Source organism: Chryseobacterium lactis (assembly GCF_003815875.1).
Taxonomy (GTDB): domain Bacteria; phylum Bacteroidota; class Bacteroidia; order Flavobacteriales; family Weeksellaceae; genus Chryseobacterium; species Chryseobacterium lactis.
This window is the reverse complement of record NZ_CP033924.1, coordinates 4613487-4728829: the sequence shown is the minus strand read 5'-3', so window position 1 is coordinate 4728829 and position 115343 is coordinate 4613487. Positions and strand designations below refer to the sequence as shown.

The following is a 115343-nucleotide window of genomic DNA, read 5'->3' as shown; positions in this document are numbered from 1 at the left end:
GGGCTTTCAAAAGGAATTCCCGATAGTACTTATATTCAGAATGCATGCAATGTAGATCGGAATAATAACTTTAGTAAGTTTCAGGATAATTTCAGGGAAATAATTGATTTACTGGAAAATGAAGAAGAAAATCTACAATCAAAATCAGTTTTAATCCCTCCTTATAAAGGATTGAAACCCGAGTTATGGCATCTTTCTACAAGCTTTAATACTTTTCATAAGACCGTAGATATCAATATGAATCATTGCATATCTGTATTTCACAATTTTGGACAGGATATTCATAATCTAGGGTTTGATAAGGATCATATCAATAGATCAAGTCAAGAGTTTTATTCAATTCACGAAAGAAAACCTGGATTAACGATTTCTTTAGCAATCATTTTGGAAGATACTCTTTCGGTGGCTAAAGAAAAAGTTGAAAATTTAGAAATGGAAGCTAAAAAGAATTCTGTAGATCCATTTATTATCATCCCATCAACGATTGATACTTTGCAGGAATTACTTCAAAAATGGCAGCAGGATTTTGGAATCCACGAATTCATCATTTATGATCTTGCCCCAACAAATGATGAAAAAATAAATAATTTAAAAAAAATAAGCGAGAAATTTTCTCTTAGCGTTTAAATATTATGAAAATAAGCTTCTTCAATACTGCATTTATAAGAACTCCGTTGTTTCAACTGGAAAAATATAATGATGTCCCAGATAGCCATACGAATCTATATGATTTTATAAAAAACTTATGGAATAATGTGCAGTTCAGAGATGCTCTTTATGTCGCTTCATCTGAATTATATGCTGAATGGGAAAAGATTATTTTTTTTAAAAGATTGCCGGAAAAGGAAGAAAAAAAAATAGGTCTTTCCCTGCTTAAATATTATATCAGATCTGTTTCCAGATCAACTCCGTTTGGATTATTTTCTGCATATTCTCTGGCGAAAATCAATGCTGAGGAAGAATGTTCAGATCAGGAATATAAGAGATACACAACATTGGATCTTTCTATAGTATTCAAAATCGTTCGTCTGCTTAACAGTTTACCATCAGTACAAAATATTCTAAAATATACACCCAATTATTCATTATATAAATCAGGGAATGGGTACAGATACATCGAAATAAAATTAAATGGTAAAAGAGAACATGTCCTTACATCCTTGGAGGAAGATGAGGTTTTGAATATTCTTTTTCCATTTTGTGCTACCCCAAGATCTGTCAGAGAAATAGCAGCATTTATTGATGAAAATGTAGAAGATGTAACTGAGGAAGACATACAGATGTATATTTCAGGTCTTATTGATAGCCAGGTTATTGTAAGTAATCTGGACGTTTGTATTAACGAAACTCACCCTCTTCTTCAGATTTTTAACTTCTTGGAAGACCACAATACAGAATTGCAATATGATGCAAAATTTGAAGAAATATATAACAATCTTTCTGCTATGCTAGCTGGTTTTCGAAAATTAGATGAGCAGGTATTCAGTGATACAACAAAGATTTATAATTCAGTCTACGAAAATATTGATCAGATTATACAGACTCAGTACGACAAAAAACAAGTCATCAACTCAAATCTTAAAGTAGCTTCTCCTGTAAAGCCTTCAAACGAAGATTTAAAAAAAATAAGAAAAGCAATCAATATATTTTCCCATTTGACCCAAAATGCAGAAAATACCGGAAGTAAGCAAAATCTGGAAAAATTTAAAGAAACCTTTTATAAAAGATATGAGGATAAGGCAATTCCATTAACGACCGCTTTGGATAATGAAACAGGAATCGGATATAAGCAGGATAATAACGTTTTCAGTACATTTTCTGATCTGATTGATGATATCGAGTGGAATTTTGCTGCCAGCTCAACCAATAATCTTACCTACCAAAATCAGTTACACAATTTTTGGAGAACAAAACTTATAGAAGCTTCTCGTTATAAAGATAAAGCGCTTGATCTCGAAAATATTGACCTTTCTGCATTTTCGGAAACCAAAGTAGAAAACTTACCGGCTTCCTTTTCAGCAATGTATAATAAGGCCGGAGATAAAATTATTATTGAAAGCATTGGTAATAATAGTGCGATCAACCTTATTGGAAGATTCTCAAACCTGGATAAGGAGGTTGAAGAACTGGCTTCAGAAATTGTTCAATATGAAAATGCTGATGACAATATTTTACATTGTGAATTGTTACATGTTCAGGACGACAGAGTAGGGAACATTCTGGCCAGAAATGTGAAACGCAGCTATGAAGTTTCTTTTTTGACCACCGGTTCGGAAAATACGGAACAAATAAGTCTGGATGACATTTACATTAAAGTCTGGAACAACAGGATTATTCTTTTTAGTAAAAAACATAATAAAGAAATTAAAATCTACAATTCCACAGCGCACAATTACAATTATAATGCATTGCCTATTTATGAATTTTTGTGCGATTTTCAACATCAGGATCATTCATCGTATCTGTTCATGAACTTTGGAAAAGCCAATAATGCCGTATTCAAGTTTTTCCCCAGAGTCACTTGTGGAGAAGACCTTATCTTATCAGCTGCCACCTGGAAAATAAGTATAGATGATATTTCCGGAAGTTATGATTCTTTATTAGAACACCTGAATGATCATAAAGTGCCAAGGTATTTTTATCTTGTACAGGGTGATAACACATTTCTTATAGATCAGAACAATGATCTTCTTACCTCAATTCTGTTTGAAGAATTGAAAAAACATAAAAATGTATATGTAAAAGAATGTATTTATGATATAGAAAAAGACAACTACGCGAATGAAATAATTTTATCATTAAAAAATGAAGATTTTAAGATAAATTCTTCGCTTCACAGGATCACAGACGATGCCACTCGTGAAAAATTTATTCCCGGAGATGAGTGGTTGTACTACAAAATATATACCGGTGTTAAAATCGCCGATGAAATTCTGATCTCTTGTTTGAAGCCGTTAGCACAAGATCTTATTAACAGAAAATTGATAAAAGAATGGTTTTTTATAAGATATAATGACCCTGATTTTCATATAAGATTCAGAATGAAAATCACATCGGCAGAGGAAGTGGGATCCATTATAGCATCCTTCAATTTGAACATTAGAAATTATATTGAAAATGGAAGTATATGGAAAGTTGAGCTGTCAACCTATGATCGTGAACTGGAAAGATATGGATACAATATGATAGATCATGCTGAAAAAATATTTTACTATGACAGTGAGCTGGTAACTGATATTTTAGAGTCCCATTCAGAAAAACAGGATGTTGGATTGTGGATGATTGCGTGTCAGACAATTAATCAATATTTGGATGCCTTTGAATTTAGTGATGATGAAAAACTATCTGTTTTGGAGAGTTTGGCGGCCAGGTTTAATGATGAATTTAATGTTGATAAAAATATAAAGAAACAGATGGACAGAAAATTCAGAGATCATCAGAATCTTCTGTCTTCAATCATAGAAAGATCAGATTATCATGATATAACAGAAAATAGATTTTTGAAAATAAAAAAAATCTGTAAACATCTGAGCCCCCGGAAGAGAGAGTTCATTGACAGTATTATCCATATGCATGTTAACAGGTATATCAAAGCCAATGCAAGAGCACATGAACTTTTGATATACAATATTCTGCATAAGTTTTATAAAGAAAGAATCGGGAAAATGAAATTTAATAAAGTATGAAGTTCACACCACAACACGATAGGATGGATTGCGGACCGGCATGTTTGAAAATGGTTCTTAATATTCTGGGAAAAGATTATCCGATCCAATATTTGCGAAAGCTATCTCATATCTCTAAAGAAGGAGTATCCTTGCTTAGTATCAGACAGGCTGCCGATGAGCTTGGCGTAGAAACCATTGCGTCAAAAATAAATATAAATACCCTCAATGATCATGGTACTTTGCCATGCATTTTGCATTGGAAAAAAAAGCATTTTGTCGTTCTTTACGATGTCAAAGAATCTATCTGGACAAAAAAGAGAACCTATAAAGTGGCAGATCCTGCTTATGGATTAATCAGCTTATCCGAAAGTGAATTTGAAAAATTATGGCGCTCTGACGAACATGAGGGAATCGCACTCTTCGTCAATCCTACACAGAAATTTCATGACCTTGCTCCTCCCGCTGTAGATGAATTAACGACTAAGCATCTTCTTAAATATGTAAAACCTTACAGAAAACAACTCTTTACCATGTTCTTGCTATTATTGGTAGGAAGTGCTCTGACTCTGGTTTTTCCATTTCTTACCGAAGCTCTGATTGATAAAGGGGTGAATGCAAAGAATCTTAATTTTATCTTTATCATACTTCTCGCCCAGTTGGGAGTGTTTCTGGGGTCAATTATCATCAATATCTTCAGAAACTGGCTGATGCTGTATATAGGAACTCACCTTAGCATCAATATTATCTCAGAATTTTTACAGAAAGTTTTAAAACTTCCGATCAATTTTTTTGATAGTAAAATGATTGGTGATTTTTCACAACGAATAGCAGATAATGAAAGGATAGAACAGTTTTTAACTTCAAATAGTTTGCTGACTTTTTTCTCTATTATCACATTTTCTGTCTTTTTTGGGGTGTTATTTTATTATGATTATAAAATACTGTTGGTGTACTTGGTATTAACTGCTTTATCTGTATTATGGTCGGTAATATGGCTTAAAAAAAGGAAAATGCTGGACTACTACCGATTCCAAAAGAGAGGAGAAAATCAGGAAATTATCTACGAAATGATTAATGGAGTATCAGAAATGAAAATTAATCAATTTGAAGATTTTAAACGAAAAGAATGGGAAAAAATACAGCAGAAACTCTTTAAAATAAATATGAGATTCCTAAAGATCGATCAGATGCAGCTTTCAGGATTCGAATTTATCAACCAATTAAAAAACATTATCGTTACCTTTCTGGCTGCCTCATTTGTTGTAAAAGGACATATGACCTTGGGAGCCCTACTGAGTGTTTCTTATATTATAGGGCAAATGAATTCACCGATCAATCAGTTGGTAGATTTTTTCAGGTCGTTACAAGATGCGAAGTTAAGCTTGGTTCGTTTAAATGAAGTACATGAGCATGCGGAAGAAGAATCAGAAGGATTAATTGATCTTACTCATGAAAAATATGCCAAGAAAAACGGTATAGAAAGAGGAATCTATCTTAAAAATGTTTCTTTTCAGTACGAAGGGCCTCAGTCTCCATATGTTCTCAAAAATATTAATATGTTTATTCCGGAAGGAAAAATTACAGCTATTGTAGGAGCAAGTGGAAGCGGTAAGACTACATTAATGAAGATGCTTTTGAAATTCTATGATCCGGTAGAAGGAGATATCTATCTTAATCATGCCAACCTTAAAGAAATTTCACCGCGTGAACTGAGAAAAAATTGTGGGGTGGTAATGCAGGATGGCTATATATTTTCTGATACAATTGAGAGAAATATTGGAACCAGTGATGAGATCATAGATGAATCTAAGATGAAACGATCTTTGCATATTGCCAATATACAATCGTTTGTAGATGAATTGCCTCTAGGTTTGAATACAAAGATAGGAGCTTCAGGTAACGGTATTTCGGGTGGACAAAAACAAAGGATTCTAATTTCAAGAGCTGTTTATAAAGATCCTCATTTTATCTTGTTTGACGAAGCTACTTCAGCATTGGATGCGGACAATGAAAAAGTGATTCACGATAATTTGCAGGAGTTTTTCAAAGGGAAAACAGTTATTATTATTGCCCATCGACTTTCTACCGTTAAAAATGCCGATAACATCGTTGTTCTCAAAAAGGGTGAAATAGTAGAACAGGGAAGTCATCAGGAATTGGTGAATAACAAGGCGAATTACTACCATCTTGTAAAGAATCAATTGGAACTAGGCTAAAATAGATAGAGCTGATGAACGAAGATAGGAGCTGTTTTATTTCTTGTTTTAAATAGGTAATTAATTTAATTTTAGTAGGTTATGTATTTTTTTATGAAAATTATGTATCTTGGTGTTACCAAATTAAAGCGTAATCCGAAAAGCATAGAGAGTAGGAAAAAAATCAAAAAATGTTATTATGAAAAACCTAAGAAAACTTTCAAAAAGAGAATTGAAAACCGTTCAGGGAGGTATCCCAATGTGTTTGCCAGGATATTTCTGGTGCTCATTCGTCAAAAAATGTATCGCAATAGGATCACAGTGTGGACTTATTGATTAATCCGATTCATAAAAATAAAGTAAAAAAGGTTATCTCAGAAATGGGATAGCCTATTTTTATAATTTATTCCAGTCTTGAATTTTTGTATACTTTTGCTTCAAGGCAAAAGTATAAATTAACAAACATCTATATAATTTTACTCCATTTATTTGTTATTTTGTGGCCTTAATTAGACAATTTTCGTGCGATACATAACAAATCTTAAACTTGCTGTCTGTACTATTATTCTTAATGTTTTTATAATAGCAGTGAATATATACATCATTAAAAAAGGATTCTCTCCTTTTGAAGGAGGAATGAACTTTTCTCTACTATTAATGATTTCGAATATTTTTATTATTCCTGCAATAGCAACATTCTTCAATGATTTAAGAAGTAAATTTATAATCTTGGTGTTGAATGTGCTTGGAACTGTTATAGCTGTATTAGGAGCTTTTCTGGCTTTTCTGATGGTAACAATTCAATGTTAAGCTTATAAAAGGATAAGATTGAATATCATGGTGCCAATACTCGACCTGGGAATTAGGAGCGTTAAGAAAATTTAAATTTAATCCGTTAAAAAATTCCCATTGTCTGAGCATGGCTTGGAATTTAGAATCGAAGCAGAACCACATGATCCATGCGAGTTTGGGGATTTTAGGATTCAATTTAAACTTTTAGCGGATGATTCCAGTCTTGAATTTTTGTATACTTTTGCTTCAAGGCAAAAGTATAAATGAAAATCTATGTAAAATCAACAAAATTTAGTTGAAAAATCATAAAAACAGCATTTTCATCTCTCACCGAAAAACCGTATTTTTGTACATCTAAAAAGTAAAAGAACGAATGAATTCCTACAAAAATCCATTGGAAGAGCGCTATTCCAGTGAAGAAATGTTATTTAATTTCTCACACAATAACAAATTTCGTACCTGGAGAAAGCTTTGGATCGCTTTAGCTGAAATTGAAAAGGACCTTGGTCTTGAAATTACAGAAGAGCAGATCGCTGAATTGAAAGCGAATGCTGAAAATATCGATTATGATAAAGCAGCAGAGTATGAAAAGAAATTCCGTCATGATGTAATGGCACACGTTCATACCTATGGAGACGTTGCCCCTTCAGCAAAAGGAATTATTCACTTGGGAGCTACTTCAGCTTTTGTAGGAGATAACACAGACTTGATTCAAATTCGTGACGGACTTTTAATCTTAAAGAAAAAGTTGGTGAACGTTATGAAAGGATTAGCAGACTTTGCTATTCAATATAAAGACCTTCCGACTTTAGGATTTACCCATTTCCAGCCTGCTCAGCTGACAACTGTTGGAAAAAGAGCTACACTTTGGCTACAGAGTCTGGTGCTGGATATTGAAGAACTTGATTTCTTCCTTGAAACATTACGTTTCAGAGGAGTAAAAGGAACAACAGGAACTGCTGCAAGTTTCCTTGAACTTTTCAACGGAGATTATTCCAAAGTAAAACACCTGGACAAAGAACTTTCAAAAAGATTTGGTTTTGAGAAAGTTTTCGGAGTTTCAGGACAGACATACGACAGAAAAATTGATGCTAAAGTGGTTGCCTTATTAGGAAACATCGCTCAATCTGCTCATAAATTTACCAACGACTTACGTTTACTTCAGAACCTTAAGGAAATTGAAGAACCATTCGAGAAAAACCAGATCGGTTCATCTGCTATGGCATACAAGCGTAACCCGATGAGAAGCGAAAGAATCGGTGCATTGGCGAAATATGTAATGTCTCTGACAACAAGTTCAGCAATGGTAGCTTCTACGCAATGGTTTGAGAGAACATTGGATGATTCTGCAAACAAGAGATTGACTATTCCTCAGGCATTCTTAGCAGTAGATGCAATCCTGTTGATCTGGAACAATATTATGAACGGTATTGTTGTATATCCGAACAGAATCAACAAACATATTGAAGAAGAACTTCCTTTCATGGCAACAGAATACATTATCATGGAAGAAGTAAAAGCCGGTGGTGACCGTCAGGAAATTCACGAGGTGATCAGAGTACATTCTATGGAAGCTTCCAAAAAGGTGAAAGTAGAAGGTAAAGAAAATGACCTGATCGAAAGGATTTTAAATGATGATTCTTTAAAATTAGACAAATCAAAATTAAAAGAAGTTTTGGATCCTAAAAACTTTATAGGGTTTGCACCGATTCAGACGGAGGAGTTCATTAAAAATGAAGTTCAGCCGATTCTGGATGATAATAAAGATCTTATAGGATTAGAAGCTGATCTTAAAGTATAAATGATATGCAGTCCTTTCGGGCTGCATTTTTTATTTCTACCCAATTAATATGAAAAAATCGCTTTTAACCATTGTATTAATACCCATCATTTCTTTTTCCCAACAAAAAGAAGTTTTAAGATATTTTAAATCCAAAGATTCTCTGGTAGGAGTTAAAAATAAAGCAGGGAAAATCATTGTTCCTGCACAGTTTAGAATTTTTGCCTACCTCAAAGACGGAGATCCTGTCGAAGGAGAAACCATTTTATTTGATGGTGAAAAAAATGGCGAAAAGCCTGAAAAAAATACCTGGGGTTATATTTATGACCGAAAAGGAAATTTTCTTTACCGTCCGTTTTTATACGACAATGGCCCGGATTATTTTTCTGAAGGACTTAGACGATTGGTTAAAAATGGAAAAATCGGTTTTGCAGACAGAAATGGAAAAATTAGTATTGAACCGATACATGATTTTGTTTCACCGTTTAATTATGGATATGCAGCATTTTGTGATGGTTGCGATTGGGAAAAGACAGACGACGAACATAAGGCAATTGTAGGAGGAACATGGGGTGTTATGAATACCCAGGGGCAAACTGTAGAGCCACTGGCAAAATATTCAGACAAAGATGTAGAGGTGAACGGTAAGTATTATCCGAATCCGTTTCAATACAATGAAAAAGAACAGAATATCCTTCAGTTTTTTTATAAACAGACTAAAAAGCTTTCTGATATACACCATGTCAATGTTTATAATAAGCTTTCTGATGCCGAAAAGAATTTGTTTTTTGAAATTGTAGAAAGACCGAAAGAAAATTTTCCTTACTACCAGGTAAATACCTACGACTACAGGAAGAAAGAATTGAACCTGTTTTATCGTTTTAAATTCCTTGTATCGGAAGATGGAAAAACATTTTATGGAATAGGTGATTATAACGAGAAAAAAGTGCCTTTTGAAAAATGGTTAAAAGATGAAATGAAACAAGCAGAAAAATTTCAAAAAGAACATCCTAATCATCCGAATAAACTGAACAACTAATAGCACACTATACCCATGAAAAATCTCTTATTACTTGTATTTGTTCTGATGTTTGTGAAAAATCATGCACAAAATGATCAGACAGTTTATTCGATAATAAATACCAATGCCCGAAAATTAGCACAAAAATCAGGAGCCTATTCGGTTTCTATAGGTATTGTGAAAAACGGTAAAGTCTACACCAGACACTTTGGGGAAATAGATAAGGGAAACGGAAATAAAGCAGATGATCATACCTATTTTGAAATAGCCTCCGTTACAAAACTTCTGACAGGGCAATTACTGGCACAGGCAGTACTGGAAGGAAAAGTAAATCTGGATGACGACATTCGTAAATACCTGAAAGGATCATATCCAAATCTGGAATACAAAGGAGTTCCGGTAAAAGTGAAAAATATGATTTCTTTTCGGACAGCATTGCCAAGAAACCTTCCTAATGATGATGCATTAAGGAAAAATATGACAGATGAAACCCCCTTTCTGTATAACAAATTAAATGAAAATTATACAAAAGAAGATTTTAAAAGGGACCTGGCAACTGTTAAACTAGATACACTACCGGGAATAAAATACAGATACAGCAACCTGAGTCTGGAACTTGCAGGGATGATGCTTGAAAATATATATGGAAAAAGTTATGAAACCCTTTTAAAAGAAAATATTTTTTCAAAAGCAGGAATGAATCATACCAAATTACAATTAGATAAAAATGAAGTTCAGGCAAGTGGTTATCACAGTAATTATCGTCTGATGCCGGTTTCAAAAAGTGAGTTGTGGGGAGCGGGAGGAGCCAAAACCAAATCGACCATGGAAGATATGGTGAAGCTTCTACAAGAAGAACTTGATTCAAAAAATAAAATAGTACAGGAATCACAACGAAATATTGACAACAGTAAAAAAGGTTGGAACGGGTACTTCTGGGATCAGTATTATATAAGTGATAAAGGAAAAACAGCATATAAACATGGTGGCTCTTATGGAACACAAACATGGTTTACCATATATCCTGAGTTAAATATCGGTATTTGTCTGATTGTCAATATCAGCGGCCCACAAACCTTTGACGTGTTGTATAATACAGCGTCAGATTTAGTTGATGATTTAATTTCGGTACCAGAAGAAAAGCAGGTATATGGGTATTCGGTGAAGGGAAATAAAGTCATTTTTTCTTATATCCATCCGAAGAATTTGAATGCGGACCTTATCAATACAATCGCAGTAGCCGGAGATTTCAATAACTGGAATCCGGAAGATAAAGAATATCAGATGATAAAAAAAGGAAATGATCATTTTGAACTGGAAATTCCTGTCTCCAGATTTGAAAAAGGAAAAACATATCCGTTTAAATTTGTATTCAATAAAGATGGGTGGACAAGAGCACCCAAAACAGCGACTAATACCGATGGAACAGACCATAATAATCTGACAATAGCATTATAGGAAAAAGATCGAGGTTAAAGAAAGGAAAAAGATTAAATTTGTACTCAAAATGGGAGTCGGATAAGAATATCTAAAAAGAGTTGTTCGTACAGATGAGGTAACAAACAACATTTTGTATAAATGCTCTGAACTCAGAAAAAGTAAAAAGAAAATAAATCTAATATTAAATAAAATCTGACATCTAATGTCTCAAAACAAAAGAATTTTCGTAGAAAAAAGAGGAATTTTCGATGTTGAAAGTCCAAAAATTTTTGATGAAGTAAAAGCGGTTGTACCGGGAGTTCAAAGCGTAAAAGTCTACAATGTGTATGATATTTTCAATTTGAATGACGGAGAATTTGAAAAAGTAGTAAATAATACTTTCGTAGACCCTGTTACTGATATTTTACATTCAGAAAACCCTGCAAAGAGCATCCATTTCGGAATGGAGTTTCTGCCCGGTCAATACGATCAGAGAGCAGATTCTGCACAACAATGTATCGCTTTATTGACGGAAAATGAAAAATCAAAAGTAAGAAGTGGAAAGCTGATCGAGTTTGAAGGAGTTTCGGATACCGATTTGGTGACCATCAAAGAACTTTTGATCAATAAGGTAGAATCTCAGGAAAAAAACTTGTCTATACTGGATATTCCGGCAGATGAAGTGCCTTCAAAAGTGATCGTTCACGAAAACTTTATCAACTTTAATGATGCTGAACTTGAACGTTTTTATAATAATCACGGTTTTGCATTAGGGCTGGATGATTTGAAATTCATTCAGGAATACTTTAAAACCGAACAGAGAAACCCTACGGAAACTGAATTAAAAGTTTTAGACACGTATTGGAGCGACCACTGTCGTCACACTACTTTTGAAACAGAATTGTCAGATATCAGTTTTGAAGGACAGTTCAAACATACATTGGAAACCATTTTCAATGATTATATCGAAAAAAGAAAATTTTTAGGCCGTGAGCTGAAACCAATTTCTTTAATGGATCTGGGAACAGTATGCGGTAAATATTTCCATAAAACCGGAAACCTTGATAACCTTGTCATCTCTGATGAAATCAATGCTTGTACCATTCAGATTGAAGCAGAATACGACGGTAAAAAAGAACCCTGGTATTTATTATTCAAAAATGAAACGCACAATCACCCGACGGAAATTGAACCTTTCGGAGGGGCATCAACTTGTTTGGGAGGGGCAATCAGAGACCCTTTATCAGGAAGATCTTTTGTTTTCCAGGCAATGAGATTGACCGGTGCAGCAGACGTTTTAGAATCTGTAGATAAAACATTACCGGGAAAACTACCTCAGAAAACGATTACTAAACAGGCTGCCAACGGATATTCATCTTATGGTAACCAGATTGGTCTGGCTACAACCATGGTTTCTGAGATCTATGATGAAGGCTACAAGGCAAAAAGAATGGAGGTTGGTTTCGTAACCGGAGCCGTTCCTGTAGATTGGGTAAGACGTGAAAAGCCTGCCAAAGGTGATTCCATTATCATCTTAGGAGGTGCAACAGGTCGTGATGGTGTTGGTGGAGCAAGTGGTAGCTCAAAGGAGCAGGATGAAACTTCTATCCATACCATGAGCTCAGAAGTTCAGAAAGGAAATGCCGTAGAAGAGCGTAAGATCCAGAGATTATTCAGGAATTCCGAAGTAACAAAGCTGATCAAAAAATCAAATGACTTTGGAGCAGGAGGCGTTTCTGTAGCGATTGGTGAAATTGCAGACTCTTTAGAAGTAAACCTTGATGTATTACCATTAAAATATGAAGGATTAAACGGAACAGAACTGGCGATTTCCGAATCTCAGGAAAGAATGGCTGTTGTTGTAGATCCGAAAGATAAAGAGCAGTTCATCAAATTCTGTGAAGCTGAAAACATTGTTGCCGTTGAAGTAGCAAAAGTGACAGATTCAGGAAGAATGCAGATGTTCTGGAAAGGAGACAAAATTGTAGACCTTTCAAGAGCATTTCTTGATACCAACGGGTGTTCAAAATCCCAGACGGTAAAAATCAACCATCTTGGAGAAGTAAAAGAAGAAACCAAAGCATTCACGGAAGAAAACTTCCTGAACGCTTTAAAAGATAAAAACGTAGCCTCTCAAAAAGGACTATTGGAAATGTTCGATTCTTCAGTAGGAGGAACCACGGTAGCAATGCCTTTAGGAGGTAAATATCAGCAGACTCTAATGGAAGGAAGTGTTCAGACGCTGCCTATCCTGGGAGCTAAAGATATTAAAACCGTTTCTTTGGCGAGCTGGGGCTTTGATGCTGAAATTTCAAAACAAAACTCTTTATTAGGAGCTTCTTACGCCATTGTAGAAAGTGTGGCGAAGATCGTTGCTATGGGAGGAGATTATAAAAATATCAGATTAAGCTTCCAGGAATATTTTGAAAAATTAGGACAGGTTCCAGAAAAATGGGGTAAACCTCTGGCTTCTTTACTAGGAGCTTATGATGCACAAATCAACCTTGGTTTAGCGGCAATTGGAGGTAAAGATTCAATGAGTGGAACCTACCAGGATCTGAACGTACCGCCAACACTGATTTCTTTTGCCTGTGCCAACGGAGAAAAACAGAATATTATCTCTCCTGAATTGAAAAATGCAGGAAACAAACTATATTTCTTCAACCATATTGCACAAGAAAGCGGACTTCCGGATTATAAAGCTTTAAAAGAAGTTTTTGAATTTATTTTTGAAAATATTAAAGCAGGAAAAATCGTTTCTGTAAAAACAGTGAAAGAGGGTGGTGTTGCCGTAGCATTGGCAAAAATGAGTTTCGGAAACAGATTAGGAGCAGAAATCAATGTGGATGAAAATACATTGCTGGCTAAAAATATCGGTAGTTTAATCATCGAATCAAAAGAAGAATTAAGCTCAGCAGGAATTCAGTTGATTGGAAATGTGGTTGCGGATGAGATTTTAACCATCAACAATTTCAAATTTCAAATTTCAAATCTCGAATCCAGCTTTACTGGTACATTCGAAAACCTTTTCCCAACAGTAGAAAAAGAAAAGATCACGGTTGAAATTGATGAGAAATCAAACTCTATCAACCCACGAAATATCATCATTCAAAAACACGGAATTGCACAACCTAAAGTTTTTGCTCCGGTGTTCCCGGGAACCAACTGTGAGTATGATACATTGAACGCATTCCAGAAAGAAGGTGCTGTGGTAAGCAGTTTACCTTTAATCAATATCAATCACCAGTTGCTGGAAGAAAGCATAGATGCCTGGGTGGAAGAAATCAGAACATCTCAGATTTTAGCATTCTCAGGAGGTTTCTCCGCAGGTGATGAGCCGGACGGTTCTGCAAAATTCATTGTTAACATGTTGAAAAACGAGAAGATGAGAAATGCCGTTCACGAGTTATTAGACAGAGACGGAATGATCATCGGTATCTGTAATGGTTTCCAGGCTTTGGTTAAATCAGGACTATTGCCGTATGGCAGAATCAAAGATTTGGATGAAAACTCTCCAACCCTAGCTCACAACGCGATCAGAAGACACATTTCTCAAATGGTAACCGTAAAAGTGGTGAATGACGAAAGCCCTTGGTTAAAAGGAATGAAAGATCAGACTTTCACGATTCCAATCTCTCATGGGGAAGGACGTTTCATAGCTTCAGAAGAAGAGATAAGGAAATTGTATGAAAACGGACAGATCGCTACCCAATACATAGACTTTGATGGAAACATCGCCCACGGAATGCCTTTCAACCCCAATAACTCATTATTCGGAATTGAAGGAGTTACCAGCCCATGTGGAAAGATCTACGGAAGAATGGGACACCCGGAACGTTTCACAGACGGTCTTATGAAGAACATACCAACCGCGAATTACCACAATATATTCAAAAACGGTGTTGAATACTTCAAATAAAAATAATAGAAAAATGATCGTCATTCATGGCGGTCATTTTTCATCTTTAGAAGGTTTCTATGAAGAAGCTTCTGAAATTCTGATGAAAGATACAGACTGGAAAGTGGGAACGCTGGATGGCTTTGATGATATCTTGTACGGAGGTTTCGGAGTTTTTGAAAATCATGAAGAAATTGAAATTCTTTGGAAAGAATCAGAAAAATCAAGAGAAGATCTCGGTTTAAAGGTAACTCAGGAATTTTATGAAAATAAAATCAAACAGGGGAAACCTTTTAACATAGAGCTGATTCAGCAAAAACTGAATGATTTGAACGAAGGGAAAGGACAAACATTGTTTGATATTCTGATAGAAATTATCGAATCACACAAGAATATTATTTTGACGTTGGATTGATGAGTAATGAGTGAAAATTTCGAACAGTAATAATTCACTATTTTCAATACTCTACAGCCTGCTTTATCTAATCAACTTGTTGATTGCACCTTTGCTTCCTGAAATCTACGGAATGATAATAAATCCTTTGCGTAAAAAATAAACAGAATTTAAACCATTAGGGTTCATCAAAGATGAATATTTAACTCATTGCTTAAAAACTCTTAAGGGTTCAAAATTCTTTCAACACAATTCTATGGTAAAAAATCTTTCGCAGATTAGCTGGATTCGGTAGATTTTATTTTACTTTGAAAAATATTTTAATCTCTGGATTATGAAGAGTTAAGATCAAAAAAACAAAAGAATTAATTGAATGAAGAAAATAGTGTATGGACTGTTCTTTGGGGACAGTATAACGTATGGAGAATATGATGGCGTTTTTGGAGGTTGGGTTGATATTCTGAAAAGATATGCACTCCAAAAGTTTCATGAAGGAAATGGGGATGAATTAATCCTTTTCAATTTAGGAATTGGAGGAGAAAGTACCGAAGGATTGTTGAAGCGACTGCCTCATGATCTCAGTGCAAGAAATTCTCAGGACGGGAATTTAGTTTTTTTGGGCTACGGAGCTAATGATCTTGCCATAAAAGACGGTGCTCATATCGTAAATCCTGAAACTTTTAAAAATAATATAAAAGCTGCAATTCAGCAGGTAAAGCCGTTTTCCAATGATATTTATCTGGTAAGTATTCTTCCTGTTTCTCAAAAAATAGATGGAGTAGTGGTGGGATCAGGAAAATTAAGAACCAATGAAGAAGTTGTTGTTTATAATAAGATTCTCAAAGATCTGGCAGCAGAATACGCTCTGGTATATATTGATTTCCACACAGCATTTCTGAAAGATAAAGAGTTTTTACTTTCTGCGGACGGCGTTCACCCGAATGAAAAAGGCTATGGAATGATGGCCGAAATCGCAATCCCAATCATTGAAAAATATTTATAAAGCTTTATGCATATTGTGCTTCATCTTCTTAATATCAACCTCAATTGAAAAAGGCTTTAGCCAAAACATAAAATAATCTATCAATCGTCAATTATCAATTATCATTTATCATTCACCTTAACAATCTCTCCTGACAAACAGTTGTCACAACTTCCCTCTATCTTTGGCGTGGAACAAAAAATAAAGAAATGAACAATGTCAAAGTAGAACCGTTTAAGGTAATAGGAATTGCAGTAAGAACCACCAATGAGAATGAACAGGCCGCAAAGGATATTCCGGGACTATGGGAGAAATTCATGAAAGAAAATGTGCTGGAGAATATCCCACATAAAATTGACAATACCGTTTATTCCATTTATACAGAGTATGAAAAGGATCACACAAAGCCTTATACCACACTGTTAGGATGTAAGGTAAATAGTCTTGAAAATATTCCTGAAGGAATGATAGGAAAGTCTTTTGATGGAGGAAATTATGTAAAGCTCACCGCAAAAGGAAACCTGGCAGAAGGGTTGGTAATTAATGAATGGCTGAAAATATGGCAAGCCGATATGGGGAGAATATTTACTGCAGATTTTGAAGTATATGGAGAAAAGGCACAAAATCCACAAGATGCAGAAGTAGATATTTTGATTGCCGTACAATAACACAAAAACAATATTGTACTCTCACAAGCTTTGAATTGAAGACGTAATATTCCCCTCCTCCGGAGGGGTGTCAAATCTCATATTTGACGGGGTGGTTAAAAAATATACTTCCAATACACAAGAATTCCGACAATAACCGAGGCAATTGCCATTAGTACAACCGCTCCGGCAGCAATATCCTTAATGAAGCCGATTCTTTTATCAAAATCCGGTTGGATAATATCACATATCTTTTCAATCGCTGTGTTGAAAATTTCAGCACTTAACACAGCAAATGAAACGAAAAGAATAAGAGCCGCATCAACGGAAGAAAGTTTTAAATAAAAAATCAGAATTACATTGACAAGAAAAGCCAGAAGCTCAATCTGAAAATTTCTTTCTGTTTTGATCATCACAAAAACTCCCCGGAAAGCATTCAGAAAACTTTTATGGATAGGAGGTTTGTGCATGATTTTTTATTTTTAACAAAGATAGTTTTTGTTTTTGATTGTCAGTGGCTATCTCCTATATTTGGAATACAATATTAACTATGAAAAGAAAACTATCATTATTACTGCTTATTTTTCTTTCGTTTTCAGCCTTTTCGCAGGATTATAAACAGAAAATAGCGAAAGCTTCATGCGAGTGTACTGCAGAAATGAAAAATAAAAATCTCAGTCCTAAAGAGGTAAACACCCAATTTGGTCTTTGCGTCATAAAATCTGCAATGCCCTACACCAAAGAATTGAAACGGGATTACAATATTGACACAACAAGTTTAGGAGCGGATGAAAGTCCGGAGGCAGATCGGTTTTTTCAAAATCTGTCATTGATGATGATGACAGAATGTTCAGATACCTTTTCAGATTTTATAAAAAATGGTGAGTCACCATCGAAGGAGCAGAAAGATTTTGTCCTCAAAGGAACCATTACAAAAATTGAAAAAGAAAATTTTGTGGTATTCTATCTGATGGACGAAAATAAAAATTTGAAAAAATTAAATTGGGTAACCGGCATAGAATCCAACCTGGATTTACCGAAGGAATATAGCTCTTTATTGAACAAAAAAGTAACGGCAAATTACTATACAGCCGATATTTTTGATGTCAGAATAAATGACTATCGAAACATGAACATAATATCAAGTCTCAAAACAGATTAATGATGTTTGTTAAAAACTCCTCAAGATTATTTTTTTCTTTGTTATATCTATTTATTATATTTGTAGAAACTTATTTTTAAATCTATGAAATTTATTATTTCAAGTGGTGAACTGCAGAAGGCTTTGCAAACTGTAAGTGGCGTAATATCAAGCTCTCAATCGAGACCGATTTTAGAAAACTATCTTTTTGAACTAGACGGAAATAATGTTACCATTACAGCATCTGACGGCGAGACGACTCTTGTAACTTCTTTGGAGGTGAAGTCTGATGACTCAGGTAAATTTGCTGTTCCTGCTAAAATTTTTCAGGATTTTATCAAGACATATGGCGAACAACCTCTTACATTTGTTGTAAAGGACAATGCAGAAGGAACGGGAAGTCAGCTTGAGATTTTAGATGAAAAAGACAATTTCGCAGTAGCATTAGATAATGCTGATGACTATCCTGAATTGCCTGAATTTGACGCCTCACAAAGCGTAATCATGCCGGCTGGAGTATTGTCTGAAGCGCTTACCAATACCCTTTTTGCTACAAGTAACGACTCTCTTCGCCCTGTAATGACAGGCGTTCTGTTCCAGTTTGGAGAAAATGAAACCAATTTCGTTTCTACAGATTCTCACAGATTGGTAGTGTATAAAAGAGCAGACCTGATGAATGCCGAACCTATGGAATTCATCATGCCTAAAAAACCTTTGAACATTTTCAAAAATATCCTGGCAAGTTCCAATGAAGAAGTGAGAATCGACTTCAATGAGAATATGGCTAAGTTTACTTTTGATAAACATATCTGGATCTGTAGACTGATTGACGGAAAATACCCGAACTATACAGCGGTAATTCCAAAGGAAAATCCAAATGTATTGACGATCAACAGAAACCTTTTGTTGGGAGCAATCAAAAGAGCTTCGATCATGTCTAATAAATCTACCAACCAGGTAAGATTTAAGCTTTCAGGAAATATTCTTCACCTTCATGCAGAAGATACTGAATACGCAAACAAAGCAGATATGCAGATTCCTTGTGACTACAACGGAGAAGATATCAATATTGGATTCAGCTCAAAATTTTTAACAGAGATGTTAACGATTTTAGGGTCCGATGATATCACAATGAAAATGTCTCAACCTAACAGACCGGGGATCATTGAGCCTCTTGATGGTCTTGAAGAAAACGAAAACATCTTAATGTTATCAATGCCGGTAATCGGATTGTAAGATTAAGAATTCAATACAAAATAGAAGCTGGAATTAATTTTCCGGCTTTTGTTTTTTTAATTAAAACCATTAAGAAAAGTCAAAATAGTAAGAAAAATTAAGCTACATCAAAGGTGAATAAAGGAAACATCTGAAAAATAGCTTCAGCTATCTCTTAATTTTTCTTAATCACTTAAAAAGACTTAATGGTTCAAATAGCGTCAGAACAAGATTAAACACAAATTACACTAATGAATTGCACAAATATCACAACTACTTATAGATTGGACTAAATATTAAATAGTGTTATTCGTGAAAATAGTTGTGCTGTTTGTGTTTAAGAAAATATATTTTTCCGATTTTTGTACTGATTCTTCACCTGATTATGGAAGTAAAAATACAATCCTGTCACATCTCAGATTTTCCTTCAGAGCTTACTACTGAAAATTACAGCATTGTGGTATGGAAAGGTTCCGGTGTATTTTCTGTGGATGATATCAATTATTCTTACGAAGGCTATACAATCTTATTTTTATCGCCCTATCAAAAACTGAAACTGTCTTCAAAATCTGATGAGGAGGTTTCCGTGCTTCTTTTTCATGGAGACTATTACTGTATTGAATACCATAAAGAGGAAGTAGCCTGCAACGGACTTCTTTTCAATAATATTTATTTAAATCCTGGAATTGAGCTTACTAGAGAGAACTATGTATATATTTTAGAACTTTTTAGTTATATCAAAAAAGAAGAATCTGAAAAGCACCAGTTTTCCGAATCGATCATCAAGACCTATATCCAACTGATTCTTGCGATTTGCAGTAAACAGAAAAGTGGTTTGAGCAGCAGTTCTGTTTCCAATGAAAAACTACCGAATAAAAACGCGGTTGAATTTCAGAAATTGTTGGAAGCTCATTTCAGAAATGAAAAAGAGCTTTCATTTTATAGTGATAAACTAAATATCACCAACAATACTTTAAGCAAGGCAGTTAAAAAGGAATTTGCCAAAACACCTACTCAGTTGATCAATGAAAGAATTATCCTGGAATCTAAAAAATTGCTGCACTTAACCTATCGTTCGGTAAAAGAAATTGCTTCAGAATTGGGATTTACTGATGAATTCTACTTTAGCCGGTATTTTAAGAAGTCAGTCGGATGTTCTCCAAAAAATTATAGAGAAAAAGTGGGGATTTCAGTGGTGGCGAAAATGTCCATGTAATGTCCTTAAATATCTATGGTTATGCGCTGAGCATGTGAATACCTTTGTAAAAAAGTTAATCATATGCAAAACACTAAATTGTACAACAGTTTATTAAAATGGGACACCTATTTCCTTAATTTCCTTAGAATCTCAATATTCGTAGTCATGGCCTGGATTGGCGGGCTTAAAGCATTTCAATATGAAGCCGAGGGAATTGTTCCTTTTGTAGCCAATAGTCCGTTCATGAGCTTTTTTTATAAAAATGCAGAGAATAAGGTTTTTAACGAAGATCAAAAACTGGTTGCAGAATATAATTTATATAAAAATCCGGAAGGAAAAGTAGTACAGAAAAACATCAATTGGCATAAAGAAAACGGTACCTATTTGTTTTCATATGGCTTGGGGACAATGATTCTTGTGATTGGTATCTTGGTGGTTTTGGGCATCTGGTTTCCTAAATTGGGAGCTATTGGTGGCGCTTTGACGTTTTTAATGTCATTCGTAACCTTATCATTCCTGGTCACTACGCCGGAAGTATATGTGCCCAATCTGGGTGGTGATTATCCGACCCCTCAATACGGATTTCCTTATCTGTCGGGAGCAGGGCGTCTGGTATTGAAAGATATCATCATGATGGCTGGAGGGCTTCTGCTGTTTTCAGATAGCCTCAAAAAGGTCGTTAAACCATTACAGTAATTTATTCTCTTTAATCTTGTACTTTTTTTGCTAAAATACAAGAGAACAACATTCTCATCTGATGATTTGTGAAACTATAATTAACGAAAATTTATTATCTTAAAGTTGCCTGTAAATTTCTGTATTTCTCAAAAAAACCCGACATTTGTACGCTTAAAACTGTACGACTATAATCGTGCAAAATTCAAATAAATTTTTGAAAATATATCAGATGAAACCGTGAAGGTGACCTCTGGCTTTAGAAAAAATAAAATTATCGGATGAAAATATCAAACAACTGGCTGAAGGACTTTGTAAAAACGGAATTGAAAACTGAAAGAATCGGTGAGTTTCTTACAGATATAGGTCTTGAAGTTGAAGGGATAGATAAATTTGAAAGTGTAAAAGGTAGTCTGGAAGGAATAGTTGTAGGTAAAGTATTAACCTGTGAGAAACATCCGAATGCCGATAAACTGAAGAAGACCACTGTAGATGTAGGAAACGGAAAAGTGTTGAATATCGTCTGCGGAGCTCCTAATGTGGAAGCAGGACAAACAGTGCCTGTAGCAGTTGTCGGAACTAAAATCTATGATAAAACCGGAGGCTTTTTTGAAATTAAAGAAGCAAAGATCAGAAGCGAGGTTTCTCAGGGAATGATCTGTGCAGAAGATGAGCTGGGCCTTAGCGAAGATCACGGTGGAATCATGGTGCTGGATGAAACGAAATATGAAGTAGGAAAAAACTTTGCCGATTATTTTGAATTAACAAATGATGAGGTTTTTGAAATTGGTTTAACGCCAAACAGAACAGACGCTATGTCTCATTATGGGGTTGCAAGAGATCTTCATGCTTACCTTTCTACCAACCAGTTGAAATCTCAGTTTAATAAAGTAGCATCCGAAGCTTTAAATAGTGAAGGTTCACATGATTTCAAACTTGAAATTGAAGATGCAGAGCTTTGTCCAAGATATATCGGAGCGGTAATTGAAGGGGTAAAAGTTGCAGAATCTCCATCCTGGTTGAAAGACCGTTTGAAAGCAATCGGACTAAGCCCTATCAATAATGTTGTAGATATTACCAACTATATTCTTCACGGGTACGGACAGCCTCTTCACGCATTTGATGCAGATAAAATTGCAGACAAAAAGGTGAAAGTTGGCGTTGTAAAAGCGGGAACAAAATTCACAACTTTGGACGGAGTAGAAAGAACATTGAACGGTTCAGAAATCATGATCAAAGATGGAAAAGATAACCCGATGTGTATTGCAGGAGTTTTTGGTGGACAAAATTCAGGGGTATCTGAAACAACAAAAACAGTATTCCTGGAAAGCGCTTATTTCAATCCGATTGCAGTAAGAAAAGGTGCTAAAGCACACGGCTTAAATACAGATGCTTCTTTCAGATTTGAAAGAGGTGTAGATCCTAATCTTACAAGAACAGCCATTACTCATGCTATTAAACTGATTCAGGAAATCACTGAAGGAAAGCTGGTAGGAGAGTTGTTGGAAGAATATCCTAAGAAAATTGAAGATAACTATGTGATCCTGAGATTTTCTAAAATAGAACAGATTTTAGGAACAAAAATTCACAGAGAAAAAGTAAAAGAAATATTAAAAGCTTTGGAAATTCAGGTTTTAAATGAAATTCCTAATGGTTTTGAAATCTCTGTACCTGCTTACAGAGCAGATGTAACAAGAGAAATCGACGTTATTGAAGAGATTCTTAGAATCTACGGATACAACAAAATAGATGCTCCACAAAAGATTTCGTTTACTCCTGTAAAACTGAGTGCAAACGATCAGGATGAGCTGGAAAATACATGGGCGAGAAATTTACAAAGTCTTGGATTCAACGAAGTAATGAACAACTCATTGACTTCTGTAAAAGATGAAACAGATGCTGTAAAATTATTGAATCCGTTAAGTAATGACCTTGCATTCATGAGAAAGTCTTTATTGGAAGGGCTTCTTCAGAATACAGTTTATAATATCAACAGAAAGAATCAGGATATTAAGTTCTTCGAATTCGGAAAAATTTATCACAAGAGAGATAAATATGAAGAAAGAAAGCAATTAGCCATTCTTATTTCCGGGAGAGATGTTGCTGAAAACTGGTTGCAGCCAAAATCTGCTGTAAGTTTTTATAACCTTAAAGCTTATGTAAAAGTTTTATTGGAAAGACTGGCTATCAATTATAAAGAGGTTGCTTTATCTGACGAAAGATTCTCCGATGCTTTGGTATATGAAGCTGATGGAAAAGCGTTGGTAAGAATCGGAAAAGTGGCTCCTGCATTATTAAAAGACTTTGATATTGATCAGGATTGCTTCTATGCTGAAATTGAGCTGGAATTTGCACAGGAATTACGTGCTAAGAATGAATTGAAGTTTAAAGACATTCCGAAGTTCAATAAAATCAGGAGAGACCTTGCATTATTGATTGATAAGAATGTAAACTACGAAGATTTATATCAGATTGCAAAAAAGAACAAGTCTCCATTCATCAAAAGTATTAACCTGTTTGATGTATATGAGGGCAAAAACCTTCCTGAAGGTAAGAAGTCATACGCTATGAGCTTTGAATTATTAAACGAAGAGAAAACCCTTGAAGAAAAGGAAATCACAGAAGTAATGGATTCTTTGATTAAATCTTTCCAGAAAGAATTCAATGCAGAATTAAGATCTTAATGATATAAGATGACAGATATATTGAAACGGGCTTTTTTAAAGTCCGTTTTTTTTTGTTTATAAATATTTATACGGATCAATCTTAGGGAGTGAGCTTTACGAGCTATTTAGTAATGGTAATGAAGGTCTGGTAAGGGTTTGGATTCCTACGAAATGACAATGTTTGTCTGTATCATTTATTATTTCATTCAATCGGATAACTCTGATTTTGTCTTAAGATTTATGACCTTCTTTGCGACCAGCATTTTCCCAACACTTTTGTGTTTATTTGTGAAAAGCATTAGTGTCATTAGTGCTTAAAATTGGAGTGGAAAATATTCAAACTATAGAGTGTTAAAGAATAATAAAATTCATGACAACCCGTTTAAATAATATTATTTCCGTAAATTTGGATGAATTCAAAAAGAAAAAAATGAAAAATCTTTTTTTAAGTATATGTGCGGCAGCGGTTTTAGCATCTTGCGGATCAATGACTAGTCCATCTGCGTCTAAAGTAGGAAAAGCTCAACCGGCGCTTGTCAATACAAAGTGGACGTTGGCTGACAATGTAAAAGGAAAAATTCCGACATTGAATATTGAAGGAGAAAAGATCACAGGTAATGCAGGTTGTAATAACTACTTCGGAACCGCTAAAATAGATCCGTCTACAGGAGATTTCTCTGCAGGTCAGATGGGATCTACCAAAATGATGTGTAATAACATCGGGGTAGAGCAGAACTTTATGGATATGATGGGGAAAGCCAATAAGTATGTGATTTCCGGAAATACTTTAGAATTGTACAAAGACAATCTTTTATTATTGAAATTCAATAAGGCAGAATAAAACAAAAGGAACTCAATTGAGTTCCTTTTTTATGTTTTAGAGTGTTGTTGATTGATTGATTAATCTTCCTCTTCTTCGTCATATTTAGCCAGCTCCTCGTCGCACCATTTGAATGCTGCTTCTACCACTTTCGTAGCCTCGTCTGCCATCGTTTCTTCATCGTCACCCTCAAGATCATCTAACCACTCAACTTCTTCTTCCTCAACGTTTAAGATAAATCTTGGATATTCTGTGTGAACTACGAATAAATCTTCTGGAAATTCCGAATTATCTGCTAATAAAAACTTTGGTAATTTCATTTTTTTAATGTTTTAACTTGCTCAAAGATAAATAAAATTATTGACTTAAGATGACTTCAAAAACATTTTTGAAACTTTTTCAGCTTTTTTGCTTTCAGAATAATCGTAAAACCCTTCTCCTGATTTTACACCCAGTTTTCCTGCCATAACCATGTTTACAAGCAATGGGTTCGGAGCGTATTTTGGATTTTTGAAACCGTCATACATCACATTCAGAATAGCAAGACATACATCAAGTCCGATAAAGTCGGCCAACTGAAGTGGTCCCATCGGATGAGCCATTCCTAATTTCATTACCGTATCAATTTCCTCTACACCCGCCACACCATTGTAGAGCGTTTCAATAGATTCGTTGATCATCGGCATTAAAATTCTGTTCGCTACAAAACCTGGATAATCGTTCACTTCTACAGGAACTTTTCCTAGCGTTTTACTCATTTCGTAGATGGCATCAAATGTCTCTTTAGAAGTAGAATATCCTTTGATGATTTCTACCAGCTTCATGATAGGCACAGGGTTCATAAAGTGCATTCCGATTACTTTATCTGCTCTTTTAGTTGCTGCAGCAATTTTAGTAATCGAGATCGAAGACGTATTGGTAGCCAGGATGCAACCTGCCGGAGCCAATTGATCCATTTGACCGAAGATTTTTAACTTCAGGTCCATATTTTCAGTAGCAGCTTCTACAATAAGATCTGCCGTTCCTACAGCGTCATTCAATGCTGTGAAAGTAGTAATATTTCCTAAAGTTTCAGCTTTTTGCTCTTCTGTAAGGTTTCCCTTTGCAATTATTCTGTCAAGATTGGTGGTAATAGTTTTCAAACCCTTATCTAAAGCTTCCTGTGATACATCCACAAGATTTACTTTAAATCCGCTTTGTGCGAAAGTATGTGCAATACCATTACCCATGGTTCCAGCCCCAATAACTACAATGTTTTTAATCATTTTTCCTTTATTTTTTATAGATAGTTAAATTCTTAGCATTTGTAAGATCAGATTGAGAGACAACACTCGTAGAATCAAAGAAAACATTTCCTTTGCTGCTTTGTGGTTTGTCGTTGTTCTGATTAGAAACTGCTGCCATAAGACCTCTCACGAGCCTGCTTTTTTGATTTTTGGTGAGAAAATCGGTACCTACGTAGAGGTTGTATTCACCTTCTCTGCCTAATCCTCTTTGGATTAATATTTCCAGACTTTTGATATGGTTTTTCTTTTTAAACTCTTTCAGATAGCCGATGACAGGTTTTTCAGAAGGCGGCCCGCAGCAAACACTTCCGTAGGTGATTTGCAAATAATTTTGATTCTTCTGTGAATAAAAGAATGCGAAAGACAATAAAGCCGTTACTAATACTACTTTTTTCATGTTCATGAATTTGATTGAGTATGTACTCAATTCTCAGCGCTAAAATTAAGCTTAATATTTTACTTATTAAAATTATCCCAAACGATCTTGGAAATATCGGAAACCATTCTCGTATTCACTTTTTCTGTTTCTGTAGAATTGTTTACAAATACAGCAATTGCATAATGTTTTCCGTTCGGAAGCGTAATAATTCCCATGTCGTTTTCTGCTACAGTAAGAACGCCATCTGGCTTTCCTGAAGAGCCTGTTTTGTGGGCAACCGGGGTGCCTTTGGGTAGTTGCTCAACAATTTTATTGGTTCCTGTTGTTGTACCAATCATAATCTGCATCAAGAGATCGGTAGATTTTTTAGAAATCAGCTTTCCGTCATAGAATTTTTTTAAGAGCTCAACTGAAGAATTGGTTGTGCCGGAATTGCCATATTGATTCTTCCAGTCTCTATGCATATCATCTTCATTGTATTTGATCTGAAGGTTTTTTACTCCTTTAGAATTCATGAAATTCTGGACGGTTTGTGGACCTCCTATAAGTCGTAAAAGAAAATCACAGGTATTATTGTCACTTTGAGCAACTGTGTAGGTGAGAATTTCTTCTAAAGAAAGTTCAATATTTCCATCAGGATATTTTTCGCGCAGCGGCGACCATGTATCTTCAAGTAAATCCGTTTTTTTCATTAAAAATTTCTGATCTGCTGAAAACTTGCCTTTATCCACCATATCCAAAACGGTACTGGCCAGGTGGAACTTAAAGACACTTAGTAAAGGAAGCTTTTTGTCTCCGTTTTTGCTGTATTTGAAATTATTTTCAAAACCAAGAACAGATACGCCCACGGTAGCTTTTTTATCCTTGATTATTGAATTGATTTTTTGATCCAGTGTTGATTTCTGAGCCGAAGCAAATGCTGAAACCAAAAGAAGTAAAAATGTTATTTTTTTCATAGTAATAGAGTTAAAAGAAATCCCTTTTAGGCTTCTAAAAGGGATTTGCAATTTAAGATATTTATTGTTATTTCACTTCAAAATAATTCAGGTTTAGTCCGTCATTTTCAAAAATAATTCTGATTTTGTTTTCTCCTTTTTGAAGAGGTACATCTTTCACGGAGATCGTTTTCCAGTTTTCATCTCCTCCGGTAGCACTTAACGATACAGATGCCAGAGACTTTCCTGCAGCAGTTTCAATTCTTATTTTTGAATCTTTCTGCGCAGAATATCTGATGTCAAAACTGTAATTTTTGCCTGCTTTAGTGGTAAATGTATATTGAAGCCACTCACCAGTCTCAGTTTTGCCGACGTAATATTGATTGGTTATTTTATCATGACACTTATAAATATCTACGCCGTCATTTCTCATCTGCTGCCCGGAATTCCATTCCGATCTTTTAGCAGGATCACTCACCCAAAGGTTAATAAAATCTTTATCCTGATAAGCGGCACCTATCCTTCCAAGATCATATTCTGACGCAAATATTCTGCCCGGAATCTGATGGTTTTTGAATGGCAGGGTAGAAGCGTCCGTAACCTGTCTGAACATTGCATCAATCACATCATTTTTAACCTCCGTATTGCTGAATTTATAGTTGTCGGCAATTTTCATCAACGCTTTTGAAGCATACTCTTTAGATGGCTTTTCACCTCCTTTTGTCCAGTATTCCAGTAGCTTTTCATACTCAGGAGTCGTTTTCACATTGGTAATTCCTGCAATATTATCGATCTTTTTCATAGGCCAGAAAGCATATCCGATATTATGCTTATCTAGCAGTTGAATGAGCTCTGTAAACCACACATTGGAATTTTCTCCCGTTTCCCCAAGCCAGATCGGCATATTGTGTTTTTCCCTTAGATCCAAGGCAAACTGTATCGTTTTATCGTCATTGTAATTCCAGTATTTATGAAAGCTGAATGCCATATTTTTGTCCCAGATCGATATCAGGCCGTTGTAGTTATTGCCCCAGCCGTTTCCTTCAATGAAAATAATATGCTTCTGATCAACTTCCCGAATAGCGTCAGTGATATCCTTTTGTAATTTCCAAAGAGGAGCATTCGACGTTTCGTCTGTACCGTTGGGGTTCTTTCCGGTGAAATTAATATTAGGCTCATTGATAATATCATATCCGCCGATCCATGGTTCATTTTTATACCGTTCTGCAAGTTTCTTCCAAAGAGCAACAGTTTTTCTTTGATTTTCTTGGCTTTCCCAAAGTGAAGGTTTGGATTTGTCATTATCGGAGATATTGGCATCATTTCCCTGGCCGCCGGGAGCAGCATGAAGATCAAGGATCAGATAAATTTTGTTGTCTTTACACCATTGAAGTAAATCATCGGTCATTTTAAAACCTTCATTCAACCACGTATCGTTACCCTTTACAGGCTCTTTTTCTATAGAGAGCGTATACAGGTTGTAGTGCATAGGAAGCCTGATAGAGTTGAATCCTGCTTTTGCTAAAAAATCAATATCCTGTTTTGTAATTCCGTTTTTCAGATAGGCTTTGTAGAAATTATTCATTCCGTCTTCACCTATCAGTTCAGCGATCTTTTCCTTAATTTTATATTGTGGGCCTGCAAAATCTGCCGTTTTTAGCATATAGCCTTCCTGAAGCATCCATCCACCCAATCCTAAACCTCTCAATTGGATATTTTCACCCTTATCATTAATTATTTTTTGTCCCGAAGTTTTTAATAACTGTGACGTCCCAAATTGGGACAATAATAAAGCGGATAATAGAATGACTCTTTTCATAGTGGTTTTAATTTTAAATAATAAGAAGTAATAGTTAGAATTTAATCATAATGGACGGCCACATCATAGTGAGAATCTACATTCAGACTACTTATTTTACCAGGAATCCATTGGGTATGTACAACAAAATCTCTCAATCGTTTATTGAATTGTTTCTCAAATATATTGCTTTTTTTGTTTTAAAAAAGATTTTCTCTTATTAAATCAATAGTTACTTACTGTTTAGCAAGAAGGTTTAATAAAAAATGCTATCTCATAATCATTTTTCTTTTGATTATAAGATAGCACTGTAATGATTGCTGCTCAAGAAAACAGCTTGTTTTTATTTTTAGCTGATCAGCTTCATAATCTTTAAAGCTATTTTCAACGCTTCAGTTCCGTCTTCAAGAGAAACCTCTACATTTTTATCTCCTGTGATGGCATCTGCAAAAGAGTTTAATTCATCAAGGATCGCATTATTCGGTTGGATATCCGGGTATTCAAAGAGAATCTGGTTTTTCTCTCCATCAGCATTTTCAATGATCATATCGAATGGAGTAGGGTTTTCAGGAGCATCTTTCATTCTGATAACCTCTGCTTTTTTCTCAAGGAAGTCAACTGAGATATAGGCGTCTTTCTGGAAGAACCTGCTTTTTCTCATCGCTTTCATGGAAATTCTGGAAGTGGTAAGGTTGGCTACGCATCCGTTTTCAAATTCTATCCTTGCGTTGGCAATATCAGGTGTTTTACTTACGACACATACACCGCTTGCATGGATATTTTTAACTTTAGATTTGGCCATACTTAATAAGATATCCAAATCATGAATCATCAGATCCAATACCACAGAAACATCAGTACCGCGTGGGTTAAACTCGGCTAGTCTGTGGATTTCTATGAACATAGGATTGTTGATGTATTCTTTGGTCGCAATAAAAGCGGGGTTATATCGCTCAACATGTCCTACCTGTGCCTTGATATTATTTTCCTGGCACAAACGTAAAATTTCTTCTGCCTGCTCAAGAGTTTGGGTAACCGGTTTTTCAATGAAAAAATGAAGCCCTTTTTCAATGGCCTTCAACGCATAATCATAATGATAAAGTGTTGGAGTGACGATGTCAAGCATGTCAATCTCATTTAGCAATTCGTCAAAATTTTCAAAGTATTTATATCCGAATTCGGCTTCTAATTTCTTTCCGTTTTCAACATCTTTATCGTGGAAACCTACGAACTCATATCTATCTGATTGATTAAGAAGTTTTAAATGTATTTTCCCCAAGTGTCCGGCACCTACCAAACCTGCTTTTAACATAGCTGTATTAAATTTTTGTAAATATAGTGAATGTACATTTATAAAAATACATGACTTTTCACTTTTGACGACGAGTTCTGCACCACCATTAAATGGAGATTTAATTGCCCCGGGTTATATTTATGCCGGATTAAGTAAAATGACAACCTATAACTTTTTTGTCAGAAAAAGATGCGCTGATAATTCCTTTAGCGATTTCTATGGACCTTTAGTGATAAAATGGAATTAAGAAATAAAAATGAAGGAAGAAAAGGAATACGCTTTAGGTTGATCAATACAGTTTGTTTCGTTACTTTTGTAAAAACTTATAGCGGTAACCCTAATAACTATTATCTAAATAATGATGCGTGATTCGTTTGTACATAAAGGAAAAAGAAAAAATTTAGTTGAATATCTTCGACAAAGAATTGGAATTTCGGATGAAAATGTACTTCGGGCAATGAGTGAAGTTCCGAGACATCTTTTTATCGAAAGTATTTTTGAAGATTTTGCCTACGAAGACCGGGCTTTCCCGATTCTGGCACATCAAACTATTTCTCATCCTTCTACGGTCGCGGAACAGTCGGAATTATTGCAGGTAAAAGCCGGAGAAAAAGTACTCGAAATCGGCACCGGATGTGGATACCAGACCGCGGTTTTGATGGCGATGAAAGCCAATGTATACACGGTAGAAAGGCAGAAAGATTTGTTTGATTTTTCCAAAAAGAAATTAAGAGAGCTGCATTTATTTCCAAAGTTTCAGAGTTTTGGTGATGGATTTGCCGGGCTTCCCACTTTTGCTCCTTTTGATAAAATTATCGTGACCTGCGGAGCTTCGGTTTTGCCAACAGAATTATTGAAACAGCTGAATGTAGGAGGTATTATGGTAATCCCGTTAGGTCCTACGGATGAGCAGGTTTTATTCCGTTTTACAAAAGTAGGTCCTACAGAATTTGAAAAAGAAGAATTTGGAGCCTATAAGTTTGTTCCGATGCTGGGAAGTACCAACCAATAATATCATTTGTCCTCTATTCATGATCATTTTAATGTTTTTAAATGGACTGATATGTCTGAAAAACAAAATGACCTGCCTTCTATGATTTGTTGATTTTAATATTTTTTTGACTTTTTTTAATCAATTTTAAATAAGGTTCGGAATGAAAATTGGACTTATTTAAGTCCAAACCACTTAAAATTTTATTATTATGGACACGAATAGATTCAAGTCTTCTCATGACTTTAGTAATATTCAGAAAAATCTGCATAATAACCCGGGATATAGTGTTGAAAGCTATTCTCAGCAGGTTAAGGATTACATTAATGATATGAAAAGCAACAATCAGGAAGCTACCAAACAAGGGTTTATGACACAGACACAAAAATCTGCGAAAGATGTTTGGGATGAAATCCAGGAAATGGCTTCAGAAGCATGGGAGAAAAATAAGCACCATTCCGATGAAAAGAAATAATTTTTAATATTAAAGTTCATAACCTTACTTTTTGCAAGTGAGGTTTTTTATTTAAACTGATTCATAAACAACAATGAAAGTCTTTATCAATAAAAGGATTCCTGAAACAGGCATTACTATGCTGACAGAAGCAGGATTGGAAATAATATCTCCGGAAAAAGAAAACATGTCTCATGAAGAGTGGCTCGGCTATTGTAAGAAAGCCGATGCTATTTTAAGTATAGGCAATGATTTTAAATATGACAAAAAATTTTTTGAGGCCTGCCCCAATATTAAAGCTATTGCGCTGTACTCCGTAGGGTTTGATCATGTTGATATTAGAGAGGCAACTCAAAGACATATTCCGGTCGGTAATACGCCTGATGTATTAAGCAGGGCAACTTCAGATGTTGCATTTTTATTAATGCAGGCTGTGGCAAGAAGGGCGAGCTATAATTTTCAGAAAGTAAAAGATGGGAATTGGGATAAATTTGATCCTTTACATGCTTTGGGTCAGGAGTTATATGGAAAAACCTTAGGAATTTTCGGGTTGGGAAGAATAGGTTTTGAAATGGCAAAAAAGTCCGGAAATGCTTTCGATATGAATATTATCTATCACAACCGTCACCACAATGAAGAGGCTGAAAGGGAGCTGGGGGCAACCTATGTTTCTTTTGAGGAGCTGGTAGCGAATTCGGATGTATTGAGTGTTCATGCCAATTTTACGGCCGAGCATAAAAATCTTTTTAACCGTTCTGTTTTTGAGAAAATGAAAACAAACGCTATTTTTATTAATACCGCAAGAGGTGGTTTTCAGGATGAAAAAGATTTGTATACAGCATTGGTTGAAGAGACAATCTGGGGAGCAGGCCTTGATGTAACGAATCCTGAACCGATGTCGCCCGATCATCCTATTTTGAAGCTGTCTAATGTGTGTGTATTGCCACATATCGGTTCTGCGACCATAGAAGCCAGAAACGGAATGTCCAGACTGGCTGCAGAGAATATTATCGCTTTTTCAAGAGGTAAAAAAATGCGGCATTGTGCCAATCCCGAGGTTTATTCTCACTAATTATAATAAGTTGGAATTATTTTTGTTCTTAATATATCAACCCAAAATCTACATATCATGGCACCGGAAAATAATATTAATGAGCAAAACAGAAAATTGGAGCAAATGGATTATAATCCAAATGAAGATATATTTAAAAAAGAGAAACATATTCCGCTCGATGGAGATGGCAACCCTATTTTAAATGAAGATCCGGATGAGGATAAAATAGATAAAGGACTGGATATTCCCGGAGCTGAAGATGATGATGATATGGAAGAAATAGGATCCGAAGACGAAGAAAACAATTACTGGAGCTTAAGTGATAATGATGATGACCATGAAGAGGAAAACGATGATGTTTTAACTTAAAAGTTATAGATATAAAATAAACCTCACTGAATTTCAGTGAGGTTTTACTTTAGAAATGATAACCCTATTCCGTACGAAGAAATTCCCCTCCTCTGGAGGGGTGGATTCAAAAATTATTAAATTTTTGAAGACGGGGTGGTTCCATAATGAACAATAATAAATTCTTCCAATTCTTTCATTACTAAATCCAGATTATTTCTTACATCAAAATCATTTATTCTAAAAACCAATAGCCCTAAAGATTCAAGATATTCTTGTCTTGCTCCATCAGAAATTTGGTTTTCATCATGGCTTGCTCCGTCAATTTCAATAACAAGTCCCAGTGTTTTTACATAAAAATCAACGATATAATTCCCGATTATTCTTTGTCTGTCAAAATCAATAGCATAAAAGCTTTTAGCCCTAACTTTTTTCCAGAAAATAACTTCACCCAAAATTTTGGCTTTACGCTTTTCCTTTAAAAATATTTTTAGGAGGGGATTGTAGGGTGGATTTTGAACGAAGTCCCTTCCAATGGGTACTTCATTGATGTAAGTTAGTATTTCTTTCATTATCATATGTGTTTAAACCACCCCGTCTTCCAAAGTTGAACTTTGGAATCCACCCCTCCAAGGGAGGGGAATTGTGGGTATGTTCAAATGTAGTATTTAAAATAAAACAAAATAATGAATGATATAACGGTGCGTATCAAATCACATTTCGGGTAAATACATTGCCATATTGTTCTTTTATCCTTTTCGCCTTTACTTGCCTATATTTTATAATTTGAATATCTTTAAAACTTAAAAAATTGTTTAAACATAGAACTTTAAATAGCAATATGACATTTCAAGAACAAATTCAACAGGGAATTCCTAATCAGCTGCCACAGCAAAAACCATACGAAACCAATATCAACCATGCTCCGAAACGTAAAGAAATTTTAGGAGAGGAAGAGAAAAAACTGGCATTAAAGAATGCGTTGCGTTATTTTGATCCTCAGTTTCATGCAGAACTGATTCCTGAATTCAGGAAGGAACTGGAAGAGTACGGAAGAATTTATATGTATCGTTTTCGTCCGGATTACGAGATGAAGGCAAGATCAATCAGTGATTATCCGGGGAAATCTGAGCAGGCAAAAGCTATTATGCTGATGATTCAGAATAATTTGGATTACGCTGTAGCGCAGCATCCTCATGAGCTGATTACTTATGGAGGAAACGGAGCTGTTTTTTCCAATTGGGCGCAGTACCTGCTGACGATGAAATATCTGTCGGAAATGACGGATGAACAAACGTTGGTGATGTATTCAGGACATCCGATGGGATTATTTCCTTCTCATAAAGATGCACCAAGAGTAGTGGTAACGAATGGAATGATGATTCCGAATTATTCAAAACCGGATGATTGGGAAAAATTCAATGCATTAGGAGTAACTCAGTATGGTCAGATGACCGCGGGAAGCTATATGTATATAGGACCGCAAGGGATTGTACATGGAACAACAATTACGGTACTGAATGCTTTTAGAAAAATTAAAAAAGAGCCAAAAGGCGGGCTTTTCATCACTTCCGGATTAGGAGGAATGAGTGGAGCTCAGCCGAAAGCTGGAAATATTGCAGGTTGTGTTACCGTATGTGCGGAAGTCAATCCAAAGATTACAAAAATCCGTCACGATCAGAAATGGGTGAATGAAATTCATGAAAATCTTGATGAATTGGTAAAAAGGGTAAGAGAAGCACAGGAAAATAAGGAAACCGTTTCACTGGCTTATCTTGGAAATATTGTTGAAGTTTGGGAAAAATTTGATCAGGAAAATTTAAGAATTGATATAGGTTCGGATCAAACATCACTTCATAATCCATGGGCAGGGGGATATTATCCTGTAGGACAGAGTTTCGAGGAATCTAATAAAATGATGGCTGAAGATCCGGAATTATTCAAAGAAAAAGTTCAGGAAACGTTAAAAAGACACGCTGCAGCTATTAATAAACATACACAGAAAGGAACATACTTCTTTGATTACGGAAATGCTTTCTTGCTGGAAGCCTCCAGAGCTGGAGCCGATGTAATGGCAGATAATCCGACGTTGGGCAGAGAGTTCAAATATCCTAGTTATGTTCAGGATATTATGGGACCGATGTGTTTTGATTATGGTTTCGGACCTTTCCGTTGGGTGTGTGCCAGTGGAAACCCTGATGATCTGCAGAAAACGGACCATATTGCTTGTGCTGTATTAGAAGAAATGATTAAAAATTCTCCGGAAGAAATCCAGCAGCAGATGAAAGATAACATCCAATGGATCAAAGGAGCTCAGGAAAATAAACTGGTAGTCGGTTCGCAGGCCAGAATTTTATATGCAGATGCCGAAGGAAGAATGAAAATTGCAGAAGCATTCAATAATGCGATTAAAAATGGCGAAATCGGTCCTGTAGTGCTGGGTAGAGACCATCACGATGTATCGGGAACAGATTCGCCGTACAGAGAAACTTCTAATATTTATGACGGTTCCAGGTTTACAGCAGATATGGCGATTCATAACGTCATTGGTGACAGTTTCCGTGGAGCTACATGGGTTTCTATTCACAATGGAGGCGGTGTAGGCTGGGGAGAAGTAATTAACGGAGGTTTCGGAATGCTGCTTGATGGAAGTGAAGATGCAGACAGAAGATTAAAATCTATGCTTTTCTGGGATGTGAACAACGGAATTTCAAGAAGAAGCTGGGCAAGAAACGAAGGCGCTATTTTCGCAATCAAAAGAGCGATGGAAGCTGAACCGAAATTGAAAGTAACACTTCCTAATCTTGTAGATGAAAACTTACTTTAAATAAGATATATAGTTGGCAAATATTAATAAACAGCTGTTTTCACACCTTAATGTTGAGGATAATGATCCGGTATGGGAAAAATTTGTCGAAGTTAAATTTCAAAAAAAGAATATATTTTCGGACAATAAAGCCTATCTCGTTGAAGATGGGCTTGTCCGTAAATATTATATCACTACAACTTCAGATATTGACACTGAAATATCTGCGGAGTTTTATTTTCCGGGAGATATTTTTACTGTTGAGGAAAGAGAGTCTGAAGTTGTGTATGAATCGTTAAATAAAGGTCTGGCGTGGGAAATTACGCTGGATGAAGTCAAAGAAATGTTCGCGGTTAATCCGGAATGTCGTTTCGTTCAAAATTATTATTTAAGCAGAAAACTCAATGCTGCTATGAAACGCGAAATGCTTTTGCTTAAAAATACACCCCAGGATCTTTATGAATACTTGTTGAAAAGCAAACCCCATTATATTCAGAATATTCCACTCAAATATCTTGCTTCTTACATTGGAATTACCCCTATTTCCTTAAGCAGGATCAGAAAGAGAATTTCTTGAAATAGTGTGAAGCTGGAAGAGAAAAGCTACTGATTAACTCCCAGGTTCTGATTTCCATCTTCCAATCATTAAATTAATTAACTTTTGTTTATTGACTGGCCTTCCGTAAGTCTTTTCCTTTGTGAAAAAAGAACTTATGGAAATACAAAAGTTAAACTGGGCAGGAATAAAGCTCGTTTCCAACAATAAAACAGTCCTGATAGATGCTGTAGAAGATTTCTCTTATTATAAACCTGTACTAGGAGATGCTGTAGATCAGTTGATCGAGTTTTCTGATGATATACAGGCGGATTACATCTTGTTTACCCATCTACATTTAGACCATTTTGACAAAAGTGTGATCAAAAAATGCTTAAAAAAGGACGGCAAAGTGATCGTTTATTCAGGATTGGAGCCGTTTGTAAAAAAGTATATAGAAGGAGTTGAAATGATTGTTTTGGATTTGAATGAAACATTCACTGAACACGATATCACCTTTAAGCCGGTATTTGCGATGGATGGAGTCGGTGAAATACAATCTTCCTGGATTGTTTACGATCAAACGACCAAAATTTTTCATGGCGGTGATACCATCTGGCACAATCAGTTCTGGAAACTTGGAAAAGAAAATGAACATATTGATTACGCGTTTTTACCGGTAAACGGAGTTGTGGTAAACTTTGAAATCATCGGCCTGGAATACAGTCCCGTTCCCGCTTCCCTTAATCTGAAAGAAGCGTTTGCAGCAGCGCATTTACTACACGCTAAAAAATTGGTTCCCATCCATTATGATTTGTTTGTGCATGAGAAGTTCTATATTCCCCAGGTATTTGATGATAATGAGTTGAAGGAAACTTCGGAGGAAGTGGGGCAGGAGTTTGTTGTTTTGAGGGATGGAGAGATGTTGATTTAGGGTTGAATAAAAATCTGCTTAATATTTTTAGTGATTTTTTCCAACCATTTTTATTATTTCTGCATCTTTATATAAAAAAGACATTCTATGAAAATTACCATACCTAAGCCCTGCCATGAAAACTGGGGAAACATGACGATTGATGAACAAGGAAAATTTTGTGCGGTTTGTTCTAAAACGATTTATGATTTTACCAATTTCTCAGATGAAGAATTAGTCAATAGCCTTGGCCAGGCTGAAAATATTTGCGGGAGATTCAGAAATGATCAGTTGGGAAGAAATCTAAATTTCTCGTTAACCGGTAAAATCGCTTTGGGATTATTGGCTGCAGGTGGTGCCTTAACAACAGTTAGCGGACAGGAATTAAAAGGAGAAGAGGTCAAAAAAATGGACTTTAAGAAAGGGATAGATGGCGTTGAGGTCATCAATAAAACCTTACATAAAACGATGTGGCTGGGAATGCCTACTAAAGAAGATATAGAATCTACCCAACCGGTGATATTGCTTGATGGGAAGAGGATTTCTGAAGAAAAGATGAAAAAAATAGATGGTGATAAAGTAAGGAGTATTAAAGTTCTTTCAGGTGAAGGGGCGGTAAAACTTTATGGAAAGCTGGGGGAAAATGGAATCATTATTATTGAAAGTAAAAAGTAGTATATTGAATCTATATAGCAGCTTATCATTGGTATTTTGAGATAAGTTTTATACCTTTAAGAATGAAAAAAATTGGAATAATAGGATGTGGCTGGTTGGGTGGTCATATTGCAGAGAGATTATCCGGTCGTTATGAAATTTTTGCAACTACTACTACAGAGTCTAAAATAAAAGATTTATCCGACAAAGGTTATCAGGTTACACAAGTTGATTTTCCGGACCATGATATCACTGGAACCTTGTCGAAATGGGAAATCGCACCACAACTAGATGCAGTGATTATTACAGTTCCGTTTTCAGGGGTAAGAGGAACCGAAATTCCTTTATATGAAAAAGCTCACAATTTGCTGACCTTTCTTGGAGACTATAAAGGTCAGGTTTATTTGATGAGTTCAACCGGGGTGTATCCGAATGACGAAAAAGAATTTACTGAAGACAACAAATCTGCAGATGATGTTCCAAGTGAAAGTGTTATAAAAAATAAATTCCCTCAGGTCAATATTCTAAGATTGGCTGGATTAATGGGAGATCAGCGGCTTTTAAAGAATTATAATATTTCAAATTTGGATATGCTGGTTAATCATATTCATTATGCTGATATTTGCTCAGTGGTTGAAAAAATGTTGGATAATCAATCTCAATCCAAAGTTTATAATGTGGTGGCTCCCGTTCATCCTAATAAAGAAGAAGTAATCAATGCCCAGAAAGACCTCCCTTATTCCGGGGATCGTACTGCGGAAGGCAGAACCATTTCGCCTGCCAGATTAATTTCAGATTTGAATTTTGAATTTCAATATCCGGATCCGCGGTATTTTCATATTCCAAATGCTTCTGAATAAAGTTTTTCAAATAAAACCGGATTTTCAAGCATATCTTGAATTTCACCGATTTGTTTTCCGTCATGATGCAAATAAAATAAAAAACCTCTGATAATAATGACTATCAGAGGTTTTTCTTATGTAAAAAAGAGTTTTCTTAATGACGTACAACTTTAATCGCCGCTTCATAATTCGGCTCCTGCGAAATATCAGGTACCTGCTCTTCGTAGATAATATTTCCTGAAGGATCAATCACGACAACAGCTCTGCTGAGAAGTCCTTTCATAGGAGAATCAATCATTTCCACTCCATAATTCCATCCGAAATCAGAACGGAAATCTGAAAGCATCACCACATTCTCTATACCTTCAGCGCCACAAAATCTTTTTTGAGCAAAAGGCAGATCTTTAGAAATACAAAGAACCACCGTGTTAGGAAGATTGGCCGCATCTTCGTTGAAATGGTGTACAGATGCTGAACAAACGCCTGTATCTACGCTCGGAAAGATATTCAGGATCACATATCTTCCTTTGTAGGATTCAAGACTCTGATCATTCATATTAACATCGGTAAGTACAAATTTGGGAGCGGGTTTATTAAGTGCCGGCAATTTAGAATAAGTACGTACAGGTTGCCCTTTCATCAAAACAGTGTTCGGGGTTGCTTTAGTACTTTGAGCAAAACCGGAAACTGACAGAAAGAGAAGTGTACTGAGTATTATTTTTGAAAACATTGAAATTTATTTTTAACAAAATTATTCATTTTTTCAGTTACCTGGATTAAATTTCATTCAAATAGCTTGTAAATAGAGCAAATCTATTGAATCACTATTCTTAAAATCAATTTTTACGTCTAACTTTATTCTTCAAAACGTATTCAAATTATTAAAAGATATAAATATGAGTTCAGCAAACAGCTTTTCAATTCACGATATTTTTAAAAGTGAAAATGACATTCCCGAAGAATATAAAGTTCCTGAAATTCACCAGAAAGTCTATCTTCTCAATGGCGAACTGGTAGAATGGCACGGGGAAACCCAAAATATCTATTCTCCGGTTTGTATTCCCACTGAAAACGGATTGGAAAGAAAACTTCTGGGAAGTATCCCGAATATCGGGCCGGAAGAAGCAATGGAAGTTCTGGAAGCTTGTGTAAAAGCTTATGACAATGGCCTTGGTGAATGGCCTACCATGTCTGTAGAAGGAAGAATTAAATGCATGCAGAAATTCGTGTATCTGATGATCCAGCAAAGAGATCTTGTTATTAAGCTTCTGATGTGGGAAATAGGAAAGACACTGGCCGATTCTACGAAAGAATTTGACCGCACGGTAGATTATATCAATCAAACTATTGATGCTTTGAAGGATCTTGACAGGGAATCTTCCCGGTTTCAGGAGGCAGAAGGAACCATCGCCCAGATCAGAAGAGCTCCGCTGGGAGTGGTTTTGAGCATGGGACCATTCAATTATCCTTTGAATGAAATTTTTACAACACTGATTCCTGCGTTAATCATGGGAAATACCATTTTGTTTAAACTACCAAAACATGGGGTGCTGGCACATTATCCTTTATTAAATGCTTTCAAAGAAGCCTTCCCGAAAGGAACTGTCAATACTTTATATGGAAAAGGGTCAGAAATCATTACTCCGATTATGGAAAGCGGAAAAGTGAATGTGCTGGCTTTTATCGGCTCCAGTAAAGTAGCCAACGGATTGAAAAAGCTGCATCCTAAAGTGAACCGTTTAAGGGCTATTTTAAGTCTTGATGCTAAAAATGCAGCTATTGTTACTAAAAATGCCAATCTGGATGTCGCAGTGAGCGAATGTATCCTGGGAGCTCTTTCTTTTAACGGACAGCGTTGTACTGCATTAAAGCTGATATTTGTTCAAAAAGAAGTTGCAGCAGCATTTACCACTAAATTGAGTGAAGCTGTTTCTGCTTTAAAACCAGGACTACCATGGGAAAAAGATGTTAAGGTTACTCCGCTTCCGGAAGTGAATAAACCTCCTTATTTAAAAGAATGTATTGATGATGCCGTGATGAAAGGAGCTGCAGTTTTAAATAAAGGCGGAGGGTATACGGAAGAATCTTTTGTTTTTCCTGCAGTGGTGTATCCCGTAAACAGTGATATGAAATTGTATCATGAAGAACAGTTTGGACCTGTGATTCCCGTAGTTCCGTTTGACGATATTGAAGAGCCGATTGAATATCAGGTTAATGCTTCCCATGGGATGCAGGTCAGCATCTTTAGCGAAGATCCGAAAGAAGTAGCACAACTGATCGATCCGTTTGTGAATCTGGTAAGTCGTGTGAATATCAATTGTCAGGCTCAGCGTGGCCCGGATGTTTTTCCGTTTACCGGAAGAAAAGATAGTGCTGAAGGTACACTTTCTGTTTTTGATGCCCTGCGTTCATTCTCAATAAGATCCCTGGTTGCTGCAAAACTAACAGATTCCAATACAAAATTATTGAATACCATCGTCAGAGAACATGACTCCAATTTTCTAAGTACCGACTATATTTTCTAGTCTAAATCTCAAACTGTATTTAACATAAAATAAAAATCCTTAATAAACGCATTTGTTTTTTAAGGATTTTTTAACTTAATGCCTGGAATTTTAGTTTTTTGTGTTATATCGTGGCGTTTTTTGTGAAATTGCCACTTAGGTTTAGTGTATAAAATCATGTCTTCACTGGAAAAAGAATTTTTGGAGAAAATTGAGAAACATAAAGGTGTTATTTTCAAGATCTCTAAAATGTATATGGATAACAAAGACGATCAAAATGATCTCTATCAGGAGATTATTTACCAGGCCTGGAAATCATATGGTGGTTTCCAAAAGAGAAGTGATTTCTCAACATGGTTATACAGAACTGCGTTAAACACTGCAATTGTTTTTCTCCGAAGTGAAAAAAAACGTAGTTTTATACAGAATCAGAGTATTGACGGATTGAGTTCCCCGCAAGAGTCTTACAATGATACTGATGATAAGAATATGAAGCTCATGTATGAAGCCATCCACCAATTGAGCCCCATTGACAAAGCGTTGATATTTTTCTTTCTCGAAGATTTCCCGGGGAAAGAAATTGCCCACCAGCTGGGAATCACTGAAGTTAATGCCAGAGTAAAATTGAAAAGAGCAAAAGATAGGCTGAAAGAGATCATTGAAAAACAAAAAACAGATTCAATTTAAAAACATTCGTGATGGAACTAGACAATTTTAAAGAACTTTGGAATAAAGATACAGGCCAGAACCCTCCGGAAATTTCTTTAGAAAAACAAAGTGAAATACACTCTCCGCTACAGATGCTGAAAGTGAATATGAAAACAGAATTCTGGCTGATGGTGATTACATTACCATTACTTCTAACCAGCTTTCCGTTTGCATCCAAAGACTCTAATATTAAAACAATAGCCATATTTGTCACCATTCTGACATTGGCTTTTATTGTCTATTTTTATTCCCGCTTCCTGAAATTATATCGGCTGCTTCAAAGGAATAGTATTAATACCAATTATGATCTGTCTAATCTTAAAACTCAGCTTTTAATATCAAAAGAGATTTACATTTCGTATTATATATCCTATATTCCTCTTGCTTTCCTGCTATGCCTTATCAGTATCAATTTTCATTTTGATATGGAGTATAACCTGTCCATTTTCGGCGTAAGCCTTTTGATTACCTTATTGCTGGTTTGTTTTATTATCAAATACTGGATCTATTTTATGTATGGAAAATATATCGATGATATTGTTCTATTAGTAGATGAGCTGAATGGAATTGACGTAAAACCCAAACCCCAAAAGAGAAAAACATGGTTTGAACGCTCTCAGAAGTTCTTCGTCAATAAACTGGGAATCAAAGGAAATATCTTGAATACGGTTATATGGTTTATATCAGTGTATATCTTCGTTATTTTATTTCTGACATTGGTTTTGCTGATCATTATTATCATTGGTGCAAAGCTAGGTTTTATCAATATTATTACTTTACAACAGGCTTTAAACAGATTAAATTAGCTTATTTGATAAAAAGCATGTGGCTTCAAAAAATAATCGTTATGACAGAAAAGTTTCTGTCATTTTTTTTGTTAATAAGTGTAACATTTTTACTTTTTTTCTACTAACTGTGAAAATATGTAAGTATATCTGCCTTAATTGGCGATTAAAATAAATGCATATAAAAATTATTTCATCTCAAACATTATCCAGAGAAGGTAATGCTTGAATAACTTTAAAAAAAAACACAATGAGAGGCCTGGCAGTATTTTCTGTCGGGTTTTTTATTTTTATAAATCGTAGGAATAATTCAGTGGATGTGAAATAGTTTCGGCGGGCTGAAAGCCCGCCGAAACCCTTATATTACAAATCTTTATTTTCTTTTTCTACAGCAATTTCGCTTTTGATCCATTCCAGCTGCGGATCTTTTTTATCAATAATATCCTGCATGCTTTCATTGATAATCACATCAGGAACGACTCCTTTCTTGGAATCTGAAAAATTGATATTGGGCTGTACAAGAAGCAGTCCGATAGGAAATTTTATTTCAGAATTGGGAAGCTTTTGATAAGAATAAAAGCCAGCCACGGTTCCGTCGTTGGCGCCACCCGTTTCTTCTCCGACGAGGATTGCTCTTTTATCATTTTTAAGCTTTGCGGTAATAATAGAAGAAGCTGAAAAACTTCCGCCGTTGATCAAAACAAAAACTTTTCCACGGAATGCCTCTTTATTAGGCTTTGTAGGCTTATCTGCCTTCATTTTATAAAAGACCTTTCCGTCTTTCTTGTATGTACTGAAGGCCTGGGCAAAGAAATAGCTCGGATACGCAATGCTTTTAAAAGCATATTCCAAAGGAGTGCTTTTTCTGAAATAATTTGTTCTTAACGGAATATCCCTGGAAGTAACCTGAGAGGGCTTTATTAAAGTGAAAGGCTCACTGGCCAGATAGGAATACAGGTTATTAATCTCATATAAAGAACCTCCGTAGTTGTTGCGGACATCAATAATAAGGTATGGAGATTTCGCATTTTTAATCTTTAAAAATGTTTTTTTATAAAACTCATCCGAATATTCTCTTGAAAAACTTTTTACCTTTATATAAGCGATGGTACTGTCTTTATCCAGAAATTTGAAACTTCGGTTATAAGAATTACTGGCAGCCACATAATCATTCATCTTCTTTTCAGGAGTTCTTTTTTTCATCTCCTTATCCTTTTCAAGATCTGTATCAGATTTTAGCTCTCTTCTAAGAGTAATGGTTTTCTTTTCATCTTTATACAGGGTTTCGATCGTTGCTCTGTCGGAAAGTCCATGTTCAGCCGTATAAAAGTTAAAAAACAGATCCTTTAAAAAATAAGATTGAAAGGTGGTATTATATCCATCACTACTGATCAGTCGTCTGTATTTTTGGATATATTCTGCGGCCGGAATATGGTTGATCGACAGAATCTCTGTTCCCGGCTGAATATTTTCAATAGAATCCCTGTTTTGAATAATATACAGATGATCATCATTAATATAATATTCAAAACGACTGAATAGCCCGGTTTTATGCTCTAATTTTTTAATTTCCTTTTTGGTGAATTTCTTACGGGGAATCCGCAATGAAAGATGTCCTTCACGGATGCCGGCAATCACGGGTTGCAGCTTGAAATAAAACTGTAGGGGAGTAAGAGGTTCGTTGATCGTCTGTTTAAGGCTGTCGAACTTATGGTCCAATTCCTGCTTGGGAATATACCAATACAGCTGAGGGTGCATTTGCTGTAATTTCAAATAGGCATAATCTATATCCTCTTTAAGTTGCTCCGGTGGAATACATGAAGCCCGCTGTTCGTTATGTTTTCTGATCGATGCACATGACGAAAGCATAGCTAGAAGAAATATTGCCGAATAATTTTTCAATGTACTTTTGTAGTTTTTTTAAGCTGCTAAAATAAAAAGTTTAAAGTTAATCATCACCCAAATGAATGATAAATTTTCCGAAAAACATGGTAAATTTAGTTAAAAAAATGCAGGCTAATACTTCTTATTTTCATTTAAAAGCAAAAGTCAATACATTTGATGTTTATTTTATTACAAATGATTTATTGGATTATTACATCGGTAGTCGTATTAGCAATTACATTTTTTATCGTCATCAATATGAAAGTGTTTGGTGGAGTACCGAAGGGAAAGAGGTTGGCACGTATCAGACAGTCTAAATTGTATAGAAACAAAAAGTTTCAAAATATCAGTCATACACCGTCTCTTGCAGAAGGCTACAAAATGTCAAAAGTGACCTATGATTTCTTTTTAGGTAAAAAAGATCCGCTGCTCAAACCATTGAAGGCTATTCCGTCAATCCATACCGATTTGAAAAAGATAGATAAAAATCTGGAAGTATTTATCTGGCTGGGGCATTCATCCTATTACTTGCAAACTGATGGGGTCTCATTTCTGATCGATCCGGTATTGAGTTCTTATGGTTCTCCTTTTAAATTTTTTAATAAAGCATTCGAAGGCTCAGATATTTTTAAGCCTGAAGATATTCCTGAACTGGATTATCTGGTAATCACCCATGATCATTTTGATCATCTTGATTATCCGACCGTGAAGTCAATTAAAGATCGTACAGGAGCCGCTATTGTGCCGCTGGGAGTAGGAGCCCATTTGGAAAGATGGGGATACACCGAAGAGCAGCTTATCGAAGAAGAATGGGGTACAAAAGTTGAATTGAAGAACCAGCTGAAAATCACGTTTACCCCGGCGAGACATTTTTCAGGAAGAAGAACCAGGCAAAATGATACGCTCTGGACATCTTACGTTCTGGAAACACCTACCCGGAAAATATTTTTAGGCGGAGACAGTGGTTATGATTCACATTTTAAAATGATTGGGGATCAATATGGTCCTTTTGATTACGCTATTCTTGAGAACGGGCAATACGGAGAAGCCTGGAGGTATATCCATACACTGCCGGAAGATGTGATTCAGGCAAGTATAGACCTCAATGCCAAAACAATTATTCCGGTTCATTCCTCAAAATTTGCATTGGCACTTCATCCCTGGAATGAGCCCTTACAAAAGGTTACAAGCTTTGGAAAAGAAAAAGGGCTTCATATCCTTACTCCAATGATTGGAGAGGTCGTTGACCTAAATCTTTCGGATCAGCAGTTTAAAGTATGGTGGGAAGACTGATCAGGCATGCCAGATGTCTTTATACCGTCTTGGATGATTTTCAAATTGTTGTCGTACAAAATCACATTCCGGATCTACAAGCAAATCTTTTTCTTCTGCATAGCGTACCAGCTCATCCAGTAATAACTTCGCATAGCCTTTACCTTCAAGTTCTTCTTCAAGTTTGGTGTAATACACGATCAGCAGTCTTCCGTCAACCTTTATGGACATATATCCTGCCTTTTGCCCGTCAATAAGTAACTGCAATTCATCCTGATATGGAGAGACTTCAAATTTTATATTTTCCATAATTATTGAGATTTGGTTGATTGAAAATTCACTAAGAATCTCTTATAGATAAGATTCTCTCCTTTAAAATTACGAATTTAAATAATATGAAATAATACTTTTCAGGAATCTTAACGAAATTTATAATTTGAAGATAGCTCATGTTCTTACTCTCCGGATTCTATTTAAGATTAAAAAGTGTTTAATGCATCAGATCGTCCATTGATAATAATTTTTAGCTTAATTAATATTTCTTTATTTCAGTTAAATAGAGAAAATATTTAAAAGATAATCAATGATTTAAGGTTTTATTTAACAAACATTGGGAAATACGATTCATTATTGGCACTCTAATTGTCCATTTGATGGTGTTTAATTTTTAAAAGTGGAGTGAAATGAAAAAGTTATTATTAACCGCATTTTTGATTGGCACATTCAGTATGAGTTACGCTCAATCAAATTATTATAATGATTATCAAAGAAGTATTACAGATATTAACTGGCAGAGTGTAGTCGCAGATTTACTGCTTTCTACAACACAAGCTAATCAAATTAATAACTTAAACAGCAGATATCGTGATTATAATACCTGGAACAAAGTATACGTCGTAGAGCCTGGAAGATGGAGAAACGATCGATACTCAGAGTTGGAAAGAATTCTCGGAAGAGAAAAATATGCACAATTCAAAAAAAGATATTACAGAGGACAAAATCCTGTTATCGTTTATAACGTAAGCAAAAACGATTACAAGAAATACCGTAAGCAACAGGATAAGTATTATAAAAACCAGGAAAAATATTATAAAAAACAAAATAAACACCGTGGTCATGGGCACGACGGTGATTGGGATTAGACCATTATCAACTATATATACTCAATTTTTAAGTGGCTGGCAGTTTTTGCCGGTAATTTTTGTTATAATAGATGAATGATGAATGATGAATGATGAATGATGAATGATGAATGATTTTTTTGCTAAGCATCTTATTAATGAGGACGGGCTTCTTTCCAGGTCCCGAGCTTTTTAATTCTTTTGTTACTTTAATTAAAAACAATTTTTATAAATTAATTTGTTTGAATTTTATAACTTTGATAGATGGAATCCAATCAATCATTACAAAGTTTTTACGATCGTAACGGATCCAGTCTTGGGCCACCATGCCTTGATCCGGGTAAGATGGGACATTTCAACGTGTTTTCACGTGAATATTGCTCGCCACTGACTCCTTACAGCAGGAGAGATTATTATAAAATTTCACTTATCATAGGAAAAGGAAAGCTTCACTACGCTGATAAGTGGATTTATGTGGATCGCCCTGCATTGTTGTTTTCGAATCCGATTATTCCTTATTCGTGGGAGGCGGAAGATGATGATCAGAAAGGTTGGTTCTGCCTTTTTACAGAACAGTTTTTACAGAATGGAAGCCGTTTGGGAAACCTTCAGGATTCTCCGCTTTTTAAGATTGGAGGAACTCCGGTTTTCTTTGTAGAGGAAGAGCAACAACGAATACTTGCTGATATTTACAACAAAATGATGCTGGAGATTGAGTCGGATTACGTTCATAAATATGATATGCTCAGAGCATACCTCTATTTGATGATTCATGAAACCATCAAAATGCATCCGGCGGAAAGTTTTGAACCTTATCAGAATGCTTCCCAAAGAGTTGCCTCTCTGTTTATGGAGCTGCTGGAAAGACAATTTCCTATAGACAGCCCTGAAGCTTTTCTGAAACTAAAGACTCCGAATGATTATGCCAGGAACCTTTCCATTCATGTCAACTCTTTAAACCGTTCGGTGAAAGAAATTACCGGGAAGACCACGAGTCAGCAGATTACCGCCAGAATTATTCAGGAAGCCGGTGCCTTACTGAAACATACGGATTGGAATATTGCAGAAATCGCCTATGGACTGGGATTTGAAGAACCGGCTTATTTTACCAACTATTTTAAAAAACAAACCGGAATCGCTCCCAATACTCTGCGAACGAACCCTGTTTGAATTTTATAATTCTTAGTTTGAATTCTATATCGTTGGCGAGTCTTTGATGTTATAATTTTGTCCTATAAATTAAAATCAACAACCATCATGAAATTTAAAAAATTAGGAAATACTGGTGAGCAGTTATCTGCTATCGGTTTAGGATGTATGGGAATGAGCTTTGCTTATGGCCCTGCAGACGAACAGGAAAGTATCAATACTTTACACAAAGCATTAGATTTAGGTGTTAACTTCTGGGATACAGCCGATATGTATGCCAATGGAGAGAATGAAAAACTGATCTCTAAAGTTTTGGTTCCAAACAGAGATAAAATATTTATTGCTACAAAATTCGGTTTCAGATTTGAAAATGGCAAAGCCAGTCACAGTGGCGCGCCCGGAACTTATTTTGACGGTTCGCCGGAATGGATAAAACAAGCCGTAGATCAGAGTCTTCAACGATTGAAGATAGATACCATTGACTTGTATTATGCCCATAGAGTAGACCCGAATATACCGGTTGAAGAAACAGTAGGAGCGATGGCTGAACTGGTAAAAGCAGGAAAAGTAAAATATATCGGTCTGTCTGAGGCTTCAGCAGAATCCATCAGAAGAGCAAATAAAATTCATCCGATTTCAGCTTTACAATCAGAATATTCAATCCTTACTAAAGATATTGAAAAAGAAATTTTACCAACCATCAGAGAACTTGGAATTTCATTAGTTCCTTATTCTCCATTGGCAAGAGGCCTTTTTGCGAACATTACGGAAGTACAGAATTTGGGTGATGATGATTTCAGAAAATCTCTTCCGCGCTATCAGCAGGAGTATCTGGATAATAATACAAAATTAGCCAAAGAAATTAATGAGTTTGCAGCTTCTAAAGGAGTGAAAGGAACCCAGCTGGCTCTTGCCTGGGTGCTGAATCAAGGTGATGATGTGATTCCAATTCCGGGAACCAAACGAATCAAGTACCTGGAAGAGAATATTGCAGCTGTCAATATTGACCTTTCTCAATCGGATTTGGATACTATTGATTCAATTCTTAAGAAATACCCTAATGTAGGAGAAAGATACAATGAGGGTTCAATGAAATTAGTAAACAATTAAAATGGATACAAAGAACTGAGCTCCTGAATAAAAGGATGCTCAGTTTCTTATAAACTGAACTTTTAAAACTTGACCAAACGATAACATCACAAACTAAAATATGAACAGAAGAGAACTATTAAAAAACGGATTATTAGCAGGAACATTAAGCCTGGTTCCGTTTTCCAATGTATGGGCAGAAACGAAAATAATTCCGGAAAAAACGGAAGATGATTTATCAGGTTTTAAAAAAATTAAATTGGGCGAATTGGAATTATTTATCCTTACAGACGGATATATCCATGAAACCGGTCTTGATTCATTTTCTCCAAGAGGAAATGTCTCGCAAATGAAGGAGATTCTTAAAGATAACTTCCGACCTGATGATTATATCGACATGGCAGTGAATATCCTTTTGGTGAAAACCAAAAATAAGCTGATTTTATTCGATGTCGGAATGGGAATTTTTGCAGACGAAAGAACGGGATTTTTGTTAAAAAGCCTTCAAAAAGCTGGGTTTTCGACAAAAGATATCACGGACGTCTTTATTTCTCACGCCCATCCCGATCACATCGGTGGAATTGTGGATAAGCAGAATAATCTTGTGTTTCCTAATGCAAACATTTTCATTTCAAAAATAGAATATGATTTCTGGATGAAGGCGACACTGAAAGATTTTAGCAATAGTGGCTTAAAAGCAAAACCGGAAATGCTTAATCAGATTATTCCGGCACTTCAGAATATATTGAAAGCCATTCAGCCTAAAATGAAATTCTATGATATGAATACAACGTTGTATGATTATTTTAATTTTCAGCTGGCTCCTGGACATACTCCGGGTTTAACCGTAACTACCATCACTTCCGGGAATGAAAAATTAATGTATATCTGCGATTTGATTCATTCTGATGTCATTCTTTTTCCGCACCCTGACTGGGGTTTTTCCGGTGATACAGACCTTGATATTGCTACCGCTTCAAGGAAAAAGCTTCTTCAGCAGTTAGCCGATACGAAAACCAGAGCATTTGCCTCTCACCTTCCATGGCCGGGATTAGGATTTACTAAGAAAAAAACTCCCGCATTTGAATGGATTCCGGAAGCTTTTATGAATTAAATTGTAATAATTAAAGAACAGATAAGTATCTGAAATATCAATAAGAGCGGACTAAAGTCCGCTTTTCTTATAAACAATAATTCCACTTGCTTTAATATTATCCTTGTCAAGGTTTTAACTTTGACAAGCATAATTTCTCAAAAAATCAATTCGTGGCTATACAATTTTCTAAACAGTACATACGTCAGCAAAAGAACGGAAAATGCAATAACAGCATCAATTGTAGCCGCAAGACCAAGAACTGAAATTTTTGAAAAGAAGGCGAAAATGATGTCAAAAAACATTCCGGCAAATACCCATTCTTTCAATCTTAATAATCTGTTAGGGAGAAGCAGGACCAGAATACCTGCTATTTTAAAGACGCCCAGAATGTAAATAAAATGAGGAGGATAACCTAGTTGTTGAGTAATATCCCATACCACCGGATTTTTTGTAAGTTCAAAGAAGCCACTAGCTCCAAACCATAGTGACATAAAAATTACGCCTGACCAATAGAGGATTTTTGTTGTTTTTGTTTTCATTGTTGTAGTATTTAAGTTTTGAATTAAAAAAATTAGTTGAATGCAGTTTTTGCAGACCCGAAAATTTGTCCGGTTTTCGGATTTTGAATGAAGGCAACGATTTCCCACTGAGAAGGTGAAAAACCATCCGGAAGTGTAAAGGTGGTAACCCCTTCATGCTGTTTATATAATGAAATAGACTTCTGTTGATGAACAATTTGCCAGTGTTGCAAATGTCGACCTTCATTTTCGCCCTTGCCTACTTGGGTAGAAGATTGTTTTTCAACGAGATTGACAAGGAGTACATTTTTTGCATCTGTGGAAATTGTGGAATATTGCACGGTAGCCTGATTTTGAAAAGCTTTTGCGTTCAGATCTATTTTCGTATTTTTTGAATGCAACAGTTCTTTGTCAATCGTTGTTGTGATGGCGTTGCTGTCAGAACCTACAAATTCTGTTTTTCCATTGACAATCAATTGTGGGGTATAAACCTGTGAACCTAATGTACGGCTGTACTGTTGTTGTCGCTGCGAATTTTCAGCAGTGCTGAATCTGTCTTTCCATCCAAGTCGATTCCAGTAATCAACATGATAGGAGAGGATGTAAACCGGTTCATTCTGGTACTCTTTTTCAATTTTTCCCATCAGATCATCTGCGGGCGGACAGCTGGAGCAGCCTTCAGAAGTAAAAAGCTCCAATACGGCAAAACCATTGTTTTCAGAAACCGGATGATGTTGTGCTTTTTGTTGCTTATCTTCTTTTTGAATAAATGCAGAAGCCGCAAACATTAGGGTAGTGAAAGTGCCAACAGTGATTAAATTTTTTAGTATCATATCTTTTAATTTGATTCAAAAGTAGATACTCTGCACACTCAAAAGAATAGAAAAAGGGTTCAACTGGACAAATGAAAGGTTCAACCCTGAAAATATAAGCCGTAAGAATGTTAAGTTGAAAGTTGATCAATCATCAATCATCAATCATCAATCATCAATCATCAATCATCAATCATCAATCATCATTACTGCTATCTCTCTTCCAACCATGAAAAAAAGCTATGAGTTTTTTCTTTATTAATAAGCAGTTTCTCAGGAGTTTCAATAGTGAGCTTTACAAGAATTTTGCGTTGAAAATAATGTTCCATTTCTTTAATGGCTTTAAAGTTCACAAGATATTGTCGGTTGACTCTGAAAAACTGTTTATCCGAAACCTGTTCTGCCACCTGCCCTAAAGGTTGAGATAACTGAAACTGTTCTTTGGCAAATGTTACTAAATGAGTAATTTCATTGTGAATATAGAAATAAGCAATGTTTTCAGTTGGAATCGTGGTGTACTTTTGATTTTTAAAAACAAGAAAGTTAGATTTTCCTTCAGGTTGATTGATTTTTTGTAAAAGAGATTCCAGGTCAGGAAGTTCATTTTTCCGGAAGAATTTTTTAAGTGCATTCACTTTTTTTAAGGCTTCGGCGATATCTTCCCGGGAAAAAGGTTTCAGGACATAATCTACTCCTTTGCTTTTAAAGGCATCCAACATATACTGATCAAAAGCAGTACAAAATACCACCGGGCAGGTAATTTCTACAGCTTTAAAAATTTCAAAAGAAAGCCCGTCCGAAAGTTGAATATCCATAAAAATAAGATCGGGTTGTATATCTTTGGATAAAGCATCGATGCTGGCTTCAACACTGTCATAGACTCCCAATATATGAGAGTCCGGTTGTAAATCTGAGATTAAATTCCGAAGAGCCTTTGCCGCTCGGAATTCGTCTTCAATAATGATGATATTCATGGATTAATGGTAGTTTTATCTGAAAGATTTTTTCGTCTGAGTGAATAGTAATATCCTGTTCCAATAAATGCTTATAGCGCATTTTAATGTTGTCAAGTCCCACTCCTAAGGAATCTTCAACAGCCATTTTGCGTTGGATAGGATTTTCAATAATGATAGTATTGGAAACATCATATATTTTAATATGCAAGGGCTTGCTTTGTGAAACAATATTGTGTTTAATACAGTTTTCAACCAGGAGCTGAAGAGTAAAAGGAGGAATAAGAGTGGAGTAGGTTTTCTTATCAAGCTCAGTTGTGAAGGTAATTCCGTCACCAAAACGTGCTTTTTGGAGGAAAAGATAAGAATCTACAATCTTCATTTCTTCCTGAATACTGATCAGATCTAATTTCCTGCTTTCAAGCGTAAACCGATAAAAATCAGAAAGTTTTACAACGAAATCAACCGTTTCTGTGTCATGAGTTTCCGCCATTAATTTTAAGGTATTGAGGCTGTTGAACAGGAAATGAGGATTGATTTGTTGTTTTAATAATTCATATTGCGCTCCGAGATTGTCGCTTTTTACTTTTTCCAGTTCAAGCTGTACCTGTTGGCCTGTGTAATTGTTTTGTAATAAAGTTAAAAACATATAACACACCAGATTGATCAAAATCCCTCTCACTTCCACCATCAGCATAACCGGACCAAAGTTGATATGTGATAGAATTAATTGTTGAATCCATGCCAGTCCAAACATGATTACCATCCCAAAAGCAAGGATGATCAGTAGTTTTGAATAAGAAATATGCTGATTACGCTTCCCTGCTGTTTTATTCAACATATAAATATTGATATACCACATGATCACGGAAAACGCTGCTGTTAATACAGAATTTACAATAGCTTCTTTCCAGTTGAATTCGTGGGAGGCAAGTTGAGGTACTGAAGATAAAATCCCAAGGAAAATAGAACTTACCCAAATGACAGCCTGCGAAATTTTTATTTTTTGCTGTTGCATCAAAACTATAGATTTGAAGAAGTTAAATTAATGTTTTTATTGAAATAATGAAGAATATATTATGATAAATAGAAAATAATTAATTGTTGTGTTAATCAGTTTCTGACTCTAAAAGAGATTGATCATTTAAACTAATCATCTATCCCGGAAAAGGAACCTTTCGGTTCCCTTTGGCTATGGCCTGTTGACAGGACGGTAGCTCATAAAATACTGAACGCGTTCTTCTTTTTTGTATTGCTGATGGTTTTTATCCTGATTATCTTTAGCATCATAAGAAATATTTCCATTGCCATCAACCTGAATGGTTTCCACACGTAAAAGCTCTCCGGTAATTGTCCCTCCAATATATTGAGGGTTGTCATGATAACGCCAGGTTACCAGCTTCATAACTGCCCCGACTTCAGGTTGAACAGCTTCCTTTGATAGAGATTTCAATGCTTGTTCATTTCCATATAAAGCGCTCATCGTTTCTTTCTTCGGATTCAGGGAAGTAGAAATGAATTTTAGGTTTCCGGGATCAAATACAACTCTCATGAGTCTATTGTCATTACTATTTTCTTTGGTGCAGGATACCAGCGAGATAAAACCTGCAAGCAGGATCAATATGGTATTTTTCATTTTTTCTGAAGGTTTTGAATTAATCTTTGGGTATTTACTTTCATGGGAACATCAAACAGATATCCTGTTTTTTCTGCTAATTGTCTGTGGCAGGCAATACATGATTCTTTAGCGAATGACGCGGATTTTCCGGTCGGATGGAGATCATTTCCTGAAAACTTGGCAAATCCCCAACCTTCAGTATCAGTATATTTTTTTGAATCTTTTACCATAAACTGGGCATTCACAAAGGCTCCAGGCCTTATTTCCCCGTCAGGAAATTCCTGTTGCTTCCACACCGATTTTACCACGATACTGCCATCCGGCCATGGATGAAAATTTTCTGCTTCAACAGCCTTTACTGCAATATCATTTCCATATATAACCCTGATTGAATGATCGAAAAGCGTACTCATACTGATGACTTTCCAGTTTTTAAAATCATCTGTGTATTTTACACCATTAGGAGAAACAGGGAATTTTGAATGTGAGACTGCAGGTAACGTTGCAATAGCTTCAGCAATTGGATTTTTAGGTTTTGCTGATTGTGGAGCACTTGCCAACGATAGCGTATACTTTTTTATAGCTGCCACATCTTTAGCTGTTATTTTAGCAGACGGATGCAGAATAGTGTATTCATGAAGTGGCATTTTTCCACTTTGCATCATATTCAGAATAGCATACATTTTCCCCTGATGTTCGGCCGGTGAAAGCTTTTCCCATTCCGAAAAATTGAGAACTTCTCTTGCTCTTTTTACATCTTTGTTCACAGCCCAGGAAATAGGAGCAATCTGATCATACCAACTTAAATTCTGCTGATTGGAATGGCAATTAAAACATGAGTTTTCCAGAATAGAAATGACTTCCCTCGGAGCTTCTATTTTTCCGGTAACACGTTTTCCTTCTAAAGGCGGGTTAAAAAGCTGTAGTCCTCCGAAGATTCCCAAAATTGCCAGAAAAGCTATGGCGATGAGGCTTCTTTTTTTCTTTACAGTATCCATAATGAGTATTGTTTTTTTCTGGCTCAAAAGTAGATCGTATCGAAGTCGGATGAAATGTAAAAAAAGGTAAACCGGACAAATCGTAGGGTAAATCAGGAATTTTATCCGCTGAAAATTCAGGATAAAAAGGAAAATGTTGCCGTTATTATGTAAAGGAAGTGCTCAATTCCCCTCCTTTGGAGGGGTGTCAAAAATTCAAAGAATTTTTGACAGGGTGGTTAAAGATTTCTACCAAACAAAAAAGCCCCTTAAAAAGGAGCTTTTTGTAGTATTTCAAAACCGGAACTTAGATTCCGTCAATAATTTCATTTAATACAGTACTTGGTCTCATTGCCTGATACGTTTTGTAAGTATCTGTTTTGTAGTAACCGTCAATGTTTTGAGGCTTACCTTGAGCACCAATTAATTCAGCGTTAATCACCTCTTCATTTTCCTTCAATGCCTGAGCAATCGGAGCAAAGTTAGCCGCTAATTCAGAGTCAACAGTTTGGTTACCCAACGCTTCCGCCCAATACATTGCCAAATAGAAGTGAGAACCTCTGTTGTCGATTTGTCCTACTTTTCTTGCAGGAGACTTATCAGTAGCAAGGAATTTAGCATTAGCCTCATCCAGCGCATCAGCTAATACCTGAGATTTTGTATTCCCCTGTGTTTGTGCTAAATGCTCTAAAGAAGCTTGAAGGGCAAGGAATTCACCTAGAGAATCCCATCTTAAATAACCTTCTTCAAGGAATTGCTCAACGTGTTTTGGAGCAGAACCTCCGGCACCTGTTTCAAATAAACCACCACCATTCATCAATGGAACGATAGAAAGCATTTTTGCAGAAGTTCCTAATTCAAGAATTGGGAAAAGGTCTGTTAAGTAATCTCTCAATACATTTCCTGAAACAGAGATGGTGTCTTTACCTTCTCTTGCTCTTTTAAGAGTTTCAGTCATGGCATCTTTCACATCAAGGATTCTGATGTCAAGACCTGTTGTATCGTGATCAGCAAGATATTTTTCTACTTTTTTGATGATTTCTCTGTCGTGAGCTCTTCCTTTGTCTAACCAGAAGATGGCAGGAGTATCAGATAATCTTGATCTGTTTACCGCTAGTTTTACCCAGTCCTGGATCGGAGCATCTTTAGTCTGACACATTCTGAAGATATCATCTTTTTCTACTTTTTGAGAAAGAAGAACATTTCCAGCCTCATCCTGAACTTCTACAGTTCCGTCAGCAGACAATTGGAAAGTTTTATCATGAGATCCGTATTCTTCAGCTTTCTGAGCCATTAATCCAACATTTGGAACAGATCCCATCGTCGTTGGGTCCAATTTTCCATGGGCTTTCATATCATCGATAACAGATTGATAGAAACCGGCATAAGAACGGTCAGGAATGATACAAACCGTATCTTCTTCATTTCCTTCTTTGTTCCACATTTTACCTCCGCCTCTTACAAGAGCAGCCATAGATGCGTCAACAATAATATCTGAAGGAACGTGGAAGTTGGTAATTCCTTTGTCAGAATTTACCATTGCCACCCTTGGTCCGGCAGCAAGTGCTTTTTCAATATCAGCCTTAATATCAGCTTCCTGAGCATTTCCTTTGATTTTTTCAAATAGATCAGCAAGACCGTTATTTGGGTTGATATCTAAAGATTTGAAAGTCTCAGCATATTTAGTAAATACCTCTTTGAAGAATGTTTCTACGATAGCCCCGAAAATAATAGGGTCGGAGATTTTCATCATCGTAGCTTTAAGGTGAGCAGAAAGAAGTACATTTCTTGTCTTAGCTTCCTCAATAGCTTCCTGAACAAATGCTTTCAATGCATTTAAATTCATTACAGAAGAATCGATTACCTCACCAGCCTGAAGACCCGCGAAATCTTTTAATAAAGTTTCGGATCCGTCATTTCCTTTAAATACGATCTTGTATTTTGTAGCATTTTCAAGAGTTGTAGAGTTTTCTGTACCATAGAAATCACCGTTATTCATGTGAGCTACATCAGTTTTGCTGTCAGATGCCCAGTTACCCATTCTGTGAGGGTTTGCTTTTGCATAGTTTTTAACAGCTTTTGGAGCACGTCTGTCAGAATTTCCTTCTCTTAATACAGGGTTTACAGCACTTCCTAAAACTTTAGCATATTTAGCTTTAATTGCTTTTTCATCATCATTTTTAGGCTCTGCAGGATAATTTGGAATGGCAAAACCTTTAGCTTGTAATTCAGCGATGGCTGCATCCAATTGAGGTACAGAAGCTGAAATGTTTGGTAATTTGATAATATTAGCGTCAGGTTGAGTAGCCAGTTGTCCCAGTTCAGATAAAGCATCACCAATTTTTTGATCATCTTTTAAGAATTCAGGAAAGTTTGCTAAGATTCTTCCTGCCAAAGAAATATCCGGTACTGCAATCTCAATATTTGCTGATTTAGTAAAAGCTTTTACGATAGGTAAAAATGAGTGAGTCGCCAACATTGGAGCTTCATCAGTAAGAGTGTAATAGATTTTTGATTTGTCTGACATTATACTGTTGTTTTTTATTTGAAATTTTAAGTGCCACAAATTTACTAAATATCATTGTTTTATTTGAGATATTTCCATAAAAAAAGAGGCTGCTGCCTCTTTAAATTTATATTTGGGTAATAGTATAGGTTCCATTCCCGTTAAAGCTCATGTCAAATTCAACTTTAAAGTTTTTAGGGGCAGATGTTAAATTGGGAATGATGATTGATGCTCCGTCAATATCCAGGCTTCCGTCATTGAGATTATCGCCAAAAGTTTCACCATATCCTGAAGTAGATGAAATATTGATTTTAAATCCTGTAAAATTGGATGAAGATGCTCCGCTTATGGTGGCTGAAAATTTCTGAGTTGATTGATTATAAGATACGGAAGAAATTGTTACCGCAGAATTATAACTATCCGCATTAATTACCGGAACAGTGTTGGTTAGTACAACACCTACGGAAGAACCGTAATTTGTCAAAGCAATTTTGTAAAATCCATTAGAAGTAGCATTGAAACTGGTCCCGTTAACGGCTAAACTTCCATAGCTGTTAGCTCCATAGGTCTGTGCAGATGCTGCCGGTGCCGCTATAAACTTTATCTGGGTATTGGCAGGTAAATACTTATAGCCGATTTTATTATTACCATTGGCATTTCTTAGTAATTCGGCAGAAGTTGCATTGAAGCTGTTATAGGAACCATACATATATAAATCTGCAGGAAATGCAGCATTAGAACCAGACGTTACCGGCAAATTCAGGCTCCCTGAATTATCAACGGTTAACGTATAGTTGGTTCCGTTGGGTGAAACAAGGGTAATTCCCTGTCCGGCACCTGTTACTACTGTTTTTGCCACCTGAGCATAAGGGACACTCATCAGCTGATTGACGCCTACATTCGTATAATTGGAACCGCCCTGAGGATCTAATTCAATTTTCACAAATTTTGTGTTGGCTCCCCAGTTAATAGCTCCGAAATTTCCTGTTGAAGGTGTTCCCTGTCCGATATTAAGGTTCACCAGACCTTTCGAATTGGTCGTTTTATTATGAGTTTCTGTGTACAAAACAGTTCCTGTTGCAGTGTTTTCCAGAATGCTGATTTTTAAAGATACATTTCCATTCGAAACAGGAGCTCCGGCAGCATTAAACGCAATAGTCTGATAAGTAAAAGCTTGTGGAACCTGTGCGCTGAGCAAAGCGGCAACAAATAATCCTATAGTAGTGTAAAGTTTTTTCATGTATAAATAGTTTTTAAGGTTTTTTAATGATTTTAACAGGTTTGATATCAGAATTTTTGAAGGAGATTACATAGATTCCCTGTAAAAGATGTCTCAGATCAAGCTTCCCTGATTCTAATTTGGCTTGTAATACCAATTTCCCCGAGAGATCATAAACCTCTGCTTCCTCAATTTTTGATCTTGAATTCAGAGTGATATAAATGTAGTCGGTGGTTGGGTTGGGATAAATTTTAACCTGTTCTTTTTCTATTTCAGAAACGCCCAGAACCTGTAAACCGGTTTGGTAAAGCATTCCCATTGTGCCTGAATTAGCCTGGTCCGGCTGATCTGGAATAACATAGATTTCTCCCACCGAATGGCTGAGGTTGTCTGCAGAAACTGCTCCGGAATTGATATTTCCAATCACAGATTGGGCAAAACCAAAAACAGGCACCGCGAACAAGAGAAGACTCATTTTTTGTCGCATGGATATTAATTTTTAGGACAGCGAATATAGAAAAAAAATCTTTTGAAAAACTGATTATCAGACAAAAGCATGTTTTTTTTACTTTAAGAATTATTTAACCTTTATTTAAGCGGAAAAACTTTGCATTTTAAGTAAATTTGAAAAACTTATAAAAAATAACATTATGTCAACGACAATCACTTTAAAAGGAAACGAAGTACACACTATAGGAGCATTACCATCAGTAGGAAGCACAATTAAAGATTTTGCTTTGGTAGATTCCGGTTTAAATGTAAAAACTCTTGAAAACTTTGAAGGAAAGAAAAAAGTATTCAATATCTTTCCAAGTATTGATACACCAACTTGTGCAGCTTCAAGCAGAAAATTCAATGAGGAAGCTTCAAAATTGGACAATGCGGTAGTAATTAACGTTTCAAAAGATCTTCCGTTTGCATTGGGTAGATTCTGTGCTGCAGAAGGATTGAACAATGTAGAAACGTTATCAGACTTCAGAAGCAGTTTCGGTGATGATTATGAAGTAACGATTACTGATTCTCCATTGAAAGGATTACTAAGCCGTGCGGTAATTGTTACAGATGAAAACAATCAGGTAGTTTATACCGAGCAGGTTTCAGAAATTGCTGACGAACCTAATTATGATGCAGCACTTGCCGCTCTGAATAAATAGAAAAAAATAATTTTTGTAAAAAAGCCTTGTAAAAGTAAATTTTTGCAAGGCTTTTTTTATTTTTATGGAACACAAATAAAAAATTATGTCAGATAACTACAAAAAGTACGGAGAACTATTTCAGGTTGATCCGGAACATTTTGATGAATTCTACGCTTTACTTAAAGATACTGAACTGCTGAAATCTGATTTTTTTATAAAACAGGGCGAAAAGTGCAAGTATCTTGGATTTATTAAAAAAGGAACCATCCGATGTTTCTATATCAATGATCAGGGTCGTGAAATTAACTTCGGATTTTACTTTGAAAATGAATTTTTTACCGATTATGAAAGTATACTTTGTGATACCGTATCCAATATGAACATCCAGGCTCTTGAAAACTGCGAGATTTTATTGTTGAGTAAAGACCATCTTCAGGCTTTATATAAAAAAGAAGCCTACTGGCAAAAATTTGGTAGGATGATGAGTGAGAAAATCTATCTGGATGCAAAGAAAAGAATCGACGATCTCTTGTGTTTTTCTCCCGAAAACAGATACCTGAATCTTTTAAAAAAAGAACCCTTACTTTTTCAGAAAATAGCTCAGAAACATATTGCAAGCTATCTTGGCGTGACGGAACAATCGCTGAGCAGAATACGAGGCCGCATTATTAATTAACTTAAGTTAACGTCCGTCCGTCTTACTAATTGTAGCTTTATGATCATCAAATTCTAATACTTAATTATTATGGAACAAAAAGATCTGACCATTATTTTGGTACACGGAGCATGGGGCGATGGCTCGCACTGGCAATATGTTATTCCTTCTCTTGTAAAAGCGGGATATAAAGTAAGAAGCGTTCAAAATCCTTTGACTTCATTACAGGATGATATTAATAAAACAAAAGATCTCATCGATGCTCAGGATGGAAAAGTTCTTTTGGTTGGGCATTCTTACGGAGGTGCTGTAATCTCGGGTGCAGGAAATCATGATAAAGTAGCAGGACTCATTTATATTGCTGCTTTTGCTCCTGATGCCGGGGACAGTTTGGGGGCGCTTTTAGGAAGAAGAGAGTCTCCCGGAGGAGCCAGTATCTATCCGGATAGCAAAGGTTTCCTTTGGATTAAATACGACGAATTTCAATCTGCTTTTTGCCAGGATCTGGATGATGAAAAAGCCTTAGTAATGGCTCTGTCGCAAAAACCGATTCATGGTCAGTGCTTTGGAGATGAAGCTGGCGAGCCGGCATGGAAAACAAAGCCAAGTTGGTATCAGATTTCATCGAATGACCACATGATTCCGGCAGAAACAGAAAAAGAAATGGCAGAGCGACTTCAGCCGAAGAAAATAATTACTCTGGATGCAGGACACGCTTCATTAGCCTCACATCCGAAAGAAGTTACAGAGCTGATTTTGGAAGCGGCAGCTTCACTTTAGCATTATAAATAATAAGAAAAACTGATCAGGCCTTGTGAAAATTTATGTAATTTCACAGGGCTTTTTTTATTTTTAAAATATAATTTAAAATGGTAAAAAGAATCATAGTTAATATAAAAACAAATGACCTTTTTAAAGCCGATCGTTTTTATCAGGAGATTTTAGGACTTGACCTATTAATGGATCATGGCTGGATTAAAACTCTTGGAAGTGATGAAGAAGCTAAAGTTCAGATCAGCTTTGCTGAGCAGGGTGGAAACGACACCGAAGTCCCGGATCTCTCCATTGAGGTTGATGCCGTGGATGAAATATACCATAAAATGAAAGAAGCCGGGTTTAAAATAATCTATGAAATTACTGATGAAGACTGGGGTGTTCGCAGATTCTTTGTTCAGGATCCTTTTGGAAAACTTATTAATATTCTTTCTCACCAATAAAACCATTTTCTGATATGAAAGCAGAACAAGTTATCCCCGTTCTTCGGATTTTTGATTATCAAAAAACGATAGAGTTTTACATCGATTGGCTAGGCTTTGAAATTGCCTGGGAGCATCATTTTGATGAAAATACACCTGTTTACATGGAAGTGAAAAAGGATAATATTGTTCTTCATCTGAGTGAACATCATGGAGATGCAAGCCCCGGAAGCAGTGTTTTTATCTGGGGAGAAGGAATTGCAGAGTATCATAAGGAACTTATTGATAAAAACTACAAATACAACCGCCCCGGCCTGGAAAAAGCCTTTTATGATGCGATATCTTTCACGGTGAATGATCCGTTTGGAAATAAAATTATTTTCAATGAAAAATTTGATGCGCAGAAACATGGTGCGTTAAAACTTCACTCTGACGAATAAGGTACCGGTAGAAATTAATTTTTGAACTTCCATTCTCCGTTCTTTTTTTCCAACATTAACCCAAACGTATTGAATAGATAGTTTTTGGGAGATTCTACCTGAATATAAGCCCTATTTCCACTTCTGTCAAAAAGAACCCTGTGAAACTTAAAATTTCCAAGATAATTGCTGTCTTTTACAGGAGAGTTTATTCTTTTTTTTGCTTTAATAGGTTTGATTTTATTAAAATCTATGAGAACAGATTGATTTGATCTGTTTTTGCCTTCATCAAAAATATCATAGCGGCGTAGCGACTCTCTGATATCTGTAGGCAAGTCTGGAGAGTATAAGGTGTCTGATATAGTGTACGTATACTGACGATCTTTGTTCTTTGCATCTGAAAATTTGAGAGCGTCATCAAGACTTATCTTTTGTTCATCTGCAATTTTTGATAATTCTTCAATATCTGTTTGTACAAAAACACATCTGTTGATTGTTAAGTTCAGTATTTCATACTCATCTTTATCCAATGAATTACAGGAAAAAAGACAGAAAGAAAGGAGGATAATAGAAATTATATTTTTCATGTATTTAAAAACTGGTTACTGTTTTAGCATACAAAAATCGAAAAAAAATAGTTATTTACTGATTTTTCAGGATAATTTAAAATTGATTCAAATCATTAATGCTTTAAAATTTTAAAACTAACTTTGCTTTTTACATCAGAAATGAAACGTTCAGGAACAGCAGATTTACCACTTCACTATGGCAAGGTACCACCTTGGCTGTATGAGCGCATGTCTGTACTTGGACTTTCCATTATCGAAGTGATTCTGATGGATTATGGTAAAGACGAAGTTCTTCGCCGCCTGGCAGATCCTTTCTGGTTCCAGAGTTTTGGAGCCGTTATGGGAATGGACTGGCATTCGTCTGGGATTACCACTTCCGTTATGGGCGCTTTGAAACGTTCCATCAATCCCAATTCACAATCTCTGGGAATCTATATTTGTGGAGGGAAAGGGAAATTTTCAAGAGAAACACCTTCAGAATTAATCCGGATTGCAGATAAAACAGGCCTGAACGGAACAGAACTGGTGAGAGCCAGTAAACTATCTGCCAAAGTGGATAATACTGCTATTCAGGACGGATATCAATTGTATCTGCATAATTTCGTATTATCAGATAACGGAAACTGGAGCGTCATTCAGCAGGGAATGCACGAATCTGATGGAACAGCAAGGCGTTACCACTGGCATTCTGAAAATATAAAATCGTTTATCGAAGAACCTCATACCGGAATCAATGGGATTTCAAGAGGAGAAATTCTAAATCTTACCGCTTCAGAAGCTTCAGAAAACCGTAAAGGGATTTTAGATATTTCTCATACCGATTCCGTTAACGTAATGAGTGATTTTTCAAGATTGATTCTTCCTGCACATCATGATGTACGCACTTCTGATGTAGATTTGAAACGTCTGGGTGCTCTTTTATACATCACCCGGGAGCAGCAGCCTCAAAATTTTGAAGATTTGCTGATGCTGGAAGGTGTTGGGCCGAGAACAATGCAGTCTTTAGCTTTAGTTAGTGAGGTTATTCACGGAGCGCCATCAAGATTTAAAGATCCTGCAAGATTTTCTTTTGCTCACGGAGGTAAAGACGGTCATCCTTTTCCGGTGCCTACAAAAACGTATGACGAAAGCATTGATATCCTGAGAAAAGGAATAGAAAAATCAAAACTTGGAAATTCTGACAAACTGAAATCTTTGAATAAACTTCACCAAATTATAACCACCGCAGAAAAAGATTTTACCCCTGATTTTGATATTCAGGAAGTGATTGAAGAAGAAAGGCAAAACTCGTGGCAGTTTGGAGGTAAAGCGGTTTTCGGGGATGCTCAGAAACCAAAGCCGATTCAGTTATCATTGTTTTAAAGCTGGTAAGAGTAACACTACAACTATATTTTCGGATTGTAATAATAAATGCTTTACGATTAATATTTTTTTTGGTGTTTAAATTAATATTATTCACTGAATAGTTTGATTTCAGTAAGATGTGTGCGTTTTTTTAAGGTTAATTGATGATTTGTTTAATATTTTTTATTCATAATTCAATTAAAAATTCTATTTTTAAAATCTTAAAAAAATTGACCTGATGACTAATAAATCCCTGGAAATATGCTACGATTTTCCGTTTTTTCTTCAAGAAGAACTTGACGAAATATTTCAGGCTCATGAGAAAACATCATTTCAGAAAGGAGATTTTATCCTGGAAGAAGGCAAAACAGCCAATGAATACTATATTTTAGATAGTGGCCTTGCCCGTTCTTTTGTCAATGATTTTAACGGAAACGAAGTAACCACTCACTTTTTTGTAGAAAATGAAGTAATCATCGAAGTTCTTTCCATGTTTCAAAGAATACCGTCTCAGGAAAACATCGTTTGTATTACAGATTGTGAATGCTGGAAACTTGATTATGATACATTCCAGGAATTATTTCATAAAATCCCCAACCTTAGAGAATGGGGAAGATCATGGATGTCTAAAGAGCTTTTCGATTATAAACAAAGATCTGTGGAGATGTTTACCCTTTCCGCGACAAGAAGATACCTCAATCTGCTGGAACAAAAATCCAAAGTTGTACAATTTGCCCCTTTGAAGCAGATCGCTTCCTATCTGGGTGTTACAGATACATCTCTAAGCCGCATCCGTAAGGAAATTGTGTCTCATCCCAAGAAAAATTAAATCTTGCCTTATGGCAAGTAGACTTTCATTCAACCTTGGTAATTTTGGTTTAAAGTTTAACACTAAAAATTACAAAATGAAAGCCAATCAAATCTATGTAAACCTTCCCGTAAAAGATGTGCAGAAAACAAAAGAATTCTGGACTAAGCTAGGGTTTTCCATCAATGAACAATTTTCAGATGACAAAGCAGCATGCGTTGTGATGAAAGAAGACAGTATCTATGTCATGTTTCTTGTAGAAGAATATTTCAGGACTTTTATCGACAGGCCTGTTGCTCCGGCTAATACGACTCAGGTTCTTGTTGCTATTGGCCTGAACAGCCGCGAAGAAGTTGATCATGTAGTAAATACTGCCTTGCAAAATGGTGCGTCACAACATGAAGAGCCTGAAGATTACGGATGGATGTATCAAAACTCTTTCTGGGATATCAACGGGCATGGCTGGAATATAACGTTTGCCGATCCTTCTCAAATGCCGGCACAATAAATCTTAAATCTTCATCATTTGCCATCCGGAGAAAATTAAATCTTGCCGTATGACAAGTGAAATTTCCTCTGTTACTGGTAATTTTGAGTAACAGTTTAACACCAAAAATTACAAAATGAAAATTAACCAGATTTACGTCAATTTACCTGTAAAGGACGTACAAAAGACCAGATCATTCTGGACGAAGCTCGGCTTCTCTATCAATGAACAATTCTCAAATGATAAAGCAATATGTGTAATCATGGAAGAAGATCATATCTACACCATGTTTTTGAAAGAAGAATTTTTCCAGACTTTTACCAACAGACCTTTTGCTAAAGGTGATACTACCCAGGTTCTTCTTGCTATAGGGGTTAGCAGCCGTGATGAAGTAGATCGAATGGTAAAAACGGCCATCGAAAACGGAGGATCAAAATACAGTGAACCAAACGATCAGGGATGGATGTATCAAAGTGCTTTTGCAGATATCGACGGACATCAGTGGGAAATAATGTATGGAGATCTTTCTCAACTGCCATCAGAATAAATAACTCATCACATGGAAACAAAATCAGAAACAATAGAATTTGCCAAAATTCAGGTATTCAGTAACGGTAAAGTCATCTCTTTAAATATAGAAGGAATCACCCATGAAGAATCAATGATTTTCCCCAATGGTGAAGCCAATTGTATGAATTGGATCTTTGGACATTTAATTTATATCAGAAATGCTTTCCTGAACATTCTGGGTGAAGAATCTGTTTGGGACATGGGGGAATTTTCCTTTTACAACCGGGGTGAAATTGCATTGGAACACAAAGATGAATTGATAAACTTTGAAGAATTAAAAACCTATTTCAATCAATCTCAGGATAAACTGGAAGCAAAACTGAATAATATTGATTATTTCAAACCTGAAAGCATCAACGATATTTCTATACTCTGCCTGCATGAAATCTACCATAGCGGACAACTGGGATATCTTCGCAGAATTTTAGGAAAACCGGGAGTTATAAAGTAATCTGCGTGATGAAGAGTTGAAAACTTAGAGATGCAAAGGTTTTACAATATCTTTTTTATCTAAAGTACATGAAATATGCAGTATTCAATTTTATCGAAGATAAAATCTTCGCGTCCTGCAACATACAGTTTGTCAATTCTCTTGCGCCTTAGCGCTTTTCCAACACTACAAACCAATCCATAAAAAAATAAAAAATGGACACACCAAAATCAAAAAAATTAGAAGTCATTATTCCCGCTTACAGAATGCATACCCAAAGCTTTATAAACGTTTTGGACGGCATTTCGGAAGAAGACACAGTGAAAAGAATTGAAAATAAAACCAATCATATCGTCTGGATGGCCGGGAACTTTATCAACATGCGCTACGGCCTGGCCTGGGTACTTGGGCTGCAGGAACAGGATCCTTATAATGATCTGTTTTTTCAGGGAAAAGCATTAGATGAAAGTTTTAAATATCCGGGTATAGCGGAACTGAAAAAAAATTTCCATGAAATTTCACCAAAGATCTATCAGAAACTTCTGGAAGCTTCAGATGAAGAGTTGGATGAGATATTTGAAATAGGAATGAACGTTCCTTTTGTTAAAGAAACCAAACTTAATTTCACGGGAATGTGCATCGGACGGGAAGATTATCTCTGCGGACAGATAGGTTTGATGCGTAAGATTTTAGGCTATCCGGGAATGAAGTATGATATGGATGAAAACATTAAATATTAATCGATGAATCCGGTTGAAAAAGGCTATAAACATGTGAACGGAATCGAGATGTATTATGAAATCTATGGTTCCGGAAAACCACTGGTATTAATTCACGGTGGAGGTTCTTCTATTTTATTCGATTTCAAAGAAGTTATTGAAAGGTTGCAGCATCAATTTCAGCTTATTGGAGTAGACCTGCAAAATCATGGAAGAAGCGAACATCGTGACATCCCTGAAACTTTTGAACAGGATGCTCATGATGTAGTAGCTCTTTTGGCTGAACTGAATATTGACTACGCTTCGTTCTGGGGATTCAGTAATGGAGGGAACACCGTAATGCAGATAGCGTATCGTTATCCCGAAGTAGTAGAAAATCTGGTAGTGGCTTCAGCATTTTATAAAAAAAACGGAATGATGGATGGTTTCTTTGAATCGATGCAGGAAGCGAGGTTAGATTCTATGCCTGAACCGCTGAAAATAAATTTTTTAAATCTCAATCCGGATTTTTCGAAACTGGAGAACCTTTTTGATAAAGACAGCAAGAGAATGCAGACTTTTGAAGACTGGGATGATAAGGTTTTAACTTCAATACAATGTCCCACATTATTTATCAGTGGAGATAAGGACGTTATGAAACCTGAACATACAGTTGCCATGTGGCGTTTGGTGGAAGGCTCTCAGCTTATGATTCTTCCTGGCGTTCACGGAGCGTATATGATGGCAGATTTCGAGGGGTTTGTCGATAAAAATAAAATTGATTTTACCACTCAGGAAGTAGAAAAATTTTTACATAAAAATTAAAAGACAAATAGTCGTTTAAACATTGAAACTATTTGTGAATCAATAAAAATAATAACATTTTAAAATTAAAAATCATGGCTAAATTAAATCCGTACTTAAATTTCGATGGAACAGCTGAAGAAGCATTCAATTTTTACAAGACCGTATTCGGGGGAGAATTTGTGGGCGAAATTCATAAAATGGGAAATGCTCCGGGTACAGAAAATCTTTCAGAAGAAGAAAAAAACAGAGTCATGCATATTGCACTACCAATCGGAGGAGATCTTCTGATGGCGTCAGATATCGTTCCGGGATTTGGACAAACTCTGACCGTGGGAAATAACAATTATGTATCTATTTTCCCTGATTCAAGAGACGAGGCAGAAAGACTTTTCAAAGGACTTTCAGATGGAGGAAATGTAGAAATGCCGCTTGAAGACCAGTTTTGGGGCGATTATTTCGGAAGCTTCCAGGATAAGTACGGCGTTCATTGGATGGTGAATTATAATGACGAATACACAAAATAATCTTATATTTAACCGTTATAAAAAAGAGTGCCCATTTTGTGGGTAGCTCTTTTATTCAATCACAAAAAAAGAACTATGGATCCAATTACAATCGACATTACAATTTTAGCACCGGCAGAAAAGGTTTGGAATTACTTTAACGAGCCTAAACATATTATGAAATGGAATTTTGCCCATGAAAGCTGGCAGTGCCCTAGTTCTGAAAATGACCTTCGGGTAGGCGGGAAATTCAAAAACAGAATGGAAGCAAAAGATAAAAGCTTCGGATTTGATTTTGAAGGAACGTACGACGAAATTATTCCTCAGGAAAAAATAAAATATCATATTGCAGACGGAAGAAAAGTGGAAGTGATTTTCGAAAAAATCGACGAGAATACAACGAAAGTTATTGAAATTTTTGATCCCGAAAAACAAAATTCTGTGGAGATGCAGCGAGAAGGGTGGTATGCCATTCTCAATAATTTTCACAAATACGTTGAGAACCACTAAAAACATTTTTTGCAGCCATGATTAATCTGATTATCATGTCAAAGAGTTTAAACTCCATTTATGCGCTTAATTATGATTCTAAAGATGAATTTCTTCAGGATATAATTGCCATACCGGCAAGGAAATCTCTGGGAAAAGAAAAAATAGATTCTTTGGAAAAGCTGTCGGATTATTCTGAAAAAGAAATTATGCAGTTGCATGGTTTTGGGAAAAATACGATGGTGAAACTGAAGAATCATATGAAAGAGAATCAGGTATTTTTTAAAGAAGCATAAATAAAAAAAGGGAAATTGTACGTGTCATTGCAAATAAAGCGAGGTAATCAATTTATGGGCGAAGGCATGAGATTTCTTTTGGGATATGTTTTTTAACAATCGACGTAATTTCAGTAGAAATTATGGCTGAAAAGAATCAACGCAGTAAAAATACTTGTCGCTAAGAATGAATCGAAGCACAATGTGAAAATCCAGTCCATAAAAATCAACATCAAAAAATCATTAAATCAAATTAAAACTTAAAGTTATGAATAACGATATTTTCCCATGTCTCTGGTATGACGGAGATGCAAAACAATCCGCAGAATTTTATTGTAAGGTTTTTGGAGGTGAAATTACTGCGGATACCCCTGTTGTTATGAATATTGACCTATTCGGGCAAAGAATAATGCTGTTAAACGGTGGCGCTCAGTTCAAGAAAAATGCTTCCATTTCTTTCATGGTAATCTGTGATACAGAAGATGAACTCCAGAAATATTGGGATCAATTGTTGGAAGGTGGAATGGCTTTGATGGAACTGGGCTCTTATTCATGGAGTAAAAAATACGGTTGGGTACAAGATCAGTATGGAGTTTCCTGGCAGCTATTTCTGGGCGAAAAATCAGGTGATCAAAAAATAGTTCCTACATTAATGTTTATCCATGAAAATGATGGTAAAGCCAGAGAAGCTATGGAACTTTATACCAGAACTTTTCCCAACTCAAAGATTGGGAATATTTTAACTTACGGTGAAGGAAGTGAAGGACATGGAGCACAGGAACCGGCGGAAAATGTACAGCATGCTCAGTTTAGCATAAACAATTATAGCTTGTATTGTATGGATAATTCCTACGATCATCAGTTTGATTTTAATGAAGGTATTTCTTTGGTAGTAATGACTGATGATCAGCAGCAAACAGATCACTATTGGAATACCCTCACCAACGACGGAGGAAGAGAAAGCATGTGTGGTTGGTTAAAAGATAAATATGGATTAAGCTGGCAAATTGTTCCCAAAAGATTGATTCAGTTAATGAATGATTCGAATCAGGAAAAAGCCTATAAAGTGGTGCAGGCAATGATGAAGATGCAGAAAATTATTATACAGGATTTAGAAGACGCTTATAATTCTTAAAGTTATTTCGGCTTATTGTTTGATGTGATGTAGAGAAAGGATTTGCTTATGAAAACACAGGGCTACCTTCAGAAGTTGTCTCATCCTATATTTTCTGGCTTCCAAAGTTTCAGGTATAGTAAAGGAAAAGTGATTCATATCAGTGGTGGCGACTTCGTTGGAAGGTAATTAAAAATATAAGTAATCAATTATACAATATCTCACCTGAGAGATTTTAAATCTTGTTAATCACACTAAAATAAATAATATGGAATATTTGTCATACGAAATTGAAATCAATGCAGAACCGGAAAAAGTATGGAGCGTTCTTTGGGGAGAGATCACTTATAAACAATGGACAACAGCTTTTATGGAAGGTTCTTTTTATGAAGGAACATTAGAAGAGAATAATATCATTAAGTTTTTGGATCCTAAGCATAATGGAATGTACAGCAGGGTTGAAAAAGTGATTCCCAATGAGGAAATAAAATTTCTGCATCTCGGAGAAATTTATGAAGGTATTGAAGTTGCTAAAGATTGGGGAGATGCCACAGAATCTTATTTTCTTGAGGAAAATGATGAAGGTACGCTGTTGAAAACAAAAATTCAGACTCCGGCGGAATTTAAAGATTTCTTTGAAGAAAAGTTTCCTAAAGCATTACTTATTGTCAAGCATCTTTCAGAAAATCAGCTTTAAAACCGAACAAAAAATACACAAAATACCAATTAATCACAAAAATAAAAAATATGGAAACCCTATCGTATGAAACAGTAATCGATGCTCCCATGCAGAAAGTCTGGGACATATTGTGGAATCCTGAAACGTATAGTAAATGGACCCAGTATTTTGGTACGGGATCAATCATGAAATCTGACTGGAAAGTTGGCGGGAAAACTTATTTTCTGAATGCCAAAGGAGAAGGAATGGTTTCAACAATTGATAGCCTCGATGAACCTAACCAGATTGTTTTTAAACATCTGGGAATGGTAGATAAAGACGGAAATGAGGACACTCAAAGCAAAGAAGTTATGGAGTGGAATGGTTCTTTTGAAAAGTATTTTTTAATTGATTTTGGCGGAAAAACCAAACTCCATACTGAAGTTCAGGTTGAAAAAGAATGGCAGGATCATATGGATACAGGCTTTACAAAAGGATTAATGGTCGTTAAAAGCCTGGCGGAAGGAGTGAGCTTTGGCGCAGTCTGATAAGCCGGCACTCATCTCAAGTGGAATATCTTTAAGGAAAAAATATGAAATTATTAGTAGTCCTATTTGGTACATTTATTCTGGCTTTGCTGGGAACAACAGTGTTTCACGGAAAGCCGGATTTTTTATTTTCAGGAAATCTGGGAATGGCTGTTTTTATTATATTCACCGGTTTTTCACATTTTAAATTCCAGAAAGGAATGGCTATGATGATTCCTGATTTTATGCCGGGTAAAATGTTCTGGGTTTATGCTACCGGAGTTTTGGAAATTGCTGCAGGAATAGGCTTGATGATCCCTTCTATCAGGGAAATGACGGCCATCTTACTTATTATTTTTTACCTGTTGGTATTTATAGCCAACATCAATTCTTCCAGGAAAAATATTAATATCTTCAAGGCTGATCATACCGGCCCCGGAATGAGATATCTGTATGTTCAAAGAATTCCCATGCAAATTATTCTAATAGCGTGGACCTGGTACTTCGGAATCTATTTACATTAAAGTACTGCTTATAGACTTGTTTATTTAAAAAAATTCATACTTTTTCGAAATAAAAATAAAAAATAATGTAACATTTTAAGGTTTTAGCTGTCTTATTGTATAAGAGGTGCTTATTCTTTTATGAATGTAAAAGTTTAAATACTGACTAGTTTTAACCCTAAAACATAAGTTATGAATCTTAATTCCAAAATTTTCGGTACGGCTTATATCGTACTTTCTTCGATTATGATTAACGCACAAAATTCTACAGCTAAACTGCCTGGAGACCCTACCTTACCTTCTTCCAAAGCCAGTCTTGAGAAACTGGTTTCTTACGACAAAGGAAATTTCAAATATAAAGTTGAAGATTATTTTGCCAGACCAAAAGCTTCAGCATTTAAAATATCTCCTGATGGTAAATACCTTTCCTATAAAGAAAAAGATAAGGACAGTAAAAATCATGTCTACGTTAAAGAGCTTAGTACCGGAAAGATAACGAAAGCCATTGTTGAAAAGGATGATCTGATCAAAAGTTATGGATGGTTGAACAAAAATCGTTTATTCTATACCCAGGACAAAGGAGGGAATGAAAACATTCATCTTTATGCTGCTGATGTTGACGGAAATAACCTTAAGGATCTGACGCCGTTTGACGGAATTACTCTGGGAGCCATCATACCTATAAAAGATACTGATTTTGTTGTCGTAACAATGAACAAAAACAATAAGCAGATCTTTGAGCCGTATAAAATCAATTTTGTAACCGGTGAGACGACGCAACTGTATGAGAATAAAGATGTCAATAGCCCAATTGACAATTATATCTTTGATAAAGACGGAAACCTGAGAGGGTATACTATTCTGGAAAACGGATTGACCAACAAAACATATTATAAAGACCTGCAAACGGGTAAATTTAATCTTATTCAATCGACAGATTGGTCGAATACTTTTGGTATTATCAGATTCAATGACAATTCTAAAAACAAGGATGAAGCGTATGTTATCACCGATTTGGATAGCGACAAAACCAGAATTGTTTTATATGATCTGAAGAAAAATGCGGTCATTAAAGAAGTTTATTCCAACCCGGTATATGATGTAAGCTCTATAAGTGTTGCCGGTAAAAACAGGAATTATGAACTTGATTACATCAGTTATGAAGGTACAAAAGGAGAAACGGTTCCGGTAAGTAAATTTTACAAGGAAATTGATAACAAATTAAAATCTCAGTTTAAAGATCAGGAATTTGGCATCGTTTCTTCCGATGACAATAATGATAAACTTTTGGTTGTTGTTGCCAGTGATAAATTATATGGAACATATTACGAATACGATACCAAAACAAAGGAGCTGAAACTGCTGTACAATCTGATGCCACAACTTAAAGAAAGTGATATGGCAGAGATGAGACCCATTGAGTTTAAAAGCAGAGACGGATTGACCATCCGTGGATATATTACTTTACCTAAAGCCGCTTTGGAGGGTAAAAAAGTACCATTAATTGTAAATCCTCACGGTGGACCACAAGGAATCAGAGATCATTGGGGTTTCAATCCCGAAACACAATTGTTTGCAAGCAGAGGCTATGCTACTCTTCAGGTGAATTTCAGAATTTCGGGTGGCTATGGAAAAGAATTCCAGAAATCCGGATATAAGCAAATCGGAAGAAAAGCAATGGATGATGTAGAAGACGGAGTAAAATATGCCATCAGCCAGGGATGGATTGACAAAGATAAAGTAGCTATCTATGGGGGTAGTCATGGTGGATATGCAACATTAATGGGATTAATTAAAACCCCGGATTTATACGCTTGTGGAGTTGATTATGTAGGAGTATCCAACATTTTTACATTTTTCAGTTCGTTCCCGGAATATTGGAAACCTTACAAAGAAATGGTAAAACAGATCTGGTATGACCTTGATAATCCTGAAGAAGCTAAAATAGCCAAAGAAGTATCACCGGTATTTCAGATTGATAAAATCAAAAAGCCATTGTTTGTGGTACAGGGTGCCAATGACCCAAGGGTAAACATCAATGAGTCTGATCAGATCGTGAAGGCGATGCGTGCCAAGGGATTTGAAGTTCCTTATATGGTAAAATATGATGAAGGACACGGATTCGGAAAAGAACCCAACAGAATTGAATTGTATAAGGCAATGCTTGGATTCTTTGCGGAAAATTTTAATAAGTAACCGATAATTTTTATAATAATAGAAGCGGGAGGCATTAGATGTCTTCCGTTTCTTTTTTTGTTATTTTAAACACAATGACACGAATATATCAATAAAAATGAGAGGTTGGAAAAACGCAACGGCGCAAGGTTATTGACAAGCTGTATGTTCTTAAGGCGCCAAGATTTTATCTCCGATAAAATTTGTTCTTCCACAGATAGGTGAAACTCTCAACCTCTTTCTGTCATTCCGAGCGGAACGAAGTGGAGCGAGGAATCTCTACTTTAATATTTTCTTTTCCCGCAGATCTCATAGCTTACGCAGATACTCAATTTATAATCGACTATTATTATAATTGATGATACTAAGTTTTATTCTTCTATGGATACAGTGAAAAACATACACTTCCTTTTGTCATTCGGAGCGGAACGGAGTAGAGCGAGGAATCTCCACTTTAAATAAATTCTTTTCCCGCAAATTTCACAGATTACACAGATACTCAATTTATAATCAACTGTTATTATAATTGATGATACTAAATTTTATTCTTCTATAAATATATTGAAAAGTGTGCGCTTCCTTTTGTCATTCCGAGCGGAACGAATTGGAGCGAGGAATCTCTACTTTAATAATTTCTTTTCCCGCAGATTACGCAGATCCATAATTTATAATCGACTGTTATTATAATTGATGATTTAAGTTTTACTCTTCCATAGGTATAGTGAAAAGCATACACCTCCTTTTGTCATTCCGAGCGGAACGGAGTAGAGCGAGGAATCTCTACTTTAAATAATTTCTTTTCCCGCAGATTTCACAGATTACGCAGATACTCAATTTATAATCGACTGTTATTATAATTGATGACACTAAGTCTATTCTTCTATGGATATAGTGAAAAACATACACCTCCTTTTGTCATTCCGAGCGTAACGAAGTGGAGCGAGGAATTTCTACTTTAATAATTTCTTTTCTCGCAGATTTCATAGATTACGCAGATACTCAATTTACAATCAACTGTTATTATAATTGATGCTACTAAGTTTTATTCTTCTATAAATATATTGAAAAGTGTGCGCTTCCTTTTGTCATTCCGAGCGGAACGAAGTGGAGCGAGGAATCTCTAACTGAAACAATTGATTAAAAGGTTATGTTTTTAAAGATATTCATTCTGATGCTGAGATTGCTTCGCTTTTGCTCGCAATGACTGTGAAAAAGGGTAAATTGCCGTTTCTAGCCCTGATAGCAGCGGTTACCCCGTAGTATGCGTCGGAGGGTGGATGGGTTTGAGCGTGAGCGCGCGCTGGCGCGAGGAGTATGAGCGGATAGCAGGAAACAGCTCTGGGAAACATGAGTAATGAGTAATGAGTAATGTGGGAGGATGTAGTATATTTTTTGGCAATTGAATAGCTGATGAATAATAGAAAAATTGAAGTTTCGGAAAAATATTCTAAATTTATTAAAGTAAAACCAAAAGGATAGTCGTCATAGCAATATGGAGGTTGTCGAAAAAATAACAATGCCACAAAAGGAGAAAGAAAGCATCATCTCACAAACCGTTTCCAACTACGGAGGGAAGCTGATGTCGTATATTCGTCCCAAAGTGAAAAACACTGAGGATGCGGAAGATATTCTGCAGGAGGTGTGGTATCAGTTCAGCAGTCTTACCAATCTTTCTGAGATTGTGAATGTAGGGGGCTGGCTGTATAGGGTGACGGCAAATAAGATCACTGACCGTTACCGTAAAAAGAAAACAGAAAATCTTGAAGACTTTGTCTATGAAGATGAAGACGGAAGTTTTTCTATCAAAGATATCTTGTTGATGGATGATAGCGCAGGCCCTGAGGTAAAAATGTTTCAGGATGAAATCTGGAAAAAGCTGTTTGAAGCCCTTGATGAACTTCCGGAAAAGCAAAGGCTGGTCTACGTAGAAAACGAACTGAACGACAAAACCCTCCAGGAGATTGCCAATGAACAGGGAGAAAACATCAAAACCATCATCAGCAGGAAAAATTATGCTGTGAAGCATTTAAGAAACAGATTGAGAAAGTTATACGAAGATTTAAAAAGTTAGAAAAAGAAATTATGAATTATAAACACAAAAAAGGCTGGATTTTTTTATTGTTATGTCCACCGTTGATCTTAGCTGCCGTTACCTGGATTGTAATGTCGCTTTGGAATTGTCTTCTTCCTGATATTTTAGGAGTAAAGGCTATCACGTTCTGGCAGGCCATGGGAATTCTGGTTTTAAGTAAGATTCTTTTCGGAGGCTTTCATTTTGGAAAAGGGATGAGAGATTTCAAGGAAAGAAAGATGAGAGAAAAAATGGAATCCTGGTCACCTGAGGAAAGAGAAAAATTCAAGGAAGTCTGGAGAAACAGATGTTCAGGCGGATTCTTCAACAGAAACAACGAATAATTTGAAATTTTTTAAAGAAGTAGTAAAGTAAAATTAAAATTCATTCGTCTATATAAAAAATAGGAAGTAGTAAAATTTAAAATTTTGAAAAAATGAAAAATTCAGTATTAAAAGGAGCTCTTGGAGCACTAGCCGTTGTAGGTGTAGCCCTAATCGCTAAAAAAGCCGCACAAAGAAAAAGATTTATCAAAGGTATTTTTGATGAATATGGAATTAAAGAAAAATCCCCTTTCGGATTGGCGGATAAGATCAGAGAAATGAACGATGAAGATTATCAAGAGCTTAAAGGGAAATTCAAAAAAGAATTTGCATCAAAATGCTGCAGAAAAGATAATACCTGCGAGGCATAATAATAGAAAGACTAAATGAAATTGTTTAATTCCGGTTCGGGAAGCGAAGCTTCCCGAACCGGAATTTTGTATTAAAAACTAATTAAATATGGAATGAAACGACTCCTGTTTTTTCGAAGATTGCATAAATAACACAGATTATTGCATATCATTTAATCTGCTCAGTCTGTCTAATCAATGACAGAATATCTTCAACATATGGTTTAGATTCCTTGCTTTGCTCGGAATGACACAGAGTTGAAGTATTTGCTTCGTTTATAGATTTATTTTCTTATATATTTCACAAATAGCACAGATCATTTGATTTGCTCAATCTGTCTAATCAGCGAGAGAATGCCTTCAATAAGAAGGTTAGATTCTTCGCTTTGCTTAGAATGGTAGAAGTGGTATACAAATGTTCATTAATAGAGCGGAATTTTATCAGCGATAAAATCTTTGCGACTTAAAACAAAACGCTGATTAATAATGTTGCGTCTTAGCGTTTTCCAACAATTACATCAGATTATGGAATTGAGATTGCTTCACTTCGTTCGCAATGACAAGACTGATAGGACAATATAGCAATCGCTGCTCATTATTTAAAGTCAATACAAAGTAAAAAGAAAAATAAATCCTTATTTTTGTATTGCTCAATGAAAGACTACTATTATTTTCTCGGTATATCGCAGAATGCTTCGGAAGAAGACATCAAAAAAGCTTATCGGAAGCTGTCTTTGAAATACCATCCTGATAAAAACGATAACGATGATTTTTTTGCCGACCGTTTCCGTGAGATTCAGGAGGCTTATGAAATGTTGAGTGATCCTGCAAAAAGACATTCTTATGATCAGAATTTGGAAAGCCATCAGAGAAGTTTCAGGTATAATATTCCGCCGGCAATTAAGACTTTTACCGCGAATAAAATTCATGCGAAGAAAGGAGAGGAGATTATCATCAACTGGCAGACGAGCAATGCTGATGTGGTGAAAGTATTGCCTTTCGGACTGGAAAAGCCTTTTGGCGAAAGAATATTTAAGATTACCGAATTTAAAGACGGGAAATTTCAGCTTTTGCTTCATGCAACCAATTCTTTGTTACATAAAACTGTCGTTCAGGGAATTACCATTACAGAAGTTTTTGAAAATGACGCTGAGAAATTCAAAAGCGATGTGGAAGATTTATTCAAGCCACAGCCCAGAACATCAATAAACCGATCAGGACAGCCCAAAATCGTAATGCTGTTTTGGGGAGTTATAGTACTGGCAATTGCCCTTTATTTTTTAATAAAGACTTTGAGTTAGCCTAAGCCATTTTCTTTCTTCCCGGACATTTTTTACACCTTTTCCCTTTCTTGAATTTTTTGCAGCAAGATTTCTTTTCGCAAAACATTTCTTCATTGCTGAATGAGTATACAGGTGCCAAAGGCGCAACTTTAAATGGGACAATCATATTCATGCTGCAAATATATTAATTTAGAATAAATATAATTAATAAAATTTCATAAAATTCTTACTACCTGATGAATAGCAGTTTTTCTCCCTGTTTATGCCTCTTAATTAGGTTAAAAACTTACCGAAGTAGAACACTGAATTCTCCACGCAGAAGCCTGTTTGTTTTCAAAATTTTGTTTTCTTCCGTAGCTGGTTTCGATTCCCATTCTCACTTTTTTGAAGGGATGAAATGCGATATTCATACCTATATGCTGAAAATTTTTGGTCATATTTTTGGAAATAAAATCTTCTTCGCCAACATTAGAATGACTTATAAAAGCTACAGAACTCCATTTCGAATTCCACCAGTGTTCATAGATTCCTACAATATTGAACAGTCGTAATGTTTCCAGCTGATTTCCGTTGGCAGGATCAGGCACTGCATCATACTTTTCTTCATTTAAGTCTGTATTATTGGTTGAAAATCCTTTTCCAAAAGAACTTTGAAGACTCACCGTATTAGATTCATCAATACGAAGTTTTCCGGAAACCATTGCTCCCCAGCCTATTATGGTTCTTACGCGGTAAGGGTCCTGAGGAGATTGCTTCCAGTCATAACTTATAGGTGACAGGATTGCTCCTGCTTTTATATAAGTTTTTTCACTGCCATAACGGTACATTGCTGTAAATGTGGGGATCATCGCTCTTTTTTTCCAGTTTAATGAATCGGATGGAAGAGTAATACTTGGGATATTGGGATCTTCCATTGATAATTGCAGGGTTCCTTTGCGGGAAACAGGGGTAGAGTAGCGGACTTGAAGTCTTCGTGTGAAGAGGAGCCCGTTGGGAGGAACAAAATCAAAAATATTAGGTACGATTTCAAGATCGGAAAAAGTACTCCACGTCTGTCCTATAAGCCATTTATTCCATTGAATATATCCATGTCTGAATCGCGGTGCAGTAGTTCCGTTGGGTCCGTAAAAATCAATTTCTAAATAGGCAGAAAGGTTAGTATTACCATTTCCTTTTTTTCTTTGGACACCCAATCCGACCTGAGACTGTTTAATACTGAAATTACTGCTTACGGCATTGTGTTGAGGAATATCAATAGAATGAGCTATAAAACCGTCCCTTACTTTCATGTCTTGAAAATCAAGCATAAAATCAGCCTGGATCAATCCTTTTGCATAAAGATCCCATTCGTCCTGATCTTCAGATTTGATTTTGGTGATGGTAATTTGTGCTGAAACTTTCGTTTGGGATATTAGGGCTGATATCAATAGGGTAATAAGCTTTGTATGTGCTTTCTTCATCATTTGCTGCGGTGTCTTGGGTTTCAATTATTTTCTCATAGGTAAAAGGTTTAGATTATTAGTTTTTAATAAAATATTTAATGAATACAGATACGCTTAAAATATATTTAAACTACTATCTGTCAATAGTCTATTTTTTTAATTGTTTTGCATTAATCCCTTAATGGTGAAGTGAAACTACAAAATTATTTTAAAATTGATTTTTGTAATAATTTTCATTTAATTGAAATTTTTACAATATTTTCAACTAATCATTTAATGTTTTATTAGTAATAAATATTTAATATAGATTGTTATTGTTTATAAAATCAATTTAATTATTAAAGTAAATGGATTGAATTTTAACACTTGTTATTAAAAGATTACTACAATTTTTACGTTCAATAAACCACAGTTCTAAGCTGTTGTACAATCGTGCAAAAAATTGTAATTTTACACATCTTTTTACAAACAAAATCTAATAAATAAAAATGAATACAGAACAGTTTGTGAGCCGTCACATTTCCCTTAATGAAGCCGATAAACAGGCGATGTTGGAAAAACTTGGCGTTTCTAGTATTGAAGAGTTAATTTCTCAAACCATTCCTTCTTCTATCCGCTTAGAAAAAGATCTTGAGATCTCGGAACCGCTTTCAGAGTATGAAATGCTGAACCACTCAAAAGAATTGGCATCAAAGAATGTTGATTATACGAGTTACATCGGATTTGGATATCATAATACTCTTTTACCATCAGCTATTCAGAGAAATATCTTTGAAAATCCAAGCTGGTATACAGCCTATACGCCGTATCAGGCAGAAATTGCACAGGGAAGACTAGAAGCCCTTCTTAATTTCCAAACGGTAGTATGTGATCTTACTGGTTTTGCACTAGCTAACGCTTCTCTATTGGACGAATCTACTGCAGCAGCAGAAGCAATGCACATGTTCTTCAACAACAGAACAAAAGATCAGAAGAAAGCAGAAGCTAATAAATTCTTCATTTCTGATCTGGTATTACCTCAAACCGTTTCTGTACTAAAAACAAAAGCTGAAGGGTTAGGAATTGAAGTAGTGATCGGGGATCATAAAACGCATCAGTTTGATGGTTCTTACTACGGTGTTTTATTACAATACCCTGGAAAAAACGGAATTGTTCTTGATTACACTGAAAATATTGTAGAATATAAAAAATTAGACCTTCAGGTTGCTGTTGCTTGTGATCCGATGGCTTTGGTAAAACTAAAATCTCCTGCGGAGATGGGTGCTGACTGTGCCGTTGGGACAAGCCAAAGATTTGGTATTCCATTAGGATACGGAGGACCTCACGCAGCATTCTTTTCTTGTAAAGAAGATTACAAAAGAGATATTCCCGGAAGAATTATTGGTGTTTCTCAGGATATGTATGGAAAACGTGCACTGAGAATGGCATTGCAAACAAGAGAGCAGCACATCAAAAGAGAAAGAGCAACTTCCAATATCTGTACTGCTCAGGTTCTTTTGGCTGTGATGGCTGGAATGTATGCCGTTTACCACGGTCCAAAAGGATTAAACTATATCGCTGATCAGATTCACTTTAAAGCCAATGCTTTGAAGAATGGTCTTATGGCATTAGGATATGAAACTGCTGAAGAACCGATCTTTGATACTGTAAAAATCAATATCTCTGAAGACGAGAAAGGAAGATTGATGAGAATGATGCAGGATCATAAAATCAACCTTAATTATTTCACAGAAGGTGTTGTAAGTATTGCCATCAACGAAAGTACTACATTGGAAAAGTTGAACTATCTGATGACTTCTTTTGCTCAGTTTAAAGATAAGCAGGCTTTCAAATTAGAAATTAAAGAAGGATACAGCATTCCGGAAGAAAACTTAAGAAAAGACGAAATTCTTACGGAGTCAGTATTCAACAAATACCATACAGAGACAGAATTGATGCGTTACATCAAGCGTCTTGAAAGAAAAGATTTATCATTAACACATTCCATGATCTCTTTAGGATCTTGTACAATGAAATTGAATGCCGCTACTCAAATGTTACCACTTTCGTGGGCAGATTGGGGAAGTGTTCACCCATTTGTACCGGTAGATCAGGCTGGAGGTTACCAGCAGATGATTGCAGAGCTTGAAAAAGATCTTGCGACAATCACCGGTTTTGCAGGAACTTCATTACAACCTAACTCAGGAGCTCAGGGAGAATATGCAGGATTAATGGTTATCAGAGAGTATCATATTTCCAGAGGAGACCACCACAGAAATGTAGTATTGATCCCTCAGTCTGCACACGGAACAAACCCGGCTTCTGCAGCAATGGCAGGAATGAAGATTGTGGTTGTTAAAAATCTTGAAAACGGAGAAATCGATTTCGAAGATCTTAAGGCAAAAACAGAACAACATTCAGAGAACTTATCTGCGGTAATGATTACTTACCCTTCTACTTATGGATTCTTTGATGCAAACATTAAAGAAATTACCAACTTAATCCACGAACATGGAGGACAGGTATATATGGATGGTGCTAATATGAACGCTCAGGTTGGATTTACAAGTCCAGGAAATATCGGAGCAGACGTTTGTCACCTGAATCTTCACAAAACATTTGCAATTCCTCACGGAGGAGGAGGTCCTGGCGTGGGTCCTATCTGTGTTGCTAAGCACTTGGTACCATTCCTTCCTTCTAATGCGAATATTAGAATTGGAGGTAAAGAAGCTATTGAAGGTATTTCTGCTGCACCATACGGTTCAGGATTGATCCTTAACATTTCTTATTCTTATATTAAAATGTTGGGAACTGAAGGTCTGAAAAAGGCTACAGGACACGCGATCATGAATGCCAATTATCTGAAAGAAATTCTAGCAGAGCACTTCCCGATTTTATATTCAAACGAGAGTGGAAGAGTTGCTCACGAATGTATCGTAGATTTCCGCCAGTTCAAATCGTTAGGAATTGAAGTTGCTGATGTAGCGAAGAGATTGATGGACTATGGGTTCCATGCTCCTACCGTTTCTTTCCCGGTTGCAGGAACATTGATGATTGAGCCTACAGAATCTGAAAGCAAGTCTGAAATTGATCGTTTTGCAGAAGCATTGATCTCTATTAAGAAAGAAATCGATGAAATTGCAAACGGAGAAGCTGACGCTGCTAACAACGTATTGAAAAACGCTCCTCACACAGAGCAATTGGTAATCTCTGATTCTTGGGATAAGCCATACAGCAGAGAAAAGGCAGCTTATCCATTAGAATGGGTAAGAGACCATAAATTCTTCGCTTCTGTATCAAGAGTAGATGAAGCCTATGGAGACAGAAACTTAGTATGTACTTGTGAGCCGATTGAAGCTTATATGTAATCTTAGTTTTTAAAAATAACAAATCCCTTTCAGTAATGAGAGGGATTTTTGTTTTTTATATGTCATTGCGAGCGAAGCGTAGCAATCTCAAAATCAGGTGTGTATAATCAACGTTTTTTTCTATTAATTCCATTTTGCTGTAAAAGCAACAATCATAAAATAAATGGCTAGCATTATTATATTGGTAATTAAATTAACCAGAAAGAATGGCTTTAATAACTTCCATCCGCTCAGTTTTGTTTTTAATGAAAGCCGGTAAAATGGAAATTCAATAATCAGAGTAGCAACAAAACTGCATAGAAATCCAATAAAGAAACCTCCCAGTTCATATTCACCTACTCTTGATTTCATGCCCCAGAAGTCAGGATATCCGTTGGTCATAGAAAAATGAGGCGCAATAAAGTAATACCCAATAAACATGGAAATGTAGTTGGCAGCAATGATCAGCCATTTTCTGTTTTGAAGGTTAAATTTGTCTACAAGAAGCTTACTCTCAAACGTTCCGATTATAAAGTTGATCCAGATTAAATGTAAAAAACTAAACCAAATCATAGGTGAACCTGCATTGGCTAAAAGAAAATTCGGAATCAGTAAGAGAATCAGCGGAAGGTATTTTTGGTTATTGTTTTTGGTCATATAATTAAAAATGAATAGATGCAGACTAGAGTGCCTTATTGAGAGAGGCTCCGGTTCATTGCGTGTTGGTAAAAATAATAAATTCTATTGAAATACCCCATAAACAGTACTGTTGATGGAGTAATATCATATTTAAAATCCCTTTCATTGTATTGAAAGGGATGTTTATTGTAAGAATATTCCAGTCTTAATGTCTGATTAATTATTTCCAATAATTATTGGCAGCTGCAATGGTAGCAAATTCTATAGCCACAGTCTGCCCTATAGCAATGAGCATAGATGCGTCATCTGCATATACCGGGCGTAATTTTTCCCGAACCGCTGCATCAGGCTGTGTTACTTTAATAATTAATCTGGCCATTTTTACGGCTAATTGTCTTCCTTCTTCAGGGGTTTTTGTTAATAAAGAATTGTTCGGGACTAATTGGACTTGTTCACTCATTGTATTGTTTTTTAATTTTGAGGTATTATTTTAAATCTATTGTTCTTTTGATGACACAAATATAGAAGACATCACCTTCAATATCAGTATCAAAAGTCACTGATCAATAACTTTATTTTTCTATGATCCTGTATTAGTTTTCCATCCAGTTCAATCTTTTTCATCAATCGGGAGATTACTTCTCTTGTTGTTCCCAGATCATCCGCAATACTTTGATGTGACACTGCTAGTTCATAAGTACCGGAAACTCCTGCTTTTGTTTTCAGGTAATCCCAAAGTCTGTCTTCCAGTTTATAACAGATGATCTGCTTAGTAGTGTACTGCAAATCATTGTAATGTTTTTGAAACTCATTCATGATTAAATTAGTAAAGGAAGGATATCGGACAAGCCATTCCTTGGCCTTCTCAACAGGAATATGCAGAATAATTACTTTTCCTTCCGAAACAGCAGAAAAATCAATAGGATCCTCATTAAACAAATGGGCAAAACTGAAAATACATGATGCGCCTTCCTGAATGTAATACAGTAGAAACTGTGTGCCATCTTCTTCACTGTAAACTTTAACGTAACCTTCAAGAACAATAGGTAAATAGCGGATAAGCTGCCCTTGCTTTACAACAAAATCATGCGCCTGAAGCTCTTTGATGATCCCGAAATTTTCCATTTCGGAGAGCAGTTCTTTTCCAAAATCAGGCAGGCATTTTTGAAGAATGTTTGTATAAGTCATAAGTTGAAGTACATTTTATGATATTGAAAATATGGAGATTTTCATATCCGTATATATCAAAGGTACTTAATAAAAATAGTAAGCATCAAGCTTTTTTTTTAAACTTAAAAGAAGAATTGACTATAGTGAAGAGTGTAAAGAAATAGAGCCTTTATCAATAAGATATAAGCACCTCTCATGTTGAGAGATGCTTTTTTTACTGGTTATATACACCAGGTTATTTTTTCTTGGTTGTATAATAAACGGCTAAGATGGCAATTCCCACAATCACAAAAGTGATGACGGAAATAGTTTCCATTGATATTCCGCTTTTGTTCGATGAAGAAGATTCTTGTGAGCACGAAGAAAAGAACAATAGTAGGGCTAGCAGGTAGCCTGCTGGGGTTTTCTCAATCATAAGTGTATTTATTTGGTTCTAAAGGTTTTATGATCAATAATTATACCGTGTTTTTGCCTTTTGAAAAGGGATTTGTTTTAAATTAATAATGCTTGTTTTTTTGTTTATATTTCACAAAATATCAACAATAATTTAATGATAATATCCTTTATCGTGATAAATTTTAAGAAGGCTTACTTTCAATATTCTGAAAGAAAAAATAGAGGTTATTAAATTATAAAAGGCGATTAATTCAAAAATATATTTTCTGATCTAAAAATAAAGACACCTCTCAAAATAGGAGAGGTGGAGTAAATTTATTGTAGTTTCTTTACTTAATTATCTTCTCTTATAGCTGTAAGCAACTACAATTGCTACGCCCATAGTGAGAACCGTTATAATTGAAATAGTTTCAATTGAAATTCCACTTTTCATCTGTGTGTTTTCTTTTTCACATGAAAAAAAGAATAATACTGTCATTAATAGACAGCCCGATAGTAATTTTTTAATCATAAATGCATTTGTTTGGTTATTAATAATTTATCATCAAAAAGTATACCGAATTAGTAGACTAAAGTGCAGGATTATTGAATTCAATTTTCATTGAGCTTTCCAGTGATTTTATTAATGACCATCTGATACTGCAAATAGCTTACAATCGAAAGCAGAATAAAAAACAGACTGGGAATTACCATCTCTATAATTCTATGGCCAACAAGGAAATGTAAAATTAAGAAAAGGATAAAGGCATAGATCAGATTAAATAAAAGAGGATAAAATGCCTCTATTTTGTAAGTAAGGGTTCTTGTACTTTCATTGTAAATAAAGTACTCTTTGCCGGGAGATAATACAAGAGGAGATCGGTTTGAAAAATCCAATTTGAAAAGACTGTCTTTTCCAATTACCATATTGTCCTGGATATTTATATCGTTGATTTCTCTTTCCTTGAATAAATCACGGGCCGCATCCATTACATTTTTTGATGTTTTGTTAGCTGTTATTTTTCTTTCAAAGGTATAGTTAAATGAAAACATACAAATTTTATTCTTTATTTTCAATTGTTCCTTCATTCCAATAATAGCTGTCAGGATGCATTCTTGCTCCAAATACGGCGGTTCCCACTCTCACAATGGTGGATCCTTCTTCAATGGCAGTTTCCAGGTCTCCACTCATTCCCATAGATAATTCTTTCATTTCAACATTGGGAATGTTTTCCCGGATGATTTCCTGCTGTAAGTTTTTTAGTATTTTAAAACATTGTCTGACCTTTTCTGCTTCAGCGCTGAAAAGACCAATAGTCATCAAGCCTTTTATTTTTAACGTTGGAAATTGAGAAACGTTTTTAATAAGCTCAATGGCTGCACCGGGATTAATTCCGAACTTACTTTCTTCATTTGAAGTATTGACCTGAATTAAAACTTCAAGCGTTTTATTGTCGGCCGAAAGTCTTTGATGTAATTTCTCCGCCAAATCCAATCGGTCAAGAGATTGAATGCAGGTCACCTCATACTTCAGAATATCTTTGATTTTATTGGTCTGCAAATGTCCGATAAAATGATTTTCATGAAGAGTACCTTTTAATGCTTCATATTTTTCTTTCAGTTCCTGAATTTTATTCTCCCCAATTAAAGTCTGTCCGTTTTCCAATGCAATTTTAATCCGATCCGGAGAAACTGTTTTTGTGGCGAGCAATAGCCTAACCTCATTTGGATTCCTTCCTGCTTTTTCACAGGCAAGATTGATCCGGTTGTGGATGATTTCAAGGTTGTGGAGAATATATTTTTTCATGACTGAATGATTTCTTTTGCTTCCAGTTTTTGTATCAAGCCTGCTTTTACAGAAGTAAGAGCATGGTCTTTAGCTTCTGCAAAAGAAACAGCATACTTTCTCTCAATCTTTTGCAGATCCTCCGGAAATCGATTGAGAAGTTGATCATAATAGCTGTCCAGGAATTCAGCAGAAGGCATTTCGTAATTGATCTTTAGCTGAAAACGTCTCAATAGGGCAGTGTCAATAATCTCAGGATGATTTGTGGCACAAAGTAGCAATGCATTTTCCGGATAATAATCAATTAATTGGATCAGGGTATTAACCAATCTTCTCATTTCCCCCACATCTTTGTCGTCACTTCCTCTTGCTTTTCCGATTTGATCGAGTTCATCGAGGAATAAGACAGATCTTTCCCTTGCTGCTTTATCGAATATCATTTTAATATTCTGGGATGTTTCTCCAATTCTTGATGAAACAATATTACTTAAATTCAGGATGATAATATTTTTTCCCAGCGCATGAGCCAGAGCTTTTGCAGTCATTGTTTTTCCGCAACCTGAACTTCCCTGCAGTAAAATCTTATTATTAACCGGTAATCCATATTCCTGAAGTTCCTTTACATAGGTGTGTTCCTTAATAAGCTGTACAAGTTGATCCCTGTTGTTTTTATTAAGAAATACTTCATTGAGGCTGATTTGTTCTTTGTCCTGAATAATGAGGTTGTAAAGATTCATGATGAGAATTAATTGATTCTTGGATTACACAAAGATAAAGCTTTATACAATGACGTTTGATATCCTGAATAAGAATAAACAGGTAGGCCAGAAGCAGATCATGAACGATCAATCATTTCGTCTCTGAATTTAACTTACCAGCAGGATGATTCAGCATATAAAAAGATAAGCCGGACGAATGTCCGGCTTATCTCATTTGGATATTAAAACTTGTTATGAAACTAAGATCTTTTTGCTATGTTTTTGGGCCCTTTTACCCCAATGAGTAAAAGAGCGATTCTGATTTCTCAGACTAAAAACATAAAACAATATAATTAGTATAGATATTCTATAGGCTTACTTTGTTTTTAGAATTAGTTTCTTTCTCTTCTTACTGTCATGAAATATGATGTGAACACTACTAAACATGTTGCGATACCGATATAAGTTACCATTTTGTATTATTTTTAATTATTTGACTTATTTTTATCAATTTTTCAATTGCAATATTACAGCTTTCAAATCATGTGCCAAAGTAAAACACTATGATGTATATCAGTGTATTAGGGGTATTGGTGTTCATTTATTGGTGAATTTTTGTTTACAATAAGTTAATGTATTATTGAGAATTTAATAATATATTTATTACTCTATCTGTAAATTTTTGTGAAAATAATAACCGTTTAATGACTTCTGTATTGGACTTGATAAAACAAATAATAAATAATGCGTCGCATAATATTGTAAAAACGCTTCTTTTTTGATGTAAAATTTTAGCGTAAAATAAATTTCTATGTTAAGAAAATTTATTTTTCTCCTTGATATTTTACCAGAAGTTTTGTCAGTTGTCAGATTTCATGACAGAGGGAAATATTGATTTTAAGACATAATTGGAATAAATTAGCAGTAGGGTCCGGTTTTTTTTAGAGAGATTATAGCGTATAACTTGTTTTAATTGAATGAGTTAAATTGGTTGAAAATTTTCAGCTTCAAATTCTTTATAAAAAACGATTCTTACATTCTATGATGTTTTGTTCTCTGAATGGTGATAAATAAAAGGTCTTGGGAAGGAATAAATTGAGAAAATTTCTACGTGGTTGAGACGCGTTTTCTTGATTATTTTTGGCGCTACAAATTTGCTTTTCCTACTTTTGTATAAAGAACAGACTTATGGGACGCAGTTATATTTTTCTTGCTTTGGCAATCGTATTTGAAATTATAGCCACTACTTTTTTGAAAAAATCAGAGGAATTTTCAAAGCTGTGGCCATCGATCGTAACTGTAGTAGGATATACCTGTGCTTTTTACTTTCTGAGTCTCACACTTCGTCAGATTCCTGTGGGAATTACCTATGCCATTTGGTCGGGGGTAGGAATTGTCTTTATAACGTTAATCGGTATCGTAGCATTCAAGCAGATTCCGGATATGCCGGCCATTATCGGAATTGCCCTTATTATAATAGGAGTGATTATTATTAATGTATTTTCAAAAATGGGAACCCATTAAGCAATAATGTCCTGCGTAGTCTGAAGTCGTTTCCAGTGTTGCGATTTGTTTTTGTACAGAAAAAATTTCCCCAGTTTATACTTGAATTGTAAATAACCACGGAATTCAATGCCATCAAACAAAGTGTATGGAATATGTGGGTTTTCTTTTAAAGCTTGATTTATTCCTTTCGTAAATACAGTGGGCCCTGTTGTGGCATGTATGTCATTGGGATAACGGTGATTTTCTATATTATCAATCATCAGTTCCAGCGTTTTCTTTAAAAAAGGATGGCCTTTGCTGAAGATAAGTCCCCATTGTACATATAGATTTTCGTGCCTTTCCACACTGATTACAGCTTCATCTTCCTCTTTTATGAGTTGTTTCAGAGGTTTGGTAATTGAACTGTCGATATCCAGATATACACCTCCTTTTTTATACAGAATAGCATACCTGAAAAAATCAGCTTTTGCGGCTCCAATGGTTAATCTATTGTAGCAATTGATATACTTTGATGGAAATTTTTCGGTTATAAATTGCTCAATTGCGGCATCATCGTAGAAATAATAACTATATTCAGGGTTTTTCCTTTTGATATTCCAGATGTGAAACTTTGTAAGTAAAGGAAGCTTTTTGGTTTTAAAAGTCTGAAATATTTGCTTGGGTATGGGCATATTCTATCTTTTTAATCATGTTTATTTCTTAGTCCCTGAAATGCTTTTTCAAGGGTGATTCATGTTTGATAGAATTTCATGGAATTGGCTTTATTGTTCTTTTTAATTTTGAATTTTTGCCTTTTTAGTTAATATTTTGATGTTTATTTTTTATAATAGTTAAAAATTTTAATCAATATTAAATGGTTTTTCTTCCCTTCTATTGATGTATTTGCCAGCAATTAGTTGGAATTTAAACTGTTAGAGTGGCCTCCCGATTTTTTTATTTTTTTGATACTACGAAATTAAAATGACGAAATTAGAAGCTCTTGTGAACCGAATTAAAATGTCATTAAGAAGATTAGAACCGGATTAGAAAATTGTTAACCAAAATTAATATTGGGAATTAACCAATATAAGAAGGAAAAAGAAGGATTGAATACGTAACGAACATAAGGAATATGAGGTCATAGTGCTTTATCTTTCTGTTTTCTGAAATTATAAAAATACCTGTACTGAAATAGAATGACGATTGATAAGCACACTTTTAATCCCTTTGGTTCCCATGAAATTTCCTGCAAAAAATGCACGTAATTTTACCGGAGGTTTGCGCGATCGTAGTTCAGAAGTGAAATGAAGAATCTAAAGTATGAATGAGATTCTTCCTTCGTCAGAAATCAAAGATTCGGCGTAGCCAATGACAATAGTGTAAAATTATATATAAGTACCATTATTTTAATGAATAGATTATGGATTGGAAGAAACTGAATGAAAAAATCCTGTCATAGAAAATATCCAGACTGTTTTCAATAATAGCATCAGTGTAGACTGCCTTATTCGAAACAGGAGTCTCTTCTACAAAAACAAACCAAAGTTCAGAAAGGTCATATCTTCTTTTAAACTCTTCAGAAGCATTACTGTCCGGAACAGGAGAATGTTTCAGGTCGCAAAATACAATTCCTTTCTTACAACTTTCCTGTTCTATAATATTAATGGGATGATGAATATATTCCATGATCCTTATCTTAGGATCAAAACACTCTACGAAATGGTGCAAATCGATCAGCTGTATTACTTTTTCTTCCTGTTGAGATGCTGTCATGAAAAAACATTCTGATGATATTTTTTGAGTCAATTCTTGAAAAACCATTAATTCCATATGCATTTTTTAATAGCACAAAGAAAAACAGAAAACTGAGGTGCTGATTTGTTTTTATACGAAATGGCCGGGATTTTATACAAAACCGGGATTCTTTATATTAGTATAATAAAATACAGGTTTGGTATAATAAAATAGCTGTAATGTGTGGTATTGCTTATTTTTGTTAATGCGAAAAAGCAGATCCATCTTATGAAATATACTTCCTGGAAATTTAAAGAAACAGCCGTAATGGACTTTTTAGTGGAAGGAAAATATACCTTGCGCAGACATTTGCTATTCCTTATTTTCTTCTTTTTTCTGCTGTATAGTGCCAGATTCTGGCATGGGTACTCCGGTGTATATCAATACTATGTTCTTTTCTTCGTATACAGTGTGCTTATCGCTATGGTATATGTTAATATTTATGTGCTGGTGCCACGTTATTTCTTTAAAACACAATATATTACTTACCTGATATTACTTGTATTGATGGGGGTTGTTGGGATTAAAATCATTGGTTACGGTTTTAAAATCTTTTTTATTGATTTCAGGATTGAAAATTTTCAGAATGAACGAGAAAGAGGAAGCATGTATGAAGGTGTTTTCATGTGTATTCCTATCATCCTGACCACAACTACCATCAAGCTTTTACAGAAATGGATCAGTGATAATAAAAAAATCAATGAGTTGAGTAATCTTACCTTACACATGGAATTGAATGAGCTTAGAAACCAGATCAATCCTCATTTTTTGTTTAACATGCTTAATAATGTAAAAGCATTGATCAGGACGGATCCTGAGAAGGCATCGGTGGTTATTGTCAAGCTTTCAGAATTCCTGCGGTATCAGCTTTATGAAAATAGTGAAGAAAAAACGTTGCTCACTTCAGAAATTGATTTCCTCGCCAATTTTTTAAACCTTGAAAAGATAAGACGCGAAAACTTTTCTTTTGAGATTCATTCCGAAGGTGATAAAAGAATCATTAACAGTACATTTATTCCACCGAATTTATTTACCACCTTTGTAGAAAATGCAGTGAAACACAGCGTTGATATCAATGGCAAAGAATCTTACGTAAAAATAGAGATAAAGGTAGATGCTCATAACGTGAGCTTTATCTGTGTAAACTCCAAAGATCCCGGCTATTCTGTTTCCGACAAAAAAAGCAGTGGCCTGGGACTTGCCAATATCAAACGAAGACTTGAACTTCTTTATCATGATAAATTTGAACTGAATATGATCTCTGAAAGTAAAGAATATATTGTCCTTTTAAAAATTTCTGTATGATGAATTGTATTATAGTCGATGATGAACCTCTTGCAAGATCAGAAATGCAGTCTCTGATCGGTGAAACCTCAAAGATTGATATCCTTGGTGAATTCTCCAATGCACTCTCTGCACTCGATTTTTTGAAAAACAATGAAGTTGATCTTATCTTTCTGGATATCGAAATGCCCATGGTAACCGGACTGGAATTCGTTGAAATGCTCCCAAAAAAATCTCTGATCATTTTTACCACAGCCTATTCTCAGTATGCCTTAAAAAGTTATGAACTTGAAGCGGTAGACTACTTATTAAAGCCTATTGATCCTCAAAGACTGGAAAAAGCCATTGACAAAGCAGTATTGTATACCGATCTTTTATCTAAAGACACCGTTAAAAATACAGTGGAATCTAATACGGAAGATTTCTTATTTATCAAAGCAGAGCGGCGTTTCTACAAAATCAGTTTTGCTGACATTAAATTTATAGAAGGTCTGAAAGATTATGTTGTCATCCACACCAAACAACAAAAGCTGATAACAGCTATGAACCTTAAAACAATTCACCAGAAAATTTCTGGGGAAAATTTTTTACGGGTCAGTAAATCATACGTAGTGAATGTAGATTATATTGATTCATTTGATAACCATAATATATACATTGAAGAATCCGAGATTCCTATAGGAGAAGTGTACAGAGCTGAGTTTTTTAACAAATATGCAGGTGGCTTTCTGAATACGGACTAGATTTGATGAATGATAAATGATAAATGATGATTGATGATTGATGATTGATGATTGATGATTGATGATTGATGATTGATGATTGATGATTGATATTGCTGTTATATACTTATCCGAAGATTTATATGAATAGGAAAGGGTTTTAACCCTTTCAAATAAACAAATCAAATTCATTTGGCTTTAGCCGAAACTTAAATACAGGTGGTGAAGATCTGTTTGAAAAACACTGTTTTTCAATAAAGTGTCTGATCTTTTTCGCAGTAAAAACTTCTCCTTTTTCCTTTGCCTGTTTGTTTTTTAATGAGTTTTTGTCCGCAAATAGGGCAGGTAGATTTCGTATGAACCAACCAATGTTTTTTTAAGGTAAACTCTCTTTTCCATTCCAGAAAATCAAAACTATAATTTCTTGCTTCTGCGATAAGTGATTTTATTTTTTGAGGAGGCAGATTTCCAAGTAAGCTTTCAGGTTGTACACCAATTCTGAAGAGTACTTCATTTTTAATAATATTACCGACACCGGAAAATATATTCTGATCCATTAATGCATCACAAACCATCATTTCCGGATTGGCTTTCAATTTCTTTTTAGCCTTTGCGGGATTCCATTGGTCACTCATTACATCGGCTTCCCAATCAATGGAAGATAAAAATTCGAGGTCGACAGATTTTACCGAACAGGTATAAAAATACATTCCGCCTGTTGAGAAAATTAAGGCAAGACGTAGACTTTGATCTGGTTTGGTTTGTTCGTCAATACTGTATGAACCAAACATCAAAAGGTGAATCCTGATCGCTGCATTGTCAAATATAAGATAGGTTTGCTTTCCGAAAGTGCGTATTTCAAGAAGTGTTTGACCAATAAAGATTTCTTTATCAAACTTGGCATTACCTGAAGCTTCTGTTACTTGTTTTCCAACAAATGGCAGCAGGTTTTCTTTCATTAAAAGTATGGAGGGACCTTCTGGCATAGCATTTAATTTGTATATAAAGTCCAAATACTATTCCGTAAAGCTGAAGTTGTACCTTTTTCAATGGATCTGAAATGGAAAAGATCAGACTTACTTACATCTGATCTTTTACATTTATTGCTTTTGTCCCACAAAACGAATGACAGAGCCGGTGCCGTTATGGAATAAGCCTTCATTAAGTTCGATTTCCATTTCTTTAAGCTCTATAATATCAAAATCGGGGAAATCAGATGTAATTTCCTCAATGGAAAATAAAGACTCAATATCCTTTGGTCCACCTACTTTTTCATTTCTGGCAATATATTCAAGGTGATTTTTACTGAACGCTTCAAAAATGATAAAACCTCCTTTTTTCAAATATCGGCTCAATGTTTTATGCATTGCCGATTTGATGTTGGCAGGGACATGAGCATAGATCAGAGCGATAACATCAAATTGCTGTTCCTGATAATGTAAAGAAGATAATTCGCCTACCTGATAATCCAGGGTTACCTGATGTTGTTCTGCGAGTTGTAGCGCTTTCTTTTGCCCATTGGCACTAATGTCGAAAGCAGAAGCCTGCCAGCCTTTTGTCGCTGCAAAAACGGCATTACGGCCTTCACCTTCGGCGGGGAAAAGAATGGTTCCCGGATGTAGTTTGTTGAGTTGTTCTTCCAGATAATTATTAGGTTGTATACCATAAGCAAACTGATCGTTGCTGTATCTTTCATCCCATCGGTCGAGCCAGATTTTGTCTGTCATTTTGTAAAAGAATTTAAATGGATTATTGTTTGGATTAATAAGTTCTCATTCCTTATTAATGAATACCAAATGTAGACTATTTTCTGCCGTTTTTTAACCATGAAAAATCAGTCATAATAATAGATTTTTTGAATGATGGTAGCATTTAATAAAAATCTAAATACTATTCCGTACAATTAAAATTTGGAGTAATTTTGAAAAATGATGAATTTAAACCAGATTTTTACCAATCAACGTACAGGAAACAATCCACATACTAAAGCTTCAAGAACTGATTTTCAACGGGATTTCGACAGAATCATCTTCTCTTCTGCATTCAGAAGATTACAAAACAAAACTCAGGTTTTTCCGTTGCCAGGAAGTGTGTTTGTACACAACAGGTTGACCCACTCCCTGGAAGTTTCATCTGTGGGAAGAAGTTTAGGAAGTATTATTGGTGAATTTATTGCGGAAGATTATAAAAATGAACTTACTGAGGATTCAAAGAATTTTTATCTATATAATTTAGGAAATGTAATTGCTGCAGCGTGCTTATGTCATGATGTTGGAAATCCCGCTTTTGGGCATTCCGGAGAAGATGCCATTGCAAGCTATTTTGAGAGGAATGAAAAAGATCTGAAGTCAAAGTTTAATGAAAAGGAATGGGCAGATCTGGTTAACTTCGAAGGAAATGCCAATGCCATCAGGGTACTGGCTCAGCAGCAGCAGGGAAAAGATGAAGGAGGTATTCAGCTTACTTTTTCTACGTTGGCAAGTATTGCCAAATATCCTTGTGAAGCTATTGCCAAGAAAAAAGGGATTATTCACAGAAAGAAATTTGGTTTTTTCCAGAATGAAAAAGATATTTTCCTGGAAATTGCTAAAGGAACCCACCTGATTTCTGAAAGTGAAGAACCTCATATCTTTAAAAGACACCCGTTTGTATGGCTGGTAGAGGCGGCAGACGATATCTGTTATAATATTATTGATATGGAAGATGCTCACAGACTGGGAATTGTTTCCACGGCAGACTGCGAAAATCTTTTCTTCGAACTCATAAAATCAGAAAGCAATGATATAGACAGAGTAAAGAATAAGCTGACTTCCATTTCCAACGAAAACGAAAAGATTTCTTACCTCAGAGCAAAAGCGATTAATGCATTGATCAATAAATCATTAGAGATTTATAAGCAAAATTTTGAAACGATTCTGGAAGGGAATCTGGATAAAGGACTTCTGGATGTTTATAAATCTGAAAATACTGCTTTACAGGATATTGAATCGTTCTCTATTGAGAAAATTTACAATCACAAAGCTGTGGTAGAAATTGAAAACGCAGGGTACAATGTAATGTACGAGTTGCTGGATCATTTCATTCCTTCTATTCTGAAGCCGGATGAAGAAAGAAAATCTTACGACAAAAAAGCTTTAAAGTTGCTTCCGAGACAGTTTGTGTATGAAAACGGAACAGACTATCAGAAAGTCCTGGGGGTTATTGATTTTGTTTCAGGAATGACAGACAATTACGCTACTGATTTATACAGAAAAATAAAAGGGATCGATATTGGAATGACGGTTTAGTTTGAAAATAAGTAGTATATTTATAAAGACGGCTTAAGCTTGTTTAAAAAATAAAAACTTTTGAGGTTAAAATAAATTGATTTTTTTTTAACAAAACATAAAAGTTGACTACTTATTATTAAAACTATACACTATGGGTATTTATCTAGCGCCCGTTATATTCTTCGGGCTTATCATTTTATTCGCTTCGTTTTTTGTTGTAAAACAGGAAACGGCAGCTATTATAGAACGTTTTGGGAAATTTCAGGGAGTAAAACATTCCGGGCTTCATCTTAAATTGCCGGTTATTGATCAGATTGCCAAGAGACTGAACCTCAGAATTCAGCAGCTTGATGTGATGATTGATACCAAAACACTGGATAATGTTTTCATTAAAATGAAAATTTCAGTTCAGTATCAGGTGATCAGAAATCAGGTAGGAGACGCTTTTTATCGTCTGGAAAATCCCGAAAATCAAATTACTTCTTTTGTATTTGATGTCGTAAGGGCTGAGGTTCCGAAGTTAAAACTTGATGATGTCTTTGTAAGAAAAGATGATATTGCAGTTGCTGTAAAAAGTGAACTTCAGGAAGCAATGAACAGTTATGGATATGACATTATCAAAGCTTTGGTAACAGACATCGATCCGGATGAACAGGTAAAACATGCCATGAACAGGATCAATGCCGCTGAAAGAGAGAAAACAGCCGCTGAATATGAATCGGAAGCTCAAAGAATCCGAATTGTTGCCGTAGCAAAAGCGGAAGCAGAATCTAAAAAACTACAGGGACAAGGAATTGCAGACCAAAGACGAGAGATTGCCAAAGGGCTTGAAGAATCAGTACGAATGCTCAATAATGTAGATATTAATTCTCACGAAGCCTCCGCATTGATTGTCGTAACACAACATTATGATACATTACATTCTGTAGGAGCAAGCAACCGAAGCAGTTTGGTTCTCCTTCCCAATTCACCTACTGCAGCAAGCAATATGCTCAATGATCTGGTAGTGGCAATGACTACAGCCAACACGGTAGGAGAGTCTACTAAGGGAAAATATCCTGAGCCTCCAAAGAAAGAGACCGGCTATTAAAGTGAAAAATTGAAAGTTGAAAATTGCTGAAGTTGTACATAGAATTTTGATTTTTTAAAGTCAATTCTACATGAGAATTACATCTTCAGACTTTCTTACCAATAAAAAAGCTTCAGAAATTTCTGAAGCTTTTTTATGTATTATTATTTCTTTGTTTTAGAAACCTGCTCGATCAATGTATATTTTATTGAAGAAGCATCTGCCGGTGGATTGGCAATTTTTTCTGTTTTTACTTTCAGAACATATTCATATCCGGGCTCATAGGTGAATCCTTCAATATTGCTGTAGAAATTCGTCCAGTTCTCTGAAGCGTTCTCTTTTACCTGCATACATTTCATACGTCCTGCTCCTGCTGAACAATCAACTGTTTGTGCTCCTACAATGATTGTTTTTTCATTTGCAGCAACAGCCTCTTTTTTAACTTTAGAAACTTGTTTTACCAAAGTATACTTCACGGAAGATCCGTCTGCCGGAGGATTTGCGATTTTCTCTGTTTTTACTTTTAAAACATATTCATATCCCGGCTCATAAGTAAATCCTTCAATATTCGTGTAGAAATTTGTCCAGCTTTCAGAAGCTTTTTCCTTTACCTGCAGACATTTCATAGGGGCTACTCCTGTACAATCTGCCGTTTGTGGTCCTACGATGAATGTTTTTTCATCAGCTGCAGATACCCCGCTTGTCGTTGTACATTGTGTCATTGCGAATAATGCTAATGCGGGTACTGTCCCTTTTAGAATTGTTGCTATACTTTTCATAAACTTAATTTTAGCCCATACTTGGCAATTACCATGCCGAATTTTTTCCGTTAATTGTCGCAGTTCTACTATTGTTTTTTAGTTTTTTAATCATTTAATTTGAAGTTCACAATAATTATAACCAAAAAACAAAATTCTTACAATAAAGATGGACAATCAAATTCAAGTTGAAAATTACAAGATTCAACAACCTGAAATGTGGGCAGGAAATATCGGAGACCAGGAAATAAAAGATCGAATCAAGGACTCTGAATTTGCCAGAAAACAAATCGAAGAAGGCAGGGACTACTGCTACTTTTTAGACAAAAAATACTACAGCAGCAATACGGAAAACAGCGAATACATCTGCATGGCTTATACCCTGAACGAACCGGGAAACCTGGAAAGGGCTTCTGTTTCTGATGTTGTCGTTGAAGAAAACGAGGTATATCAGATTCATAGGATCAGTGTATTAAGAGACGGTGTGCTTATCGATAAAATTCCCGATACTAAAATAAAAGTGCTGGATAGCGAGAATCAAAGCAGTGGTGGGATTTTGAGCAGTAATAAAAAGATCAATATTACCATAAAAGATCTTAGGTTGTATGATGTTTTGATTCTGGAAGATACTCGTGTAAAAGAGTTTACAGATCGCGATTTTCTTAGAAAAGAGTTTTCAAAATATGTTTGGGTGAGCCCTGATAATTACTGGGCGTACGGAAGCTTTAAGTTTACTTTTATTAATGAACGTGAACAGCAGATTACTTATAAAAAGACGTTTTTCAGAGATGAGCAGGGCAATGTGCTGGAACCGGAAATTAATTATTTAAAAAAAGGAGACCGCTTTGTTATTGAAGAAGAGAATTATATTAATCCTGTAGACTCCGGACGTGAAATTTTTCCTTATATCGATTTTGCAACAGAAAGTAACTGGAAAGAGCTTTCCAATTATATCGTTCCGATGTATGATGAAGTTTTCAGCCTGGCTTCTCTAAAGGATTTTGCTCCCAACCTTATCGAAAAGATTGATGCTATTACAGATCAGGATGAAAAGCTTGAGTTTGCTATAGAATATGTTCAGAATCATATCTATTATATTTTCAATGCTGATGAAATGAACGGACATAAACCACAAGCACCATCTGTAACTTATGAAAACAAGCAGGGTGACTGTAAGGCAAAATCAGTTTTACTTAAAGTTATTCTCGATTATATCGGAGTGGATGCGTCTGTAGTATTGGTTAATTTTAATACAGATTACTATATCAAATATTATTTGCCTTCATTGCTGAGCTTTAATCACGTTGTTGTAAAAATAAATTATAAAGGAGAAGAGTACTTTATTGATGCGACGATTCGGGATGAATTCGGATTGATTGAAAATAGAGGATTTATCTATTTCATGCATTACCTGGAAGTGAAAAAAGATCAGGAATTGCAGGTAAGAAAACCATATAAATTTCCATATTACTGTGTGAACGAAAAAGCAGATTTCAATGTTCAGGGCAATACCGGAAAACTTAATCTTGTTACCACATACAGAGGAAACAGAGCCAATGCGATGAGAAGGTATTTTAAAAATACCAATAAAAGAGAAATAATAGACAGCTGGAACAGCTTTTTGTTTTATAGTCTTAATTATTCTAATGACAGAAACGGAACTGATGTCCGGAATGTTTTCAAAGACGCCGTCATTGATGTAATAAGTGATGATAAAAAGCAAAATGAACTAACGATCCAGTATTCATCTTCCGTTGATAATCCTTATTATACGGATCCTCAAGGGAATCGTTTTCTGATGTATTTCGACAGAAATCTGGTGAAGGCAAGCGCCAGGGATTTTATGCACAAAGATTTACCTTTCTGGCATAATTTCGATAGCGAAAAGTATGAAATTAACCTGTATACCGATCAGAAAATTGATACAGACGAGAAATATACAGTGCAGGAAACTACCATTGCTAACCCATATTTTGATTTTAAAAGCCGTAAGAAAATTGCTAAAACCGGAGCTACTGTTTTCATCGAGTACAGTCCTTTGGTCAACCTTGAAATTCCACAAAGTGAGTTTGAAAGATTCAGAGAAGATCATCATACGATAGCAGACAGTAATTTTGGATTAGGAATCGATATTATTGAAGCAGGTTTGATGAATAGGCTTAAATTCAGTTTTAAGAAAAGATTTAAATAAAAGCTGAAGCTTACTATTCAAAGTTTAAAATTTTGAGGATTCGGCGGGCAGCGAAGCTGCCCGCCGAATCCTTTTACTCAATAATCAAAGCCTCTTTTTTATTCAATTATCGTATCTTCGTTAAAATAAAATAGCACAAATTTCTATACATTCAATGATGCATAAAATATTATCTGTTGCCTTTATCGTGGCAATATCTTCTGTTATTTCCGCTCAAAAATTAAAAAAAGAAAATGTCATCGGTTTCTGGAAGTTAAAAGAGGCTGGTTTCTATGAAAATAAAAAGAAAGTTGTAAAACAATTTGATAACTGTCGTCTTATGAGGAATTATGCGCTCCGGGAAGACGGTTTTGCTATCTATAATTATGTTGAAGGAAGTGTAGGAGATTGCAGCCCGTCTGAGCCAAGGCTTTCTTTCTGGAGAATTGTAGACAATAGGATTCAGTTTTATGTGGATGATAAAAATATTCTTGAAGAAGTAGAAGTTACCTTGAATAAAGACAAAACAATTATATTTTCAAGCTACATTCCGGGAAAAACCATTGTTAAAGGAGATCCTTTGGCTGAAAAAGTTATGAATACCGTTCATTACGATATTCTGGAAAAACTATATTGATTGTAAACATTAAATTTTTGACTTATGAATTATGTAACAGCAATCTATCTCCTGAATCTTGTAATCTATGCCGTATATTTCTTTGGAAAGACTGAGGGAGAAACGGACTTATCTGTTGTAGACTTTCTTATTTCAGGAATTTTATCTCTTCTTCTGATCTTTGCAGGATATCTCAATGCAAAAAAAAGAATGATCTACAGAACTGTTCTGTGGATGTTTTTTGTGAATGTATTTCTTTTCATTTGTTCAGGTATATTCGACCAGTTCGGAAGCGATTTTAATATTCTTTCTACAAATAATAGTGACAGTTTTATTTTTACATTGGCGCTCATTGCTTATAATGGATACCTTTTTCCTTTAACGTTAGTTCTTGAAGGTTCTGGTCTGGCATTGATCTGCCCGGTGGTATTATCTTTTATGCTCCCGTCATTGGGATATTGGATAGGAAAGAGACTTCATTCAAACAAATAATTGAATCTAATATTCGGATTAATGAAAAGAGGTTAAGCAAGGATGTCATAATCCTTGGAAATGCAAACACTCTTTGCCATTCCAGAGAATCTTAATCTAATAGGGTGTAGATCCAAAAGAAAGGAGTTCTATTATTGATTCTGTGGCTTATTATCAGGCATTATAAACTTCTGTCTACCAATCAGCAGTTCAAAAAAAAGTCTGAAATCTGAAATCAAAGACCACAGTGGATACTTAAAAGTGGCAGGCTTATTTCTTTCAATAACCGCATGACTGAACCAGGCAAATCCATACCCAAAGATCGGAATATACCACAGAAATCGTTCTTTTCCGGAATTGATTACATATCCAATGACCAGAAAGACGAGAAGAGTACCGATGAAGTGAAAAATGCGGGTTCCTGTTTTACTATGTTCAGTAAGATAGAACTGGTAGAAATCTTTGTAGGTTTTAATTCTTTCAGACATGGTCGTTTAGTTTATTGATTCTTTTGAAGTTATAGCAATAATTTTGCCGATTTCTACCGGATGACAAAAAGAAAAAGGCAAAATAACAAATCAGTCTACCGGTGGTTGATCCTTTTTGCTATTTTGCCTTTTAGAGCTTTGCTAATTATCTCTTAGCTATTTTTTAATTCTTTTCCTAATTTACTGTTTTTATAACCATAACAGAAATAGATGACCATTCCTACCAGGAACCACATTCCGAACCAGAACCAGTTCTCGTGGCTCATTCCCGTAAGCAGATATAAACAAGAGCTTAAACCAACCAATGGAATTAATGATAAATTCTTTATAAAAGTAAGGATGCAAAGTCCCAGATTGAACAGGATAAAAAAGAAGATGGATGCTCTGAATTCCCCTTCTTTAGGATCAGACCAGTCTGTCAGCGTATGGAAAAACTCCGGCTGCCAGTAATAAAATCCAATCAATCCACCGATGAAAACAACCGGGAAAATGATTTTACCATTCACATAAGGAAGGTGAAATCTACCCTTTATTTTTTCTTTAGCAGGAAGCATAAGTACACCTGCACAAACCAGTACAAATGCGAAGATGGTTCCGATACTTGTAAAATCAAGAATGAACGTTTTATCGGTAAATAAAATTGGAATCCCCACTACAATTCCTGTAACGACTGTTGCGTAGGAAGGGGTTTTATATTTAGGGTGAACTTTTTGAAATCTTTGAGGCATTAATCCGTCACGGCTCATTGCGTACCAGATTCTTGGCTGTCCCATCTGGAAAACCAGTAATACGGTGGTAATGGCTACAATGGCCACAAAAGAAACGACAAGTTCCATCCATGCTACATTCGCATTGGTCTTTTCAAAAATAAAAGAAAGCGGGTCGCCCACACCATCGAATTTTTTGTAATCCACCATACCCGTTAAAACTAAGGTAAGTGCAATATAAATCACGGTACATAAAACAAGAGAAATGATCATCCCTTTTGGTAATGTTTTTTGTGGATCTTTTGTCTCTTCAGAAAGTACACTTAAAGCATCAAAGCCAATATAGGCGAAAAATACTCCGGAAACAGCACTCATTACTCCCGCAAAACCATTCGGCATAAACGATGGAGTTCCCGTAGTCGGACTTATCGGAGTCCAGTTATCTGTATTGATATAAGCAAAACCAACCAGAATAACCAGTAAAATCACTCCCAGTTTTAAAATTACCAGTGAATTGTTGAAGTTTTTACTTTCTTTCACTCCAACATAACATAGCCACGTAATTAATCCGTTGATGACTAAAGCCGGAACGTCTACAATGAATTTTAAACTTCCAATCAAAGGAGCAGTGTTCCAGGCATTTAATAATTCTTTATTTTCTGAGCCGTATTGAAAGGCTTTTCTGGCTTCCGTATAGCTGCAGGTCAGGTAGTCGGGAATGTGCATTCCGATACGACCTAAAAAGCTGGTGAAATAATCAGACCAGGAAAAGGCAACATAAATATTTCCAAAGGAATATTCCATGATCAGTGCCCAACCGATAACCCAGGCTATCAGTTCCCCGAAACTGGCATAAGCGTAGGTGTAAGCAGAGCCTGCTGTAGGAATTCGGCTGGCAAATTCAGCATAGCATAATGCAGTAAAACCACAGGCAAAGCCACAAATCAAATATAAAAGGATTACGCCGGGGCCACCTCTGAAAACGGCTTCTCCCAAACTGCTGAAGCTTCCAGCTCCTATAATTGCCGCAATACCAAAAAATACAATGTCCCAAACGCCCAAGACCCTTAAAAGGCCTGTTGAAGTATCTGTATCTGAATAGATTTTTCTTCTAAAAAGTTGACTCATTCAATAACTATATTTGATTTGAAAAAAAGCAAATGTAATGATTTTTTATTTTGGTGTTAACAGTCGTTAACAACATTTGACTAAAATCGCTTACTTAGGAACGTTTAATCCTTATAAACAGGTATTTCCACATAGCTGTCATTATACCATTTTATTTCAAGCGGTTCTCCGGAATCCTTTATGGTTTCATCACTTACATCCTTTCCACTTCCATAATTGATCTGCCAGTTGGGACTTTTATTCACACCGACTAATAACAATAATTTACTTCCTTTTTCTATTTTTTTACTCATGAAAAATGAATTGTTAATAGGAATTTGTTCGACCTCATTTGGTTTAAGAAGCTTACGGTTAATATTATTCTTTGCATAGCTTGCTCTTACCATATGAGTGGATAATAAAAAGGACTTTCCATCCGGTTGGATCTGATATAAATAAGTATCAGTGTCAAAATCCTTTTTATTAATAGAAACAGTAAAGAATCCTGCCGGATTTCCACTGATGATAAGATCTTTATCCAAAACCTCACTCTCAAAATATATTGAATTCGTAGTTTTTATACTGTCTTTTTTACTGACTTTATAGTAGGTGTCTTTGGTATTTCTGTCTTTAAAATCCACTGTTTGTCTTGTGAAACTTTTGGTTGGAGGCTTATTAAAAACAGAAGAATTATTTTTTCTGTCCTGAAGATAAAACCTAAGAGTGGAAGTATGCATTTTATCCAGTTCAGGAACATGTTTCCAGGTATTAGTATTCATCACCTGAAAATTCACTTTATCTTTTAAAATGTCCGGTTTTTTTCCACCTTTCAAAATATAATCAAACCATGAAAAAGCCAGTTCGTCAATACTTATTCTTGCCACCGGGTCTATAGGATTACCATTCACATAGGTAAAGCCGTAACTTTGTGCTCCCCCGTGATTGTAAGGGCCTATGACAAGGTAATGATCTGCATTTTTATTGTATTTAAGATGCTGCTTGTAATAATAAAGAGCTCCTATCTGATCATCATCGTAATATCCTGTGGTTGTTAGAATAGGGATGTTTATCTTTGAGAAATCCTCTTTGTAAGGAACCATTTTCTGCCAGTACTGATCATAGCCCGGATGATCCAGCCATCGCTGAAATATCTTACTTGGCTTGCCACTTATTGAATCCAATGCTCTGAATGATTTTCCACTCTTGTACCAGGCGGTGTTGATAGAGTCCCATTTTACAGCATTGCTAAAATCCGCTTCGTCAGTTAATTTATTATTGGTTACATACTGAATCCATTGCAGCATATAACTCATGAATATATTATTTTGTGCTGGATAATCGATGCCAATACCAACTGCGACCTGAGGAACAATTGTTTTCAGTGCCGGGTGCAACTTTTTTACCGCTGCCCATTGGCTGAAACCGAGATAACTTCCACCGATCATGCCGACTTTTCCGTTGCTCCATGGTTGTTTGCTTACCCAGTCTATCACTTCATAGATATCTTGTGACTCGTGTTCAAAAGGATTGTTTACATCATTGCTGTTTCTTTTACCCCGGGTATTGACAATGGCTCCTACATAATTGTAAATGGCAGCTCTTTTTCCAAAGTACTCATCAAAAGGACCGGCATAAATGTTATTGGTCAGAATAACAGGAAGAGGAGATGTATTCTTTCTTTTTCGGACAATCGTAATCGTTAGAGTATTTCCATTTTTTGTTTTAAGATCTTTGGTCTCCGTGATAAAGTCTTCCTTATCTTTTGAGGCCAGCAACTGCATAATTTGAGGCTTAATGCTTGAATAGGTCTTAGTATTTAAATAAGCTTTACACAACGCCAAGGCAGATTTGTAATCAATACTGTCCTTGTCTTTTTGTTTCTCAAGAACTTTTGCTAATGTTTTTCTATATTCCCTTACATCCCCATCCACGATGAGAGGTACTCTGGTTTTCAATGAAGGAGAGAGACTTTCATATTTTTTATCAAATGCTGTTTGCAGAGCTTTGTTAAATGGTAGATTACCTGCTTTTTCAGCCATTTTAGCCAAGCTGTAAAATTCATAGCCAATGAATTTATTATCCCCCATATTATGATCAGCGAATAAATTACGGTATTCAGATAGAGTAGTGATTGATTTCTGATAATCTGTGGCTACCATTTGTAAACGGAAAAGGTTATCGAAAAAGTCAATATTCTTCTCCGGTTTATTCTTTGCAGACTGGAGTTGGGGAATGACCTGAAGTGCAAGTCCCGGCATTTGTTTTTCCAAAATCATAGAGTCTGTGACTGCTGTTTTTGGAAAGTAAAACTTTTGAGCCTGCATCAGGTTTACAAAAATTAATGCTAAAAGTATCTTAAATTTCATGGTATCGTATGTTAATGGTATGTTTTTAGCTGCTGTTGAAAAAGTATTAGATTGAAAAATATTGAATCAATACTCAAATTTGTTTAAATTTTATCAGACTAAAGTAAGAATTTTTATCAAGCAATGGTGAAATGGTTTCATTATTGTTAAATTGATATTTTAAAACTATTAAATCTGCTAAAACTTGCTTAAACAATAAGTTTTTAATATTTTCGTTAACTTATGTAGACTAATTTTCTTATACAAGAAGAATGAAATCAAAAAAAATACTTTTAGCGGCTGCGGTCATCTACTTCGGAATCTCCGATGCTCAACAGTCTCAATATTTTACACAGAAAGAAAATTATAGATTCAATCTAGCTGAAAATCTTTATCAGACTAAAATATACAACGCCTCCCAATACGAATACGCAAGACAATATTTCTACAATCAGAATTTGTCACGTTCGAAAAAGGAGGCGGCGCAGTTTTTTGATAATGTGATTGGAGTGATTCTTCAAAAAAACCATGCTGAAGAAGGATTAACGGCTTTTATAAAAGAATATCCGAATTCTGCCTATTTTGCTCAGGCTAATCTTCCGTTGGCGGATTATTATCTGGCTAAAAAGGATTTTGACAAAGCTTTGGAAACTTTGAAAAAGGTAAACCAATATCAGCTTTCAAAAGAGGAGAATACACAATATATTCTAAAGTTGGGGTATGCTAAATTCATGACCGGAGATTCTAAAGGAGCAATTGACGCACTTGAAGAAGCCTATAAATCGGCAGATCAGTCTCAGAAAGGAGAAATCGCTTATATGCTGGGGCATTTGTACTACAGCAACAGGCAGAATGATAAAGCTTTCCAGTACTTTGATTCAATTAAAGATCAGGATAAATTCTCGAAGCTAGTTCGTCCGTATTATGTACAGATGTACTACAACGATAAGAATTATGATAAAGCTATTTCGGAAGGAAATGCATTATTGAACGAAAATATTTCGGAGTCTTATAAAGCTGAAGTTCATAAAATCATTGGGGAAAGTTATTTCATGAAAAATGATTATAACTCGGCTTATCCCCATTTAAAAGATTATCTGAATGTACAGCAAAATCCTTCTGAAAACGATTTGTATGAGATAGGATTCGTGGCAGCACAGTTGAAAAAATATGATGAGGCGGTTTCTTATTACAATCAGATCATCAATAGCAATTCAGCTTTAGCACAGAATGCGTATTACCAATTAGGAAATGCATATCTGGCCGTTGATAAAAAGCAGGAAGCTCTTTCCGCATTCCGTTCTTCTTACCAGATGGATTATGATGCCAAAGTGAAAAAACTGGCTCATGAGCAATATGCCAAGCTAAGTTATGATATCGGTAACCCATTTGAAAGTCCGTCGGGAGTTATTCAAAGTTATATCAATGAAAATCAGAACGGAGCAAATGCTTCGGAAATGAGATCTTTATTGGTGAAATCCTACCTGTATTCAGGAAACTATAAGGAAACCCTCAATGCGATTGACAGATTGCAAAGCTCAACTCCTGAGATCAACAAAGTGGATCAGGAAGTTTCTTATTTACTAGGAACAGAAGAGTTCAACAAAGGAAATTATGATGAAGCCGAGAAGTATTTCTTACGAAGTCTTGCTTTCAATATCAATAAAGAATTTAACAGCAGAGCTTTATACTGGCTTGCTCAGGTATATTACCAAAAAGGAAATTACCCGTCTGCGATTGTCCGTTACGAAAAACTTGTTAATGAGACTTTCCCTGAAAAACAACAGTTGCCCTATGATTTAGGATATGCTTATTTTAAATCTAAAAAATTCGATCAGGCTGAAACCTATTTCAAGCAATACCTTACCAATCCGAAACCTGAGTTTAAAAATGATGCTGAACTTCGTTTGGCAGATATTCATTATGCGAACAATGACCTGAATGAAGCAATTGCCATTTACGATAAAAATCAGGATGCTACAGATTATACCGTATATCAAAAAGCAATGGCTTTAGGATTTAAAGGAGATACACAAGCCAAGATTACCAACTTAAAAAATCTTTTAACTAAATATCCTGATTCTGAGTATTATGATGATGCACAGTATGAAATAGGAACTGCCTATGCGGCTCAGGATGATTTTGCCAATTCCAATGATTATTTCGGAAAAGTGATCAAAACATCTTCCGACAAAGATCTGATTGCTAATGCATCGATCTACAGAGCACAGAACTATATTGACCAAAACCAAAATGACAAGGCACTTTCTGAGCTGAAATCTTTGGGTGAGCAATATAAAAATACGGCGTATGCTCAAAAAATTGTTCAGGCTGCAAAACCACTTTTCACAAAGAACGGAGATGTTTCAGGATATGAAACTTTTGCAAGAAATATTGGAGTCAATGTTGATGCCTCAGAAATTGATGAAATCAACCTGTCTACAGGAAAACAATACTTCGCGAAGAAGGACTACAAAAATGCAATTTCATACTACGAGAAATACCTGACACAAAACCCGACAGGGGAAGGATTGTATCAGGCTAAGTATGAATTGGGAGAAAGTTATTATCAAACCAATAATTCAACTAAAGCTTTACTTGTTCTTCAGGAAGTAGCTGGAATTCAGAATGATTACCAGGATGACGCACAAACTCGTTTAGCTCAGATATTCATTGCACAAGGGAATACTACGGAGGCAAAAAAATACCTTGAAGGTATCAGAAACTCCTCCGATATCAGTGTTAAAAACTATGCTAATGTTGAGTTGATGAAATTGTATGCTGATGAAAAGAACTTCTCTGAAGCCGAAAAATTAGCCAATGCCGTAATTGGAAATTCTAAAAACTCGGCAGCTGTAATTGAAACTGCAAAAGTGATCAAAGCGAGAAGTCTGATGAATTCAGGAAAAGATAAAGATGCACAGTCTGCCTATACTTCTCTTGAAAAATCATCCAATACATCGGTAGCTGCAGAGGCAATATATGCTAAAGCTTTTTATCAGAGTAAAGGAAAAGCCTTCAAGTCTTCCAATGAGACGATCTTTAAGCTTGCCAATAATTATGCTTCAGAAGAATATTGGGGTGCAAAAGCTCTGGTATTGATGGCTAAAAACTATATTGGCCTGAAAGATAATTACCAGGCAAGTTATACCTGCGACCAGATCATTGCGAATTATAAGGATTTCCCTGAAATTGTTGCAGAAGCTAAAGAAGTTAAAAAGCAGATTAAGAAATAAAAATGAAAGTGTTTAAAATTGCAATTTGTTCTTTTTTGATCTCTGTTTCACTTTGGAGCTGCGTTCCTGCATATGGAGCCTATCCCAAAGAGTATCGTCATGCTAAAGCCGACTTTCCGAAGCAAAAGGCTTTTGTTTTGAATAAAGAGCTTAAGAAAGAATTTGACATTTTAAAACATTCAGGTATTTATGAAATTGTGGAAGATAGTGCCGGTGCTGCTAAAATAACACTGCATCCGATGCTGACCCGTACTCCTTCATGCGGAAACCCTATGATAGGAAGTATGATCACGGTCGGGTTATTGCCTTCCGGATTTCCATACGATATTTCTTACAGTTATGATGTAGCTGAAAACAGTACAACAAAAAATTATCAATACAAATTACAAGTTTATCAAAGCCTTTGGCTGTTTAATATATTCAGACTTGGGAGAACTTTTTCAAAACAGTCAGGGAAAGCTTTATTAGGCAATTATATTGCTTCCAATAAATAAAACCCGTTATATATTTTTTTCAAATAAAGAAAATATGAACAAGAAAATTCAAATATTATCCATATTATTTTTAGGGGTTTCGCAGTTTGCGTTTTCCCAGATCAAGGAGGAAAAACTGGTTCTTAATAAAAAGAGAGAACCGGAGGTGAAGAAGATCGAGAAGAAGAAGACTTCCGTGGAAACGATTAAAAATTATCCACCGGAAGAGAAGTCTCAGAACCCTGTGAAATATACCATCACAGATGTTCCTGCAGTTTCAGACTTTAAAACTTCAACAATTCAGGGGGAAGATGTAGCTCCGAAATTTGATGGTACCGCCCAGAATAATTATTTTCAGTTTGGAATGGGTAATTATGGTAAAATCTTATTGGACGGAAACATTTCCAAAACTCTTCAAAACAAGATTGAAGTAGGAGGGGATGTTCATGTACTTTCGACTAATGGCCTTAAAAAAGATTACGATTGGAAATCAAAGCAAACATCAGCTGCTTTCAGTGCATTCCTTAATTCTTATGGAGAGAAAGGGAAGTTCAATGTAAACGCTGAATATGGTTTTAATAACTATAATTATTATGGTATTTATGCTTTGCAGCCGTCTGCCGATGTTGATCTGAAGCAGAATGTTAATCAGTTTAAAGTGAATGGATATTATGATTTCTATTCTAATGAAATTTTAAATGATGTAAGGGTAAAATCATCCTTCCTGAAAGATCATTTTGATGCTCAGGAAAATCAGGTTTCGATTTTGGCTAATTTCTCCAAACATGCGGTAGAACTAGGAAAATCAGGGATCAATCTGAATGCTGATTTAGGAGTTGGATTGGATGCGGTAAAAACTGATTTTGCGATCAGAGATAAAAATTCATCTAATTTCTTCAATACGAATCTTACTCCAAAAGTGACTTTCAGAAAAGGAGAATCTTATTTAATGTTAGGATCATCATTCACTTTCCTGAATGCTAAGAATTCCAACATTCAGATGGAGCAAACGAAGAACAATAAAACCTATTGGTTCCCGCAGGCGGAGTTTCAGGTTGCAGCAGCTAAAGAATTTAAATTCTATGGTGGGGTAGACGGTGGTTTGAAACTGAATACCTATGGAGATATGTTACAGACCAATCCTTTTATTCTTTCTGACCAGTTTTTAAAGCCAACAGAGACGAAATATCATTTTTATGTAGGATTGCGAGGTGATATCGACGAAACGGTGAAATATGACTTCTCAGCAGGTTTCGGAAAGATGAAAGATATTATGTTCTTCAAAGGCAACGGACTTTTCGATAATGATTTTACATTAAACCGTTCTCCGTACAATTTTGCCAATACATTCTCTGCTGTGTATGATGATGGAAATGTAAGTGATATCAAAGGAAGTGTGCAATATTTCCCGTTAGCGAATCTGATTTTAGATGGAGAAGTAAGGTTTACGAAGTACAATCTGAAGAATTATGACAATATTTATAACGTTCCGTTGTTCAATGCAAGCATCGGGGCAAAATATACAATGCTTGACAAGAAGTTGTTGTTAGGGTTTAAAGGAATCTTTGCAAGTGACAGAACAACAAACTCTTATATGATCGAAGGTGTTGCTAATCCTAACATGGTTTTCCAGTCTGCGGAGAACACAAATGATAAAGTTGGGGGGTATGCTGATTTAAATCTTTCTGCAGAGTATAAAATTCACAAAAATTTCAGTATTTTCGCACTCGGAAATAATCTTCTAAGCTCAAAATACCAGACGTACAAAGGATATAAAGTCCTGGGCGCTCAGATTCTGGGAGGGGTGAAAATTACATTCTAACCGTAAGTAATAAGTAATTAATAATAAACTATATTTGTATACTTCATTATTAATTACTTATTCTTCATAAAAATGGCTTCGTAGTTCAACTGGATAGAATATCGGATTTCGGCTCCGAGGGTTGGGGGTTCGAACCCCTCCGAAGTCACTTATTGCCCCTTTTCAGGGGCTTTTTTGTTTTTATTATCCTTCACGATAGATCATTGATGACATCTTTTCATTATTTTGAAATATTGTATGAAAAGAAAAAGTCTGCCTTGGCTATACAAGGCAGACAAACATTTAACTAAATTGAGATGTTATTTTGGATAGACTGTTGCAATAAATTGCTTATCTGTAGGAGATAAAACAGTATTACTACCAACGCTGAATCCATTTGTTGTAAGATCCGGACTGATACTATAGTGCATAATTGACTTTGTATCGTAAGCACTATACTGTGTTTGTGCGGTTGAATACTTTTTAAAAAGGTTGTTGTCGATCTTGGCTTTATCCCAATAATTAGGGGCACCTGAGTAGTATGCATATACCTTCGGTTTATCCCATGGGATAGAAGCTAAAGGATTTAGATGCTCATGTATCATGCCAAGTGCATGTCCGAATTCGTGAGTGGCTGTTCTGCTAAATTCCTCATCACTTGTAGAATCATTAAACCATCCAAGGTTTCATTGTTTCTCCGTCAATGGGTCTCGCAAGAGCATCTGTTCCTAAATAGGAATAAGAGCCGGCACCGGATCTAAAGGTGACACGAATCTGTGGCGTTCCACTGGTGATAACCTTAAAGGTGATATTTGCATATTTGGACCATTCCTGAGCATATTGCATCACTTTGTTGCGAACTTTTGTAGTACCTCCATAAAAGCCTACAGTGATAATACTTCCGTTTGGCCATTTTTTATTGGTAATTACAGCTCCTTTTGAGGCCATTCCGGGAATATAACCTTCTCCTGGAAGATAAACATCTTTACACATTTCTGTTTTTTCAAAACCTGCGGGGATATCAGATTGTGGTATGGCGTCTAACTGTGTGAGTCCTTGTTCTGGAGCCTTTTCTTCTACATTGTCATTTGTATTGCAGGCTACCAGAGCAACCGAAATAATTGATCCAAATAGGATCTTCTTGTATAATTCCATAATTGTAGTGTTTTAATTAATGTTTTTTAAATGATAGAAAATATTATAATTTATATTTTTGGATAACGTCTCAAATAGCTAAGCTCTGTTAGCCCCAGATAAAATTTTAGTTTTAAACCTGATTTTAAGTAGTAGTGAAAGATTAGTATCAAGAGTTTTTCCAACCTGTTTTTAAACAGATGTAAAAAACCAGTAGTAATCAAAATAACTACATGAAAATTAAGGGTTAGGGAAATATTGAAATTGTTATGGTAATAAGAAATAAAATGTTTTTTTTCATATCTTAAATATATTTTGGGTGTGTGATTAATAAATTATTGTAGTGATGTGTGAATTATATACTTTCAGTGATATTCAAATGTAAAATAAAAAAATCTTTACACACTTTATTTCTTTTGTAAAATAAGGTTGCAGATAATGTTACTTACGTGCTACATTTAGTTCGAATGCTTTTCCATAGGCACATACCAGTAGTTACAAAGATCTAAGTAGGGTGAAATAGTAAACGGTTTGACGTATGCAAAACGCTCTGAATGATTGTTTAGAATAAAATAAATTGAATTTTGAATACTTTAAGCGTGTGAAAATTGCTGATAATTAACTGTTATTTGAATGCCTTCTAATTTATTCAGAAAGAAATAATAGTTAAAGTAGCTCCGATTTCAATAAATGGGAGAAAATATAATAGATAGAAATAAAATAAACAGTTCGATACCAATTAGCTATAAGCTATATGATATCGAACTGTTTTGATTGTAAAGTTTTTTAATATAGAAAATGAAATTCTAAAGACTTCGTTCTCAGTTTTTCTAAGTGGAATTCTTACCTGGCCTATTCTGTTAAAATAATCTTAACCGATTTATTTTTTAGGTTTCAAAGAAAAATTATCCATATAAACTGCTTGATGTACGCCATTTAGTAAAACTTTCAGACCCAACTGAGAATCTTTTTTCAAAGAAATGGTATATGTTTTTTTGTCTCCTGTAATTTTTGAGGCCTTAGAAATTGAGACATACGATTTTGGATCAGAAGTGTTGTTTACAGAGAAAAGTTCTAATGTTGTTTCTCCTCCATTATCAGAAAGATCCAGAGAAAGAGTATAAGTTCCGGCGCTGATTTTTGGTGTAACCAAATACATATTTTCTCCCGGGTTGGTCATAGAATAAAATATGATTCTTTTGTCACTGGCATAAAGCATTGCTTTTCCTGATTGAGCAGTCCAGCATTTATCCATATCTTTCCAGGTATCAAAGTTTTCGACCAGTATGGATACCGTTTTGCATTGTGCCGTTGCAGTCAGAAATCCTCCCAAAACAGCTATTCCTGTTAGTGCGATTTTTCTCATGTATTATTATTTTATATTGTCAGGTAAAAATAACTAAAAAAGACTGTATCAGAAAGCTATTACTGATAGATAGAGAGGAAAAAACAGACTTTTATTCATTAAAAGTTTCAGTCTTATTTATTTCCTGCCTAATTCAATCCATACCGGAGCATGGTCACTGCTTTTTTCCCATCCACGGACATATTTGTCGACACCTGCGGATTTTAAACCGGATTTGAGGTATGGGCTTAAAAGAATATGATCAAGTCGTATCCCCGCATTACGTTCGTAGGCTTTATAAAGATAATCCCAAAAGGTATAGATTTTCTCATCAGGGTAAAGACTCCGGATCGAATCAATCCAGCCTTTCCTGGTGAGATCCTGAAAAGCTTTCCTCACTTCTGTTCGGTACAAGGCATCATTTTCCCAGCGTTCGGGTTTATAAACATCCTCGGCAGTCGGAATAATATTAAAATCTCCAATAAGAATAGCAGGAAGATCCATATCGATCAATTGTTGGCTGCGTTTCTTCAAACGTTTTATCCAGGATAATTTATACTCAAATTTTTCACCAGGATATGGATTACCGTTAGGGAGATAGAAACAACAGATAACCATTTGATCAATAATGGCTTCAATATATCGGCTTTGTAAGTCATTATTATCTCCGGGTAGAGTTCGCTGCACTTCAGTGATTTCAAGATCTTTTGTTAATATGGCGACGCCATTCCAGCTTTTTTGTCCTTTCCAGATGGCCTGGTAGCCGGCTTCATTAATTTCAGTAATCGGGAAACGTTCCTGAGGAGCCTTTAATTCCTGTAAGCAGACAATGTCAGGTTGAGCTTCTTTCAGCCATCGAAGCAACACAGGTAGTCGTCCGTTTACTCCATTTACATTATAGGTAGCAATTTTCATAAATGATAGATTTGGTAGTTAATAAAGCTTATAAAATAATCTCGTAGAACATAATTGACATCACAACTTGTGCCGTTAATTATTAAATTTTATAATGAATTGAACCGAATATCTATTCTTGTTTTAATTAGTTTCAGATTGAAAAGACTGTAAATAATATTGGTGTATTTTTATTATTAAAAGTTTTTTTAATGAAAAAATCCTTTATTTAAAGAGATTTATTGAATATTTAATTTTTAATTAACGAATTTTAACAAATTAAAATGTTTTAGATCAATTTTTTTGTTACATTTGTTTCACAAAACTAAAACCAAAAA

Annotated in this window: 112 protein-coding genes and 1 tRNA gene (1 of these 113 only partly in view); 72 read left to right on the top strand and 41 right to left on the bottom strand. The window is 35.5% G+C overall.

Annotated elements, in window-relative coordinates; genetic code table 11:
* The 12 genes from EG342_RS21140 to EG342_RS21090 all read left to right on the top strand — a co-directional run.
* Positions 1-627, top strand: partial view of an LLM class flavin-dependent oxidoreductase gene (locus tag EG342_RS21140; RefSeq protein ID WP_103289569.1) — the 3' portion only. It extends 327 nt beyond the left edge of the window; the window shows 627 of its 954 coding nt (coding positions 328-954); its start codon lies off the left edge, out of view; its stop codon occupies positions 625-627.
* 5 nt (positions 628-632) lie between these two features.
* Entirely contained in the window at positions 633-3686 is a 3054-nt protein-coding gene (locus EG342_RS21135; RefSeq protein WP_103289566.1) for a lantibiotic dehydratase, read from the top strand.
* Positions 3683-5884, top strand: a complete 2202-nt coding sequence (locus EG342_RS21130) for a peptidase domain-containing ABC transporter (RefSeq protein WP_103289562.1) — start codon at positions 3683-3685, stop codon at positions 5882-5884. The genes EG342_RS21135 and EG342_RS21130 overlap by 4 nt, the downstream gene beginning before the upstream one ends.
* A 178-nt stretch (positions 5885-6062) precedes the next feature.
* Positions 6063-6203 (top strand): bacteriocin-like protein, encoded by a 141-nt coding sequence (locus EG342_RS25240; RefSeq protein ID WP_164465214.1) that lies wholly within the window; start codon positions 6063-6065, stop codon positions 6201-6203.
* A 248-nt stretch (positions 6204-6451) separates the two neighbouring features.
* The gene (locus tag EG342_RS21125) at positions 6452-6673 is read left to right on the top strand and encodes a hypothetical protein (protein ID WP_103289557.1); all 222 of its coding nucleotides are present in this window, start codon (positions 6452-6454) and stop codon (positions 6671-6673) included.
* 355 nt (positions 6674-7028) lie between these two features.
* The gene (gene purB, locus EG342_RS21120; protein ID WP_103289552.1) at positions 7029-8456 is read left to right on the top strand and encodes an adenylosuccinate lyase; all 1428 of its coding nucleotides are present in this window, start codon (positions 7029-7031) and stop codon (positions 8454-8456) included.
* A gap of 49 nt (positions 8457-8505) precedes the next feature.
* Positions 8506-9474: a WG repeat-containing protein gene (locus EG342_RS21115; protein ID WP_103289550.1), complete on the top strand. Its 969-nt coding sequence runs from the start codon at positions 8506-8508 to the stop codon at positions 9472-9474.
* Between the two features lie 15 nt (positions 9475-9489).
* Complete coding sequence (locus EG342_RS21110) at positions 9490-10914, top strand: serine hydrolase (RefSeq protein ID WP_103289548.1); 1425 nt, start codon at positions 9490-9492, stop codon at positions 10912-10914.
* Between the two features lie 184 nt (positions 10915-11098).
* Complete coding sequence (locus EG342_RS21105; protein ID WP_103289545.1) at positions 11099-14794, top strand: phosphoribosylformylglycinamidine synthase; 3696 nt, start codon at positions 11099-11101, stop codon at positions 14792-14794.
* A gap of 13 nt (positions 14795-14807) precedes the next feature.
* The gene (locus tag EG342_RS21100; protein ID WP_246008678.1) at positions 14808-15188 is read left to right on the top strand and encodes a barstar family protein; all 381 of its coding nucleotides are present in this window, start codon (positions 14808-14810) and stop codon (positions 15186-15188) included.
* 352 nt (positions 15189-15540) lie between these two features.
* Positions 15541-16170, top strand: a complete 630-nt coding sequence (locus EG342_RS21095; RefSeq protein ID WP_103289540.1) for an SGNH/GDSL hydrolase family protein — start codon at positions 15541-15543, stop codon at positions 16168-16170.
* 188 nt (positions 16171-16358) lie between these two features.
* Complete coding sequence (locus EG342_RS21090) at positions 16359-16817, top strand: GyrI-like domain-containing protein (protein WP_103289538.1); 459 nt, start codon at positions 16359-16361, stop codon at positions 16815-16817.
* 95 nt (positions 16818-16912) lie between these two features.
* Here the strand turns inward: EG342_RS21090 and EG342_RS21085 are convergent, their stop codons facing one another.
* Complete coding sequence (locus tag EG342_RS21085) at positions 16913-17266, bottom strand: diacylglycerol kinase family protein (RefSeq protein WP_103289536.1); 354 nt, start codon at positions 17264-17266, stop codon at positions 16913-16915.
* Between the two features lie 80 nt (positions 17267-17346).
* On the opposite strand from EG342_RS21085, the gene EG342_RS21080 reads away from it, so the two are divergent.
* From EG342_RS21080 to EG342_RS21055, 6 genes are all read left to right on the top strand, one after another.
* Positions 17347-17958: a hypothetical protein gene (locus EG342_RS21080; protein ID WP_103289534.1), complete on the top strand. Its 612-nt coding sequence runs from the start codon at positions 17347-17349 to the stop codon at positions 17956-17958.
* 84 nt (positions 17959-18042) lie between these two features.
* Positions 18043-19173: a DNA polymerase III subunit beta gene (gene dnaN / locus EG342_RS21075; protein WP_103289532.1), complete on the top strand. Its 1131-nt coding sequence runs from the start codon at positions 18043-18045 to the stop codon at positions 19171-19173.
* 310 nt (positions 19174-19483) lie between these two features.
* The gene (locus tag EG342_RS21070; RefSeq protein ID WP_246008677.1) at positions 19484-20368 is read left to right on the top strand and encodes an AraC family transcriptional regulator; all 885 of its coding nucleotides are present in this window, start codon (positions 19484-19486) and stop codon (positions 20366-20368) included.
* Between the two features lie 63 nt (positions 20369-20431).
* Complete coding sequence (locus tag EG342_RS21065) at positions 20432-21046, top strand: DUF417 family protein (RefSeq protein ID WP_103289527.1); 615 nt, start codon at positions 20432-20434, stop codon at positions 21044-21046.
* A gap of 260 nt (positions 21047-21306) precedes the next feature.
* Entirely contained in the window at positions 21307-23709 is a 2403-nt protein-coding gene (gene pheT, locus EG342_RS21060) for a phenylalanine--tRNA ligase subunit beta (RefSeq protein ID WP_103289525.1), read from the top strand.
* A 412-nt stretch (positions 23710-24121) separates the two neighbouring features.
* The gene (locus tag EG342_RS21055; protein WP_103290465.1) at positions 24122-24532 is read left to right on the top strand and encodes an META domain-containing protein; all 411 of its coding nucleotides are present in this window, start codon (positions 24122-24124) and stop codon (positions 24530-24532) included.
* Between the two features lie 59 nt (positions 24533-24591).
* On the opposite strand, the gene EG342_RS21050 is transcribed toward EG342_RS21055, so the two are convergent.
* The 6 genes from EG342_RS21050 to EG342_RS21025 all read right to left on the bottom strand — a co-directional run bounded on the left by EG342_RS21050 (position 24592) and on the right by EG342_RS21025 (position 30221).
* Positions 24592-24831, bottom strand: a complete 240-nt coding sequence (locus tag EG342_RS21050) for a hypothetical protein (protein ID WP_002977986.1) — start codon at positions 24829-24831, stop codon at positions 24592-24594.
* A gap of 45 nt (positions 24832-24876) precedes the next feature.
* On the bottom strand, positions 24877-25773 hold the full coding sequence (locus tag EG342_RS21045; RefSeq protein WP_185126888.1) for a 3-hydroxybutyryl-CoA dehydrogenase: 897 nt from the start codon (positions 25771-25773) through the stop codon (positions 24877-24879).
* Between the two features lie 10 nt (positions 25774-25783).
* Positions 25784-26194 carry a hypothetical protein gene (locus EG342_RS21040; RefSeq protein WP_103290462.1) on the bottom strand — a complete coding sequence of 137 codons (411 nt, stop codon included), beginning with the start codon at positions 26192-26194 and terminating at the stop codon, positions 25784-25786.
* Positions 26195-26253: 59 nt separating this feature from the next.
* Positions 26254-27132 (bottom strand): CGA/CIA family class A beta-lactamase, encoded by an 879-nt coding sequence (bla-A, locus tag EG342_RS21035; protein ID WP_103289519.1) that lies wholly within the window; start codon positions 27130-27132, stop codon positions 26254-26256.
* A 67-nt stretch (positions 27133-27199) separates the two neighbouring features.
* Positions 27200-28930, bottom strand: coding sequence for a cellulase family glycosylhydrolase (locus EG342_RS21030; protein WP_103289517.1), 1731 nt, complete (start codon positions 28928-28930; stop codon positions 27200-27202).
* Between the two features lie 328 nt (positions 28931-29258).
* Positions 29259-30221 (bottom strand): Gfo/Idh/MocA family protein, encoded by a 963-nt coding sequence (locus EG342_RS21025; RefSeq protein ID WP_103289514.1) that lies wholly within the window; start codon positions 30219-30221, stop codon positions 29259-29261.
* A 343-nt stretch (positions 30222-30564) separates the two neighbouring features.
* On the opposite strand from EG342_RS21025, the gene EG342_RS21020 reads away from it, so the two are divergent.
* From EG342_RS21020 to EG342_RS21005, 4 genes are all read left to right on the top strand, one after another.
* Positions 30565-31215: a protein-L-isoaspartate(D-aspartate) O-methyltransferase gene (locus EG342_RS21020; RefSeq protein ID WP_103289512.1), complete on the top strand. Its 651-nt coding sequence runs from the start codon at positions 30565-30567 to the stop codon at positions 31213-31215.
* 190 nt (positions 31216-31405) lie between these two features.
* Positions 31406-31669 (top strand): prevent-host-death protein, encoded by a 264-nt coding sequence (locus EG342_RS21015; RefSeq protein ID WP_103289510.1) that lies wholly within the window; start codon positions 31406-31408, stop codon positions 31667-31669.
* A 73-nt stretch (positions 31670-31742) separates the two neighbouring features.
* Positions 31743-32720: a 2-hydroxyacid dehydrogenase gene (locus EG342_RS21010; protein WP_103289508.1), complete on the top strand. Its 978-nt coding sequence runs from the start codon at positions 31743-31745 to the stop codon at positions 32718-32720.
* A gap of 57 nt (positions 32721-32777) precedes the next feature.
* Complete coding sequence (locus EG342_RS21005; RefSeq protein ID WP_103289506.1) at positions 32778-33071, top strand: hypothetical protein; 294 nt, start codon at positions 32778-32780, stop codon at positions 33069-33071.
* A 116-nt stretch (positions 33072-33187) separates the two neighbouring features.
* Here EG342_RS21005 and EG342_RS21000 read toward each other — a convergent pair whose 3' ends face one another.
* Complete coding sequence (locus tag EG342_RS21000) at positions 33188-33622, bottom strand: endonuclease domain-containing protein (RefSeq protein ID WP_103289505.1); 435 nt, start codon at positions 33620-33622, stop codon at positions 33188-33190.
* A gap of 269 nt (positions 33623-33891) precedes the next feature.
* Here EG342_RS21000 and EG342_RS20995 point away from each other — a divergent pair, with 269 nt between their 5' ends.
* The 5 genes from EG342_RS20995 to EG342_RS20975 all read left to right on the top strand — a co-directional run bounded on the left by EG342_RS20995 (position 33892) and on the right by EG342_RS20975 (position 38818).
* The gene (locus EG342_RS20995) at positions 33892-35877 is read left to right on the top strand and encodes a urocanate hydratase (protein WP_103289503.1); all 1986 of its coding nucleotides are present in this window, start codon (positions 33892-33894) and stop codon (positions 35875-35877) included.
* A 13-nt stretch (positions 35878-35890) separates the two neighbouring features.
* Positions 35891-36433 (top strand): Crp/Fnr family transcriptional regulator, encoded by a 543-nt coding sequence (locus tag EG342_RS20990; RefSeq protein ID WP_103289501.1) that lies wholly within the window; start codon positions 35891-35893, stop codon positions 36431-36433.
* A gap of 136 nt (positions 36434-36569) precedes the next feature.
* Positions 36570-37325 carry an MBL fold metallo-hydrolase gene (locus EG342_RS20985; RefSeq protein WP_103289500.1) on the top strand — a complete coding sequence of 252 codons (756 nt, stop codon included), beginning with the start codon at positions 36570-36572 and terminating at the stop codon, positions 37323-37325.
* Between the two features lie 87 nt (positions 37326-37412).
* Positions 37413-37979, top strand: a complete 567-nt coding sequence (locus tag EG342_RS20980) for a SusC/RagA family TonB-linked outer membrane protein (RefSeq protein WP_103289498.1) — start codon at positions 37413-37415, stop codon at positions 37977-37979.
* A 62-nt stretch (positions 37980-38041) separates the two neighbouring features.
* On the top strand, positions 38042-38818 hold the full coding sequence (locus EG342_RS20975) for a Rossmann-fold NAD(P)-binding domain-containing protein (protein ID WP_103289495.1): 777 nt from the start codon (positions 38042-38044) through the stop codon (positions 38816-38818).
* Positions 38819-38954: 136 nt separating this feature from the next.
* On the opposite strand, the gene tpx (EG342_RS20970) is transcribed toward EG342_RS20975, so the two are convergent.
* Positions 38955-39530 (bottom strand): thiol peroxidase, encoded by a 576-nt coding sequence (tpx, locus tag EG342_RS20970; protein WP_103289493.1) that lies wholly within the window; start codon positions 39528-39530, stop codon positions 38955-38957.
* Positions 39531-39696: 166 nt separating this feature from the next.
* Between tpx (EG342_RS20970) and EG342_RS20965 the strand changes: the two genes are divergently transcribed.
* From EG342_RS20965 to EG342_RS20955, 3 genes are all read left to right on the top strand, one after another.
* Complete coding sequence (locus EG342_RS20965; protein ID WP_103289492.1) at positions 39697-41325, top strand: NADP-dependent glyceraldehyde-3-phosphate dehydrogenase; 1629 nt, start codon at positions 39697-39699, stop codon at positions 41323-41325.
* A 156-nt stretch (positions 41326-41481) separates the two neighbouring features.
* On the top strand, positions 41482-41991 hold the full coding sequence (locus EG342_RS20960) for an RNA polymerase sigma factor (protein WP_103289490.1): 510 nt from the start codon (positions 41482-41484) through the stop codon (positions 41989-41991).
* Positions 41992-42002: 11 nt separating this feature from the next.
* A complete protein-coding gene (locus EG342_RS20955) occupies positions 42003-42818 on the top strand; it encodes a hypothetical protein (protein ID WP_103289485.1) in 816 nt (271 codons plus the stop codon).
* A gap of 342 nt (positions 42819-43160) precedes the next feature.
* On the opposite strand, the gene EG342_RS20950 is transcribed toward EG342_RS20955, so the two are convergent.
* A complete protein-coding gene (locus EG342_RS20950; RefSeq protein WP_103289481.1) occupies positions 43161-44699 on the bottom strand; it encodes a S41 family peptidase in 1539 nt (512 codons plus the stop codon).
* A 159-nt stretch (positions 44700-44858) separates the two neighbouring features.
* Here EG342_RS20950 and EG342_RS20945 point away from each other — a divergent pair, with 159 nt between their 5' ends.
* A complete protein-coding gene (locus EG342_RS20945; RefSeq protein ID WP_246008676.1) occupies positions 44859-45974 on the top strand; it encodes an MBL fold metallo-hydrolase in 1116 nt (371 codons plus the stop codon).
* Here the strand turns inward: EG342_RS20945 and EG342_RS20940 are convergent, their stop codons facing one another.
* Complete coding sequence (locus EG342_RS20940) at positions 45975-46262, bottom strand: GNAT family N-acetyltransferase (protein ID WP_103289476.1); 288 nt, start codon at positions 46260-46262, stop codon at positions 45975-45977.
* 374 nt (positions 46263-46636) lie between these two features.
* Here EG342_RS20940 and EG342_RS20935 point away from each other — a divergent pair, with 374 nt between their 5' ends.
* From EG342_RS20935 to EG342_RS20920, 4 genes are all read left to right on the top strand, one after another.
* Positions 46637-47095 carry a hypothetical protein gene (locus tag EG342_RS20935; RefSeq protein ID WP_103289472.1) on the top strand — a complete coding sequence of 153 codons (459 nt, stop codon included), beginning with the start codon at positions 46637-46639 and terminating at the stop codon, positions 47093-47095.
* Between the two features lie 243 nt (positions 47096-47338).
* Entirely contained in the window at positions 47339-48244 is a 906-nt protein-coding gene (locus EG342_RS20930; protein WP_103289470.1) for a helix-turn-helix domain-containing protein, read from the top strand.
* 87 nt (positions 48245-48331) lie between these two features.
* Entirely contained in the window at positions 48332-49333 is a 1002-nt protein-coding gene (locus EG342_RS20925) for an aldo/keto reductase (RefSeq protein ID WP_103289468.1), read from the top strand.
* A 100-nt stretch (positions 49334-49433) separates the two neighbouring features.
* Positions 49434-50426 (top strand): MBL fold metallo-hydrolase, encoded by a 993-nt coding sequence (locus EG342_RS20920; RefSeq protein WP_103289466.1) that lies wholly within the window; start codon positions 49434-49436, stop codon positions 50424-50426.
* 137 nt (positions 50427-50563) lie between these two features.
* Here the strand turns inward: EG342_RS20920 and EG342_RS20915 are convergent, their stop codons facing one another.
* The 9 genes from EG342_RS20915 to EG342_RS20875 form a co-directional block, all read right to left on the bottom strand.
* Positions 50564-50947, bottom strand: coding sequence for a DoxX family protein (locus EG342_RS20915; RefSeq protein ID WP_103289463.1), 384 nt, complete (start codon positions 50945-50947; stop codon positions 50564-50566).
* 32 nt (positions 50948-50979) lie between these two features.
* Positions 50980-51759 carry a DUF1223 domain-containing protein gene (locus tag EG342_RS20910; RefSeq protein ID WP_103289461.1) on the bottom strand — a complete coding sequence of 260 codons (780 nt, stop codon included), beginning with the start codon at positions 51757-51759 and terminating at the stop codon, positions 50980-50982.
* 191 nt (positions 51760-51950) lie between these two features.
* Complete coding sequence (locus EG342_RS20905) at positions 51951-52712, bottom strand: LytR/AlgR family response regulator transcription factor (protein WP_103289458.1); 762 nt, start codon at positions 52710-52712, stop codon at positions 51951-51953.
* Positions 52693-53709, bottom strand: coding sequence for a sensor histidine kinase (locus EG342_RS20900; RefSeq protein WP_103289456.1), 1017 nt, complete (start codon positions 53707-53709; stop codon positions 52693-52695). Before EG342_RS20900 ends, EG342_RS20905 begins: the two co-directional genes overlap by 20 nt.
* Positions 53710-53883: 174 nt before the next feature.
* Positions 53884-54327, bottom strand: a complete 444-nt coding sequence (locus tag EG342_RS20895) for a hypothetical protein (RefSeq protein ID WP_103289453.1) — start codon at positions 54325-54327, stop codon at positions 53884-53886.
* On the bottom strand, positions 54324-55307 hold the full coding sequence (locus EG342_RS20890; protein WP_103289451.1) for a heme-binding domain-containing protein: 984 nt from the start codon (positions 55305-55307) through the stop codon (positions 54324-54326). The genes EG342_RS20895 and EG342_RS20890 overlap by 4 nt, the downstream gene beginning before the upstream one ends.
* 286 nt (positions 55308-55593) lie before the next feature.
* A complete protein-coding gene (locus EG342_RS20885) occupies positions 55594-57813 on the bottom strand; it encodes an NADP-dependent isocitrate dehydrogenase (RefSeq protein ID WP_103289447.1) in 2220 nt (739 codons plus the stop codon).
* Positions 57814-57919: 106 nt separating this feature from the next.
* Entirely contained in the window at positions 57920-59032 is a 1113-nt protein-coding gene (locus EG342_RS20880) for a cadherin repeat domain-containing protein (protein WP_103289444.1), read from the bottom strand.
* 13 nt (positions 59033-59045) lie between these two features.
* Positions 59046-59486, bottom strand: a complete 441-nt coding sequence (locus tag EG342_RS20875; RefSeq protein ID WP_164465212.1) for a T9SS type A sorting domain-containing protein — start codon at positions 59484-59486, stop codon at positions 59046-59048.
* Between the two features lie 175 nt (positions 59487-59661).
* On the opposite strand from EG342_RS20875, the gene tpx (EG342_RS20870) reads away from it, so the two are divergent.
* From tpx (EG342_RS20870) to EG342_RS20850, 5 genes are all read left to right on the top strand, one after another.
* Positions 59662-60165 carry a thiol peroxidase gene (gene tpx / locus EG342_RS20870; RefSeq protein WP_103289438.1) on the top strand — a complete coding sequence of 168 codons (504 nt, stop codon included), beginning with the start codon at positions 59662-59664 and terminating at the stop codon, positions 60163-60165.
* Between the two features lie 85 nt (positions 60166-60250).
* Positions 60251-60823 carry a Crp/Fnr family transcriptional regulator gene (locus EG342_RS20865; RefSeq protein ID WP_103289437.1) on the top strand — a complete coding sequence of 191 codons (573 nt, stop codon included), beginning with the start codon at positions 60251-60253 and terminating at the stop codon, positions 60821-60823.
* Between the two features lie 69 nt (positions 60824-60892).
* Positions 60893-61582 (top strand): alpha/beta hydrolase, encoded by a 690-nt coding sequence (locus tag EG342_RS20860; RefSeq protein ID WP_103289434.1) that lies wholly within the window; start codon positions 60893-60895, stop codon positions 61580-61582.
* An 89-nt stretch (positions 61583-61671) separates the two neighbouring features.
* A complete protein-coding gene (locus EG342_RS20855; RefSeq protein ID WP_103289432.1) occupies positions 61672-62019 on the top strand; it encodes a VOC family protein in 348 nt (115 codons plus the stop codon).
* A complete protein-coding gene (locus EG342_RS20850; protein ID WP_260232362.1) occupies positions 62016-62438 on the top strand; it encodes a glyoxalase superfamily protein in 423 nt (140 codons plus the stop codon). The genes EG342_RS20855 and EG342_RS20850 overlap by 4 nt, the downstream gene beginning before the upstream one ends.
* Positions 62439-62452: 14 nt before the next feature.
* Here EG342_RS20850 and EG342_RS20845 read toward each other — a convergent pair whose 3' ends face one another.
* Positions 62453-63004: a hypothetical protein gene (locus EG342_RS20845; RefSeq protein WP_103289426.1), complete on the bottom strand. Its 552-nt coding sequence runs from the start codon at positions 63002-63004 to the stop codon at positions 62453-62455.
* Positions 63005-63145: 141 nt separating this feature from the next.
* Here EG342_RS20845 and EG342_RS20840 point away from each other — a divergent pair, with 141 nt between their 5' ends.
* From EG342_RS20840 to EG342_RS20750, 19 genes are all read left to right on the top strand, one after another.
* Positions 63146-64348 carry a DUF763 domain-containing protein gene (locus EG342_RS20840; protein ID WP_103289424.1) on the top strand — a complete coding sequence of 401 codons (1203 nt, stop codon included), beginning with the start codon at positions 63146-63148 and terminating at the stop codon, positions 64346-64348.
* A 220-nt stretch (positions 64349-64568) separates the two neighbouring features.
* Positions 64569-65159: a Crp/Fnr family transcriptional regulator gene (locus EG342_RS20835; protein WP_103289421.1), complete on the top strand. Its 591-nt coding sequence runs from the start codon at positions 64569-64571 to the stop codon at positions 65157-65159.
* 10 nt (positions 65160-65169) lie between these two features.
* Positions 65170-65646 carry a VOC family protein gene (locus EG342_RS20830; RefSeq protein WP_246008675.1) on the top strand — a complete coding sequence of 159 codons (477 nt, stop codon included), beginning with the start codon at positions 65170-65172 and terminating at the stop codon, positions 65644-65646.
* Between the two features lie 115 nt (positions 65647-65761).
* Positions 65762-66172, top strand: coding sequence for a VOC family protein (locus EG342_RS20825; protein ID WP_103289418.1), 411 nt, complete (start codon positions 65762-65764; stop codon positions 66170-66172).
* A gap of 12 nt (positions 66173-66184) precedes the next feature.
* Positions 66185-66646, top strand: a complete 462-nt coding sequence (locus EG342_RS20820; RefSeq protein WP_103289415.1) for a hypothetical protein — start codon at positions 66185-66187, stop codon at positions 66644-66646.
* 194 nt (positions 66647-66840) lie between these two features.
* Positions 66841-67365, top strand: coding sequence for a hypothetical protein (locus EG342_RS20815; protein WP_103289412.1), 525 nt, complete (start codon positions 66841-66843; stop codon positions 67363-67365).
* Positions 67366-67368: 3 nt separating this feature from the next.
* Positions 67369-68148 carry an alpha/beta fold hydrolase gene (locus EG342_RS20810; protein ID WP_103289409.1) on the top strand — a complete coding sequence of 260 codons (780 nt, stop codon included), beginning with the start codon at positions 67369-67371 and terminating at the stop codon, positions 68146-68148.
* Positions 68149-68222: 74 nt separating this feature from the next.
* Entirely contained in the window at positions 68223-68654 is a 432-nt protein-coding gene (locus EG342_RS20805; protein WP_103289406.1) for a VOC family protein, read from the top strand.
* 75 nt (positions 68655-68729) lie between these two features.
* Complete coding sequence (locus EG342_RS20800; protein ID WP_103289403.1) at positions 68730-69143, top strand: SRPBCC family protein; 414 nt, start codon at positions 68730-68732, stop codon at positions 69141-69143.
* 35 nt (positions 69144-69178) lie between these two features.
* A complete protein-coding gene (locus EG342_RS20795; protein ID WP_246008674.1) occupies positions 69179-69418 on the top strand; it encodes a helix-hairpin-helix domain-containing protein in 240 nt (79 codons plus the stop codon).
* Between the two features lie 247 nt (positions 69419-69665).
* Positions 69666-70532 carry a VOC family protein gene (locus tag EG342_RS20790; protein ID WP_103289401.1) on the top strand — a complete coding sequence of 289 codons (867 nt, stop codon included), beginning with the start codon at positions 69666-69668 and terminating at the stop codon, positions 70530-70532.
* 247 nt (positions 70533-70779) lie between these two features.
* On the top strand, positions 70780-71208 hold the full coding sequence (locus EG342_RS20785; RefSeq protein WP_103289398.1) for an SRPBCC family protein: 429 nt from the start codon (positions 70780-70782) through the stop codon (positions 71206-71208).
* A gap of 50 nt (positions 71209-71258) precedes the next feature.
* Positions 71259-71717: an SRPBCC family protein gene (locus EG342_RS20780; RefSeq protein WP_103289396.1), complete on the top strand. Its 459-nt coding sequence runs from the start codon at positions 71259-71261 to the stop codon at positions 71715-71717.
* A 44-nt stretch (positions 71718-71761) separates the two neighbouring features.
* Positions 71762-72220 (top strand): DoxX family protein, encoded by a 459-nt coding sequence (locus EG342_RS20775; RefSeq protein ID WP_103289394.1) that lies wholly within the window; start codon positions 71762-71764, stop codon positions 72218-72220.
* Positions 72221-72391: 171 nt separating this feature from the next.
* On the top strand, positions 72392-74395 hold the full coding sequence (locus EG342_RS20770; RefSeq protein WP_103289391.1) for a S9 family peptidase: 2004 nt from the start codon (positions 72392-72394) through the stop codon (positions 74393-74395).
* Positions 74396-75890: 1495 nt separating this feature from the next.
* Positions 75891-76445 carry an RNA polymerase sigma factor gene (locus EG342_RS20765; protein WP_185126886.1) on the top strand — a complete coding sequence of 185 codons (555 nt, stop codon included), beginning with the start codon at positions 75891-75893 and terminating at the stop codon, positions 76443-76445.
* Between the two features lie 11 nt (positions 76446-76456).
* Positions 76457-76789, top strand: coding sequence for a hypothetical protein (locus EG342_RS20760; protein ID WP_103289385.1), 333 nt, complete (start codon positions 76457-76459; stop codon positions 76787-76789).
* 92 nt (positions 76790-76881) lie between these two features.
* Positions 76882-77139, top strand: coding sequence for a hypothetical protein (locus EG342_RS20755; protein WP_103289382.1), 258 nt, complete (start codon positions 76882-76884; stop codon positions 77137-77139).
* A 632-nt stretch (positions 77140-77771) separates the two neighbouring features.
* A complete protein-coding gene (locus EG342_RS20750; RefSeq protein WP_103289379.1) occupies positions 77772-78419 on the top strand; it encodes a J domain-containing protein in 648 nt (215 codons plus the stop codon).
* A gap of 260 nt (positions 78420-78679) precedes the next feature.
* Here the strand turns inward: EG342_RS20750 and EG342_RS20745 are convergent, their stop codons facing one another.
* Entirely contained in the window at positions 78680-79864 is a 1185-nt protein-coding gene (locus EG342_RS20745) for a DcaP family trimeric outer membrane transporter (RefSeq protein WP_123868147.1), read from the bottom strand.
* 467 nt (positions 79865-80331) lie between these two features.
* On the opposite strand from EG342_RS20745, the gene gcvP reads away from it, so the two are divergent.
* Positions 80332-83190, top strand: coding sequence for an aminomethyl-transferring glycine dehydrogenase (gcvP, locus tag EG342_RS20740; protein ID WP_103292856.1), 2859 nt, complete (start codon positions 80332-80334; stop codon positions 83188-83190).
* A 123-nt stretch (positions 83191-83313) separates the two neighbouring features.
* On the opposite strand, the gene EG342_RS20735 is transcribed toward gcvP, so the two are convergent.
* From EG342_RS20735 to EG342_RS20705, 7 genes are all read right to left on the bottom strand, one after another.
* Positions 83314-83826: a hypothetical protein gene (locus EG342_RS20735; protein WP_103292855.1), complete on the bottom strand. Its 513-nt coding sequence runs from the start codon at positions 83824-83826 to the stop codon at positions 83314-83316.
* A gap of 202 nt (positions 83827-84028) precedes the next feature.
* Positions 84029-84268: a hexameric tyrosine-coordinated heme protein gene (locus EG342_RS20730; protein ID WP_103292854.1), complete on the bottom strand. Its 240-nt coding sequence runs from the start codon at positions 84266-84268 to the stop codon at positions 84029-84031.
* An 89-nt stretch (positions 84269-84357) separates the two neighbouring features.
* A complete protein-coding gene (locus tag EG342_RS20725) occupies positions 84358-84996 on the bottom strand; it encodes a Crp/Fnr family transcriptional regulator (RefSeq protein WP_103292853.1) in 639 nt (212 codons plus the stop codon).
* Between the two features lie 217 nt (positions 84997-85213).
* Complete coding sequence (locus EG342_RS20720; protein WP_103292852.1) at positions 85214-85393, bottom strand: hypothetical protein; 180 nt, start codon at positions 85391-85393, stop codon at positions 85214-85216.
* Positions 85394-85965: 572 nt separating this feature from the next.
* Complete coding sequence (locus tag EG342_RS20715; RefSeq protein ID WP_123868146.1) at positions 85966-86406, bottom strand: hypothetical protein; 441 nt, start codon at positions 86404-86406, stop codon at positions 85966-85968.
* Between the two features lie 7 nt (positions 86407-86413).
* The gene (locus tag EG342_RS20710) at positions 86414-87160 is read right to left on the bottom strand and encodes a YggS family pyridoxal phosphate-dependent enzyme (RefSeq protein WP_103292850.1); all 747 of its coding nucleotides are present in this window, start codon (positions 87158-87160) and stop codon (positions 86414-86416) included.
* A complete protein-coding gene (locus tag EG342_RS20705) occupies positions 87157-87876 on the bottom strand; it encodes an AAA family ATPase (RefSeq protein ID WP_103292849.1) in 720 nt (239 codons plus the stop codon). Before EG342_RS20705 ends, EG342_RS20710 begins: the two co-directional genes overlap by 4 nt.
* A 1149-nt stretch (positions 87877-89025) precedes the next feature.
* Between EG342_RS20705 and EG342_RS20700 the strand changes: the two genes are divergently transcribed.
* Complete coding sequence (locus EG342_RS20700; protein ID WP_103292848.1) at positions 89026-89361, top strand: DMT family transporter; 336 nt, start codon at positions 89026-89028, stop codon at positions 89359-89361.
* Here EG342_RS20700 and EG342_RS20695 read toward each other — a convergent pair.
* Together EG342_RS20695 and EG342_RS20690 are read right to left on the bottom strand one after the other, a co-directional pair.
* Entirely contained in the window at positions 89358-90014 is a 657-nt protein-coding gene (locus EG342_RS20695) for a glycosyltransferase family 32 protein (RefSeq protein WP_103292847.1), read from the bottom strand. The genes EG342_RS20700 and EG342_RS20695 overlap by 4 nt on opposite strands.
* A gap of 709 nt (positions 90015-90723) precedes the next feature.
* Positions 90724-91095 carry a hypothetical protein gene (locus EG342_RS20690; RefSeq protein ID WP_246008673.1) on the bottom strand — a complete coding sequence of 124 codons (372 nt, stop codon included), beginning with the start codon at positions 91093-91095 and terminating at the stop codon, positions 90724-90726.
* A gap of 249 nt (positions 91096-91344) precedes the next feature.
* Here EG342_RS20690 and EG342_RS20685 point away from each other — a divergent pair, with 249 nt between their 5' ends.
* Complete coding sequence (locus tag EG342_RS20685; protein ID WP_103292845.1) at positions 91345-92421, top strand: sensor histidine kinase; 1077 nt, start codon at positions 91345-91347, stop codon at positions 92419-92421.
* On the top strand, positions 92421-93143 hold the full coding sequence (locus EG342_RS20680) for a LytR/AlgR family response regulator transcription factor (protein WP_103292844.1): 723 nt from the start codon (positions 92421-92423) through the stop codon (positions 93141-93143). Before EG342_RS20685 ends, EG342_RS20680 begins: the two co-directional genes overlap by 1 nt.
* Before the next feature lie 230 nt (positions 93144-93373).
* On the opposite strand, the gene EG342_RS20675 is transcribed toward EG342_RS20680, so the two are convergent.
* Both EG342_RS20675 and EG342_RS20670 read right to left on the bottom strand, forming a co-directional pair.
* On the bottom strand, positions 93374-94108 hold the full coding sequence (locus tag EG342_RS20675) for a DNA-formamidopyrimidine glycosylase family protein (protein WP_103292843.1): 735 nt from the start codon (positions 94106-94108) through the stop codon (positions 93374-93376).
* A 114-nt stretch (positions 94109-94222) separates the two neighbouring features.
* Complete coding sequence (locus EG342_RS20670; protein WP_103292842.1) at positions 94223-94849, bottom strand: class I SAM-dependent methyltransferase; 627 nt, start codon at positions 94847-94849, stop codon at positions 94223-94225.
* Positions 94850-95053: 204 nt separating this feature from the next.
* Between EG342_RS20670 and EG342_RS20665 the strand changes: the two genes are divergently transcribed.
* Complete coding sequence (locus tag EG342_RS20665; RefSeq protein WP_103292864.1) at positions 95054-96409, top strand: deoxyguanosinetriphosphate triphosphohydrolase; 1356 nt, start codon at positions 95054-95056, stop codon at positions 96407-96409.
* Between the two features lie 133 nt (positions 96410-96542).
* Positions 96543-97481 (top strand): SPFH domain-containing protein, encoded by a 939-nt coding sequence (locus tag EG342_RS20660; protein ID WP_103292841.1) that lies wholly within the window; start codon positions 96543-96545, stop codon positions 97479-97481.
* A 143-nt stretch (positions 97482-97624) separates the two neighbouring features.
* Here the strand turns inward: EG342_RS20660 and EG342_RS25545 are convergent, their stop codons facing one another.
* Positions 97625-98239 (bottom strand): DUF4377 domain-containing protein, encoded by a 615-nt coding sequence (locus tag EG342_RS25545; RefSeq protein ID WP_246008672.1) that lies wholly within the window; start codon positions 98237-98239, stop codon positions 97625-97627.
* A gap of 148 nt (positions 98240-98387) precedes the next feature.
* On the opposite strand from EG342_RS25545, the gene EG342_RS20645 reads away from it, so the two are divergent.
* From EG342_RS20645 to EG342_RS20635, 3 genes are all read left to right on the top strand, one after another.
* Entirely contained in the window at positions 98388-100409 is a 2022-nt protein-coding gene (locus EG342_RS20645; RefSeq protein WP_103292840.1) for a DUF3857 domain-containing protein, read from the top strand.
* 154 nt (positions 100410-100563) lie between these two features.
* The gene (locus EG342_RS20640) at positions 100564-101025 is read left to right on the top strand and encodes a lipocalin-like domain-containing protein (RefSeq protein ID WP_103292839.1); all 462 of its coding nucleotides are present in this window, start codon (positions 100564-100566) and stop codon (positions 101023-101025) included.
* Positions 101026-101049: 24 nt separating this feature from the next.
* On the top strand, positions 101050-101496 hold the full coding sequence (locus EG342_RS20635) for a hypothetical protein (RefSeq protein WP_103292838.1): 447 nt from the start codon (positions 101050-101052) through the stop codon (positions 101494-101496).
* A gap of 131 nt (positions 101497-101627) precedes the next feature.
* Here EG342_RS20635 and EG342_RS20630 read toward each other — a convergent pair whose 3' ends face one another.
* The 3 genes from EG342_RS20630 to EG342_RS20620 form a co-directional block, all read right to left on the bottom strand.
* Positions 101628-101963 carry a DUF962 domain-containing protein gene (locus tag EG342_RS20630; protein ID WP_103292837.1) on the bottom strand — a complete coding sequence of 112 codons (336 nt, stop codon included), beginning with the start codon at positions 101961-101963 and terminating at the stop codon, positions 101628-101630.
* Positions 101964-102115: 152 nt separating this feature from the next.
* Positions 102116-103798 (bottom strand): APC family permease, encoded by a 1683-nt coding sequence (locus tag EG342_RS20625; protein WP_103292836.1) that lies wholly within the window; start codon positions 103796-103798, stop codon positions 102116-102118.
* A 104-nt stretch (positions 103799-103902) separates the two neighbouring features.
* A complete protein-coding gene (locus EG342_RS20620) occupies positions 103903-106143 on the bottom strand; it encodes a CocE/NonD family hydrolase (RefSeq protein ID WP_103292835.1) in 2241 nt (746 codons plus the stop codon).
* Between the two features lie 251 nt (positions 106144-106394).
* On the opposite strand from EG342_RS20620, the gene EG342_RS20615 reads away from it, so the two are divergent.
* The 4 genes from EG342_RS20615 to EG342_RS20600 all read left to right on the top strand — a co-directional run bounded on the left by EG342_RS20615 (position 106395) and on the right by EG342_RS20600 (position 111801).
* The gene (locus EG342_RS20615; RefSeq protein WP_103292834.1) at positions 106395-109358 is read left to right on the top strand and encodes a tetratricopeptide repeat protein; all 2964 of its coding nucleotides are present in this window, start codon (positions 106395-106397) and stop codon (positions 109356-109358) included.
* Positions 109359-109360: 2 nt separating this feature from the next.
* Positions 109361-109852: a hypothetical protein gene (locus tag EG342_RS20610; protein ID WP_103292833.1), complete on the top strand. Its 492-nt coding sequence runs from the start codon at positions 109361-109363 to the stop codon at positions 109850-109852.
* Between the two features lie 34 nt (positions 109853-109886).
* A complete protein-coding gene (locus tag EG342_RS20605; RefSeq protein ID WP_103292863.1) occupies positions 109887-111653 on the top strand; it encodes a TonB-dependent receptor in 1767 nt (588 codons plus the stop codon).
* A gap of 74 nt (positions 111654-111727) precedes the next feature.
* Positions 111728-111801, top strand: a tRNA-Arg gene (locus tag EG342_RS20600).
* Between the two features lie 151 nt (positions 111802-111952).
* Here the strand turns inward: EG342_RS20600 and EG342_RS25540 are convergent.
* The 4 genes from EG342_RS25540 to xth all read right to left on the bottom strand — a co-directional run bounded on the left by EG342_RS25540 (position 111953) and on the right by xth (position 115026).
* Positions 111953-112237: a zinc metalloprotease gene (locus EG342_RS25540; protein ID WP_246008671.1), complete on the bottom strand. Its 285-nt coding sequence runs from the start codon at positions 112235-112237 to the stop codon at positions 111953-111955.
* Between the two features lie 64 nt (positions 112238-112301).
* Positions 112302-112787: a zinc metalloprotease gene (locus tag EG342_RS25535; protein ID WP_246008670.1), complete on the bottom strand. Its 486-nt coding sequence runs from the start codon at positions 112785-112787 to the stop codon at positions 112302-112304.
* An 859-nt stretch (positions 112788-113646) separates the two neighbouring features.
* Complete coding sequence (locus EG342_RS20590) at positions 113647-114132, bottom strand: hypothetical protein (RefSeq protein ID WP_103292832.1); 486 nt, start codon at positions 114130-114132, stop codon at positions 113647-113649.
* 117 nt (positions 114133-114249) lie between these two features.
* Complete coding sequence (gene xth / locus EG342_RS20585; RefSeq protein WP_103292831.1) at positions 114250-115026, bottom strand: exodeoxyribonuclease III; 777 nt, start codon at positions 115024-115026, stop codon at positions 114250-114252.
* Between the last annotated feature and the right edge of the window lie 317 nt (positions 115027-115343).

Bases quoted from the DNA above. Each gene is read 5' to 3' on its own strand.
- EG342_RS20985 (WP_103289500.1), top strand. From the start codon at position 36,570: ATGGAAATACAAAAGTTAAACTGGGCAGGAATAAAGCTCGTTTCCAAC.
- EG342_RS20645 (WP_103292840.1), top strand. From the start codon at position 98,388: ATGGACAATCAAATTCAAGTTGAAAATTACAAGATTCAACAACCTGAA.
- EG342_RS20625 (WP_103292836.1), bottom strand. From the start codon at position 103,798: ATGAGTCAACTTTTTAGAAGAAAAATCTATTCAGATACAGATACTTCA.
- EG342_RS21030 (WP_103289517.1), bottom strand. From the start codon at position 28,930: ATGAAAAGAGTCATTCTATTATCCGCTTTATTATTGTCCCAATTTGGG.
- EG342_RS20635 (WP_103292838.1), top strand. From the start codon at position 101,050: ATGAATTATGTAACAGCAATCTATCTCCTGAATCTTGTAATCTATGCC.
- EG342_RS25240 (WP_164465214.1), top strand. From the start codon at position 6,063: ATGAAAAACCTAAGAAAACTTTCAAAAAGAGAATTGAAAACCGTTCAG.
- EG342_RS20745 (WP_123868147.1), bottom strand. From the start codon at position 79,864: ATGATGAAGAAAGCACATACAAAGCTTATTACCCTATTGATATCAGCC.
- EG342_RS20660 (WP_103292841.1), top strand. From the start codon at position 96,543: ATGGGTATTTATCTAGCGCCCGTTATATTCTTCGGGCTTATCATTTTA.
- EG342_RS20910 (WP_103289461.1), bottom strand. From the start codon at position 51,759: ATGATACTAAAAAATTTAATCACTGTTGGCACTTTCACTACCCTAATG.
- EG342_RS20815 (WP_103289412.1), top strand. From the start codon at position 66,841: ATGGACACACCAAAATCAAAAAAATTAGAAGTCATTATTCCCGCTTAC.
- EG342_RS20975 (WP_103289495.1), top strand. From the start codon at position 38,042: ATGAAAAAAATTGGAATAATAGGATGTGGCTGGTTGGGTGGTCATATT.
- EG342_RS20905 (WP_103289458.1), bottom strand. From the start codon at position 52,712: ATGAATATCATCATTATTGAAGACGAATTCCGAGCGGCAAAGGCTCTT.
- EG342_RS21135 (WP_103289566.1), top strand. From the start codon at position 633: ATGAAAATAAGCTTCTTCAATACTGCATTTATAAGAACTCCGTTGTTT.
- EG342_RS20840 (WP_103289424.1), top strand. From the start codon at position 63,146: ATGAAACGTTCAGGAACAGCAGATTTACCACTTCACTATGGCAAGGTA.
- EG342_RS20860 (WP_103289434.1), top strand. From the start codon at position 60,893: ATGGAACAAAAAGATCTGACCATTATTTTGGTACACGGAGCATGGGGC.
- tpx (WP_103289438.1), top strand. From the start codon at position 59,662: ATGTCAACGACAATCACTTTAAAAGGAAACGAAGTACACACTATAGGA.
- EG342_RS20770 (WP_103289391.1), top strand. From the start codon at position 72,392: ATGAATCTTAATTCCAAAATTTTCGGTACGGCTTATATCGTACTTTCT.
- EG342_RS21065 (WP_103289527.1), top strand. From the start codon at position 20,432: ATGCAAAACACTAAATTGTACAACAGTTTATTAAAATGGGACACCTAT.
- EG342_RS20940 (WP_103289476.1), bottom strand. From the start codon at position 46,262: ATGGAAAATATAAAATTTGAAGTCTCTCCATATCAGGATGAATTGCAG.
- EG342_RS21110 (WP_103289548.1), top strand. From the start codon at position 9,490: ATGAAAAATCTCTTATTACTTGTATTTGTTCTGATGTTTGTGAAAAAT.
- EG342_RS20690 (WP_246008673.1), bottom strand. From the start codon at position 91,095: ATGACAGCATCTCAACAGGAAGAAAAAGTAATACAGCTGATCGATTTG.
- EG342_RS20725 (WP_103292853.1), bottom strand. From the start codon at position 84,996: ATGACTTATACAAACATTCTTCAAAAATGCCTGCCTGATTTTGGAAAA.
- EG342_RS20890 (WP_103289451.1), bottom strand. From the start codon at position 55,307: ATGGATACTGTAAAGAAAAAAAGAAGCCTCATCGCCATAGCTTTTCTG.
- EG342_RS21025 (WP_103289514.1), bottom strand. From the start codon at position 30,221: ATGTTAAAAGCAGGTTTGGTAGGTGCCGGACACTTGGGGAAAATACAT.
- EG342_RS20900 (WP_103289456.1), bottom strand. From the start codon at position 53,709: ATGCAACAGCAAAAAATAAAAATTTCGCAGGCTGTCATTTGGGTAAGT.
- EG342_RS21090 (WP_103289538.1), top strand. From the start codon at position 16,359: ATGAACAATGTCAAAGTAGAACCGTTTAAGGTAATAGGAATTGCAGTA.
- EG342_RS21010 (WP_103289508.1), top strand. From the start codon at position 31,743: ATGAAAGTCTTTATCAATAAAAGGATTCCTGAAACAGGCATTACTATG.
- tpx (WP_103289493.1), bottom strand. From the start codon at position 39,530: ATGTTTTCAAAAATAATACTCAGTACACTTCTCTTTCTGTCAGTTTCC.
- EG342_RS20965 (WP_103289492.1), top strand. From the start codon at position 39,697: ATGAGTTCAGCAAACAGCTTTTCAATTCACGATATTTTTAAAAGTGAA.
- EG342_RS20715 (WP_123868146.1), bottom strand. From the start codon at position 86,406: ATGTTTTCATTTAACTATACCTTTGAAAGAAAAATAACAGCTAACAAA.
- EG342_RS20590 (WP_103292832.1), bottom strand. From the start codon at position 114,132: ATGAGAAAAATCGCACTAACAGGAATAGCTGTTTTGGGAGGATTTCTG.
- EG342_RS20685 (WP_103292845.1), top strand. From the start codon at position 91,345: ATGAAATATACTTCCTGGAAATTTAAAGAAACAGCCGTAATGGACTTT.
- EG342_RS20610 (WP_103292833.1), top strand. From the start codon at position 109,361: ATGAAAGTGTTTAAAATTGCAATTTGTTCTTTTTTGATCTCTGTTTCA.
- EG342_RS20765 (WP_185126886.1), top strand. From the start codon at position 75,891: ATGCCACAAAAGGAGAAAGAAAGCATCATCTCACAAACCGTTTCCAAC.
- EG342_RS20875 (WP_164465212.1), bottom strand. From the start codon at position 59,486: ATGAGTCTTCTCTTGTTCGCGGTGCCTGTTTTTGGTTTTGCCCAATCT.
- EG342_RS20760 (WP_103289385.1), top strand. From the start codon at position 76,457: ATGAATTATAAACACAAAAAAGGCTGGATTTTTTTATTGTTATGTCCA.
- gcvP (WP_103292856.1), top strand. From the start codon at position 80,332: ATGAATACAGAACAGTTTGTGAGCCGTCACATTTCCCTTAATGAAGCC.
- EG342_RS20960 (WP_103289490.1), top strand. From the start codon at position 41,482: ATGTCTTCACTGGAAAAAGAATTTTTGGAGAAAATTGAGAAACATAAA.
- EG342_RS20810 (WP_103289409.1), top strand. From the start codon at position 67,369: ATGAATCCGGTTGAAAAAGGCTATAAACATGTGAACGGAATCGAGATG.
- EG342_RS20820 (WP_103289415.1), top strand. From the start codon at position 66,185: ATGGAAACAAAATCAGAAACAATAGAATTTGCCAAAATTCAGGTATTC.
- pheT (WP_103289525.1), top strand. From the start codon at position 21,307: ATGAAAATATCAAACAACTGGCTGAAGGACTTTGTAAAAACGGAATTG.
- EG342_RS21115 (WP_103289550.1), top strand. From the start codon at position 8,506: ATGAAAAAATCGCTTTTAACCATTGTATTAATACCCATCATTTCTTTT.
- EG342_RS21020 (WP_103289512.1), top strand. From the start codon at position 30,565: ATGCGTGATTCGTTTGTACATAAAGGAAAAAGAAAAAATTTAGTTGAA.
- EG342_RS20785 (WP_103289398.1), top strand. From the start codon at position 70,780: ATGGAATATTTGTCATACGAAATTGAAATCAATGCAGAACCGGAAAAA.
- EG342_RS20665 (WP_103292864.1), top strand. From the start codon at position 95,054: ATGAATTTAAACCAGATTTTTACCAATCAACGTACAGGAAACAATCCA.
- EG342_RS21040 (WP_103290462.1), bottom strand. From the start codon at position 26,194: ATGAAAAAAGTAGTATTAGTAACGGCTTTATTGTCTTTCGCATTCTTT.
- EG342_RS21105 (WP_103289545.1), top strand. From the start codon at position 11,099: ATGTCTCAAAACAAAAGAATTTTCGTAGAAAAAAGAGGAATTTTCGAT.
- EG342_RS20920 (WP_103289466.1), top strand. From the start codon at position 49,434: ATGAACAGAAGAGAACTATTAAAAAACGGATTATTAGCAGGAACATTA.
- EG342_RS20915 (WP_103289463.1), bottom strand. From the start codon at position 50,947: ATGAAAACAAAAACAACAAAAATCCTCTATTGGTCAGGCGTAATTTTT.
- EG342_RS20945 (WP_246008676.1), top strand. From the start codon at position 44,859: ATGTTTATTTTATTACAAATGATTTATTGGATTATTACATCGGTAGTC.
- EG342_RS21005 (WP_103289506.1), top strand. From the start codon at position 32,778: ATGGCACCGGAAAATAATATTAATGAGCAAAACAGAAAATTGGAGCAA.
- EG342_RS20825 (WP_103289418.1), top strand. From the start codon at position 65,762: ATGAAAATTAACCAGATTTACGTCAATTTACCTGTAAAGGACGTACAA.
- EG342_RS20670 (WP_103292842.1), bottom strand. From the start codon at position 94,849: ATGACAGACAAAATCTGGCTCGACCGATGGGATGAAAGATACAGCAAC.
- EG342_RS20830 (WP_246008675.1), top strand. From the start codon at position 65,170: ATGGCAAGTAGACTTTCATTCAACCTTGGTAATTTTGGTTTAAAGTTT.
- EG342_RS21085 (WP_103289536.1), bottom strand. From the start codon at position 17,266: ATGCACAAACCTCCTATCCATAAAAGTTTTCTGAATGCTTTCCGGGGA.
- EG342_RS20680 (WP_103292844.1), top strand. From the start codon at position 92,421: ATGAATTGTATTATAGTCGATGATGAACCTCTTGCAAGATCAGAAATG.
- EG342_RS20925 (WP_103289468.1), top strand. From the start codon at position 48,332: ATGAAATTTAAAAAATTAGGAAATACTGGTGAGCAGTTATCTGCTATC.
- EG342_RS20845 (WP_103289426.1), bottom strand. From the start codon at position 63,004: ATGAAAAATATAATTTCTATTATCCTCCTTTCTTTCTGTCTTTTTTCC.
- EG342_RS20930 (WP_103289470.1), top strand. From the start codon at position 47,339: ATGGAATCCAATCAATCATTACAAAGTTTTTACGATCGTAACGGATCC.
- EG342_RS20700 (WP_103292848.1), top strand. From the start codon at position 89,026: ATGGGACGCAGTTATATTTTTCTTGCTTTGGCAATCGTATTTGAAATT.
- EG342_RS21050 (WP_002977986.1), bottom strand. From the start codon at position 24,831: ATGAAATTACCAAAGTTTTTATTAGCAGATAATTCGGAATTTCCAGAA.
- EG342_RS20675 (WP_103292843.1), bottom strand. From the start codon at position 94,108: ATGCCAGAAGGTCCCTCCATACTTTTAATGAAAGAAAACCTGCTGCCA.
- EG342_RS20790 (WP_103289401.1), top strand. From the start codon at position 69,666: ATGAATAACGATATTTTCCCATGTCTCTGGTATGACGGAGATGCAAAA.
- EG342_RS20615 (WP_103292834.1), top strand. From the start codon at position 106,395: ATGAAATCAAAAAAAATACTTTTAGCGGCTGCGGTCATCTACTTCGGA.
- EG342_RS20750 (WP_103289379.1), top strand. From the start codon at position 77,772: ATGAAAGACTACTATTATTTTCTCGGTATATCGCAGAATGCTTCGGAA.
- EG342_RS25540 (WP_246008671.1), bottom strand. From the start codon at position 112,237: ATGATACATGAGCATCTAAATCCTTTAGCTTCTATCCCATGGGATAAA.
- EG342_RS20935 (WP_103289472.1), top strand. From the start codon at position 46,637: ATGAAAAAGTTATTATTAACCGCATTTTTGATTGGCACATTCAGTATG.
- EG342_RS25535 (WP_246008670.1), bottom strand. From the start codon at position 112,787: ATGGAATTATACAAGAAGATCCTATTTGGATCAATTATTTCGGTTGCT.
- EG342_RS20710 (WP_103292850.1), bottom strand. From the start codon at position 87,160: ATGAAAAAATATATTCTCCACAACCTTGAAATCATCCACAACCGGATC.
- EG342_RS20980 (WP_103289498.1), top strand. From the start codon at position 37,413: ATGAAAATTACCATACCTAAGCCCTGCCATGAAAACTGGGGAAACATG.
- EG342_RS20865 (WP_103289437.1), top strand. From the start codon at position 60,251: ATGTCAGATAACTACAAAAAGTACGGAGAACTATTTCAGGTTGATCCG.
- EG342_RS21080 (WP_103289534.1), top strand. From the start codon at position 17,347: ATGAAAAGAAAACTATCATTATTACTGCTTATTTTTCTTTCGTTTTCA.
- xth (WP_103292831.1), bottom strand. From the start codon at position 115,026: ATGAAAATTGCTACCTATAATGTAAATGGAGTAAACGGACGACTACCT.
- EG342_RS20835 (WP_103289421.1), top strand. From the start codon at position 64,569: ATGACTAATAAATCCCTGGAAATATGCTACGATTTTCCGTTTTTTCTT.
- dnaN (WP_103289532.1), top strand. From the start codon at position 18,043: ATGAAATTTATTATTTCAAGTGGTGAACTGCAGAAGGCTTTGCAAACT.
- EG342_RS20695 (WP_103292847.1), bottom strand. From the start codon at position 90,014: ATGCCCATACCCAAGCAAATATTTCAGACTTTTAAAACCAAAAAGCTT.
- EG342_RS20800 (WP_103289403.1), top strand. From the start codon at position 68,730: ATGGATCCAATTACAATCGACATTACAATTTTAGCACCGGCAGAAAAG.
- bla-A (WP_103289519.1), bottom strand. From the start codon at position 27,132: ATGAAAAAAATAACATTTTTACTTCTTTTGGTTTCAGCATTTGCTTCG.
- EG342_RS20895 (WP_103289453.1), bottom strand. From the start codon at position 54,327: ATGAAAAATACCATATTGATCCTGCTTGCAGGTTTTATCTCGCTGGTA.
- EG342_RS20620 (WP_103292835.1), bottom strand. From the start codon at position 106,143: ATGAAATTTAAGATACTTTTAGCATTAATTTTTGTAAACCTGATGCAG.
- EG342_RS21100 (WP_246008678.1), top strand. From the start codon at position 14,808: ATGATCGTCATTCATGGCGGTCATTTTTCATCTTTAGAAGGTTTCTAT.
- EG342_RS20705 (WP_103292849.1), bottom strand. From the start codon at position 87,876: ATGAATCTTTACAACCTCATTATTCAGGACAAAGAACAAATCAGCCTC.
- EG342_RS21015 (WP_103289510.1), top strand. From the start codon at position 31,406: ATGGACACGAATAGATTCAAGTCTTCTCATGACTTTAGTAATATTCAG.
- EG342_RS20780 (WP_103289396.1), top strand. From the start codon at position 71,259: ATGGAAACCCTATCGTATGAAACAGTAATCGATGCTCCCATGCAGAAA.
- EG342_RS21130 (WP_103289562.1), top strand. From the start codon at position 3,683: ATGAAGTTCACACCACAACACGATAGGATGGATTGCGGACCGGCATGT.
- EG342_RS20775 (WP_103289394.1), top strand. From the start codon at position 71,762: ATGAAATTATTAGTAGTCCTATTTGGTACATTTATTCTGGCTTTGCTG.
- EG342_RS20755 (WP_103289382.1), top strand. From the start codon at position 76,882: ATGAAAAATTCAGTATTAAAAGGAGCTCTTGGAGCACTAGCCGTTGTA.
- purB (WP_103289552.1), top strand. From the start codon at position 7,029: ATGAATTCCTACAAAAATCCATTGGAAGAGCGCTATTCCAGTGAAGAA.
- EG342_RS20955 (WP_103289485.1), top strand. From the start codon at position 42,003: ATGGAACTAGACAATTTTAAAGAACTTTGGAATAAAGATACAGGCCAG.
- EG342_RS20880 (WP_103289444.1), bottom strand. From the start codon at position 59,032: ATGAAAAAACTTTACACTACTATAGGATTATTTGTTGCCGCTTTGCTC.
- EG342_RS20995 (WP_103289503.1), top strand. From the start codon at position 33,892: ATGACATTTCAAGAACAAATTCAACAGGGAATTCCTAATCAGCTGCCA.
- EG342_RS20730 (WP_103292854.1), bottom strand. From the start codon at position 84,268: ATGAGTGAACAAGTCCAATTAGTCCCGAACAATTCTTTATTAACAAAA.
- EG342_RS21095 (WP_103289540.1), top strand. From the start codon at position 15,541: ATGAAGAAAATAGTGTATGGACTGTTCTTTGGGGACAGTATAACGTAT.
- EG342_RS20885 (WP_103289447.1), bottom strand. From the start codon at position 57,813: ATGTCAGACAAATCAAAAATCTATTACACTCTTACTGATGAAGCTCCA.
- EG342_RS21055 (WP_103290465.1), top strand. From the start codon at position 24,122: ATGAAAAATCTTTTTTTAAGTATATGTGCGGCAGCGGTTTTAGCATCT.
- EG342_RS25545 (WP_246008672.1), bottom strand. From the start codon at position 98,239: ATGAAAAGTATAGCAACAATTCTAAAAGGGACAGTACCCGCATTAGCA.
- EG342_RS20805 (WP_103289406.1), top strand. From the start codon at position 68,223: ATGGCTAAATTAAATCCGTACTTAAATTTCGATGGAACAGCTGAAGAA.
- EG342_RS20795 (WP_246008674.1), top strand. From the start codon at position 69,179: ATGTCAAAGAGTTTAAACTCCATTTATGCGCTTAATTATGATTCTAAA.
- EG342_RS20605 (WP_103292863.1), top strand. From the start codon at position 109,887: ATGAACAAGAAAATTCAAATATTATCCATATTATTTTTAGGGGTTTCG.
- EG342_RS20720 (WP_103292852.1), bottom strand. From the start codon at position 85,393: ATGATTGAGAAAACCCCAGCAGGCTACCTGCTAGCCCTACTATTGTTC.
- EG342_RS21000 (WP_103289505.1), bottom strand. From the start codon at position 33,622: ATGAAAGAAATACTAACTTACATCAATGAAGTACCCATTGGAAGGGAC.
- EG342_RS20735 (WP_103292855.1), bottom strand. From the start codon at position 83,826: ATGACCAAAAACAATAACCAAAAATACCTTCCGCTGATTCTCTTACTG.
- EG342_RS20855 (WP_103289432.1), top strand. From the start codon at position 61,672: ATGGTAAAAAGAATCATAGTTAATATAAAAACAAATGACCTTTTTAAA.
- EG342_RS20640 (WP_103292839.1), top strand. From the start codon at position 100,564: ATGATGCATAAAATATTATCTGTTGCCTTTATCGTGGCAATATCTTCT.
- EG342_RS20630 (WP_103292837.1), bottom strand. From the start codon at position 101,963: ATGTCTGAAAGAATTAAAACCTACAAAGATTTCTACCAGTTCTATCTT.